Origin of the sequence: Alteromonas sp. BL110, from assembly GCF_003443615.1 — a bacterium.
Lineage (GTDB): Bacteria > Pseudomonadota > Gammaproteobacteria > Enterobacterales > Alteromonadaceae > Alteromonas.
Genome location: NZ_CP031967.1, coordinates 3979061 through 4094403, shown reverse-complemented (window position 1 = coordinate 4094403; position 115343 = coordinate 3979061). Strand labels below are relative to the sequence as shown.

The following is a 115343-nucleotide window of genomic DNA, read 5'->3' as shown; positions in this document are numbered from 1 at the left end:
ATCAAGATTTCGATAGTGTTACAAATTTAGGTGTTAATGCTAGCTGGGAAATATCGCCGGATTTAGCGGTTCAGTTTGACCTATCTCGTTCAAGTGCTGAAAGTGACTTTAGAAACGGCTTGTTATGGTCGCTTGTAGGCGAAGATGCGACAGTTGCCAACCCAGTGTTTGATGAAAACGTTCAAATATCATATTTGCTAAACGGCTTAAATCTGCCCGATATTGGTTTTAATCAAACTGATGCCTTTACTGATTTAGACCGCGTCATGGTGAGCAAGTACGGTATCTATCCATTTGAAAACAAAGATGAGCTAGATGCATACCGTGTCGACTTCCAGTATTACGTAGACGTACCAATCATCTCTGGTTTTGAATTTGGGTATCGTTATTCAGATCGGGAGTACAACAACGATCGCTCTGTCTTTGAATACGGTAATGACAGTGCCTTTTCAGTCAGTCAACCGCCGCTTCAGCTAACGTCTGAAATGGCCGAGCAAGTAGATTGGAGCGGTGACTTTGGATATTTCCCAAGCTATTTATCAGTGGATTTAAACAGTGCGCTTAATGCCTGGTTCCCAGAAGGTAGACCGCAGCCTGTTCAAACATGGGGGCCGGGAGCTGCTGGGGTTATTAATGGCCCAGGAACAGGCCCGGCGACAGCGTGGACACTACAAGAAAGCGGTGATGTATTTGAAACCGTAAACTCTGCTTACTTAATGGCAAACATCAATACCGAAATTGGCAGTATTCCTGTTACAGGTAATATCGGTGTTAGATACGTTAAAAGCAAGCAAAGCTCAACTACACTGCAGCGTGCTACCCAGCTTATTCAAGACTTAGAAACGGGTACGTCAGTTGAGGTAAGCGACCCAACAGCAGGCGCACAAAACATTACAGATGACGTAGGGCTCATCAATAATTTTTACCGTCCAGCGTTAATCAGCCACGAGTATTCAGATGTACTGCCCTCTATTAACCTGAACTTTAAACTAAACGATGATACTCAACTTCGAGTAGCGGCAGCAAAAGTAATGGGAAGAGCGCCAATTAACCGTTTTGCGGCGAATGCGTCTACTACTATTGAAACAGTTACTGCGTTCCAAGACAGAGACTCAGGTGAAATTACTTTATCAAACCCTACCGCAAGGGTCAGTGGTAATGCCCGAAATAGCCCGTACTTAGAGCCGTTTTACGCTACACAGTACGATGTGTCATGGGAATATTACTTCTCAGATACAGAAGGTGCTTTGGTTGTAGCGGGCTTCTATAAGGACATTGAGTCGTTTGTAGAAGACATTGAGATAGAGCCTTACGACTTTGAAGCAAACGGCGTAGTCATTCCAGACAACGTAAGCGTTCCAGTCTACTTAACCCCAGAATTTGCAGGGCAAGAAGCTGAACTAGCAAGGGATGAAAACGGCGATCCTATCTTTGTTACTGTGCCTACAGAAAATGGTAGCTATAGCACTGCGGTAAATAACGCAGAAGGTGGCTACATTAGAGGACTAGAAGTCGCCTACACGCAAATTTACAGCATGCTACCTGGGTTATGGTCAGGTTTAGGGGTTAGCGCAAGCTACTCTTATACAGAAAGTGAAATTCAGCGCACCCTTGGCGATGGCGTTTATGCCGCTAATTTACCAGGGCTATCTGAAAATGTCGCAACAATAACCGTTTTCTGGGAGTACGAAGGGTTTGAAACTCGCCTGTCTAGTCGCTATCGCGATGCCTTCGTATCTCAGCAAGTAGCGGTTAACGATCAGGTTGTTAACTTTGATGACGAACTGGTTATTGATTACCAAGCGTCTTACGAAATTAACGACAATTGGAGCGTTCTGTTTCAAGTAAACAATTTAACGGATGAGCCAACCAAAAGCTATTTCGCATCACAAGAGCAAACCGGCACTATTCAGTACTTTGGCACCCAATATTACCTAGGGATGACATACCAACTATGAAAAACAACATCTTAGGTAATTTATTTGGCGACGCACAAAAACGTTCGGTCGCCAGAAACAGCGAAAATATTCAGGAGAATTTTATGTTTACTAAAAAGAAAGTAGTGCGGACCGCGTTACTTTTAGTAGGCGCTTATACACTAACGGGTTGCGGCGGTTCTGGCGTAGAGTCAGGCACAAACGATTTGCTTACTTGTGAAGTGCCCAATGTACCTAATGCAGCAGGAACGGCCTGCGAGCCGCCGCCTCCTATTCAATGTGACGCACCGCTTGTTCCTAACGAAGCAAACGACGCGTGTGAAGCTGGGGCCGATCCGAGTCTACCTGCGCCTGTATTTACCCCGTCATCTAATCAAGCGGTACTATATTACAATCGCGCTGCGGTAGACGCGGATAATTCTAGTAACGACGCTGCTTATGAAGGATGGCGACTACATACTTGGAACAATGACGAATGTGATGCCTATGCTGACGCAGACACGGATTGGGCGAACGGTCGAATTCATAGCGGTATCGATCCGAACTATGGGGCCTATTGGATATTAGACCTTAAAGAAGGTTACGGCAGCTGTCATAACTTCATCATTCACAAAGGTACTGATGATGCAGGTAAAGAATTAGGGGGCGGTGACTTCCAAGGTTCATTAGTACAAGACGATGAAACTTTTGTGCGAATGAACTTTACTCTTTCGGGCGAGCCAACGATTTTTGAATTCCCGATCATGTCGCTTGGGCCACAGCCGGTTGATATAGAAGGCTTTGGTGCCCATTGGTTAGATACAAACACCATTTTATGGGATGTTCCCGAAACTGTATCAGAAGTGAAACTTCACTATTCAGCTCAAGCTGATTTAGAGAGCACCCTAGAAGAGGGAATCAACGGTACTGAAGTGCCTTTGATGAGTACAACACTTACCGAAGAGCAATCTGCTCGCGCACCGCATTTATCTTCGATGCAGGCGTGGGAAGGAGACTGGTCGGTTGAAGATGCGAAAACTGTACTGACGACACAAGCGGTCGTTGGAGGATATGATGCAGACGGTGCACTTGTAGCAGCAACCGGTATTCAATTGGCAAACGCAATTGATGCACTTTACACCATGGGTGAAGATGATGCCGACGAGGCACAACTTGGCGGGGTTTATACAGACCAAGGTATTACCGCTGCGCTGTGGGCGCCTACCGCTTCGAATGTCGACCTTTTGCTTTATAACGATGATAAAACGTTAAGTCAGCGTATAGGCATGGTACGTGATGACGCGTCAGGCGTATGGCGCTATGAAAGCGATATGTCGCTAGACCGTCAGCTTTATCGCTATGAAGTTACGGTATATCACCCTATTACAGGTAACGTAGAAACCCTGCTTGTAACAGACCCATATTCTGTGTCGCTTAGCACAAACGGTCGTTTCTCACGCTTTGTAAACCTTGCCGATGAAGATTTAAAACCTGATGGGTGGGATACTCACACCATTCCTACGGTAGAAAATTATGAAGACGCGGTTATTTACGAAGGTCACATACGTGATTTCAGCGTACGCGATATGTCTACTTCCGAAGAAAATCGTGGCAAATACCTTGCCTTTACCGAAGAGGGAACGGCACCGGTTGAGCATCTGAAAAAGTTAGTACAAGCAGGGCTAACCTATTTCCATATCCTTCCGGCGAATGATATCGCAACTATTGATGAAGACCCAACCAACACTGTTGATTTGTACGATACAGTGGGCAAACTTTGTCGCTTAAATAGCAGTGCTGCAGTATGTGAAGAAGAAAGCGCGGACACATTGTTGATTGACGTTTACAACGCTTACGACCCGTTATCACAAGCGGGTAAAGCACAGCAGTTGACTAATGACTTACGCAATCTAGATACGTTCAACTGGGGGTATGATCCTCATCACTTTAATGCGCCTGAAGGTAGCTATGCATCAAGTGCTGAAGGTGTTGAACGTATTGTAGAAATGCGCGCTATGATCCAAGCGCTGCATGAAATGGGACTTCGTGTTGCACTCGATGTGGTTTATAACCATACCAATGCATCTGGTGTTTTCAGTAAGTCTGTTTTCGATAAAGCTGTACCAGGGTATTACCACCGCTATGAAGTAGATAGTGGGGCGATTGTTCGCGAAACTTGCTGCGATGACACTGAGCCACGTAATGTCATGATGGAAAAATTCATGGAAGACTCATTACTTATGTGGGCTGAACACTACAAGTACGATTCTTTCCGTTTTGACATCATGAGTCAGGCAACCAAAGATACCATGGTACGCCTTCGTGATGCTGTTCAAGCAATTGATGAAGACAACTACTTTTATGGCGAGGGTTGGACCAAAATAGACCGCGGTTACGAGCAAGCCAGCCAGCTCAATATGGCCGGTACTGAAATTGGTACTTATAACGATCGCATTCGTGAAGCTATTCGTCAGGGCGCTATATTTCGACCCGAAGATGATGGGCTGTTAAGTGCACAAGACCGTGTAAAAATGGGCATGATTGGTACGCTTAAAGACTATGTATTGGAAACCTCTTCAGGTAGTGCCGGTGCAACGAGTAACTTGGGCGGCTATGCAGAAGACCCGGCAGACATCATTAACTATGTGTCTAAACACGATAATGAAACTTTGTGGGACCAATTAAACTACGCGCTACCAGAGGACATCACCTTAGAACAGCGAGTACGTGCACAAAATGTAGCAATGGGTATAAACCTTGTGTCTCAGGGTATTCCATTTCTGCAAATGGGGGGCGACATGCTTCGCTCTAAATCAATGGACCGAAACACCTACGACTCGGGCGATTGGTTTAACTATGTAGATTTCACATACGAGACTAACAATTGGAATGTAGGCTTACCGTTAGCACAAGACAATGAAGCCCGTTGGGAAGAAATGGGGGAGTTCATTTACAACCCGAATCGTGCAGCGTCTATGGCAGATATTATGTTTGCATCAGACGTATTTGCTGAGCTGCTAAACATCAGAATGACCAGCCCTTTGTTTAGGTTAACCACGGCAGAAGACATTATCGACCGTATTGGGTTCCACAATATTGGTTCACGCCAACAGCGTGGTCTTATCGCCATGAGTATTGACGATGGTGTATCAGATAACAGCGAAGTACCTCGTCAAGACTTAGATATAATGAACGATGCGGTAATGGTTCTGGTTAACACGGGTTACGATGAGAAATCTATTACTGTAAATACAGCAACCGGCTTTTCACTTCACGCAACACAAATGAACTCAGTTGATGCCGCGGTGCGTGGTGCAACTTTTGTTGAGGGTGAAGACGGTAACGGAACATTTACTGTACCTGCACTGACTATTGCTGTGTTTGTTAAGCCACAGTCTGGTGCTCAAGGCTACGGTCTTTTAGCGTATGCAACATCTGGCGCGCCTGATGTAGTGCCTTACGGTGATACCGTAGCGTATCTTCGCGGAGACATGAACGGCTGGTCAACGGATGATGCATTTACTTATCAAGGTGACGGTGTATATACGGCTACTGCTGTGCTTGAAGGTGGTGTAACTTATGGGTTTAAGTTCGCTTCTGAAGATTGGAGCACCGTGAACTTTGGTGCTGGCGATGGTGAAGAAGGGGTGGTGGTAGCAGGTGAAGAGAAAGTACTTGCTCGCACTAATACTAATTTGTCGTTTACACCTGATATCAGTGCGACATACCTGTTTACCGTTGATGCATCAGACAGCGAAGCGCCTATATTAATGGTTGAAAACGAAGAACCCTACGTTGGAACGCCTGTGTACCTTCGTGGTGCAATGAACGGGTGGGGTACAGAGAATGAGTTCTCTTACCAAGGTGGTCGTATCTATACTTTTGCTCGAGATATTGAGCCTGGCACTTACGAGTTTAAAGTTGCGTCTGAAGACTGGAGCACAGTGAACTTTGGTGCTTTGTCTGCCGACGATGCCGATCGCATTTTAGCACCGGGGCAAACTCTTGGGTTGGCTGCGAGTAATGACAATCTTGTTCTAAACATTGAAACAGCTGATCGCTATGTGTTCGTGTTCAACGTAACCGACTTAGACGCACCTACCATTGGTGTATTTAAAGAGGCGTTTTGGGGAGACACCCAAGTTTATATCCGTGGTGGTATGAACGGTTGGGGCGCAGTTGATATGTTTGAATATCAAGAAGAAGGTGTTTACACCGCTGACATCGAATTAAGCGCAGGTAGCATTGAATTTAAAGTTGCCTCTGAAGATTGGTCAACGGTAAACCTTGGTAATCCTAATGATGCAGCAAGTAATATCGTCACGCCAGGTGAACCTAAAATTTTGGGAGCGAGCAATAACAATTTGATGATTGAAATAGCGGAGTCGGGCCTGTATGAGTTTAAGGTTGCCGGGCCCGATGGTAATGCACCCATGTTGACTGTAACGATGAAATAAACGCTCATCGGAAAATTTAGTTAACGTTTAAGTGTTAAAGTTTTAAAAGCCGCGACCCTGTTCGCGGTTTTTTTCTTCTTGGCATACCTCTTGATTCTCTTGTAGGATAGTTGCTAATGGGAGTGGTCGTACCAGAAGGTTGTGAGTGTATCTACAGGGAGAGAACAGATGAAAAGTGCATTAGTTGTAGAAGGTGGCGCTATGCGCGGAATATTTGCGGCTGGCGTCCTAGATAAATTCATGGAGCAAGACTATTACCCCTTTGATTTTACGCTAGGGGTGTCCGCTGGGGCGACAAATTTGTCGACTTACGTCTCTAAAATGCAAGGTTTGAGTAAAACTATTATCACCCAATATGCAACGAAGCGAGAGTTCTTCAGTCCGCTTCGATTCATAAAAGGGGGACATATGACAGATGTTCACTGGTTGTGGCATCACTCAAAGCAATCGATGAGTATCCCCGCCCCGGGCGAAAAGAGCAACATGCCCCTTTACGTAGGGATTACAAATGCAGAGTCAGGTGAGTGTGAATATATACAAGCCACGGAAGACAATGTGGACGAATTGATGGTAGCGTCTTGTGCGTTACCCACTGCATATCGAGATGAAATAATCATTAACGGTACGCGCTACCTAGATGGCGGAGTTGCAGATGCAATACCTGCAATTAAAGCTTATAACATGGGCGCAAAGGACATTACCGTAATACTTTCTCAACCTCTTGGATTTACCAAGCCTGAAGTAAAATCAACTTGGTTAATGCAAAAGATGTATGGAAACCAGCCCGCGATCCTACAAAAGATGCTTCAACGTGCAGCAATTTATAACGAAACCCTCGATTTTCTTAAGAACCCACCTAGCGACTGCACTATTCGAGTGATAGCGCCAGATGAAGCTTTCTGCGTTAAACGACTTACTATGGATAAGAAAAAGCTATTGAGAGGTTATGGACAGGGTAGGCGTATGGCCAGGCGTCACCTTAAGAGTCTTAATACTAATGTGGATGGTTTAAATTACCAGATAGCGTGGTGAATCCGTAGTAACTGAACACAAGTCCTGTATGATTTTAGCAACAGTTGCCATTAATAGCTCGGATATCATCCGAGCTTTTTTTTATGCGTAAAAAAAATCATTATTTACAAGAGGTTGTCGTGTTTCAAAATGGCAACACATCATCGGGCTTATCGCCTATATTTTACTTATAACTTTTACCTCTTATGAGTTCTTGGCCTTAATCGGACAATTGATATGGCATTGTAACTACTACTCCAACAACAAGCCAAACGCGCTTAACCGCTTTAATTAAACATAACTACCTGATAAAAGGCGTATTTGTATTCTAACTTTTATTAAATATGTAAACTTTGCACCGAAGTTGCAAAGTTTTCACGGTGTTGGTCTGCATTTTGCTGTAATCTGACCAATGTTAGTTATCTTCTCTAATACGTTAATTATAGAGGCGTGAAACACTAGGTAGAATGCCAATGCGTATAGTGGTAAGAGAGGAAAAAGCAATTAGAGCACTTAAACAGCCCGGCATATAAGATTCTTTAAAGGTTTTGACGGGCAACTGATTACCTGCAGCAACGCATCGGTCACGATGACGGTGCTGTAGGTTTTAAGTATTCGTTCTAATACTTATGACTAGTTTTTATGATTACGCGTAGCAGCTTCCTTTAAGTCATGGCAGTATCAAACTCAAATAATAAAAAGCTAATAAAACGTGCAAATAGCAAATCAAAAAATTTCGATTGGGTTAGTTAACCCAAAAAATCCAGTTAATGTAGCGTCTATTTTACGTGCTGCAGGATGCTACGGTGTCGCAAGTGTATTTTATACGGGGCAGCGTTATCGCTTCGCTAAAGACTTTAACGCAGATACGAAAGCGTTTCATAAGGTTATTCCGACAGTTGGCGTTGATAATTTGCGGGACGTTGTACCAGAGGGGGCGTCCGTAATTGCGGTTGAACTTGTTGAAGGTGCAGAGCCTTTACCAACGTTTGAACACCCAGAAAATGCCTTTTATATTTTAGGCCCTGAAGATGGAAGTGTAGGTGAAGACACTCTGTCGTGGTGTGACCACGTCGTATATATACCCACTTATTCGTGTATGAATTTGGCGGCAACAGCCAACGTTTTACTGTATGACCGCCTATCAAAGTCTGATTTTGTAAGTGGGGATGCACTTATCAGACAAAGTCGAGATACCAATAATAAAACAAAGATAAAATAGCGTTTTAAATATTAATTTAAAGCAATATACCAAAGGCTACTGCTGCGAACAGGAAGTTACCCACAAGCCTAATAATTAACATAAATTAGGGGACTTTTGCGTTGAAAACAACAACAATGAGCGCTGCTCGTGCGCTAAATAGTGCTGTAACTAATAAGCTAAACCAGTTACCTCGACAACTGCTTAAAGCATTTCCACGCCGACTGTCGCTTGAAGAAACTATTTCCAGCTTCTTTTTTAGCCGCTATGAACTCGTTATAGCTAACGAAGAAAATGAAAAACAAGTGAGCTATAAAACCCGCCATAAAGTTTATTGCGAGGAAATGAAATTTGAGCAGAAAAACGCGGCTGCCATCGAAAAAGATAAATATGATGATCGCGCCATCAACTGTTACATAAAACACCGACCAACAGGCGAATGCGCAGGTACCATTCGCTTGGTCTTGCCAACCGAAGCAGGACTATCGTTGCCTTTAGAAGAAAAATGCGCAGGTGCTTTTGATGACGGTTCATTGCTTCCCTCTAGTTGCGACCCCACAAGCATTTGTGAGATATCAAGATTGGCAATACCAAGAGAGTTCAGAGTTCGCCAAATGCGCTCAAAAATCCTGCCCGCCGATAAACTTGAAAAGATAAAACAAAAGAAGAGTACACCATTTAATGTAGAGCACTTTCCTTATCTTTCTATTGCGCTGTATTTAATGGCAACAAGTATCTGCCAACACTTAAATGTTAAGCATGCATATGTTTTGATGGAGCCCAAATTAGCAAGAAGAATGAAAGCATTTGGTATTCATTTTAATCCAGTCGGCGATGCCGTAGAGTTCAACGGCAAACGTGTTCCCTACAGGCTATCTACACATGTATTATTAGAGGACTTAGCTAGGCCGCTGAAAAGTTTTCATAAGAAGATCCACAGCGAACTTAATAGTGCGTTAACAGAGATTGAAAATGTACCAACTCCTACCGCTCGTCCTATACAGAAACCATTGCGTGTGGCGCAAGCAGCTTAAACATTTTTGTATAGCCATTTTTAATAGCCGTCCTTTAGGGCGGCTTTTTCATTTCTGAATACGTATGCATGTTTTTTAACATACATTTAACGCGTATCCTGTTGGCATCATTTACATTTTTGTCACGAATACTATGTTAAATAAAAAGTCGGGTTTTTCTCTTAAGCCTTTATCTGCTGTTATGGTTTCATTGGGTTTGATGGCGTGCACTGGTCCGTCGCCGGCAGCAAATAATCACACGCTTGAAGGTAAAGGTAGTAAGCCTTTAGCACCAAATCAACAAGATGTTATGTCAACGCATTCGGATAACGGTGAAAGGCAAGGTAAACCTGTGGTCTATCAAGTATTTACTCGACTATTTGGTAATACTAATTCAAATAATCAGCCTTGGGGCACGGTTGAGCAAAATGGCGTAGGCAAATTCAGCGACTTTACCCCTAAAGCCCTTGAAGCCATAAAGTCTTTAGGCACCAGTCATATTTGGTATACCGGTGTGCCACATCACGCGGTAATCAATGAATATACCGATTTCGGTATTTCAAATGACGACCCAGATGTAGTGAAAGGCCGCGCTGGCTCACCATACGCTGTTAAAGACTACTACAATGTTAACCCTGATTTAGCTGATAACCCAGCAAAGCGCTTAGAAGAATTTGAAGCCCTGATTGAAAGAACTCATTCTGCGGGAATGAAAGTTATTATCGACATTGTCCCCAATCACGTGGCTCGCGATTATCAGTCGCTTTCTGCGCCAGAAGGTACAGTCGATTTTGGCGCAAACGATGATACGTCTGTAGAGTATGCTCGTGACAATAGCTTTTATTATGTTGTGAATGAAGCATTTCAAGTGCCCACTGCTGACAACTACCAGCCTCTAGGCGGCGAACCCCACCCATTGTCTGACGGTAAGTTCGATGAGTTTCCAGCCAAGTGGACAGGGAACGGTGCAAGGGCAGCGCAACCAGATATTAACGACTGGTATGAAACGGTAAAGGTAAATTATGGCGTGAAGCCAGATGGCACTTATGATTTTCCCATGCTACCTAACGAGTACAGTCAAAAATCTATTGAAGAGCACGCCGCGTTTTGGAAAGGGAAAGATCTTCCAGACTCATGGTATAAATTCAGAGACATTGCCCACTATTGGATTGACAAAGGCGTTGATGGATTTCGCTTTGATATGGCGGAAATGGTGCCAGTAGAGTTCTGGTCTTTTCTCAATAGCAGCATTAAGCAAAAAGCACCTGATGCATTCTTGCTGGCGGAGGTTTATCAGCCAGACAAATATAGAGATTATCTCCATAAAGGCAAGATGGACTATCTATACGACAAGGTAGGGTTTTACGATACGTTAAAAGCAATTATGCAAGGAAAGGGTAAAGTTACTGACCTGGTCGCTGTCCATAAAGAAGTTAGCGATATCGCACCGCATATGCTGCACTTTTTAGAGAACCATGACGAGCAGCGTATCGCTAGCCCTGATTTTGCTGGTAGCGCTGAAAGGGGCAAGCCAGCGCTTGCGGTAAGTGCACTTATAAGCAGTTCACCAACGCTGCTTTATTTTGGACAAGATGTGGGCGAAGACGGCAGCGAAGAGACAGGCTTTGGCGACCCAACGCGTACGTCTATTTTCGATTACGTTGGGGTTCCTGCTCATCAGCGGTTTATGAATGGTGGAAAATTTGATGGTGGTCAATCCACAAAGGTAGAAAAAGAGCTGCATGATTTTTACAAACGCGTTATGTCTATCGCCGCTACTAACCCGGCCATCGTTGGTGAGTACCAAAGCCTACATTCGCTCAATCTTGGCGTCGAAAATTCAGCGTATTCAGAGCAACAATTTACATTTGCTCGCGTACAAGATGACCATGGTTTTGTCGTTATCGCAAACTTTAGTGATGCACCAGTAGGGAAAATAGAATTTACAGTACCAGCAAGCGTATTAGGTGCAAATAACAAAACTATTAGCCTTGAGCCACTTCTTTCTCATGACAGCATAAGCCTAGAGAAAGATGATGTTAACTACAGAGCCTCGTTATCATTAAGTGGGTTAGAGACGAAGGTATTTGCGTTCTAGTTAGAGTGTAAAGCTATCAACGAAATTTAATGCTAGAGATTTTATTTAAACGAGAGACCCTGTGTATTGGCATGGTATCTCGTGAATACGTATGCAGAGCATTGGTCAGTCAGGCTATGCAATGTAGTATCTCGGTAATATTTTGCACTTAACGTATTTTTAACATCGGTGTCTATATGTTCAATCGCAAACGCATAACTAATGCTATTTTCCCATCGCGCAGTGCCTCGCTCTCATTAGTTGTGAGCCTTGCTACTTTATTTCCTGCATTTTCTGCTTTTTGTTCACAAGAAAATAACCTAGACGTTTACCCGCCCAACTGGTGGGCAGGTATGCAACATGATGAAGTAGAACTGATGATTTCTGGCAAAGACGTTGCTGATGATAAGGTTTCCGTGTCCGATGGCAGTGTGAAAATAAAACAAAGCAGGGCACTTGATAGTGAAAACTATCTTTTTGTAACGTTAGATCTTGCTGAAGCGAAACCGCAAGAATTGGTACTGACGTTAAAAGACGAAGAAGGTAGTTCACGGGACATTCACTATTTCTTGGAAAAGCGTGCCGAAGGTTCGTCAGCAAGAGAGGGCTTTGGGCCAGAAGATGCCATTTACCTAATCGCCCCCGACCGATTCGCTAATGGCAGCGTGGAAAATGACAACATTGATGGGTATCAAGATAAAGTAGATAGGGCCTTTAAAGGCGGACGTCATGGCGGGGATATTCAGGGCATTGTTAACAACATCGACTATATAAAAGAGATGGGGTTCACCCAACTATGGACCATGCCGATGCTTGAAAATGCAATGGAAAAGTACAGTTACCATGGCTATTCAACCACCGACTATTACACTATAGACCCGCGCTTCGGCTCTAATGACGCTTTTGTAAAGCTAAGTAAAAAAGCCAACGAAAACGGCATTGGCGTTATTATGGATATGGTGCTTAATCATATCGGTAGTGAGCATGTATGGATGGAGGATACACCGTCTGCTGATTGGATAAACAATAACGGACAGTTTGTCGGTACTACCCACAAGCGTGAATCGCTCCACGACCCTCACGCCATAGCGAGCGATATCAAAGGGTTTAGTGACGGTTGGTTTGTACCAACCATGCCTGACCTGAACCAGCGCAACCCACATTTGGCAAATTATTTGATTCAAAATGCTACTTGGTGGGTGGAAACAGCAAATTTAAGCGGCATTCGAGTAGATACCTATTCGTACCCTGACAAAGCGTTTTTAAGTCAGTGGACTAACCGTATAATGAAAGAATACCCTAACTTCAACATAGTAGGGGAAGAGTGGTCGGTAAATCCTGCCATTACGGCTTATTGGCAAGCAGGTAGCAAACGCCACGACGATTACGACAGTGCTTTGCCATCTGTAATGGACTTTCCTCTTCAGGCTGCCATTGTTAAAGCGCTTAATAGCGATGAAAGCTGGAACTCTGGTTTTATTTCAGTTTATGAAACATTAGCTACCGATTTCTTGTATGGTGATCCAAATAATCTGGTTATCTTTCCGGATAATCACGACATGAGCAGAATTTTCACCCAATTAAACAACGACAAGGCCAAATGGAATATGGCAATGACGTTGTTTTTAACAACACGCGGTATACCTCAAGTATTCTACGGAACTGAGATTCTGATGGGTAATGAAGGGACAGAAGATCACGGTATTATCCGATCAGATTTCCCTGGCGGGTGGCCATCGGATAGCGAAAAAAATGCGTTTAGCGGCAAAGGCCTTTCTGATGACGAGCAGTGGGCGCAAGAGCGTATAAAAACGTTATTGGCGCTACGTCAATCTCATCCTCAACTATTTAAAGGTGAGCTTAAACATTATGCGCCCGTAGACGGTGTTTACACGTATTTTCGTGTAGCCGACGATACAGCTGATACTGCAGAGCAGAAACTTATGGTTATCCTTAATAAAAAATCGGTAGATTTATCTTTAGCAAAGTACGCGGAAGTTTTGGGCACGGATGTATCAATCACTCGTGTAAGCGACGGTCAAAAATTTAACGCTTCTGAAACTATAAGCCTTCCTGCTATGTCGGCAAATGTATTCATTGTGCAATAACCGTATCAATTAAATTAAAACAATAAATAGAGCAAAATATGCAATCAACTCAACCACGCCTTTCTTTTTGGCAAATATGGAATGTCAGTTTTGGCTTTCTGGGTGTTCAATTTGGTTTTGCACTGCAAAACGCAAACGTCAGTCGGATACTATCGGACCTTGGCGCAGACCTTCATTCACTATCGCTATTTTGGCTTGTAGCGCCCATTATGGGCTTGATAGTACAGCCTATTGTTGGCTCGGCATCGGATAGAACGTGGAATCGATTAGGTCGCCGTCGGCCGTTTATACTTGCTGGTGCGCTCGCTGCAGTGGTAGGTATGATCTTATTACCCAATGCGCCGATCTTCGTTGCCTTCTTAGCGCCTATGGTAATGGGCGCTTTAATGGTTGCACTGATGGATGCATCGTTTAATGTGTGTTTCCAGCCTTTCCGCTCACTGGTATCAGATATGGTACCAGCGTCACAACGCAACATAGGTTATTCAATTCAGTCGCTTCTTATCAATATCGGTGCGGTAATTGGTTCTATATTGCCATTCGTTCTAACCAACGTGGTAGGACTGGAAAATACAGCTCAAATGGGAGAGGTTGCGCCTTCGGTAATGTGGGCATTCTACATCGGCGCGTCTGTACTACTAGGTACGGTCATTTGGACCGTGATACGTACTAAAGAGTACGCTCCACAGGAATATAATCGCTACAAGGGCCTTACCGATGAAGCACCTTCAATTGAAAGTAAGGCTAAAGCGCCACTTAGCCAACGTTTAGGTGAGTTTTTTGTTTTAGTAAAAGACATGCCTACTACTATGAAACAACTGGCGGTTGTTCAGTTTTTCTCTTGGTTTGCGCTTTTTATTATGTGGGTTTACACCACACCAGCTATTACTCAGCATATTTGGAACGTAGACAAGCAATGGTTTGACCCGGCTTATATCGCCGCTGCGCCAATGGTGCCAGAGACTATTGTTATGGCGAAAGGTGCTGCTGGTGACTGGGTAGGGATACTTTTCGCGGCATATTCTGTGTTCGCTGCAATTTTTTCTATTTTCTTAGCAAAGCTGGCGGATAAATTTGGTCGTAAAACGGTATACGCTTCGTCTTTAGCGCTTGGTGGCCTTAGCTATGTAAGCTTCTTGCTATTTCAAGACCTCACTATGGTGAACGTAAACCTGCTCATTACTGAAGTTACAGTGCCACTAGGTGCGGTAAAACTTCTTATTCCAATGATAGGCGTGGGTATTGCGTGGGCGGCTATTTTAGCTATTCCTTACGCTATGTTAGCCGGTGCGTTACCCGCGAATAAGACGGGGGTCTACATGGGTATATTCAACTTCACCGTAGCTGCACCGCAAATTGTTTCAGGCCTAACTGCTGGATGGATCTTAAGCAGCGTGTTCGATAACGATGCCAAGTACATTATTGTGGTAGCAGGTGTTTCTATGCTAATTGGTGCCGTGTCGGTCTTCTTTGTTAAAGAGTCTGATAAACAAGAACTTGAAGCAGAGCAGGGAGCTTAATATGCTATTTAAACGTTCAGCAATTGCATTAACGATAGCTGGTTTATTTTGTTCGGCTTGCACAAGCACGGCTACATCGTCTTCAGACAAAAAAGAGGTGCATACTTCACAGGCTATTGTGGGTACCAGCACGCCCTTTGCTAGCGAGGCAGTTTACTTTGTTGTAACTGATCGTTTTGTCGATGGCGACCCTACGAATAACCACGAAAACCAAGGTGGTGAACATCCTACTTGGCAGTTGCAGCTAGAAGGGCCCAACGGTAAAAAAGCCTATGTGGGTTACATGGGAGGTGACTTACAAGGCATTTTAAATAACGCTGATTATATCCAAGATATGGGTTTCACTGCGGTATGGATGACCCCCGTACATGATAACCCTGATTATGCGTTTAACGGCGACGAGCCTATAACATATGGCGGCGCATTTAAAGATGGCGGGAAAACTGGCTATCACGGTTATTGGGCGACAAACTTTTATAAAGCTGATGAACATCTGGTGAGTGACGATTTGAGCGTAAGTGATTATACCGCGAAGATGCGTCAGCACGGTCTTAAATCAGTGTTTGATATCGTTGCAAATCACGGCACCCCAAGCTTTACCATGGAAGAAGACTTGCCAGGTTATGGTGAACTTTACGATAAAGATGGAAACTTGGTTGCCGATCATCAAAACCTTGCGCCTGAAGACCTCGACCCTGAAAACAATCCACTTCATAGCTTTTTCCATAACTATCCAGATTTAGTAAAGCTTTCAAACCTTGATGATCAGAATCCAAAAGTACGAGATTATCTAATTAACAGTTACCTTTATTGGATATCGCAAGGTGCTGATGCCTTTAGGGTAGATACTATAAGACACGTACCGCATTCATTTTGGCGTGAAGCATCGGACCGTATTCGCAAAGAAAACCCCGACTTCTTTATGTTTGGTGAAGCGTTCGACTACGAAGCTAACAATATTGCACAGCATACTTTGCCTAAAAATGGCGGCATAAGTGTTCTAGACTTTCCTATGCAAAAAGCCATGGTAAGCGTGTTTGAAAAGCCGCTAGAAAGTAATTTTGCAGACTTAGAAGAGGTACTACACCTAACTCACGGCCCTTATAACAACCCCTATGAACTAACCACCTTCTATGACAACCACGACATGGCGCGCATTAATGCAACAGATGAAGGCTTTATCAATGCTCACAACTGGTTGTTTACTGTTCGCGGTATACCGGTTGTTTATATGGGCTCTGAGATAGGCTTCATGCGCGGTACGGCTGAACATGCCGGTAATCGTAATTACCTTGGTCAAGAACGCATCAATCAGGCTAAGAGTCATCCTATTCAACAGGCGCTAACAAAAATCGCTAATGTGCGTAAAAATACTGTCGCCTTACAACGCGGTGTGCAAGTAAATTTGGAACTTAGTGGTCATCGCGCTGCATTCTATCGCGTAGTCGATACCAAAGAAGCGCAGCAAACAGCACTTGTGTTACTAAACAAAGGTGATCAAGCTCAATCGTTTGAGGTGAGCGACTTTATGCAACCTGGCAATTGGGTAGAGCAATTGTCTGGGCGAACTCAGGTCGTGGCGAACGGCGCCGAGTTAAGCGCTACCGTCAAACCCAATGGCGTTCAAGTGTGGGTTCGCGAAGGAAAAACAAGTAATCCAGCATTACTCAGTAAAATCGAACATCAGCTGGCCCGTCAATAAAGAGCTCAAAACGCAATAAATTAAGAGTCGAAAAAAGCCCCGAGAGTGTAACGCTTGGGGCTTTTTATTTGATTAGTTAGCTATTTAAAGAAAGTACAAGTTAACGCCGTTTACTCGCTGCCACAAGATTGGCGTACAATGATGTCTGCGGGCATGAGATAATCCTCTACCTCTTCATTGTTTATTGCTTTCAACAGGGTATTTACCAACAACTCACCTGCAAGCTTTGTGTTTTGCTGTACCGTAGTGAGCGAAGGCGTTGTGTAAGCAGATACGGCAATATTGTCATAACCCACCACAGCAACGTCGTCCGGAACGTTCACGTTCGCTCGGCGCAGCGCGCGCAAAACACCCATAGCTATAAGGTCTGAGGCACAGACAATAGCTTCGGGTAGTTCGCCAGCTTGCAGCAATGACTTGACCGCTTCTGAGCCAGCATCTTCGGTAGAAATAGCGTTACGCTGGACACTTGATTGCGCTAAGCCATGAGATTGTAATGTTTTAAAATACCCATCGAAGCGTGCTTTAAATTCCGGTGCGTGCTCGCCATTGTCACCAATAAAGGCAAAAGATGTCTTACCTAGTTCGATGAGGTGTGAAGTAATGCTTTGACCACCTTGGTAATTATCACATCCGATACTTACACCGGGATGAGCTTCATCAGGAGCACCCCAGCGAACAAAATGCGTACCTTGCGATTCAAGCTGAGCAACTTTGTTCTGATAGTCAGTGTAGTCGCCATAGCCCAACAATATAATTCCGTCAGCCTTGTTTGAATCTTCGTATTCCGCGTGCCAGTCATCTTCTAAGTTCTGAAACGATACAAGAAGATCGTAGTTCGCTTGCGCACAGGCGCGAGTAATACTACCAAGCATCGCTAAAAAGAAAGGGTTAATCATCGAGTCGTCAGATGTTGGATCTTCAAACAAGAGTAGGGCAATTGTGCTGCTCTTTTGTTTTCTTAAATTACTGGCGTTCTTATCTACCTTGTAATTAAGTTCCCGGGCAATGCGCTGAACGCGGTCGCGAGTTTCTTGGTTAACCAGCGGGCTGTTGTTTAGGGCTCGCGAAACGGTTGACTGTGAAACCCCTGCTAAGTGGGCAATATCAAAAGAGGTTGCTTTTTCTTTCATAAACACCATGTTTTGCTGCTACGACAATGTTGTCGCCAAGTTAGATTACCACATTTTTCGTATATCGCCCGCTTTTTGCTTGGCATGTGCTTAAATGCTATTCAAAGTTAATGAAGCGTGACTTCTTTGGTATGTTTCAGCAGGTTTTGATGTAGTTTTTCTAGTGCGCTTTGAATGTGGATCGCTCTTAAATCAATCACTTGTTAGGCTTCTTTGAATAAAACATGGTTGAAGTAATTGCGAGAGTGTTATACTCAGCGAGATTTTGAAATATTACGTGCATAAGGGGAACAAGCGAATGGCCGAGACTGAACACCGTCCGACCAATTTTATCCGTCAGATTATTGATAAAGACCTGGCTAGTGGTCTACATGACGCTATTAAAACTCGGTTTCCACCAGAGCCGAACGGCTTTTTACATATTGGTCATGCCAAGTCTATTTGCTTGAATTTTGGTATTGCACAAGACTATACAGGGTCGTGCAATCTGCGTTTCGACGACACTAACCCGGCAAAAGAAGACATTACGTTCGTTAATTCTATAAAAGAAGACGTTCAGTGGCTCGGATTCACATGGGATGGCGAAGCGCGTTATTCATCGAATTATTTTGACCAACTTCATGCATATGCTGTTGAGCTTATCGAAAAAGGTTTAGCTTACGTAGATTTTTCTGCGCAAGAAATAATGCGCGAGATGCGTGGTACGCTTAAAGAGCCAGGTCAAAACAGCCCTTATCGCGACACAGACGTTGAAACTAACCTTCTTGAGTTTGCCAAGATGACGGCAGGCGACTACAAAGAAGGCGAGTGTAGCTTGCGCGCCAAAATCGACATGGCGTCGCCGTTCATGTGTATGCGCGATCCGGTAATTTACCGAGTCAAACATGCACACCATCACCAAACCGGTGATAAATGGTGTGTCTATCCAATGTACGATTTTACTCACTGCATTTCAGATGCTATTGAGGGGATCACGCATTCATTATGTACCCTAGAGTTCCAAGACAACCGTCGTCTTTATGATTGGGTTATTGAAAATATTTCAATTGACTGTACACCTCGTCAGTATGAGTTTTCGCGCCTAAACCTTGAATACACGGTATTAAGCAAACGCCGTCTTATTCAACTAGTCGATGAAAATCATGTGAGCGGTTGGGACGACCCCCGTATGCCTACTATAGCGGGGTTACGCCGTCGTGGTTATACACCAGGTTCTGTGGTTGAGTTCTGTAAGCGAATTGGCGTGACCAAGATGGACAACATGGTCGAAATGTCTATGTTGGAAGCCTGTATTCGCGATGACTTAAATGCTAACGCGCCGCGTGCGATGGCAGTACTAGACCCAATTAAGCTTGTTATTGAAAATTACGATGAAGCGCAAACCGAAACGCTGACTGCACCGAATCATCCTAATGATGAGACCATGGGTACACGTAGCATCAGTTTTAGTCGTGAAGTATATATTGAAGCAGAAGACTTCCGAGAATCGGCAAACAAAAAGTTCAAACGTTTAGTACTAGATAAAGAAGTACGTCTACGTAACGCCTATGTCGTTAAAGCTAATCGCGTTGAAAAAGACGAAGACGGCAATGTAACTACCGTTTACTGTACTTACGACCCAGAAACATTGGGTAAAGATCCAGCTGATGGACGCAAGGTGAAAGGCGTTATTCACTGGGTGGACGCAGCTACGGCCCAGGCAGCAGAATTTAGATTGTATGATCGTTTGTTCAATGTGCCTAATCCGGCGGCTGAGGAAAACTTTACCGATGCTATTAATCCTGACTCTTTGGAAATCAAACAGGGCTGGGTGGAAGCAGGCTTGGTTAACAATGTTCCTGAAGTTGGCGCGTGGCAGTTTGAACGTACTGGTTACTTCTGCGTAGACAAAGACAGTACAGCCGACAAGCCAGTTTTCAACCGTACAGTAGGTCTAAGAGACACATGGGCGAAAATGGGCGAGTAATATAATTATCGATTACGCGCTATATGCTTAAAAAAACCGCTTAAGTGCAAACTTAAGCGGTTTTTGTTTAAAGAAGCATGAAAATTAATTGATTACTTTGGTTGGCAATCAAGAGATTGACCATTTACTTCCTTACTTTCATCACCCATTAGGTAAAGATACATAGGCATAATATCTTCGGGTGTTTTAAGTGTTTCAGGGTTTTCTGCAGGAAAAGCTTGTGCACGCATATGAGTGCGAGTGCCACCTGGGTTAATGCAGTTAAATCGCAGCGTCTTATTCTGATATTCATCAGCCAGAGTTTGCATTACGCCTTCTGTAGCGAATTTCGATACAGCATATGTTCCCCAAAACGCGCGTCCTTTTCTTCCTACACTAGATGTAGTGAAAACTACTGACGCATTTTCGGCTTTCTCTAATGCCGGAATAAGGGCCTGCGTCATATAAACCATACCATTTAGGTTAACTTGCATTACGTCTTGCCACTCTTTAGCATCTATATCTTTAAATGCACTTAGGTGTCCTAGAATGCCCGCGTTGTGAAGCACACCGTCTAATCGACCAAATTGATCGATAATGGTCTGCGTCATCTGTTGATAATGAGAGGGCGTTGCACCTTTTATATCTAAAGGAACAATTGCGGGTTCCTGACCGCCTGAGGCGATAATGTCGTCGTACACGGCCTCAAGCTTAGACACAGTGCGGCCTAATAAAATACAGATAGCGCCGTGCGCGGCATAAGTCTTTGCAGCTTGTGCACCAATCCCATCGCCAGCCCCGGTGATAAGAATAACTTTATCGCGTAGTAAATCCGCAGGTGCGTTGTAATCGTTCATCGTCTTCCTTCAAAAGGTTAATTTTTATCGCGTTGTATGGGGCTTTAATACCCAGCTAAGAATATAACCACAGATCATACCCAGCCTAGCGTACAAGTAAAACAATGAATGAAAAATTCTTCAAACGTAAAAAAAGTTAACGAAAGTAGTTAACAAAACTTTGCAAAGTTGCAACAAAGTCAATAAGATTGAGGAAGATACAACTGGTCTAACATGTTTAAAACTATCAACTACGCCTGTAAAGACAGGGTAGACCAAGCTACTTTTAATAGAGTTAAGTTTTAGACACAGAATAACAACAATGCTTGTAGGGAGTAGAGATGAGAAAACTCGTATTAAGTTCCAGTGTGGCCCTTGCGCTGGGTCTAGCAGGCTGTGGTGGCTCCGATGAAACCCTTTCAGACATTCAAGCCGAAACAGAAGTTCAAACACCATTTTCACGAATTGTTTTCGACCCAGCTAATGGGAACCTGAACATTCCTAACGACCTTCTAATGCTTCCGGGCGATGACGGTTTTTTTGATTACACACTGAATATCCCGGTCGATGACCCTACAGATTTTGCTGACCCGCAAAATGCACTTAATGTGTTAGACGGTTGGTCAACTCAGCACCCGTTTGTTATCAATGTTGATACGCCTGCAGGCGCATCCTTAGACGAAAGCTCGCTAGCATCTGGCGTACTATTATTTGAAGCGACATTAGGTCTTGATCAAAGCGATCCGGATTGTGCGCAGATAACCACACCATCAGCGGGATGTAAGCTCGGTGACCAGCTTACCTTTGGCGTCGATTACGTACTTAGCCTAGCCGATAGCAACACCATAACGTTTGTTCCTTTAAAGCCACTTAAACCTGCTCAGGGTTATATGCTGGTTATGACCACAGATTTAAAAGATTCGTCTGGCAAATCGGTACAGGGTTCGACAACGTGGGACTTAGTAAGGCAAGATATCAACACTGACCCTCTATCAAGCGATGCACAGCTTCAAATACAGGGTTTAGTTAATTCGTTGGTTAACCCTGTGATAGGCGCGGGTTATGACCGTGAAGACATCACTTATGTCTCGGCCTTTACTACCCAGTCTACCGCCAACTCTCTTAATACCATCAAGAAGGTTATGATTGGAACATTCGCTCAGCTTGCTGCTGGCGGCGACCCGTCTGCTGCAGCTGCACTTCCGGCGATTACTGTTAGCGATGTGTCTGCAGCGCCAAATGCCATGGAAGCGCTAGGCCTAGTGAATGAAACTGTTGTAGCGGGTGCGGTTGAACTTGGTAAACAAGGTTTGCCTGATAATGTTCAAGCAGCGATTGATGCAACTGACTTTAGTTTACTTGAAACCTGTGCAGGTCTTGCCGGTACAGCGTCGGGTCAGCTCGCTGCGCAGTGGGGGGCGTTGAACGAATTCGCTGTGGGCGTATCAACAGGCATTCTAGCGCAAGCAGGTCCATTTTGTGCGGCGCAACGTTATGAAGGTAACATCGCATTGCCTTATTTCTTGGGTGTTCCAAGTGCTGAAAATCCATTGGCACCGGTAAATGAATTTTGGAAAGCAGCGTGCGACAGCGGCATCGTGCTAGCGAGCGCACCACAAGAGTTACTTGCTGATGCTCAGCCAGGTCCGAATGCAGAAATGTGTACTTCCCTTGGTCTTGCTGATGTTCGTATAAATGGCGAAATGCTTGATAGCGCGAGAAACATTACTAAGTTTAACCCGTATCCACAACCGACAGGCGGTAATATGGGTACAGAAACGTTAGACGTGCAGGTAACTATTCCAGACCCTGCAATTGCAGGCGCCTTAGGCTTCCCAATTAGCATGCCTGAAGCTGGCTGGCCTGTAGTTATTTTGGCCCACGGTATTACCAGTAAAAAAGAAGACATGCTTGCGATTACCGGTACTTTATCTCTAGCAGGTATTGCATCAGTGGCTATCGACCAACCTTTACATGGTAGTCGAGGTTTCGACCTTGATGGTGACGGTACAGATGATTTAAACGCTACAAGCGTAAGTGCAACGCATTATATGAACCTTGCTAGCCTGCCAACCGCTCGCGACAACTTACGTCAGAGCGTATCTGACTTGCTAGGTCTGCGTTTAGGACTTAACGCTGTTGTAGATACGACCGCAGCGCAAAATGTTAAGTTTGATATGTCACGTGTATCTGTTATGGGTGTTTCGCTAGGCGCAATGACTGGCGGTAATTTTGCAGCGGTTGCAAATACATCAATGGGCGGCGACTTAGCAGCGCTTGATGGTATGTTTGCGGTTAGACAAGCTTCCCTTGAATCTCCAGGGGGTGGTGTAGCGCAATTCTTATTAGAGTCTCCTTCATTTGGACCTTTAATTAAAGGCTTGTTGCTTTCACAGGCGTCAGAAGACTTTGTTGCATTGCTTAATCAGTTGTATGAAACAACTGATGTAAGTGAAGAGCAGCTTAGTGCTGCAGTTACTCTTTTTGAAGATAACCTAACTGCAGAGCAAGCAGCTGAAGTAAATGCAGTATTCGCCGAATTTGCCTTCGCTGCGCAAACGGTAATGGATGCTGGTGACCCAACTAACTATGCACAAACGCTGGGAAGTAACACACCTGTTCACATGATGACAGTTGTAGGTGACGGTAGCGAAGAAAACTTACCCGATCAGGTAATTCCAGTTTCGACTGCATTACCTCTTTCTGGTCAGCTACCGTTAGCGTCGACAATTGGCTTAGAGCAAGTCACTACGACTCAAGGTCCTGGTACAGACCCAATTAGCGGCCTTGTTCAGTTTAATAGCGGTGCACATGCCTCTAGTTTAAGCCCGGCAGCAAGCGCCGCGGCAACTACAGAAATGCAAAAGGAAGTGGCAGGGTATATTGCGTCTGACGCGCTAGCACTTCCGATTTCTGATGAGAGTGTTGTTGCAAACTAGGCATTTATAATTTGCGCGATAAAGCAGTGTTACACCTGCTTACATTTTAACGAGTTAAAGCCGGCTTCAATGCCGGCTTTTTTGTTTTTACGCGCGAAATGTTATTTGAATGCTTGCATATGTTAATGTAGTGTAAATGCAAGGTCCGATCAGTCTTATTGATACAAGAAATCAACGTGTTGGAAAACGCTTACTGCACGATCAAACGGACTTATTCATTCATCATTAGGGAATATTTGCGATGACCAATCAACACCTATTGACGTCCAAACGGACGCTTATTGCACTTTCACTTGCCGGGCTATTAACCGCATGTGGCGATAACGACAACGATTTTTCAAATATAGAACAACCAGCGCCGCCTACAGCTATTACACCTGAACCGCCGCCTACTCCTATTACTGCTTTTGCACCGGACGGTACTTTGTCGGCTGACGTAACATGGACGACCTACGGTGTCCCACATGTAAAAGCTGATAACCTCGAGAGCATGGCATATGGGGTGGGCTACGCATTTGCAAGAGATAATCTTTGTGTACTGGCTGACCAAATTGTTAAGTACAATTCTGAGCGTGCTAAATTTTTTGGCCCAGACCAAGTACCTGGTAGTGGCGATTCTGAGCACCTCATTAACGATTTTGGCTTTCTAACACTTGGTATCAGAGAGCTCGCGGAAGAGAATTTACCGCGCTTGTCTGCAAATTCTCGCGCAATGTTTCAGGGTTATACGGCGGGGTATAACAGATACTTAAATGAAACTCCTGTAGAAGACCAAGATCAAAGCTGTGCAGGACAACCTTGGGTCACAGAAATTGATAGTGTTGATCTATTAACATACTCGCTTGGCGTCGCGCTCTTGCCTGGTGCAGCTAATTTCTTAGGCCCAATGTTTATTGCTGCGCCACAAGGAGAGAGTTACCTACCAACACCAGCTGCCTCATCAAGTGAAGCTGCCTCTTCATTTAAAATTACGCCAACAGTGGGCCTTCCAGATAGAAATCCCCAAGAAATGGGTTCTAACGGGTGGGGGTTAGGTAGCGATAAAACGACTAATGGAAAGGGAATGGTTTTGGGTAACCCTCATTTTCCTCACACAGGAAACTTGCGCTTCTGGAACTTCCATGCCCAAGTACCGGGTCATCTAAACGTAACAGGTAGCTCCCTTACGGGTTTACCAGGTGCAGTAAACATTGGTTTCAATGAAAACGTAGCGTGGACCCACACATTCTCTACCGCAGAGCATTTCGTTGTGTATCAGCTGAGCCTTGATGAAAACGATACATCAGGACTCACTCATGTGGTAGATGGAAGCAAGCGTACTATCTATGAAAAGCCACTTCAAATAGATGTTGCAGTAGGTGGCGGGCAAACCATCAAGCTGAATAAGACTGCCTATTACACGAACTACGGCCCAATGATTGAAGTGCCGGGTAACTTTGATTGGAACACTAACAATGCGTTTGCTATTAAAGACGCTAACCTGCCTAATTTTGATATTGTTGATCATTGGCTGGCTATGAATATGGCCACATCAATGGATGAGTTTAAGCAGGCGTTCAAAGACTATGACGGGGTTATTTTCAATAACACCATGGCTGCGTCGGCTGATGGCCAAGTATTTTATATCGACGACTCTACGGTACCGAATTTAACTGAAACGGCTATTGAACAGTTAACAACGAACCCGTTGCTCATTCAAACGAAAGCCGCTGCTGGGTTTACCGTATTACCGGGTAATATTTCTCAGTTCGACTTTGATGGCCCAGTTCCTTATGAAGAAGCGCCGAAGTATGAGGGCACTGACTCGGTACAGAATTCAAACAATAGCTATTGGTTAACCAATCTAAACTCTCCCATCGTTGTCAGTAATCCTCTATTTGGAAGTGTGGAGAATCAACAGTCTTTGCGCTCACGCATGGGGCAGCAGTTTATTGAAAATGAGGCTGGGAGTGATGGTACTTTTACACCCGAGGAGGTTGAGGGGCTATTATTAAATAACCGAAGCTATCTAGCAGAGAACATACTGCCATCTCTGCTTGAACTATGCGCCGATCAAGGTGATACACCAGTAGATGTAGACGGAGCGAGTGTTGATGTATCACAAGCCTGTGCGGCCTTAGAGGACTGGGACGGTACAATGAATCTTACGAGTACTGGTGCACATGTATTCAGAGAATTTGCCTTTCAGTTTAACCAAGCACCGCAGTGGGAAGTACCGTTTTCTCTAGACGCCCCCGTGACAACGCCATCGGGTTTAGTTAAAAATGATACTACCCTTGAGCAATTGGCGCGAGCTACGCAGGTCATTGAACAAGCTGGGGTAGCATTTGATGCCCCGCTAGGTGAAGTGCAATTTGTTGAACGTAGCTTGCCAGATGGCACTGCCTCAGGTGTTAAGCTACCGTGGGCGGGTGCTCATAATATTGAAGGTGGCTTTAACGTATTTGATGTAAGAAGCAACAGTAATGGTACCCAGTTACCTAAACACAGCTACGAAACCATTAACAATAATACGGCGATGAGTGCTGAAGCTGAAGGCTATCACATTAACTATGGCACAAGTTGGGCAATGGTTATTAACTTCACTGATGAAGGGCCAAAGGGCAGAGGTATACTCACTTACTCACAGTCTCGTAAGTTCCAAAGTGAGCATTTCTTAGACCAAACACAGCTTTATTCTACGCAACCAACGCTTCGGGATATCTATTTCACTGATGAGGAGATCGAAGCAAACAAGATTGAGCAGGTTAACCTATCGTCAGAATAAGATGAGACTGGTATTATAACGCAATTACATCAGCGGCTTTGCCTTATATCGGGTAAGGCCGCTCTTTACGTTGTGGGTAAACAACATTGCTTACCCGTTTATTTTACTAGGAGTAGAGTTTGGAGTTTTTGTACGAGTACGGTTTGTTTGTTGCCAAAGCTGTAACGTTAGTTATTGCCTTCGTTGTTGTTGTGTCAACCATAGTTGGTGTAGCAAGTAAACAGAAGCAGGGGAAAGGACAACTTGAAATCGTGTCTATTTCTGAGCAATTAAAGGACATTACAAACTACGCTAAAGAAGTCCTTTTAGATAAAAACGCATTAAAAAAGTTAGCTAAAGAACAGAAAAAAGAGGCCAAGGCGAAGAGCAAGGCTAAAAACAAAGTGAAAGATCAGGGTGACGAGTCAGAAAAGTCTCGATTATTTGTTATCGACTTTAAAGGGTCTATGGATGCCAATGAGGTCGAGCACCTGCGTGAAGAAATCACCGCTATTTTGTGTGTAGCAAATAAAGAAGACGAGGTTTTGGTCCGCCTTGAAAGTGGTGGTGGCGTAGTACACGGTTATGGACTTGCTGCGTCGCAATTACAGCGTATTAAAGAAAAGGGTCTTAAATTGACCATTGCTGTTGATAAAGTTGCAGCTAGCGGTGGCTATATGATGGCGTGTGTTGCCGATAAATTGCTGGCTTCACAGTTTGCGTATATCGGCAGCATTGGTGTTCTAGCCCAACTGCCTAACTTCAATAAGTTGCTGAAGAAAAACGATATCGAATTTGAGCAGCATACTGCCGGTGAGTTTAAGCGTACGCTAACTATTTTTGGTGAAAATAACGATGAAGGCCGCGCCAAGTTTAGAGAGGAAATTGAAGAGATTCATGTGCTCTTTAAAGATTTCGTGCAAAGTCAGCGTCCTGAAATGGATATAGACAAAGTAGCTACTGGTGAGTATTGGCCAGGAATTAAAGCAAAAGCACTTGGCTTGGTTGACGACATCACCACTTCCGATGACTACATTCTTTCGCATTACCCAGCACGCGAAATTTTCAGTGTTAAGTATGCTGTGAAGAAAAATGTTGCGGAAAAGCTGGGTATGTCGGCAGCTAATGTTGTTGAGCGTGTGTTTATGAAAAGTATGAACAAAGCGCGTCATTGGTTTTAATAGCTATAAACACTCTGTGTTTGTTGCGGCATGACGTATAATTCCGTTAATAAGCACAGATGGACTTAAAATTTTTAACCGACAAAAGATAATAAAAAGAATATGGCACGGCATACTAAAAACGATATATTAGATGCGGCGGAATACTTGTTTTCTCAAAGTGGGTTTACCCAAACCTCGATGCGGGAAATTACTGCCAGAGCAGAAGTAAATCTAGCGTCGGTGAATTACCATTTTGGTAGTAAGAAAAACTTAATACAAGCGGTGTTTAAGCGATACTTTGATGAGCTTATGCCACAAGTTAAGACTTGCTTAGACGCTCTCCCGCCTATTGAAGGCGCCAAAGGCATTGAGCAGCTTTTATATTCGCTTATCCCCCCCATGTTAAATCTTAATGCTATATCCGAGCAGGGCACTGCCACTTTTGTAAAATTGCTTGGCCGGGGGTATAACGAAACACAAGGGCACTTGCGCAAGTTTTTGATGCATGATTATGGTTACTGTATACGCGCCCTAGTAGACGCTATCAGACGTTGTTTACCTGAACTTCCTGAGGAAGAGCTGTTCTGGCGGTTGCATTTCGCGATGGGAAGTTTCGTCTTTTCGATGGCATCGAGTCAGGCATTAACAGAAATTGCTGAGTCTGATTTTCATAAACACGTAGATATAAAAGAAGTCATCCAGCATCTTGTGCCATTTGTCGCGCAGGGGCTTGCCGGCAAATAGATTATTTTGTTCGCTAACGTATAGCGAATAAGCTAGTCCCCGGAGCGGAGACTAGGCGTGGTTTGAAATAGGCATTTTGTGAAATGCTTTTTAAAACTAGCGAGGAAGGGTAGCGCCTGGCACTTCAGCGTTTAGCTTTTCTGCCCAGAAATCCTTAACCGAGAATCCCGATTTTTTAGAAGTAGACGCTTTTTTCTTAGCGGATTTGGCCGCTACTTTAGGCTCGCTTTTCTCTCTCTTTGCTTCTGTTTTTTCAGACGAATTCGATGCTAGTGATTCTGCCATTTCCTGAAGCTGTGCTAAGCGCATATTTTTGCCGCCATCTACGCTGTACCAACCGCTTTTACTTTCAATAGACGGCGCTTTGCCGTTAGCTTTTTTATACGCTTCAGTGAAAACCGCGATAACTGCATCTTTGTCTAAGTTTGCCATGCTTTTTTGCTCTTTATTTTGTTAAGATGACGAACGTTTTTGACTTGTAATACCGATAAGTGACTACTGTTTATTTACAGCACAACGCATATGCGAAATAAGTAAAATCAAGAGTAGGCACTGTGTTGAGCCATCTTCTTTTTTTCATTTTCTTACAATAGACGTTTGTCGACTTATAGGTGTTATACGAAACGTTCGCGTATTTTATAGCGTTTTTTTAATAAGTTGTCTAACTTTCAACCGGAGGATTCGTGTCTATTACCCGCCTAGAACTACAAAATTATCTTGATGGAATGTTAAGGGTTAGCGAAATCAGTGATTATTGCCCCAATGGCTTACAGGTAGAGGGCACAAATAAAATAGAGAAAATTGTTACAGGTGTAACAGCGTCTCAGGCTTTAGTAAATGCGGCGATAGAAGCTAATGCCGATGCGCTTATTGTGCATCACGGATATTTTTGGAAAGGTGAGCCACAGGCTGTGACCGGCATGAAAAAGCGCCGTCTTTCTGCTTTACTTGCCAATGATCTAAATTTATTTGCCTACCATCTTCCTTTAGATGTTCACCCAGAATTTGGAAACAATCGTCAGCTTGCGTCTCTTCTCGATGTACAAAATGTAAGTGCAGTTAGCGGCGTAAAACCTGTTGGTGTTGTCATGCAAGGAAATTTGGAGGAAGCAATTGAAGGCGTAGCTCTACAAGATAAATTGCAGCAGCTGTTAGGACGAGATGTGCTAATAGAAGGGCCTGTGTCAAAACCAATAACAACACTTGCTTGGTGCACTGGCGGAGGTCAGGGATTCATAGAACAAGCGGTTGAGTTAGGTGTAGATGCATTTATTACCGGTGAAGTATCTGAGCAAACCGTGCATACAGCAAGAGAAATGGGTATTACCTTTTTTGCGGCTGGCCATCATGCTACCGAACGCTACGGCGTGAAGTCTTTAGGCGAACATATTGAGCAGCAATTCGACTTGCCTGTTGAGTTTATTGATATCGATAACCCCGCATAGCGAAGTTTGTAGTATATGAATAACGATCGTATCTTCGACGGTATTGCTGAGAAGTTTTCAAACAACATTTACGGGACGACCAAGGGCAAATTGCGGCACACACTATTATGTGATGTGCTTGAACCTTATTTAAAAGCGCCGGTCCGAGCCATCGAAATAGGTGGGGGCACAGGGGTAATGACGGCTCATATAGCCGCGAAAGGGCACTCTGTTGTTCTTACCGATGCGTCAAAGGACGTGCTTAATCAGGCGGAGTCTTTACTTTCTGACGCGCCAAATATAAAAATACGGAATCAATATTTACAACAAATAGAAGACCTCAATGATTTCGATTTTCTGGTTTGTCATGCGGTTCTAGAATGGCTAGATGCGCCCTTTGACGCTATAGATTTTATGTATAGCAATATGAAACCCGGAGCACGCTTAAGCTTGAGTTTCTTTAATCAAGATGCGAATTTATTTGCCAATGCCATCTACGGTAATTTCGATTATATCGCCAAAGGGATGAAGGCGAAAAAGCAGGTGAGACTTAATCCCAACCAACCGCTTAGCGCAATGCGAGTGGTTGAGTATTGTGAGTCGTTAGGCTTTAACATACTGGAAAAAGCTGGCATTCGCTGTTTTCATGATTACATGCGGGATATTACGCATCAAAGTAGCAAATTTAACGATTTGCTTGCTCTTGAACGACAGTATCACCAGCAGGAGCCCTATTTGTGGCTCGGAAAATACTTCCAACTAATCCTCGAAAAGCCATAATCTCGTTGAGTTCACAAGCGTCTCTGACGTAATGCAGGTGACTTAAAAGTTTGTTTATAGCGTATTGTCACCTGCAAGGATGTTCTCAAGCGTCGTTCCCGCAATTTCGTTTAATGCTTCATAAGAGAAGAAGCCCTGGTGCCCCGTTATCAATACATTGGGAAAGGTCGTTAAACGCTGAAAAATGTCGTCTTGAATGATTTCCTGTGAATGGTCACTGAAAAAGAGTTCAGACTCTCTTTCGTATACATCTAGCCCCAGATAGCCTATCTGTTTCGACTTAAGCCCTTTTATAATGGCAGTGTCATCTACAAGACCGCCACGAGATGTATTGATTAGCATTACGCCCGCCGGCATTTTCGCTATGCTGTCAGCATTGATAATATGATAACTCTTTTCATTTAGCGGGCAGTGCAACGTAACAATGATGCTTTTTTCTAGCAGTTCATTTAACGTTACATATTGGGCTCCCAAAGCGATCACATCATCATCTTGGCTTGGGTCAAAACAAAGAACTTTACATCCAAACCCCAACAGTATGCGAATAACGGCTTTACCAATTTTTCCTGTACCTATAACGCCCACTGTTTTGCCATGTAGGGTGAACCCCATTAACCCGTCTAGGTTAAAGTTACCTTCTCTAACCCGATTATAGGCTTTATGGGTTTTTCGGTTTAAGGTAAGAATGATTGCGAGTGTGTGTTCAGCTACGGTTTCAGGGCTATAAGCAGGCACACGACTTACTGCTATGTCAGCTTCAGCTGCGGCACCAACATCTACATTATTGTAACCTGCACAGCGAAGCGCGATGTGTTTAACACCACAGTCTTTTAGCACTTTGATGGTCGTCGCATTTACATCGTCGTTCACAAAGACAACCACATCACTAAATCCCTTACAGCTTATAGCAGTCGATGGGTTAAGCGGGTGTGCGAAAAAAGTGCCCTTAACGCTTTGGCTATTGGCGCTATTGTAGTCATCTAGTAGCTGTGAAAATACCACTTGCTCATAGGGGCGAGTACTAAAAAAGGCAATATTACGATTTTGCATAGTATTTCCATTCGTATGTGTATTTTCATTTGGTGTGGTTTTCACTTTTCTACCAAACTGTTAGTGCACTATATAATGCCAACAATGCGCAATAAATTAGCACGCTACTATTTGCACTGTTTAGATACAGATCAATAAAATAATAGTAGCGTAAGTAGGCACAAAGCACTCCACTTGCATTCAATCGAGGTCGTATGGCTTACGCCCCCAAGAGTTTAACAATATCTTTTTCAATAGCCTCTGGCTTTACGGTAGGCGCGTAGCGTTTTAGTACTTTACCCTCAGCATTGACTAAGAACTTAGTAAAATTCCATTTGATACGTCTGGTTCCCAGTAGCCCGGGTGCATCTTGTTTTAAAGCTTCAAAAAGAGGGTTTGCCTCTGGACCATTAACATTTGTCTTTTTAAAAAGCGGAAATGACACGCCAAAATTTAAGCTGCAAAACTGTGCAATATCGCTATCACTTCCAGGTTCTTGGTGGCCAAATTGGTCGCATGGAAACCCTAGCACCTCAAAACCCTTGTCGTTATATTTCTTATAAAGCGTTTCAAGCCCTTCATATTGAGGTGTAAAACCGCATTTACTGGCGGTATTAACGATAAGCAGCACTTTCCCCTTGTATTGTTCAAGTGTGGTTTGTTCGCCGTTATTCAGCGTAATAGGATGAGTGTAGAGTTCCAAATTTGTATTCCTATGTTTTTGTTTTTGGTAAGTCTGTTACTCTTAGGTAATGCAAACCTATTTAATTGGCATCTAGAGTATATTCCGTATGAGTAATTTGAAAGTGAGTTTTTTGGGCTTAGGGGTAATGGGGTTTCCTATGGCAGGGCACCTTAGCAATGCGGGTTATCCTGTTACTGTGTATAACCGTACCACGAAAAAGGCGCAAGATTGGCTAGCCGCCTATGGCAACGCTGATGCTAGTGCGTGTAAATCGGTGGCGGAAGCCGTTAAAGGCGCTGATATCGTTTTCATGTGCGTAGGTAATGACAATGACGTGAGAGAGGTTGGTACGCAAGCTTTAGAAGTAATGAAAGCGGGGAGTGTACTGGTCGATCATACAACTGCATCAGCAGACGTAGCCAGGGAGCTTTACGCTAGCAGTAAAGAAAAGCAAATTGGATTTTTAGATGCCCCAGTTTCTGGTGGGCAAGCTGGTGCCGAAAATGGTCAACTGACTGTCATGGTTGGCGGTGATGAATCGGTTTTCGCTCAAATAGAGCCAGTAATGGCACATTATGCACGCCATAGCCAGTTGCTGGGTAAAAGCGGCAGTGGTCAGTTAGCGAAAATGATGAATCAAATTTGTATCGCCGGTATTGTACAGGGCCTAGCCGAAGCGCTTCACTTCGGCCAGCGCGCCGGGCTAGATTGTAACGCGGTAATTGATGTGATAAGCAAGGGCGCTGCACAGTCTTGGCAGATGGAAAACAGAGCCAGCACCATGTTAAATAACAGTTTTGATTTTGGTTTCGCTGTAGATTGGATGCGCAAAGACCTAAATATTGCACTTGATGAAGCCCGTAAAAACGGTTCTACCTTGGCGCTCACTGCGCTTGTGGACCAATACTATGCGGATGTACAAAAACTTGGTGGGGGCCGTTGGGACACTTCCAGCTTGTTGACTCGTTTAAAATAGTCTTTTTTAAGTTTGAATTACCGCAATGTAAAAAAGCACTCGCACTTTAAATAAACTAAAGTGCTTGCTCTTGTGCAGACAGGGTAAGCTGCTCTAAACGGGTCTTATTTGTCTCGTTCAGCGGCAATGAAGTGATTTTTTCGAGTAAAACGTTGATGTTAAACTTACGGTAGACGCCTGTATCTGCTTCAATCATGCATTGAAGCAGGTTTAGCCCAAACGCTGCGGTGTCAGGCGATAGCTGAAACGCATCGTAAAAATGCTTCATTGCCTTATTAAACATTCCTTCAATGAACAGTTGGGTGCCAGTTTCATTTATAGAAATCGCCTGCTCGTGGTTAAGCCCTAAACGTTCGCCTCCAGTGAAAATCAACTCGTCGTTCATCACTTGTTCTGATATGGCCTGTAGTTCAGCATTTTTCTGCTTAGCCATTAACAATAGTTCACCTGCCTTACGTTCATCGCCAAGTCCATGGTGGACCTTTGCAGCAATAACCAAGACAGACGGCTCGGTACGCAGATAGTTATCGATGTGGTCACTTTCAAGCAGGTGGGCGGCTTTATCTATATCGCCATCTAGCAGTGCTGAAAATGCCAGGAGGTAATCCCTTTTTTGCAACGTTTGTGCATCGCCCTGACTTCTTCCTGCAATACCTACTAGTTTTCTAGCTTGGGATAAGCTTTCTTTTCTGTTGGTTTCGGGAGACTCTTCTGCCAAGAACAAATAAAACTCGGCCAATTCAAAGGTGAAATCATTAAACCTGTCTTTTGCACTGCGGTGCATAGCACGTTTTTTTTGCAGAAGATCTATAGCTTCAACAACTTTGTCCTGTTTTTGATACGCAAGGGTTTTAAGTTTGGCGGCGGGTAAACTCAATTCACTGAACTTTATCTCGTTAAGGTATTTCTCTACCTGCTCATAAGAATTTTGTTCAAAAGAGATAGAGGCTAACCATTCAAAAGCTTTATCCCGTGCCAAACTTGAATTTACCATCTGGCTTAAATGGTTTTTGCAGTGTGGCCACTGCCCAGATGCGTATTGGCATTTAACTTTTCCCCATTGAGCCCACAACACTTTATCGCTGCGTGTGAGTACATCATCATAAATACTTAAAGCTCTTTGGATATCGCCATTTTCATAAAGAAGCCGTGCATAAAGTTTTCGTATATCCGCCACAAGGCGAGGGGGGATGCCTTCTGAGATTTTGGCGCGAACTACACTGATAGCCCTCTCTAATTGTTTATTGTCTAAAGAGTGCAATACGTTTTTGACAAAGTCACGATATTTCAAATAGTGATTAATTTGACGGGTCAAAGAGGCAATAGTATAAGGCTTAATGAGCAAAACATCGGGTTGAAGATCCATGATCCGTCCAATTATTTGCGGAGAACGATCCGAGGTGAGAAAGATGATTCCTGTACTCGGTCGAATAAACCCGGCTTCTCTCAAACTTTGTACCCATTCGACACCACTTTTACCCTGTCCGAGATGGTAGTCCATTAACAACAGTTCAAAGTTCTGCTTTTTTAGCGCCGCTTTCAGTTCAACGCCAGACGCAAAACTGCTTACCGACAAATTAGCAATAGACATAAGGTGGCCTCGAAGCGCGGTTCGGGCGGTAGCGTTGTCTTCTACTATGGCTATTCTAAATTCCACGGCGATCATATAAATAATATAAACTAAAGCTAGCTTATCAGCGGCTGGGAAAAAGTGCATTATTAAAAAGGATAAGTTTTATCTACCTCCATCCGCTTCAGAATCAAAATGCGTTTCTCGTCACAAAATATTTACGTTAAAGCCTCATTAAATTAAATAAATATTTACCTTTACGTTTACGTAAGGGGTAGGTATTGGTTATTGTATTTAGAAAGCAACTCAGTTGAAGGTATGTCTAATGAATTTTGAATTAACCGATGACCAATTAGCCTTTGAAGAAACCGCTCGTCAATTTGCCCTACAAGAATTGGCGCCGAATGCGGCGATGTGGGATAGAGAGCATCATTTCCCTGTAGAGGCGATTAAAAAAGCGGGCGAGTTAGGTTTTTGCGGCTTATATGCGCCTGAAAGCGCAGGTGGCCTTGGTTTATCAAGGCTCGACTCATCGATTATCTTTGAACAGCTTTCAATGGGGTGTACTACAACTACCGCTATGTTAACTATTCACAACATGGCCACATGGATGATTGCAACATGGGGCACCAATGAAGTAAAAGATATCTGGTGCGAGCAATTAGTCGCGGGTGACAAACTTGCCTCTTATTGCTTAACAGAGCCAGGTGCAGGTTCAGATGCAGCATCGCTTAAAACTAAAGCAACAAAGTCTGACCGTGGATACGTTCTAAACGGTTCTAAAGTGTTTATCTCTGGTGCAGGAAGTACAGATGTTCTTGTAGTCATGGCACGAACTGGCGAAGATGGCCCGAAAGGCGTATCTGCATTTGCAGTCCCTGCTAATGCAGAAGGTATTGAATATGGTAAAGCAGAGGAGAAAATGGGGTGGAATGCACAGCCCACTCGAATGATTACATTTGATAATGTAGAGCTTGATGCCAGTTGGTTGCTTGGTGAGGAAGGTCAAGGTTTTAAAATGGCTATGCAAGGGCTTGATGGCGGCCGCATCAATATTGCTACTTGCTCAGTAGGAACAGCTCAGCAAGCACTAAACGTAGCCCGTGACTATATGAATGAACGCGAGCAGTTTGGTAAACCTATTGCAGGCTTCCAAGCTCTTCAATTTAAGTTAGCTGATATGGCGACTGAGTTAGTTGCAGCCAGACAGATGGTACGTATGGCGGCATGCAAACTAGACAACAATGACGCTGATAAAACGACTTACTGCGCTATGGCTAAACGCTTTGCAACAGACGTGGGTTTTAATGTGTGTAACGATGCGCTCCAATTACACGGTGGATACGGTTATATTAAAGAGTACCCACTAGAGCGTCACTTTAGAGATGTTCGTGTTCATCAGATACTTGAAGGTACTAATGAAATTATGCGTGTGATTATAGGGCGCCGCCTACTGTCAGATGAGCGAAGTGTTCTTTAGCGCGGTTGCCACTCAGTTAGTAAGTAATGCGTTTCAATGCATAAATAATGGAGAAAAGTGGATATGACAGACGTGGAGTCAGTAGTCATTGTTGATGAGTTAAAAACATCGAACGGCGACTTTACAGTAGGACGTTTAACGCTGAATAAGCCAAAAGCACTGAATGCACTGGACTTAGCGATGGCAGAAATTCTGCTAAAGGCACTTCAACAGTGGCAATCACGTAGTGACGTTGTAGCTGTGGTCATAGATGCTGCAGGAGATAAAGCGTTTTGTGCTGGTGGTGATATTGTATCTATGTACAAATCTATGGTGGAAGCGAATGGGAAAATTCCATCGTTTTTGGAAACGTTTTTTGAGACGGAATATACCTTAGATTATACCATTCATAACTACAACAAACCGATTGTAGTTTGGGGTAGCGGCATTGTGATGGGGGGCGGCATGGGGCTGCTATGTGGTGCTAGCCATCGCGTGGTGACTGAAACATCGCGATTAGCTATGCCCGAAATCACCATCGGATTATACCCTGATGTAGGAGGAAGTTATTTCCTTCCCCGTCTACCGGGAAAATCAGGTTTGTTCCTGGGTTTAACAGGCGGTCAAATGAATGGTGCAGACGCCCGTTACGTGGGCTTAGCGGATGCGCTAGTCTCTGGCTCAGATAAAGAAGTTTTGCTACAAAAGCTCACAAACTATTCATGGAATGAGATAGAAAGTACACGTCTTAAGGAGTCTGTAACATCTATTCTTGATTCTTTAGAGGCACCGGAATCTGCGCCCAGCAGCAATGTAGAACCTAACATGGCGTTTATTGATGATTTGTGTGCAGCTGATAATGCCACTGGCATAGTTAATTCAATTCTTAGTGCCGATATGAGCCATGATAAATGGTTGTCGAGAGCCCAAAATACGCTAGCAAAAGGCTCTCCGATAACTATGCATTTAGTCTATGAGCAGTGTAAGAGAGGGGCCATTATGACCCTGGCTGATTGTTTTAGAATGGAAGCTAATATGTCTTGTCGCTGCGGTGAAAGCGGTGAATTTCAGGAGGGTGTTAGAGCACTACTAATTGACAAAGATATGTCGCCCAAGTGGAAATATGGAAGCGTAGAAGATGTACCGCAAGATGTGGTAGAGCATTTCTTTACCTCTCCTTGGCCTAAGGATAAACACCCCTTATCTGGGCTTCAATAGCGCTTATAACCTTCTGTACCCTTATCTCTATTATTGCCGTGAAGGTATCGATTTTGATATCCTTTGCGGCAAATTCAAAACAACAAAGATCTTATCATGTGGCACTGCCCACTTTGTAAATCACCAATCTCATTAGATTCAACGCCAGTCCGCTGTGAAATGAACCATAGCTTCGATAAAGCGAAATCTGGTTACGTTAACTTATTGCCGGTTCAGTTTAAAAAGTCGAAACTTCCTGGCGACGATAAGGATATGGTGAAATCCAGAAGAGAGTTTCATCAACTGAATACCTATCAACCGCTGAAAGATAGGTTAATCGAGCTGGTAGGGGACTTAATTGCTGAGTCGTGCAAAGAAAAAAAATTGGCAGAAGACGTTTCTAAACAAAGTATCTCTATTTATGACGCGGGCTGTGGCGAAGGAAGTTATTTAGACGCAATGGTTCAGGGCCTTTTGCTTAAAGGTTTCTCTGTTAAGGCTGCGGGCAGTGATATATCTAAAATAGCCGTGGAGCTAGCAGCTAAGGCTTATAAACATGCTCAGTTTGTTGTAGCAAGCAGCTTTGAACTACCCCTTGAGAAATCTACTCAAGATTTAGTGATACAAGTCTTTGCGCCTGGAAGTAACGACGAATATGAAAGGGTACTGAAAAGTGAGGGGCTACTTTTAACCGTAGACCCTGCGCCTAACCATCTGTTTGAGCTTAAACAGCAAGTCTACGATACACCTAGAAGACATCAAATTGATGATGGGCCTAGAAGCGGATTTACTCGCATCCATGACGAGTGTTTTTCATTTCCCATCAATTTTGAAAGTGAAGATCACAAGATAGCGCTTATAAAGATGACGCCTTTTTATTGGAAGTTACCACACGGTAAAATTGAGTCTATTGTAGCGTCGTTAGAAAAAGTAACCGCAGATTTTCATATCCAGATTTGGAGAAAAGGTGCGGGTACTGATTGTGAGAAACTAGATGTCCAGCTATAAACAAAAAGCGCTGTTTTTAGACCGAGACGGCGTTATTAACGTTGATCACGGTTACGTCGGTAAATATGAAAATTTTGAATATGTAGAAGGTATCTTCGACGTCGTGCGCAAATTTCAAAATGAGGGTTACCTACCTGTAATCGTCACTAATCAAAGTGGAATTGCGCGAGGCTATTACACTGAAAAAGATTTTCATGCGTTAATGGCGCGGGTGGTAGAAGATTTTTCAAGCCATGGCACGGTTAATATCCCTGTTTATTATTGTCCGCATCACACGCAAGGTAGCGTAAAAGAACTTACCATTGCTTGCCAATGCAGAAAACCATTGCCAGGCATGCTGCACCAAGCTGCTAAAGAACTTGATATCGACTTAGTGAGCAGCCTACTCATAGGCGACAGTTGGCGAGATATAGAGGCTGCTAACGCCGCTGGTCTAACAAAGAGCTACTATTTATCTGATAAGCCCATAACGGATGAACAGTTAAGTAAACTTCGTTCCTCTCACTGTGTTTCTCGGATTACTCGCTTATCTGAAATAAAATAAAGGTTAGGCGTAACTGCAGAAGTTGTTGTTATATTTGAGAAAATGGGCGAGAGGGTGGCAGCGATAGTTTGGTCTATCGCTGCGATAAAAAAGCGCTAGTTCTGAGTAGAAAAGCGTGATAGATGCTTTATTGCCTGACTAAGTAAATCAATATTTAAGGGATCTTTACTGCGTTTGCCGGAAGATAAATCACTGATTTCATAGCTACCGTTACTTAAAACATCTGTTCGTTTATTTCCATGAAATACTACGATTCGCTCGCCTGAGGTACTTACTAACCAAGGGCGCGATGGTGCCAATAAGCTTTGCCCAGTTGAATAGAAGGTTGACGGTGCGTTACAACCCAGTGCATTCAATATAGTTGGAGCCAAATCTTCAGTACTTGCTAATTTAGCCTTAACATTTAGCGTGCTGTAAAGCGTGCCCTTACCGCCTTCACTACCAAAGCCTGTCGCTACTAATACGTCATGTTTTCTACCAAGAGTGTTTTCAAGGTAGCCTTTGATATCCGAACCTTTCATAAAAGCAATGTGCAGCCCTTCGTGGTTATTGCTTAAAGGCTGTACATAGCCAGATAATTGAGGAAGAGGTAGAGCGACATCGCTATGTATTGATACCGGCATACCTGAACCTAGTGGCAAGGCTAATAGTACAGGACGCTTTTGAGACAAAGCATCTTGATAAATTTCAGGTACACCAAATAAGGTTGCCGTCATCAAACCTTCAACACTGCTTGCCGTGGAATAATAATTGGCAACGGTATTTAACGACATACCATCAATATCACTTAAGTCAACGGCGTTATCATCGTCTAATTGAACAACCACGGTAAGGTTTTTATTGGTCTCGATAGAGCAATAAACCGGTTCAGCGGGATAAGTTATATTGTGAATGTCAGGGTTAAATTGTAGCTGCTTTCGCTCCTCATAGGCGGCTAAGTCAAGCAGGCCGTAGCGCGACATGGTGGTTTTAGCCGTCGCTGGGTAGGAAAGCGGAAACATATTGTCTTGGGCAATAATAGGTTGATAGAGCTTGGCATCAGCCCACACATGAATAGCGTGGCTGGTTACAAAACAACTCACGAAAAACGTTGTAACAGGAATGCCCACTTTATAGCGAGTAAAGCGTTCAACACGCTTCCATATAGCGTTAGCTAAAACCAGTTGGAAACCAAGCCAGACGATGAACAGAAGGAACAAGAAGGCCCACTGTTGCCAGCTTTCTATAGCCATCGTGGATTGTGCTTCACTGCGCAGTAAGTCCGCTGCATGAAAGCTAATATGAAACCCTGTGCGGTTAAACAATAAAGCATCAAACGCTAAAAGCGCTAACCCCACAGCGGCGATAATGGAGGCGCTTGCCTTAATTACTCTCGGATTATTAACCAGATAACAAAGGGGAAGAACAAAAATGACAAAGCCAAAGAAAGTCATAAACCCGATATGACCAAACCAATTGGCTAAAAGGTACACGGTGCCGACACCTGTGCCAGGCATAGGTGATGAGAAAACAAAAATCGAGGCAATGACAATGGCGATAATAATATTCGCCAAGGCAAACCAGTGCCCCCAATTTACCAGTTTAGTAACGCGCTGGCGACGAGGTGATTCGGCAAGTATCATGCAATCCCTTAGCTTTTTGTTACGCTTTTCTTAAGTACATCGGCAAACTGTGCTGCCATGGCTTCGCGATTTTCAGGAGCAACCTGGGTATTTAAAATATGAGTAATGACGTTGCCTAAGACCATAAGTGAAAGATCGCGGTTTGCACCGCCTTCTTCAAGGGTTAGAATAACGTTATTCATTAGCGTTTCGAATTCGTCGTTGCTATAGCGGCTATGTTGGGGCATTGCTACGCCTCTTTTTTATGATTATCTTTGATAAAAAGAATGGTTTTAAACGTAAAATGATTATAATCGTTGTTTGAGTGAGTACAATCATTCATTCTAAAATCCCGCAATTCTTTGAATATTTCTGACACTTTTTAAGCAACAGGACACCAGATACTCTATGAGTGCACTGATTCATCACTTTGTTGTACATCGCTTGATTGTAAACAAAGAAGAGAAAATTGAAGCAATTCCCCGTGATAACTGCTTGGCAGTAACGCCGGAAATTGAGCTTTTAGCCCATCAAATTAACCACAGCTTCAATGCTAAACCCGGAAAAGGCGTAGGGCATTTTGTCACTGAAGTTACCCGCGAAGCAGAAGTGGAAAACGAAGAAGGCGAAGCAACCACGAAAACAAGCACTGAGAATGTGGCTGAGTTCGCTGAATGCCTTAGACAGTACATGGATATTCAAAAAGAGGCCGGTGACAATGTAGAAGACGCGTTTCACAGGTTTTCAGTATCGGCGACAAACCGCTTAGTACGTACTTTAGCTGATACAGGTACGGTAGAAACTGGCTTTCTTATATTCTGCCAGTATGAATACCTAGCCACACAGTACTTAATGATTGCGTTACTCAATACCCGCTCACATGTTGAGGTTACTAATTCACTAGACTTATCTGCTCGCGAGCATTTAGATTTAGCCAAAATGCAGCTGGCCGTGCGTTTCGATTTAACTCAGTGGGATATTCAGCCAGAACAGCAGCGTTACGTTAGCTTCATTAAAGGTAGAATGGGGCGCAAAGTATCTGATTTCTTCATGCAGTTTGTGGGCTGCGAGGAATTGGTGGATGTTAAGCAACAGAACAAGCAGCTAATTTCTACGGTGGATGCGTATCTTGCCAGCGAATCGTTAGACCCACAAGAGCAGCATCAGCATAGAGAAGAAGTTAAGTCGTACTTCAAAGAAAAGATTGATGCAGGCGAGAGCTTGTCGGTGGATGAACTGGCAAACCGACTTCCCCAGAACGAGGAAACCAGCAGCAACTTTTCTGCCTTCACTCAGTCTATGGAAGCACCGCTTGAAAAAGAAATTCAGCCCGATCCAGCAGCTTTAAAACAGCTTGCGAAATTTACTGGTCAGGGTGGCGGAATATCGCTAAGTTTTGAACGTAAACTAATGGGCGACAGAGTGTTTTACGACCCAGCTACCGATACACTAACCATTCGTGGAATTCCACCTAATTTAAAAGATCAGCTTAATCGCCAATCTTCCATGGACTAGTCGCTGCGAAGTGAAGATAAAAAACGTATACTAGTTAATAGAATATAAACTCGATTCAAGGGTGTTATGCAATTATTTGTAAATGATTTGACAGTGATGGACTTTTCTTACCTTTGCCCAAAGCGCGGCATGGTGGGCGAAAGCTGGATTGTCGATGTGATTTTGGACGGTGAGCTTAATGAAGAGAGCATGGTTCAAGACTTTGGTCACGTGAAAAAGAATCTAAAGCGACTTATCGACGAATATGTCGATCATAAGCTTTTAGTACCCGCGGAATATAGCGGTTCAGAGGTGATTCACGATGACGTTACTGAACAGGTAGAGACCCGTTTTACCTGCACTGATGGGCGTAGCATCATGTTACATTGCCCAGCGGAAGCCTATGCGTTCGTTTATTCAAATGAAATAAACATGGAGTCTGTCGGCGTTTACTTAAAAGAAGTGTTGGCAACGCACCTTCCTGAAAACGTTGAAAACATAACGCTGCATTTGCGTGAAGAAGTTATCGATTCACCTTTCTATCACTACACTCACGGGCTTAAAAAGCACGATGGTAACTGTCAGCGTATAGCTCACGGACACCGTTCTCGCATTGATATTATCCTTGACGGTAAAGTGAGCACGGAAAGTCAGCAATATTGGGCAGACCGTTGGGCTGATATCTATATTGCAACCCGTGAAGATGAAATTGCCTACGGCGACAGAAAGCTAAAAGGTGAAGTAGCAAATGAAGAGGACTACTACTGTTTCGCTTATGAATCTTCACAGGGGTATTTTGAACTACTTATTCCTAAATCAGATTGTGAAGTCATCGAGACCGACTCGACGGTTGAGTGTTTAGCTCAGTATCTTCTTGAAGAGCAAAAGAAGCGTACGCCTGACGGCGTTTGCCAAGTCATTGCCTATGAAGGCGTAGGTAAAGGCGCTACGGTTAAGGGGTAACGTTAAAGCAAGCAGCAAAGGATAGGGCATTTTATGGCTTCCACACATACTAAAGACACGTTAACTAATCCAATAATCAGCGTAATAACACGAGTGTTGGGTAAGAGGGCACCACGTGCATTAACGTGTATTTTTGCGATGGGTGTTGTTTTCACAAGCCCTGTTGCGACTGCGGCAATTGCGACAAATGAAGGCGCTGAAATATCGTCTGACCCAGTCCAAGATAAAAACCCGATTGAGGTTTCGCTAAATGGTAAATTTACCCAAGGCGCCTTGTTACGCGGTCAGGCTCCAGCAGGCGCTACGGTCACTCTTAATGGCGAGCCAGTTCAGACAAACAAGGACGGCAAATTTGTTGTGGGCTTTGAAAGAGAAGCACCTCTTCAGCAACGTTTAGTGGTGACGCTAGATAATGGTAAAACGTGGACACGTGACATTACCCTTCAAAAGCGCGAATACAATATTCAGCGCATTGATGGTTTAGAGCAGAAAATGGTTACGCCGCCAGCTGAAGTTACTGCACGGATAAAACGAGATAACGTCAACGTTGGCAAAGCGCGCAGCGGAAATAGCGATTTAGACGCTTTGTTCACCCGTTTTGAGTGGCCAGCTAAAGGTAGAATATCGGGCGTGTATGGTAGTCAACGCATATTAAATGGTGTGCCGAAATGGCCGCATTACGGCGTAGATATCGCTAACAAAACAGGCACTCCCGTATATGCGCCTGTGGATGGTGTGGTTACCATGGCCGACAATCTCTATTACTCAGGTAACACCCTAATTCTAGACCACGGTATGCGTGTTTTTTCAACGTTTTTGCATATGGATAGCTTCACAGTTGAGGTAGGCGATACCGTCAAGCAAGGTGAACAGATTGGAACGATTGGGTCCACTGGCCGCTCCACCGGTCCGCACTTGGACTGGCGTATTAACTTAGGGAAAACTCGACTAGATCCGCAGACCATAATCTCTGGTTCTCCCGAACAGTAAAAGCAAATAGATTTTAATGCTTAAAGTAGTATAGAAAAGGCGCTTTCAGGTAGAACTCGAAGGCGCCTTTTTAGTAATCTTTTTAAGTATTCTTTTTTTGTTATTACGCGTTGCTTTATTTACCTAACCACTTATTAAGTTTCTCTTCATCAGTAATTTCAAAGTATGCCATTTCCTGTCTAGCTTCAGTAACGGCAATAGGTAGTGTTATAAGACGCCCATCGCGAATAAGCGATATGTCTACCGTGGATGTCTGAGCGTTATCTAGTAAGCGCTGTAGCTTTTGAGCATTAACGATATGACCGTCTAATGCAATAATGACATCGTTAAGAAGAATACCTGCCTTCATAGCGGCAAGACCTTCAAATACTTGAACTACCGTTAGCCCAAACGTTGCAGGTTTTAATGTGGCGCCAAGCTGATTTTTTATTGAGGGCCGCTGCGAAAACCCGCCTTTATCTTCAGCCGAAACACGTGTACGGGTTTTGTAATTAACGCCCATGTCAGAAACTAGTGCAGCCAATTCCACATCGTCAGTACCATAAACAACACGGTCTAAATAGTCTGAGACATCAATGCCAAAATGGGTATCGCAAAGCGACTGAATCACGTCGTCAGGCGTACCGCACTCATCAATACCATAGTGCTTCCAAAGCAGTTGCATTAAAGAGTCTAAATTAACTTGATTATCTGATTTTTTGCGAAGCAGCAAATCTAAGCCAAGGGCAATAATGCCGCCTTTGGTATAATAACTAACGATATTATTAGTAGCGCTCGCATCCTGCTTGTAAAATTTTGTCCAGGCGTCAAAGCTACTTTCAGCAGCACTTTGTTTAAAGCGCCCAGCGTTTTGTAACAGTCGACTAACATTTTGCGCCACTATATCGAGGTATTTCTGAGGCTCAATAACACCAGCTCTCGCCAAGGTTACGTCGTCGTAAAAACTTGTAAAGCCTTCATAAATCCAAAGCTGGTTGGTGTAGGTTTCCTGAGATAAATCAGGTTTTACCATTACCTCAGGCTTGATGCGCTTCACATGCCATGTATGAAAGAACTCATGACTACACAAGCTCAAGAAGGTTATGTAGCTGTCGGTTTTGTTTTCGCCTTCACCTATCTGTGGCAAATCAAAACGCGGATAAAGAAGGGCGGTTGAGTGCTTATGCTCTAAACCACCAAAGCCGTTATCGGCAAGCAGGGTCATAAACAGATAATTATTTATGGGTTGTGGAGCACCAAACAAGTCCAAGTGATGCTTGCAAATAGGTGTGAGGTCTCTAGCTATGCGCGGGTAATCGATATTGTTGTTGCCTGAGAAAAGCAACGTAAAAGTAATACCGTCTACGTCGAAGCTGTGGGTGTCTGCAATACCAACGTAAATAGGGTGGTCGATGAGTTCATCGTAATTTTTTTCGGCAAAATGCCAGCGCCTTGCACTAGTACTTTCGCTGCGAATTGGCATAGAGGTGTAAGCTTTCCAATTAGCGGTAGATGGGTCACTATCATCGAGTTCAATGTCTAGTTCGCAGGCTGCTTGCTCAAAGCCCGATACGCGTAAAAACGCACTTGTTCCATTTATAAATGCGTACTCATCGTTCATAAAGGCAGAGCGAATCGACAGATCATTGGCATAAACCGTGTAGTTAACGGTGCAAGCTTTTCCGTCAGTTTTAACACGCCACGTTTGTTTATCGAGCTTAGTTACGGGAACACTATCTGGGTTTTCGCCGCTGGAATTCTCTAAGCGGCTGGTACTTAACGTAGCACTTAACCTAATTATGCTTTTCGCAAAATCGCGAACCATGTAGCTTCCTGGGATCCAGCTTGGAAGAGTAAGTGTTAGCGATGAATCGTTATGTACAGGAATGTGGAGCGCGACAGTAAATTGGTGTGCACGCCAATTTGAAATAGTTAACGTATAGTGAAGAGCAGAAGGCATAGAGGTCCGATAGGGTAAAAAAACGATACCTTAACTATATCAACCTATTAGGTTAATCCCAATAGATTGGCAACCACCCCGCATATTTTTACGTTTATAGAAGTTGGTTTGCCATCATAGTGTTGATAAGTTTTGATTTGATGCGTAAATTGGACAAAATCACATTAAATCCAGCAATAACAAATACAAATGGCTGATAAGATACAAAGCGACTTACTGAGCGAAGATAATTTGGAATCGTTGCGAACGCTAGTACCTGGCGATATCGTCGATTTACAGATTGCGATGCCTGCTGCGCCCAAGCGTGTAAAAACAGACTATGTAGGCATGCTTACAGATGAGTGCCTGCTTTTTCATATCCCCACCTCGGCCAAGTGGATAACCGTTCGCGATGCGCTCACAGTAGGTAACGAGGTTGTTGTTCGTTCCATACTCGAAGGTGATACTGGCCAAGTTATTGCTTTCAAAGTAAAAGTTTTAAAATTGCTCGCTAAGCCTTCAGGGTTACTTATCACAACGTTTCCTAAACGCATTGAAAGTATTGGGCTTCGCGCGGTTAAGCGCGCGCAATTGGGTGTATCTGTGACATTGGAGTCTGAAGTGTATCCAGATGATGAAAATGTAACAGGTATCATTATTGATTTGAGCGAAAAAGGATGCAAAGTTGCACTTCAGGTTAAGCCAAATTGGCCTGTAATGCTTGATGAAGCCGAGGTTCGGCTAAACTATTCGTTAGACGGTAAAGAAGTAGCCCTCACAGCAAGGGTTAAAAACCATAAGCATGAAAGCGATATGGTTTATTATGGGCTCGCCTTTACCTGTGATGAAAAACTGATAAAAACGCTGTTGTCCCGACATACATTGTTGACCTAGTGGTTTATTAAACGTGTTTTCGGGGCGGTAGCTAATTCTTAAAAACAGGCAAAGGGGCAGGTATGAGAAGTATTGAGCGGCTGTTAATACAGTATGGCGAAAGCCATCAAAACAAAACGAACGTTATCATTCACGCTATCGCAGTACCAAGTATTTACTTCGTTTCTATTGGCTTGCTTTGGAGCTTGCCGGTACCGGATTTTATATCCCAGTTTGACATAACGTGGGCACACATTATTGCAGTACCGGTGCTTTATTACTACTTCATGTTGTCAGGGCCTATAGGTGCAGCAATGACACTGCTTACCATATTATGCTTTGGTGCCGTTAATACGTTAGAGCACTTTAACATCTCAGTATGGTTATTTTCCCTAGTTTTGTTTGTCGTCATGTGGGTATTGCAGTTTATAGGGCATCATATAGAAGGCAAAAAACCATCATTCTTCGAAGACCTACGTTTTCTGTTAGTTGGCCCCGCTTGGTGGTGGGTTCACTGGCTTAAGAGAATGAACATAAGCTATTAATATAAGCGATGTTCTCTTGAAAAATGCATAATTTCAAGAATTTGCCCTGCGACCAGAGGCATAAGGTGTACGACCAAGCCGCTTGGGTCACGCCAGGGCTGGCGTATAATCTCTTTATTAGTTTTTAAAGTGGTAATATTGTGAGTCGCTTTCAGCGTGTAATAGAAAGTAATGAACGGTTATTCTGGACGTTGCACAGCGCAGGCTGGGCAGGGTTTGCGATAATTTATTACATCGGTTCGTTTCTTCATGATGTAAGACCCATTTGGGTTTTCATAATTATGCTAAATGCCTATGCAGGGTGGTTGTTAACCATTCCACTGCGCTACATTTATCGTTGGGCAAGAAAACAATCGCCGCTAAACATGATCACAATAGTGATAGTGTCGTGTTATCTAATAGCGCTATTGTGGGCAGTAGTGAAAAACATTAACTACTGGGAAATATATAAACACGGGTATCGCCCAGACGAATGGTATATGTATTTCACCAACACCATTAACTCATTGATAATGGTCGGCTGCTGGAGTGGTGTGTACTTCGGCATCAAAAACTTTCAGATGTTGCAAAAAGAAAAGCAAAATGCGCTAAAAGCCAGCACCATGGCGCACCAGGCGCATATCAAAATGCTTCGCTATCAGCTTAACCCGCATTTTCTTTTTAATACGCTGAACGCTATTTCTACCCTTATCCTATTGAAGGAAAATGATACGGCGGAGGCCATGGTTTCCCGCCTAAGCGATTTCTTACGCTACTCGCTAGACAATGACCCGATAAAGCGGGTCCCGTTAGGTCAAGAAACTAAGGCGCTGAGACTTTATCTTGAAATAGAAAAAGTGCGTTTTGATGACAGGTTAGATGTGCAATGGGATATTGATGAAAGCTGTGAAAGTGCACTCGTGCCAAGCATGATCTTGCAGCCGATTATTGAAAATTCGATAAAGCATGCCATATCTAAGATGGAAAACGGTGGTCGTATTTCAATAACGGCGCGTACGTTTGGTAATGATTTATTGATGGACGTTGCTGATAACGGCCCGGGCGCAGATATCAAAGATGGCAACCTTAGCCGTGAAAATGGTGTGGGCTTAGCCAACATAAAAGAACGTTTGCAATCCCTTTATCATCGTAATTTTGCATTCTCTATAGAACACAATCAGCCTTCCGGTGTGCGGGTTAGAATTCGCATACCGTATGAAGTTAAGGACGTATAACATGACAAAGCAAGTGATTAAAACCATTGTAGTGGACGACGAACCTTTAGCGCGCAGAGGCCTTCGTGCTAGGTTGGAGCGTCATGATGATGTACAGGTTCTTGCAGAATGTCAGAACGGTCTTGAAGCTGTGAGCAGTATTTCTCAACATCGTCCAGACTTAGTGTTTTTAGACATTCAAATGCCGGGTTTAAATGGCTTTCAAGTTATTCACAAGCTTCGTGAATTAAAGCAGCCAATTCCAATGATTGTTTTCGTAACTGCCTACGACAATTACGCTATTAAAGCCTTTGATATACATGCACTAGACTATTTGTTAAAGCCAGCAGATGATGAACGCCTTGGCGCGGCGTTGGGCAAGGTTCGTGAATACTTCTCAACTCAGCACCAAGATGAGCAGTCTAAAAAGTTGGTGAGCCTAGTGGCTGAACTAACCGGTGATGATTGCGAGGAAATTCTACGTAAATTAGCTAGCGGAGAGCCGGTTGAGACGAACCCTTACCCTGATGTTTTAGCTATCAAAGATGGTTCAGAAGTAACCCGTGTAAACGTACAAGACATTCAATGGATTGATGCAGCAGGCGATTATATGTGCGTACACGCGCTTGATGGCATGCACATAATGCGTAAAACCATGAAAGAGCTTGAGCAAGAACTAAACCCGCAATTTTTCGTTCGCGTGCACCGTTCCGCCATAGCTAATATTCGTTTTGTTAAAAAGCTAGTCAGTCACATCAGTGGCGAGTACCACTTGATACTCCAAAACGATACAGAACTTAAGGTAAGCCGCAGTCACCGCGATAAAGTCAAAGCGGCTATGAAAATGTAACTTAGCTCAAGTAGTAAAGTGTTTAAGGCGTTGTTTAAATATAAACAATGCCTTTTTTATTTTTTCTTTTGAGTACCTATTGAATTTTTTGCTGTTTAGTTACAGCCCCTAACCGTCAATTCAGTTACCACTGTATCGTTCATTCATAAGCGTACGCATAGCGTCAACACGGGCCTCGTTCAGAGGTTTGGTATCTTCCCACGTTTTATGAAGAGGGATGGTAACAGGGCGTTGATTCACTTCGCCTACCATGATGTTAGTAATGTCGCTACCCACTAGACTTATAGCAAACTCCCCGAGCGTTGTTGCGAGCAACCTGTCTTGTGCTACAGGCGAGCCGCCACGTTGAACATGACCTAAGGTTACGGGCCTAACGTCACTAATATTGTGCTTCTGCAGTGCATCAGTGAGCCCTGCTAAGCCATCTGGCCATACGTTTTCAGCAACGACAACAATAAAACTAACCGGCCCTTTTAATGCGCGCTGGGCTTTTATTTGAGTAACAATCTTCTCTATCTCTTTGTCAGCAGATTCGAAAAACTCTGGTACAACCACATAGTCAGCAGCAGAAGAAAGCGCAGCATTCAAAGCTAAAAAGCCTGCGTTCCTGCCCATGACTTCTATAAGGAATATACGCTCGAATGCATCTGCAGTATCTCGAACTTTATCTATAGAACTCATCGCAGTGTCTATAGCGGTAAAATAGCCGATGGTTGCATCCGTTCCGCTAATGTCGTTATCTATCGTGCCGGGTATTCCTAATATTTGGCCGTCCCATTCTTTCCCTAGTTCAGCTGCACCACGAAACGAGCCGTCGCCGCCAATCACAATAAGCGTATCAATTTCTGCCTTCATCAAGTTGTTAGCTGCTTTTGTAATACCTTCTTGGCTCTTAAGCTCTTTGCACCTTGCACTGTGTAAAATGGTACCGCCTTGTTGGATCAAGTTGTGTGTAGAGTCGAGTGATAGGGGAATGTACTCTTGTTGTAACAGCCCATTGTAACCATGCTTATAGCCAAGTAGCGTGTAGTTAGCCTTCTGGCACGCAATAATCGAAGCTCGGATACATGCGTTCATACCCGGTGCGTCGCCACCGGAGGTTAAAATTGCGACACGTTTTGACACATTAAAATCCTTCTTTTCACCAGCATTACAGTTAAGGTAACGTTAAGGTATCAATACGTAAAGTGCGCATGTGTGTTGTAAAGAATTTAAATAACTGAAAATAATAAACCAGCGCGATGTCACGAGCGCTTTACCATTTACGCCTGCTTTTTAATTGGAATTAAATATAAGCGGATTTACAGCAAATAACGTAGTTAACAAAAAAGGATGAGTTATGCGTGTACTGTTAGTATTTGTTTCTGTGATGTTTCTTGCTTCATGCAGTTCGAAATTAGCTTATAACAACTTGGATTGGTGGGTTTACTGGTACTTGGACGACTATATTGAACTTAAAGACGAGCAAGAAGAAAAATTTGATGACTATCTTCAAAACTGGCTACGCTGGCACAAAACCTCTGAACTTAAACGTTATCAAGCTCAACTTACCGATATTAAACAACAAATCAAAGAAAGGCGCTTAGATTCAAATGCTGTCCTTGAACATCTTGCAAGCGCACGAGCTCATTGGGAAAGAGTGCGAGATGAAGTGAGCCCAGAATTAGCAGAAATAGCAAAAACACTTGATGACGAACAAGTTGTTACGCTTTTTGCAGCCCTTGAGAAAGATAACAAAGAGGAAGAAGAAGAGCGAAAAGAGTCGCTAGAAAAGTCTGACGAAGAGCGCTTAGAAGATCGTATAGAGCGCATTGAGGAGGCTATTAGTGAACGCGTAGGAAAATTAACTAGTGAGCAAAAGCAAATTGTAAACACTTATGCTACACAGTTTATTTCCACAGGGGGTGAATGGCTAACTTATCGTAGGAATATACAAAATGCAGCGCGAAAGCTATTTGTAACGCGTAAATTTAACGATAATTTTGAAGCTGAACTGGTCGACTTAATGCAAACACCGGATAGCTACAAAAGTGATATTTATAAGCAAAGTAGCGCCCATAATATGACCGTTAGCGCTACGTTAATATCCGAGCTTTTTTCTACCCTAACAGACGAACAGCGTGAGACGCTTATCGAAAATATAGACGACCTGATTAATACTGTAGAGAATTTTAAAGGCTAAGTTGGTTCGTGCAAAGTTAATGCTAATTCAACGTCGAAATCAAAGCTTGGCCCAGTGTTAATAGGTCAAGCTCGTATATGTTCGCTCATTAATATAAGGGCATTTGTGTTAACTCAGTGCTTATTGCCATCGCTAATCATTTTTCTGGCACGGGCGTCCGATTGTTTTATCATATCGTCTATCAGCGATGTCTCTGGCATATTTTTCCAGTACTTTTTAGGCATTTGATTCAACATCGCATTTGTTTTAATACGCGCAGGATTAAATATATTGGCGTAATAAGTCAGCCAGTATTTTTCAATGCGGTCATCATCGGGTACAACGCTTGAATCGGGGTTATCTTCTAGCACTAGGGTTTCGGTATCCCAGTGAGCAGCACGATAGGGTGTTAAAATAGACCAACGCATATTCTTAAATCGAGTCTTAAAAAAGTTAAGCTTTATTTCTAAACTGAAATGCTCAGGTTCATACCAGGCAACAAAATGCTCTTGCTCCTCTACGTTTATTTCTCTGAACCTCAGGAACGCACTCATTTTATAAGCGTCACGTTTTACCGCTTTCGCCAAGGCAAAAAGCTGGATAACATCGTCATCCGTTTTCATTTGAATAAGCTGTTTATTTTCATAAACGACACGCCACAAAACACGGTAACAAAGAGCAAATCGATTATCATCGTTATGGCATAGGGCGTACTTTAAAAGCATTAACGTAGGTTTAGGAATACTAAGCTTACTTTGCGGCATTTTTCGCGGCATTTTGCTTTCGCACTGCTCAGTACCGCTACCAAACAGATCGTTTTGTATTGCATTCGCGCTCTGCCAGATAATCTGTTCAGGACGGATACGCGCAGCGATGCATTCTCGCGAGGCCTCTCGCCACTCTTCAAAGCCAGGTACTGAAGTAATGGTTATGGTCTTCATAAAAGCTACCTTTTAGACTGTGGCTGAGCATAGTTGCGTTAACACAACACTCAAGCGCCAAACAGCTCAAACTGTTTAGGCTGTTTAAACTGAAGCTCGAAACTATTACTGTCGAGTAAGTGTATATCAGGGGAGTAATCTCCCACGCTGATAAAAGGCTTCAACTTTTTAAGAGGTAGCCGCATTTTGGTAAGGTCGATCCAGTTAAGTTTTGTATTACGCCTTATAGATAAAATCTTTTGTACCGTTCGCGCACCAAGACCGGGAACGCGCAGCAGCATCTGTTTGTCAGCTTTGTTTAAATCAATAGGAAATAGATGACGGTTGCGTAATGCCCATGAAAGCTTTGGGTCGTAATCCATATCTAACATGTCGTCTTGCAAGATTTCATCTAGGCCAAAACCGTAAAAGCGCAAAAGCCAATCGGCTTGGTATAGCCGGTGTTCTCGTATCAATGGCGCCGGTTTTAGCGGTAAAACTTCCGATGCATCAGGGATAGGAGAAAATGCCGAGTAATACACACGTCGAAGTTTTTGATCGTTGTAGAGCTTTACACTCGTACCTAAAATCGTTTTATCATTTGACCCATCGGCACCTATAATCATTTGCGTAGACTGCCCCCCAGGCGCGAAACGGGGAGGGCGTTTGCCCGAATATGTCCTGTCTACTTTATGCTCTGTAATTTTTTCTTTTAGCGTATTCATCGAGCCATGAATATCGCCAAGATCTTTCTCTGGTGCGTACTTGTTTAGTGAAGACTGTGTAGGCATTTCTACGTTGATACTAAGTCTGTCTGCGTACAGTCCTGCTTCTGCTTGTAATTCTGGCGACGCATTCGGGATAGTTTTGAGATGAATATATCCCTTAAATCCGTGGTCAATTCGCAGCGATTTCGCAATACGTACCATGCTTTCCATGGTGATATCAGGGGAACCGACAATACCCGAGCTTAGAAACAATCCCTCAATGTAATTGCGTTTATAAAAATTCAGGGTTAAATCTACTGTTTCTTTAACGGTGAACCGCGCCCGTTGAACATTGCTTGAAACCCTATTAATGCAATAGTGACAATCATAGATACAGTAGTTTGTCATAAGAATTTTGAGCAGCGAAACGCACCTACCATCAGGTGTGAAGCTGTGACATATACCCGAGCCTCCGGTAAGTGAACCTATACCATTCTTTTCGGTTTTCCCAGCTTGTCGTTTACCTGCTGAACCACTCGCGCAAGAGGCGTCGTACTTGGCCGCATCGGAAAGAATCTCAAGTTTTTGTATCAGTCTGTCATGCATCGCTGATGTATACTTCCTTTAAGCAATTACAGTCAAACAGCCTAGTATTTTTAACCAAATCTACGATACGAGTGTTTTTTGGCATAGACTGCATGGTATTGCGTTATAGCATGTATGTATATACAGTACAATGGATCACGGCGTAAGAGGGCTCAGATTTAATGTTAGCGCTAGTGGATAGATACCTCTTAGGGTGCACTGAGTACTCGAGGAATACTACTGATAGAAAGGGTAGGGTTGCTGTTTATAGCACTAAAATGTCCGCTAGCTATCAAAAGCCAATGTATTTAGAAAGTTCATCTCGAATGTTTTCATACTTTTCTTTGTACGGCGCTTTGAGTGTCATGTCATCAATAAGCTTAAATAAACGCTTACATTCGTTTATTAACTTCATTTCCGCCTTATCTTCTTTTATGGCTATTTGAAGAAGACATTGAAGCAAGTTAAGTGCAACGCCTGTATTAACGGGGGCGAAACCCTGAGCAAGGGCAAACGAGGCCTTAGCGCGTTCGAAATCTTGTTGCTGGTAGTGTTGAATGCCCTCGCGGTTAAACTGCTGATAGCTAGCGAGGCTTTTTTGTGCGTTTTGCGCCTGCGTTTTTAACATGTCAGAACTGTTTTGGTCGAGTTCTTCACCTCTTGATGAAAGTAGAGAACTTAGCTGAAGCGCATCGTCGAACTCTCCCAGTTTATACATAACGTTTATACTATCTGGAATGAACGCTGTAGGTACTTCTTGGTATTTATCACCTAGCTGTATCTGCGACGTATTTAGATGGCGTTTTGCATCTATGAGCTTCCCATCAATCGCGCTTATTCTTGCATTGACAATATTACCAAAAATATCGACATCGAACTCCCTGTCGATTTTGTATAGGTGCTCATCGAATTTACCTCGCTGTAACGTTAGTAACGCTTCTTGCTGATACTTATTGCGCTGACCTTTGTCATCAGTTGACTCAGCGACATCAAGTAAGCTTCGTATCATGCCGCACCAATGTAAGCTCGCCTTATGCACAGTGCGCTTCGATAAGTCCCAGATTGCTTGGCTTGAATTGGCTGCAAGCACTAAGTCGTTATTGTTTCTGCCAATTTCGCACGCTTTAAAGTGACGGGTTAATGAAAAGGGCGACAGCTTTATTGCTTCCTTTATTGCCTCAACGGCCTTTTCTCCCGAGTCCACAGCATGGTGCGCTTGCGCTAGAATATCGTGAGCATCAGCATTGAATCGGTTGCGTTTTAACGTTTTTTTAGCAATGGATATTGCTTTTTCATGTTCGTTCAATAGTAAATAGGTTCTACCCAATGCTATTTGTGCCCAAAGCACAGGCTTACCTTCGATATACTCTTTTAATACATCTAGCGCTTTTTTGGGGTGGGAAATGCGCCAATAGAGCTCCACTAGCAGCTGTTCGCAATGCCCTTTGTAGTGATGAGGGTTTTCTAAAAGTGTCTCAATATGATCTATGGCACTGTTGTATTCACCTTGCTCTATAAGGTTAAACGCTTGTTGAAGAAATTGTCGTTTTTGCCACGCACGTACAATGCGAGATTTTAACTGTACTTGTGAAAAGGGTTTTATTAGAAAATCGTCTGGGCGACGTTCGATACTGCCAAGCACAACTGGGCGAGCACTATCAGCACTAATAAGAATAAACACTGATGTGGGGTTAATGAGCCTTCGCGTGCGCAACTCTTCTATAAGTTCATAGCCATTTTTGGTTTCAGCGCCCAGGTGCAAGTCACAAATTACAATATCAAACTTGTGTTTCTTACACAGTGAGACTGCCTGTTCGGCAGATGACTTAGTGACGACATCAGACGACCCCATTGAATGCATTAGCCCTTTCAAAAGAAGAAGAAATGGACGTTGGTCCTCAACAATCAGTACTTGTTTGTTGCTAAATTGCATTTCTATTCCGTGAATAAGTGCACTACCAGTAATGAGAAGTATATCTAACTTTAGAAAATAAGCTTAAGAAAAACATTATCTTGCCGACAATATACGTATACAAAAACAGCATAGCGTACGTATGTCGCCAGATTTAGCCTCAACAAGTGAACAAGCAACAATCGACCCCAGTATTTACTGGGAGCGAAGTGGTGTGCTCGCTCGTGCTTCATCACAGGGGGCATTGTTCTCGTTATACCTTGCAATGCAGCAACATAGTGTGGCTGAACCGTTTGAAATTGAAGCGGCAACGTCAGACTTTGAAATCCAAAATAGTATCGAAGCTCAACTCGCCGCGTTAAATCACTACAAGCGACCATCATTGTCCGTCAATGAAAATGAATGGACAGACATGGACGTGCACTCAAATTTAGTCGCCACAGACTTCGAAAGTGCACGCCTTTATCTGAGTATGAAGCCAGCTCCGTTAGCTCAAACCGATGACGCCAAACGAATTCCGAATGATGTTGTTGACAACTGCAGTCTAGCTACGCAAAAACGACTAAAAAGGCAATATGCCAATGCTTTTAAAGAAGATAATACGTTACTTTACGAAATTATATCTTCGCAAGGCGAGGGGAGATATGGGAAAGATAAGCACCAAACTACAACACCAGATTTTTCTTCATTTGAAAATATCGCGTAAATTCAAAATTGCGTAATCTTTAAATAAAGAAATAGAACGACTTATCAGCACTTCACGTGAACTGCTCTAGTTTTTAACGCTCAGTTTTGTTATATTCCGCGCCGCATTTTTGCACTGGTCTTACGCTCCAATCAGCAAAGGTTAAAATATGTCTAAATATATTGTATGCGCAATGTATAAATTTGTTGCGCTTGAAAACTTTAAAGAAATCCGCCAGCCGCTTCTAGAAACTATGGAAGCAAATGGTATTAAAGGTACACTTCTTCTTGCCCACGAAGGCATCAACGGCACTGTTTCAGGTACTCGCGAGGGAATCGACGCATTGCTCGCTTATCTGAATAGCGATGAACGCATCAATCCTATCTCTTGCAAAGAATCACTTCACGACGAACAGCCGTTCTATCGCACTAAGGTGAAGCTGAAAAAAGAAATCGTAACCATGGGCGTTGAAGGTATCGACCCTCGCCAAACTGTAGGCACTTACGTCAAGCCTAAAGACTGGAATGCGCTAATAAGCGACCCTGATGTAACCGTTATTGACACCCGAAACGGTTATGAAATAGAAATTGGCACTTTCAAAAACGCCATTGACCCTAAAACCGACACGTTTCGCGAATTCCCAGAATACGTAGAAAAAGAACTCGACCCGTCAAAAAACAAAAAAGTAGCCATGTTCTGTACTGGCGGCATTCGCTGTGAAAAGTCTACAGCGTATTTGAAAGAGCAGGGTTTTGAAGAGGTTTATCACTTAGAAGGCGGTATTTTACAGTATCTTGAAGATGTGCCGAAAGAAGAGTCTATGTGGGAAGGCGACTGCTTTGTATTCGATAATCGCGTTGCGGTAAACCACGACCTTGAAAAGAGTCATTACGAACAGTGTTACGCGTGTCGACTCCCTATTACTGAAGAAGATAAGCAAAGCGATAAGTATGAGCCTGGCGTAAGCTGCCCTCATTGTTACGGCACACATACCGACGATCAAATTGCTCGCTTTAGAGAACGTGAAAAGCAGGTTCAGCTAGCGAAAGAACGTCAGCAGGAACACGTAGGTACCGAAGCGCGTTTGACCATGGAACAAAAGCGTAAGGAAAAAGCAGAAGCTCAACGTTTACGCGCACTTAAAGCAAAAGAAAATCAGGCGTAGACAGTCAGAAAGAAGGGCGTTACACTCGTATTTATTGCAGTTGATATAAGGAATGCGAGTGAGCACTCAACTTTCAGAATCTAAAATTGAAGAAATTAGAAAGGACTTCAGCTTTTTCGATCGTGATGGCAATGGCCAAATCGATTTACCTGAGTTCATCGAGCTTCTAACCGTAATTTCACCAAAGACTAAAGCTAGCCACGTACAAGAAGGCTTTAAGCTTATCGATAGTAACGACGATGGTTACATCGACTTTGAAGAGTTTTTGGAGTGGTGGCAAGAAGGATGGTGGGAGTACTAAGTTTACTTAGTAACGCAAACCATCACTAAAGCTTTGTGTACGCTCCAGTTGAGTGTGTCTTAAAGCTTATAGTTACCGCAAAAAGAAAACGATAAAAAGGGTGCTTTGTAAAGCACCCTTTTTTATGCTTGAATTTTGCGCTGGTATGAGTTGGCAAAATTTAAGTTTACGAATGTTAGGCTGGGATGGCTGGTTTGTACGTATTGCAGACGTTGGAGCACAGGCTCAGATTCTATTCAAAAATATAGTTATGATATTCTACTGAACTAGTGGCGATTCAGGCGCAATTGTGTATCGTACATCAAGTTTGCCACTCGCTGCGCTATGTTAACTGGAAACATTCCTTACCGATTCTCAAATGGAACATGACATTTGTAAGCAAGTGAAAGGATAATAACCTTCTGCAACGGACTAATAGTGGTTACGCTAAAGGGATAAATTAGTGAAAGAAATTATTAAGGGCAGCTTCCAAGTTGGTAGCAATGATAATGTATCGGGAATACTCAATACAGAAGATGGGTCAAAAGAATTCAATTGCTGGTCATCCGAGTTTTTCAATGTAGAAAGTCACTCAGACATATATGGAAAAACGTCTGAAGGAAAGTATATTTCACTTATAAATTGTTTAGGGAATACTGGTCGACACATATTCGACAAGAAAACATCCTTTAATGCAAAAATATATTCACATTTAATGATAATTGGGACTAGTAAAATACTCCCTTCCGAAGATTTATTCAAATCAATCTCTTTGACTATAGATAACCCAGAGCGCATGATCCCCAGGCTCAGTGGGTTCGATTACATCAACTTCCCCAACGATGAGTTGCTATCAGCTTTAAAAAGACAAGAATACCATGAAGAATTAGAACCAAATGAGGGAGCTGTAATAGCTTACTTTGACGGGAATTTTGAAATCTTCAATCAGGAGACAAAGATTGGGAGAGTTAGTGCGAGCAACTGCGTAAGCACTGGCGGAGGCTATAGCATCAACGGTGTGAGCATTAAAAATAAAGTAGTAGTGAATATCAATTTTGAAGAGCCTTTATTATTAGAGGAAGCTTTCGAAAGAGCCTACAAACTTTCATTGTTCATGCGATTCGTTAGTGGTTCTAACCTTCACTTTGGAGAGATTTGTTTAAAAAAAGACTGCGAAGATGAACACCAAGAATTATTGGTATTCCATAGTAATTACTACTGGGGCGAAGATAAGAAAGACAGATTCGCTTCAGACCCTTTAGTTGATATAAATAGCGAAGAGTTCTTGCGCATCCTCAAAAATTGGTTTGATAAAGAAGATAGAGATACTGTTAGATACAGTTTCTATGGCTCATACTTCCAAGAAGACTATTCACCTAGCAGGCTTATTGCTGTAGCAAACCTCTTCGATATATTCCCTAAGATCATAGGTGAAGAAAAGAACAAGCTACCTGAAGGTTCCCCCGAGCTTCTTGAAAACCTTAAATCAAGAATTAAAACAGACCTCGAGAACTTTGAAGCTATTAAACAATCTTTACTTCATTCGATATCAAAAATATCTGATAAGTCCCTAAAAGATAGGATTTTCGAGCGTATAAGTATATTAGAAGAGCATCTGACAACAAGACCTTTGAGCGCGGATGACTTAAGATATATTGTCCGTAAAGCCATCTTAGTTAGAAACTTCTTTGTTCACGGTTCACAGAAAGATAATCTATTTAAAAAGGTAGATCCTTTTGAATTTCAGAGTTTATTTATCGACACACTTGAGTACATTTACGGCTGGAGTGAATTAATTGAAAATGGATGGTCAGGTGAAAATATTAAAATTTGGAATGAAGGGCACAAAATGCACTTTTTAGAAGAAACCATCATTGGTGACCTTCGTATGCTGAAAGATAAACTAAAAAGAAAATCTTAAAAGCAGGCTTGACCTAGTAAGAAAAATATTACTATGTTCGATTGGTTGCCATTTAACCCGACAGTTTCAGAGTTAGACAAAAACCAAATCTAACATTCTCTACTGTACGTAAAGCGGAAGTTGGCGTATTGATTACTTTATTGTGTTAACGCGCGAATTTCTGACATTCCCACGACTGATATCAATTTTCTGCTTTAAGTGCCATAGCTGACCACAGTATTTTCATTGTTGAGAGCTAAGTGCTTGTCTGGATATACAGTTATAGTAGCCCTTCCCCTATATTCTGGAAAACTAGCCAATCGAGCGTTTTTGTACTTAAACACTTTATTCAGATCGCCAATTTTCCATGTTGTAGCAATGTGATAGTTAGTTTGGTATTAATAGTGGAAGTAAAAAAGTAAGCGATGCGTTGGCAGAAAAACGCGCAAATTGCGCTGTATTTAATTGTTAGGCAACAAGAAATTCTGAAGTGGAAATATTATGAAGCCTGAAATTTTAAAAGAATATGAGCATAGGCTCCGAGAGCATTTAATGTGGTTTGAGCACAAGGCAATGACTGCAAAGAAGAAGTTTCTTTTATTAAGGATGCTTCAAACACTTATTCTGGCTATATTGCCTATTCTGTTTTTATTCCCGAACTATCTAGACAATTTTAGCTTTTCCATATCGTTGCTGGGTGGAGTGCTTTCTATGCTGGCTTTGGTGATTACTAGCTTGATGCAAATATCAAACTTTGACTCTCAGTGGCAGCAGTATCGCCTTATAATAGAGCAGGTCCACCGCGAACAGCTCTCGTTTTGGATGGAAATGGGAGAGTATTCTAGACTAGACGAAGAAGAAAGAATCAGATCCTACATCGAGCGTGTTGAGTCAATAATAAATAGTGAGAGATCAAAATGGTTTGTTGGTGAAAAGAGGGGTGATCGCCTATGACACTTCCGGCTAACGAACTTTCGGCTTTACGCACTAAAGTTATCGAGGATATTATAGCAGACCAAAAATCTTGGCGCATAACTAGTATTCCTCAAATTATCATTCTTCTTGCGTTAGCTGTGATACTTAGTGGGCTAGCTGCCTTCGGCGTGTACAACTCCGTAATGACTCTTACGTCAGGAGATGAAATTGCCTCAGTCAAGAAAGGCATTGAGGTTTTTGTTACTGGCAGCTCAAGTATATTGGGTTTTGTAGTAATTAAGCTGTTTGGCAAGTTAAAAGAAAATACAGAATCTTACATTCGTGAAGAAAAAAGATTTACGAGTGACAAAAATATGATTGAAATCGCTGAAAGTAGAGAAGAGATTGGGAATATACTTAGATCCTACTACAAGATTGGCGATGCTTAATAAGGCACTCCTGCCGGACAAATTTTCCGCTTCGCTTCAAATTTGCAGCAGAGTGCGGTGTTATATCACCTCAAAGGTTTAGTTTTGGACATCAGTAAAGATTTAACATTAGTTGAAAACTCTATAAGAGACTTTCTCGAGTTCGTTTTTGTTAGAAAGTATGGTTCAGGTTGGATTAATCGTATTAAGATTTCTGAAGACCGAAAAAAAAAGTGGCTAGAAAGACAAGAAGTTGAAAATAAAAGGTTATCGGGATCTGCACTAGAGAGTCGAATACTATATTACGCAGATTTCTACGACCTCAAAACTTTGATTGCAAAGAACTGGGACGGAGAGGTCCAGCTAGCTTTTAAAGATAAAAAAACAGTGGATATCTTTTTAACTGAACTTGAAAAGTTAAGAGATCCCAATGCCCATAGAAGAGATTTATTAGAATATCAAAAACACCTTATCCTTGGTATATCTGGTGAATTAAGGACAAGAATTATGAAGTTTAGGGGTAAAAAAGAAGATGCTGATGATTACTTTCCGGTAATAGAAGCTGCAAGTGATTCTCTAGGTAACACTGTTGCAAACCCAAGATATGCTCAAATGGTAGTTTCAAATGAAACCGTTAGAGTTGGAGACGAAATAGAGCTTTCGGGATACTCTACTGACCCATTGGGTGAAGTATTACAGTACTCTATCGCACGAATAGGCTCTAAGAATTGGAGTAACAAAAATAGTAGAACAATAACTTTTATCCAGTCTGATATAGGTAGATGTTGTGATATTCAAATATGCGTAAAAACAAACCGAGATTATCATGCTTACTCAAATTTTGATGATTACGTCCAATTTAGATATAACGTCTTACCTAGTGAATAAGGTGATATAAGAAACAAATCAACGGCGGACTAATAAGCTTGGTTTGGTTCGTGCCACACCAATCATAGCCAAACTCTTTGAGCCCGGTATTTGGGAGCTATGCAATTAAAAGGGATTTACCATGTTTGAAGATTTGATAAAAGAAATGGAACGGATGAATGGTCAGTCGGTATCTGTAGCAATCGAATCAGACGAGAAGGGGTATATTGACAAACAATGCCCCAATGAAGATTGTGAATTCATTTTTAAAGTCAATGAAAAAGACTGGGCTGATATCTTTAAAGACGAAGCAGTATGGTGTCCGTTTTGTCGTTATGAAGCTCCCTCCGATCAGTGGTTAACTATTGAACAAGTCGAACATGCTAAAGCTGAGGCTTTTGCCGTAATGCAAGGGAAAATTCATAACTCACTCCGTTCTTGTGCTCAAAAGTTCAATAGGAGTCAACCGAAAAATAGCTTTATCTCAATATCAATGAAAGTTACTGGCGGGCTTAACAGAACACATACTATCCCAGCAAAGGCTGCGGACCTAATGCAATTAGAAATTCAATGTGAAAGCTGCGAATCCAGATTTTCTGTTGTAGGTAGCGCATACTTCTGCCCCGCATGTGGCCACAACTCAGTAACTCGTACGTTTAGAGACTCATTACGGAAAATTCGGGCTAAGAAAGATAGTGTCGGTATTGTTAAGCAGGCGATAACCGAGACGGCAGGCAAAGATGAAGCCGAGTTAACGTGCAGATCGCTGATTGAGACATGTATTAGTGACGGAGTAGTTGCCTTCCAGAAATATTGTGAAGGTATGTATGACATTTTTGGAAAGGCGCCGTTCAACGCTTTTCAGCGTTTAGAACAAGCTAGTGAGCTTTGGGGAAAGGCAGTTCAAAAAGGTTTTGATGAATGGCTCAGTAAAGATGAAATCAATTTACTACGAATTCTATATCAAAAGCGCCATTTACTTGCCCACAATGAAGGGATTGTGGACGAGAAGTATATTCATAAATCAGGTGATAACAAATATAAAGAAGGCCAGCGCTTAGTCATTTCAGCTTTCGATGTAGAAAACCTACTGGTGTGTTTGGAGAAGTTGTCTATCGGTATTGAAGAGGGGTGTAGCGATGCAAAATCGCTTGGTGTTAACAGCTGAGAAGAATCTAGCTCAAATCTAATCTGACAGCGGCACCTGAAAAAACGGGTAACTGTCAGATCAAGTCTGAGCCAGTACATATAATGCTTTTGCTTGATTTGACCGTCTGCTCCTTGTCTATAGCAGAACTTTAAGGTTCAACAGATGAATCTACACATTGAACGAAGCTAAAAAAACTAAACTACCTAGTAAAGGCTACCAGTCTGCACTGTAATTTATATTAGCTTTTGCTGCTTCGACTTCTAGTGGCGCATTGTCGTATCCGTACTCAGCCATGTCAAAGAAATGCTGGGTGACAACGTCGTCTAAGCTAGCTCTTTCAATTTGTAATACGTGGACCAACTCATGGGCTAGTTTTGGTCTATTAAGTACAAAGCCTTTACGCGCGTAAATTGAATAACCAAAGACTTGTGCGTTGTTAATGATACCTTCGCCCACAAGTCCAACTGCTTCACCAAATACCTTTAAAGCAAAGTTTTCATAGGGATAAGGTACTGCATCAACGTATACAATTCTTACTTTCTCGGGGTGTTTAACACCTATTTTTGATGCAAGTAACCTTTCCTTTTCGTTTAACGGTACACCGACTTCAAGCCCTTTTAGATCTGTTTCATGCGCCCATTCAATGTATTGAGGCAATAATACACTCGCAATTATTTTTTCATAAAAAAGTACGGAAATAATGAGTACAGCAATGAGTAATATTGAAATGAGTTTTATTGCTTTCATGTTTATAAAATCCGTTTTAAAGAAAGGCTTTAAAAGCCTTAAAGGTAATTAGGGTAAGTAATAACGCTGCAGGATGACAACACGCTACATTTTGAAATTAAAGCATGTATCGCGATGCGATTACAGAGAAAGTATGTAAGAGAATGTGCGGTAAGAATAAATGAAGCGATGACCGCCGCTATTAAAGTTAGTCTATGATAGCGGCAAATTGATTAGTTATTAATTATTGAACGTTGTTTTACTCGTCGTCATCCGGCAGCGTTTTTCTTGGTTTGCGTTTAACAGGCACCATTCCGATATCTTCACCAGTCATGGTATCAACACGCTTTTTAGCATTGGTTTTAACAGGTTTCGCCATACGCTTTTTGCCATTTTGCGCGTTGGCTTTTTTCGACACTTTTTTCTTCGGCGTAAAACCCTTGAACGAGGCCCCGAATTCGTCGTGCGGTGAGCACTCTAAAGCATATTGAAGGTGATTCTTAAGCCCTTCAAAACTGTTCCAATCGCGCGGGCCAACTAACGAGAAAGCTTCGCCTTTTTGCCCAGCACGACCTGTGCGACCAATACGGTGAATATACTCATCGGCGTTTTTAGGAAGGTCGAAATTGACTACCAAGCCAACCTTTGACAGGTCAAGACCACGCGAGGCGAGGTCGGTGGTAACTAAAATACTGTGCTGCCCACGAGCAAATGCGCTCATCACTGCTGCGCGTTGGCTTTGTAGCATATCGCCACGAAGGGCAATGGCTTCTAAGTTTTGTTCGTTCAGAAGGGCTGCAATTCTATCGGTATCTTCACGGGTAGCAGTAAATACGATAGCTTGGTTGTAGGTACGATTGGCTAACTCAAATTGTAAAATCTGATCTTTGTTATCAACGTTGTCTGCAAAGAAACACTTCTGCTCTATATCGCCATGCTCTGCCGTTGAGTCTCCTACCGCTACGCGCACTGCGCCTTTGGTTAGCTGCGTTGTCATATGCTTAAGCTCAATATTATCGAGCGTGGCAGAAAACAGCATAGTTTGACGTTTTCTATGATCAGCATAGTCGTTGATCATTTTAAGCTGAGCAGAAAAGCCTAAATCTAACATGCGGTCGGCTTCATCAAAAATAAGCAGCTCTAAACCGTTTAAATATATGCTTTTGTCTAAAAGGTGATCGGCAACCCGACCTGCTGTACCCACGATGATATGAGGGTTACGTCGAAGCGCTTTAACTTGGTCGTTGTAGTTTTCGCCGCCGACGATAAGCGAGCAAGTTAGGTTTAAGCCCGTGCACATTGACTTGGCTTCTATGAAAACTTGTTTTGCGAGTTCACGGGTAGGAGCAAGAATAAGTGCACGTGGGTCTTGCCTGCTTAATGCTTGTTGCGACATTAGCCTATTAATAGCAGGAACTAAAAAGGCGAAAGTTTTACCTGACCCTGTTTTTGAAGACGCGATAATATCCTTACCCTGTATAGCGGGAAGCATAGTGCGCTCTTGAATTTCGGTTAGCGTCGAAATGTTTTTCGTTTCGAGCTTTGAAATAATTTTATGGTGGACAGGTAAATCAGTAACTAGCAAGAAAGGTGAGCCTTTTTAAAAAATAACGTTCATGTGCATTATCCCTTAATGCACAGTGTATTAAAAGGCTTATTGCCTTGTTCATTTTGAACTTGACTATATGACGCGACTGACAAACTAATAGCATCAGTGTTGGTGAACACTAATTTTAAAAAACAAACAGAAAAGCGGGTTACCTTAGAAGTCACGCTTACTAATAAACACAATAGGTGCTGCCTAGTAAGCGCAAATTTTTAAAGAGAAATGATTGAGTGTCATATGTACTTGATGAAAGTACTAGAACTGCATCTCCGGTACATTATCAGGCACAACAAGCTTTCCACCAGTTTTCTCTTCAATTTCTTCAACGCTCACGCCTGGTGCACGCTCTTGTAGAACAAAGGCACCGTCTTCAACGCTTAATACTGCCAAGTCAGTAATTATACGTGTGATACAGTTCACACCAGTTAATGGTAATGTACACTCACTTAGCAACTTAGGGTTGCCGCGCTTATCAGTATGGGTCATGGTAACAATTATATTTTTCGCGCCAGCAACAAGGTCCATAGCGCCGCCCATGCCTTTAACCAATTTGCCCGGTATCATCCAAGAGGCAATATTGCCAGATACATCAACTTCAAACGCACCTAGAACAGTAAAATCTACATGTCCGCCACGGATCATGGCAAAGCTTTCAGCGCTGTTAAATATCGACGCGCCGGTTATAGCCGTTACCGTTTCTTTACCTGCGTTTATCATGTCAGCGTCGACTTCATTTTCGGTGGGGTAACGTCCCATGCCCAAAAGACCATTTTCCGACTGCAGCATTACACTGATATCGTCGGGGACATAGTTAGCTGCGAGGGTAGGTATCCCGATGCCTAAATTTACGTAATCACCATCTTTGAACTCCTGGGCTACGCGCATTGCGATTTGTTCTCTACTAAGCATTACACGGTCTCCTTGCTAACTACACGACGTTCTATACGTTTTTCAAATGAACCTTGAATGACACGGTTTACATAAATACCCGGGGTGTGAATTTCGCTTGGATTCAGATCGCCAGGCTGTACGATCTCTTCCGCTTCTACTACGGTGATTTTACCTGCGGTAGCCGCCATAGGGTTGAAATTTTGCGCCGTGTGGCGATAAACACAGTTACCGTATGTATCTGCTTTCCATGCTTTAACAATGGCAAAGTCGCCAGTGATGGCATGCTCAAGAATATACGGGCGTCCATCGAACTCTTTGACGTCTTTGCCTTCTCCGACCGGTGTGCCGTAACCTGTGGCAGTGTAGAACGCAGGAATGCCAGCGCCACCAGCGCGCATTTTTTCAGCCAGCGTTCCTTGAGGTGTAAGTTCAACTTCCAATTCACCATTAAGCAATTGTTTTTCAAACAGGGCATTTTCACCTACATAAGAAGACACCATTTTTGCTATTTGTTTGTCTTCTAGTAGAAGACCCAAGCCAAATCCATCCACACCACAGTTATTCGACACTACAGTAAGTCCAGATACACCCGTCTTCTTAATTTGGCCTATCAGTCCTTCAGGTATACCACACAACCCAAAACCGCCCGCAATAACTGTCATCCCATTTTCAAGGCCAGCCATTGCTTCTTCGTATGAGGATACAACTTTGTTAAATCCCGCCATTCTCTATCTCCAACTCATTTGTTAAAAATAAGTATCAACATTGTTGCGCGATATGTAAAATCGAATTAATCTTATAATTAATAAATTATTTTTATTAATATTTAGGTAGGGTGAGGGGTTATGGATGTTTCATATCGTCAAGTAAAAGCGTTTGTAGAGGTGGCAAAGTCATCAACATTTGCTGAAGCTGCAGTGAATCTACACCTAACTCAGCCCGCTTTGTCGTCTGCGATAAAAAAAATGGAAGAGCAATTAGGCGGTAAACTGTTTCAACGCAATACTCGCAACGTAAGCTTGACGCCCGAAGGAGAGGTATTATTTCCAAACGCTATACGTTTGCTACATGACTGGGATAACACCTTTTCGGACATGCAAAACCTGTTCGCTATGGCGAAAGGGCAACTCACCGTTTGTGCAATGCCTTCGTTTGCCGAGTCACACCTGCCAGATATTCTATCAACATTTCACCAACGCATTCCTAACGTGAACTTACGTATAGTGGATGTTGTTATGGAACAGGTTATTCACGAAGTAACTACAGGGCGCAGTGAGATAGGCTTTTCTTTCGAGCCGGAACGTAAAGATGGCTTGGTGTTTAACAGTCTTTTTACCGATGAGTTTGTTGTGGTAGCAAATAAAGCATTATTACCTAACTTGGGCAAAGCACTTAAATGGCAGGATTGCCTTCAATTTCCCTTAGTAATGATGAACCGGGGTTCTGCGGTACGTCATTGGACACAGTCTAGACTCGAACAATACGGCGAATTAAGTATTATTGCAGAGACAGGGCAACTGTCTACGCTTGGAAAGCTGATACAAAATGGTTTAGGTATATCTGTTATGCCTGCTATTTGTAAAGAACAAATGGAAGGGCTTGGCCTTGTAGCCGAAAGAATCGTCGATGAGCCTTTAGTTAAAAATATTGGAATAATTAAAAACGCACGAAAGGGGTTGTCGTTACCCGCTCAGTCTATGTGGGACTTAGCCATTGCGCATTATGCTAAAACGGCATAATACGCAATGTACTTTTCGAGAGCAGGGGCTACCACTTCTTTTTAGGGGCGAATAGTTCGTCCAGTTCGTCTCTTTCTTCTTCTTGCTTTTTAGCGCGATCTTTTTCGTTTACGCTCTTAAGATTACTTTGAATTTCGTTTAGCCACTCGTTAAGTGTGGAAAGTTTTGATGCAGAGTATTCATCTTGCGGATTCTGATTTTCCAACGCGGTTTTAGCCTTTTCAAAATATTGTCTGGCTGAACCCAACATATTGGTTTGAAGTGCCGCACGGCCACGCTTGATAAGCGTTTCTACGTTTACTTTTACCTGCAAACGTTCCAATTGCTTGTCTTCATCCATGAATACTTTCGAATCTATTTGCCCTTTACTATGTTCAGAGCGAAGCACAATGCGCAGTTTTTTAACCGCTTGGATGTACTGAATTATCATCTTATCGTTGTCGGGCAACGAAAATTCAGATGCTCTCGCTGACTTGTCTGACAGCGCTGCTGCTGTAGCTTGTTCGCTACTCGCTATGCGTTGTTTTAATTCAGCGGTGCCCGCTAACTCATTCATAGTTTTAAGCGCGTTAAGAATTCTGTTATGTAGAATACCCATTATTCTTGAAGAAACCGGCATATTCACACTTGCGGCTATAATGTTCTCCGTTTCATCAACAATAGTGCGCTGTTTAGCAAGCTCGGTGCGACGCTCAGCGTCTTGTTTTTGACGATGTTGTTGCATTGCATTAATGAAAATAGCTGCAATGAGTAACACAACAATCAAAATAATAATAATCACGTACATGCGTGTGTTTCCGTCTGTTTTTTGTATCTTATAACGTCTGTTATTTCTTAACCACGAGCGTTACTTTTTGAATTATCTATTGTTATCGGACAATCTTACGGTATTTTTACCGCAAATACACTCCCGCCTAAGCTTCCACCATTAGAAAGGGTTATTGTTCCTACTCTGTCACTTTGAGAATGAGCGCTTGCAATGAGCTTCGCGAAGAACAGGCCAAGACCCGTTCTGCCTTGGCTTAACTCAAAATCACTCAACGCTTCATGGCTTTTTGACAGCATTGCTTCTGGGTAGCCACTACCATCATCTTCAACACTTAAAGTCATAAATTCATTATCATCAATACGGGCTGAAACAAGTATCTTCGATGTACCATAACGCATCGCATTTATGATGACATCGTTTAAAAGTAAATAGATTAATTCGCTATCTAAATACCAACTCAGGTCCTCTTCAACATCTACGATAATTTCAATATTTTTCTGGGCAACGTAAAGTGCATTGGAGCCAACAACATCCTCAACTAAATCTTTGACGAAACATTCATCAACCGTAATAGGCAGGCTTTCTAATTCTGCACGATATAAAGAGAGTATCTGAACAAGGTTCGTGTTGAGCCTCGATGCTTCATAATGAACACTTGCTACTTGTTCTCTTGCTTCAGTATTTTGCGGTGAAAGCGAATCGCTTAATGTTTCAATGGATTGAATTAATAGAAATAGTGAATTCTTCATATCGTGTACAGCGGCAGCCAATACAGATGAAAAATCGATTGAAGATGTAACTTGTTTACTACTGCTCATTATCTATTAAACGCCATGCGACTCTTTAACCCTAAACATACTGTAGAAGAGATTAGAAAATGAAGGGCAAATTACGCGTAAATTTTTAAAAAAATGACTTAAATTCAACTTTATAATGCTAATTTTGTAATAGCAACTAGTAAAAAACCGTAGTTTTGGTTATAACGGAGGAAGTAAAGTGTCAGTCGTTCCCATAATACGGTGTAAAATATGAAGCTACAGCAACTACGGTATATCGTAGAAGTTCTCAATAATAATTTGAATGTGTCTGCGACAGCAGAAAGTTTGTATACCTCACAGCCAGGTATTAGCAAGCAAGTTCGTATGCTAGAAGACGAATTAGGCGTTCAAATTTTTGGCCGTAGCGGAAAGCACCTCACTCATGTCACTGACGCGGGTAACGATGTAATTAACATTGCTCGAGAAATTCTTGCGAAAGTAGAAAGCATTAAAGCCGTTGCAAGAGAACACACACTTCCCGACCAAGGCAAGCTGAATATAGCTACCACGCACACTCAGGCCCGCTATGCGTTACCAGACGTAATCCAAGGTTTTATGACTAAGTACCCTAAAGTGTCATTACACATGCACCAAGGTACGCCTTCTCAAATTAGCGACCTAGCTGCTAAAGGCGAAGCTGACTTTGCTATCGCCACTGAAGCGCTTCACTTGTACAACGATTTAGTTATGCTGCCGTGTTATCACTGGAATCGCAGCGTAATTGTAAACAAAGATCACCCGCTTTCTAAAAAGGGCACGATAGATATTTCAGATATTGCAAAGTATCCGTTAGTGACTTATGTGTTCGGGTTTACAGGGCGCTCAGAATTAGACCAAGCTTTTGAAAGAGCAGGACTGACACCAAAAATTGTTTTCACTGCCACCGATGCAGACGTGATTAAAACTTATGTGCGCTTGGGTGTAGGTATTGGTGTAATAGCGTCGATGGCTGTTAGTGAAGAGTTAGACGATGACTTAGTTAAAATAGACGCGAGCCACTTGTTTGATTACAGCACCACAAAGATTGGCTTCAGGAAAGGGTCTTTCTTAAGAAGTTATATGTATGACTTTATCGAGCGCTTCGCGCCTCACCTTACCAAAGACAAGGTGGAAAAAGCCATGATGCTGAAAAATAACGAAGAAGTTGAAAAAATGTTTAAAGGCGTGACGTTACCGGTTAAGTAACCTTTTAAAAACATGAATGAACAAAGGGGCTTTCGCCCCTTTTTTTGTTTTTCAATCTTTGTTCATAGTACGTTTACGATTAACACTCGATGATATTAACCGCAAGTCCGCCTCGAGCTGTTTCTTTGTATTTCGTCTTCATATCGTTACCCGTATCTCGCATCGTTTTAATAACTTTATCTAGTGACACTTTATGATCGCCTGTACCGCGTAGCGCGAGGCGAGACGCATTTATTGCTTTTATTGCACCCATGGCATTACGCTCAATACATGGAACCTGCACAAGGCCACCTACAGGGTCACAGGTCAGCCCAAGGTTATGCTCCATGCCTATTTCAGCCGCATTTTCTACGGATGCCGCTGTTCCCCCCATTATCTCAGCAAGAGCACCAGCAGCCATCGAACACGCTACGCCCACTTCTCCTTGGCAACCCACTTCAGCACCGGAAATAGATGCGTTCTCTTTGTAAAGTATACCTATAGCACCAGCGGTAAGAAGAAAGCGGCTTGCTACTTCTTCATCAACAGGTCGAATAAATTTATCTACGTATTGAAGTACGGCGGGAATAATACCTGCGGCACCGTTTGTCGGCGCGGTTACAACACGCCCTCCCGCAGCATTTTCTTCGTTTACTGCCAAAGCAAAAAGGTTCACCCAATCCATAGTTTGCATGGGATCATTCGTATGCTCGGTTTGAAGGCGACGATAAAGTCCAGGTGCGCGACGTACGACCTTTAATCCACCAGGCAATATGCCTTCGCTCTCAATACCGCGTTGAATACATGCCTTCATTACCAGCCAAATATGATGTAATTGCTGTTTTACTTCATGTTTCGGCCTAAAAGTCGTTTCGTTACGCAGCATTAAAGAGCTAATGCTCAAACCATTGTTCTTACACAGAGCAAGTAATTCTTCAGCGGTTTTAAAAGGGAAGGGCACTGAAGCTTGAAGGCTGGCGGCATGCGCTTTAGTCGCGTCAAAATCTTCGTCTTTGATAATAAAGCCGCCACCTATACTGTAATAGGTTTGCTCTCTAACCAGTTCACTTTCCGAGTAAGCGTAAAACGTCAGTGCATTAGCGTGTTTAGGCAGTGTCTTACGGCGATGAAATACAATCGCATTTTTATTCGGGAAGTGGACTTGCTTCTGACCATTCAGACACAGTAGTTCGGAATTACGAATTTCCTCGAGTTTGCTGTCAATAGTGTCAACATCCACTACGTCGGGAATTTCGCCTAACAAACCTAGAATGACAGCTTTACCGGTACCGTGTCCTATGCCAGTTTGACCCAGTGACCCAAACAGCTCAACTTTTACGCTATCCACTGAGTCGAAAAGCGCAGTATCCTGTGCAAGTTCAGAAACGAACTCGGCACCTGCTTTCATCGGTCCTACTGTGTGCGAACTTGATGGGCCAATACCCACACTGAACATATCGAATACACTGATCATAAACATTCATAAATTAAAACTAAGTAATATTAAGATCATGCATCCACTACGTAAAAAGCTCAATACAGAAATGCTAATAGTGAGATTAGTTTTGCTAATAGGCTGTAAAGATAAATTTATAGCGCTTTAGGTAGCGGAGCAGATTTTTCGCGTCAAGGGTGAATATGGTGGGACAGGTTTCTTAACATAGCTGCCGTCGCGCCCCAAATCATACGGTGCTGCCAAGGAATAAAGTATATAGGGAAAGTTTTGTTATTGCGGTGAGTATTATGAACTAGGTGGTTCTTTCTATCTAGCACATGAGCAAGAGGGACTTCAAAAGCGCTCTCTACTTCATTTTTATCGATAACAGGTGTGAAGTCAGGGTCTACAAAGCCCACAACAGGCGCTATTTCATAGCCACTGATCGTTCTATATTTTGGCAGCATGCCAATAACATCTACGTGAGTAGACGGAAGGCCAACTTCTTCTTCTGCTTCGCGAAGCGCAGCGGCAAAGAAAGAATTATCAGTTTCATCTACCGCTCCCCCAGGAAAGCTTATTTGGCCCGGGTGATGTTTCAAGTGATGTGCACGTTCTGTTAGCAATAGCTGAAGCGAGTTGCCATAATCTATCAAAGGAATTAACACCGCCGCGGGCCGCCCTGTTTTCTTTAGCGGAAAGTCAGGCTCACTATAAGTTACCCTCAGGTGATGAAATTGTGATAGAAATTCGCTTTTTGTCATAGAGACTTATTACTCGCAACCTACATATTTAGCGCGTCAGTCACACACAGTTAATGTTAATAAAACTGTGTTGTTACAGGTTCATCGATGCTAGCACAGGCAGTATTTTAGAAACCTTATCAAGGGTTTCTTGATACTCTTCACCTGGTACCGAATCTAGCACGATACCACCGCCTGCCCAGCAATGTAATCTATTATTCTCCGCTAACACCGTACGTATACAGATACTAGAATCCATATCTTCTCTGTACCCCATATAAAATATGCTGCCACAATATATATGTCGACGATGTGGTTCTAGTTCATCAATCACTTCCATAGCGCGTATCTTAGGTGCACCGGTAATTGAACCACCTGGGAAGGCAGATGCTAAAAGCGTCAAAGGCGACGACGCGTCGTTTAATTCGCCCGTTACAGTACTAACTAAATGGTGAACTGCTTCATAACTTTCAAGTGCAAAGAGTGCTGGTACTTTTACTGTGTGGGGCTTGCAGTGTTTTGAAACATCATTACGAAGCAAATCCACAATCATAAGGTTTTCGGCACGATCCTTTTCGGCGTTAAGCAAACTCTGTGCACTGGCTTCATCTTTTTCTATATCGTCAAAGCGAGGGCGAGTACCCTTAATGGGCTTAGTTTCTACAACCTTGTTTTTCACACGCAGAAAACGCTCGGGTGATATAGACGCTATACAGCCTTGAGGAAGGTTGTAATAGGCAGAAAAGGGCGCTTGATTCTGATTACGTAACTCGCAATATGCCTGCCAGATGCTTCCTTCAAACTCCGCACTAAATCGCTGTGCCATATTGACCTGATAGCAGTCGCCTGCACGGAGATAAGCGTTGATTTTACTTAAACATGTTTCGTAAGCGTCTTTCGACAGATTAGATTCAAAGGGCGATGTGAGCTTAAAGGTATTAGATGTTGCTACTTGCTTTAACGACTTAAATACTTGCGACAACGAACGATTATCAGCGCTGCAAAAGTAGATATATCCGGTTTGAGTGTCTTCAATAAGCGAATACAGATACAAGCCAACGGTGAAGTCAGGTGTAATGTAGTCGTTTTGAGCCATACTGGGTAATGTTTCATAGAATCGACCTGTGTCATATCCAGCCATTCCTGCTACACCAACAATGAAAGGTAAATGGGTAGTGTCGAAAGTAGCCTTTACTTCGATAGATTCAACTCTGGCATGCAAATGCGCTTGAACCGCTTCGAAAGGCCGCATGTTAAGACGCTGGCGTGAAGAGGTGTTTAAATCGATTAATTCTGTTTGTTCACCTTTCGCCTCAATAACAGCGGTAGGTGAAAAGGCCATTATATTAAACCGGCCATCGCTCTTAGAAGAGCCTGAAGTATCGAATAAAATAGCGTATGGCTGTGCAGATATTTGTTCAAATAATCTATTGAAAACTGGAGTGTTATCGCAGTTTAGCGCAAATTCGTTGACTAACTCCTGTCGAGTATAACGGGTGACATGAACATTGATAGTATCTGCGTGTGGCATAGTTTTTTCTGTACTTATTTTCATCTAGGCCGTTAAGTGCTTCAAAGCAGAAAAGCGCGACCTTCAATTTGTAACTGACACTTGCGAACAAGTGTTTTTCTTGTAGCTATTACAAGGCTTTCTAATGCGTATAACTAATATAGCGCGTAAAAATATCTGGAATTAGCTCCAAGCACATGGTTTTGCATGGTGCGATGTCTTGAGATGCGCTAGTATACGCTTTTTTAGCTAGCTAAGACCACGAAAGCCAAATAAAAAGAGGATGTCATGACCGTTATCCGTCAACAAGACTTCATTGACAGCATTGAAGATGCCCTGCAGTTTATTTCTTACTATCACCCACTCGACTATGTAAAGGCCGTAGAAGAAGCGTACAACAAAGAGAAGAGCCAAGCCGCGAAAGATGCGATGGCACAGATTCTTATTAACTCGCGAATGTCGGCAGAAGGAAAGCGCCCATTGTGCCAAGACACCGGCATTGTAACCTGCTTCGTGAAAGTGGGTATGGGCGTTACATGGGACAAAACTGACATGACCGTTCAAGAAATGGTTGATGAAGGTACCCGTCGCGCTTATCTTAATCCTGACAACCCGCTTCGTGCATCTATCGTAGCTGACCCAGCTGGCGCGCGTAAAAACACGAAAGATAACACGCCATCTGTCGTTCACATCGACATGGTTGCGGGTGAAAAGATTGAAGTAATGATCGCAGCAAAAGGTGGCGGTTCAGAGAATAAATCTAAAATGGTTATGCTAAACCCAAGCGATGATATTGCTGATTGGGTTGTTAAAACCTTGCCTACAATGGGAGCGGGCTGGTGTCCTCCTGGTATGCTGGGAATAGGTATTGGCGGTACCGCTGAAAAAGCTGCAGTACTTGCTAAAGAAAGCCTTATGGATCCAGTAGATATTCAAGAGCTTATTGAACGTGGCCCACAAACTACTGACGAAAAACTTCGCTTAGAAATTTTTGACCGAGTTAACAAACTGGGTATTGGCGCACAGGGCTTAGGCGGTTTGACGACCGTTGTTGACGTTAAAATTAAGTCTCTGCCTACACATGCTGCATCTAAGCCAGTGGCTATGATCCCTAACTGTGCAGCTACACGTCACGCACACTTCTACTTAGATGGTTCAGGTCCAGCAGAGCTAACGCCGCCTAAGCTTGAAGATTGGCCAGAAGTAACGTGGGAAGTGAGTGAAAACACCCGCCGCGTGAACCTTGATGAAGTGACCAAAGAAGACATTCAAGAGTGGAAAGTAGGCGAAACGGTATTACTATCAGGTAAAATGCTTACTGGCCGTGATGCCGCACATAAACGCATTCAAACCATGATGGAAAATGGTGAAGGCCTTCCAGAAGGTGTTGACCTAACCAATCGCTTTATCTATTACGTGGGTCCGGTTGACGCTGTAGGTGATGAAGTAGTGGGTCCAGCTGGCCCTACAACAGCTACGCGTATGGATAAGTTCACAGACATGATGCTTGAACAAACAGGTCTTATTGGCATGATTGGTAAAGCAGAACGTGGCCCAGCAACGGTTGACTCCATTGCAAAACACAAAGCTGTGTATCTTATGGCTGTAGGTGGTGCAGCTTATCTGGTATCGAAAGCGATTAAGAATTCACGCGTTGTGGCATTTGAAGATTTAGGTATGGAAGCAATCTACGAGTTTGACGTAGAAGACATGCCAGTAACTGTTGCAGTAGACAGCACGGGTGCAAATGCACATAAGAATGGCCCTGCTATTTGGAAAGCTAAAATAGAAGAGCTTGACGCTTCACTTTCAAAATAGTGAGTTACGCTGAGGCTTTTGCAAAGCTTTTACAAATAACTTGGCTAACGCGAAAATTATCACAAGATGAGATTATTTCGCTTACCAAAACAAGTATAAAAGCTTCGATTGATTAAATGAAACGGGCGCGCAGTCGCCCGTTTTTGTTTTTAGTTGAGATTACATGGCCTCGGGTGAGAAACTAACGCTCACTTGATTCACCTGCTTTAACCCTATACAAATTGGTATATTTTCATTATTTTGTTTATAGTGCTGTACAAAATAACAGTATGAATGTGCACTATGATTACCAACCTTATCTCAAGCGAACCCGTCGCTTTCTTAATTGCTTTTATTAGTGTTTGTCTATTGGCACTTTATTCTTTCATCCGCAGCCAAAATAACTCGGCGAAGCTTTCTCAATCTTCACAGTATTGTGACAAGTTGCAAAATGAGTTGAGCAGCGAGAGGGTGGCTAACGCAAAACTTCAGGCGCAAAACGAGGCCCACCAAGCGAGAATTCAGGCGCTTCATACTGCGCACGAAGACAAGCTAGCGGCTATGAATGCCTCTGAACAACGTTTGCAGACCCAGTTTGAGAATTTAGCAAACCGCATTTTTGAAGAGAAACAACAGCGCTACACCCAACAAACCAAACACAACATTGAGGCTGTGCTAGCGCCGTTTAAAAATGAATTAGATGGTTTTAAACGCCAAATTTCAGAGCAGCACATACGTGAAGGCCAAGAGCGAGCGTCACTTAAAACGGAAATATTAGGCTTAAAAGCTTTAAATCAAAAAATAACAGAAGAAGCAGCTGCACTCACCAATGCACTAAAAGGTGATAACAAGAAGCAGGGTAACTGGGGTGAAGTCGTTCTTGAACGCATACTTAAGGAATCTGGTTTACGGGAAGGACACGAATTCGAAACTCAGATGTCTGCAACATCTGAACAAGGTAGGCGTTTCCAGCCAGATGTGGTAGTGCATTTACCAAACGATAAAGACGTAATCATTGATTCAAAAGTAAGTCTTGCGGCTTATGAGCGCTATTTTAATTGTGATGATGAAACGGAAAAAGCGCAGTTTTTAGCCCAACACGTAGCTTCCATTAAAGGGCACATTAAAGGCCTTGGCGCAAAAGATTACCAGAACTTAAAAGGGTTAAAGACGTTAGACTACGTTTTACTTTTCATCCCCATAGAACCCGCTTTTTTAATCGCTGTAGAAGAAGAGCCCGACTTGGTCACCATGGCGCTTAACCACAATATTATGTTAGTAAGCCCTACAAACTTACTTGTAGCGCTTAGAACCATTAATAATATTTGGCAATACGAGTACCAAAATCAAAATGCACAGCTTATTGCAGAACAGGCTGCTAAGTTATACGACAAGTTTGTAGGTTTTGTTACTGATATGGAGAAAGTAGGAAAATCTATGGATACCGCTCAGGCAAGCTACGAACAAGCAATGAATAAATTAACTAGCGGGCGAGGGAATATCGTCAGGCAAATTGAAAAGTTCCGTGAACTTGGGGTTCAGCCAACTAAACGGATGTCACAGCACCTACAGCAACTTTCAAAAGATGATTAAAAAAGGCCGCGATTGCGGCCTTTTTTACATTTTAAGAAAACGTTATGAACGTTTCATGCGTCTACGTAGGTATACCGCTGGAGCAAGAAGTAATGCAATCCAGCCCATAGAGCCACCAGACTTATCGTTAACTAAGATTGTCACGCTGTCTGTAGTTGTATCGATACCGTCTGTTGCCGTTACTTGTACCGTTACACGATTAGCTTGCTCGTGACTTGGTGCAGTACCGGTGTAAGAGGTTGTTTCAACACCGTCAATAGTGATAGTAACATCATCACCGTCTGCGTCAGTTGCCGATGCAGTTACAGTGAATGATTCACCTTCATCGACGCTAGATGGCGCAGAGATTGAAAGTACAGGTGCATCCTGAACGCCCGCAACTGCAACTGTCACAGTGCCTTCGCCTACGATGTCACCTTCTACAACTTCACCTTCTTCTGTAGTTGAACCTTCTACTTGAACTGTGTAGGTAAATGAGTCTTCACCAAAGAAGTCAGCATTTGGTGCGTAGGTTACCGTACCATCATCATTAACTGTCACTGTACCGTTTGCTGCTTCAGTAGTAACTGTAACAGTTGACGGGTCAAGTGGCTCTTTATCAATAGTAATTGGCGTAAACGTACGGAAGTCTCCAGCAAGAGATTCCATAGTAAACGTATTAATGATGGTGCTATCCATTTCGTTAGCAAGAATGTTAGCCGTTACCGACGCATCTTCGTTAACTGATAGCATATCATCCATGTACTCGCTTGAAGGAACCACAGTACCTGCGTAGCTGATTGTTACTTCGTCACCGGCATTAGCGGTAAGAACAAACTCGTCACCTTCTACTGGCAGAGTACCTTGAAGGCCAGCTGAAGTCAGTGAAGCGAAAGTAGTACCAACACTACCAGATTCGTTTTCAGCACCAACAACAGTAGCGTACACCGGTGTGTCCATTGGACCGTAAACAAAGTTTACGTTGCCAGTTTCGTATTCAAACCAAAGCTGGAAGTTAAAGCTCGTACCATCTTCACCCCAGATTTGGGCATTTTCCCACTCAACAACAAAGTGACCTGTTGTTAGGCTTACCGCATATAGGTTACCCGTACCGGCGCCACCGTCACTACCCGCTAAATCGAAGTCAGTCCAATATGGAGCTACAACGTTATTCGGCTCACTTAAACTAGGAAGTACTTCTGCAAACGGAGTAGTGATGTTACCTGAGCTTGTACCTAACGAAACAAAACCATTAGATGAAATCTGCATGGTTGTGTACTCAGTACCTAGGTACGTAATGGTACGAGGTAAGCTGATTTCAATCGAAGCATCATCACACGTTCCAGAGCACTCTAGTGGTGTAATACCGATTGAAGCCATTGGTACGTAGCGAGGAAGGCCAAAACCTTCAAGAATATCACCAATTGAAGTGTCAGCATTCATTGAGAATGACGCAGTATTCAGTGCACCTTCCCAATATAAGGTGCCAGAATCAGCATCGAAACTTACTGGCTCTTGGTTACCGTTTTTGACCGCAGAAATAGTCGATGGGTTGATATCATACTTGTGATCAATCTCACCAGAAATGCTGATCATACCAGTAACATCAGTGTTGGTAGCAAATGCTTCAGTAACAACTAACTCACCTTCAGCGGCAAGCTGAGTGCTCACATCACTATTAAATAGAGAAGGTTCATCGCTGCTAATAGGGTAAACCGCAACAGGAATAAAGTAATCTGTCGTTGTATCGTCTGTATCAGCCCAGTTAATGCCACCAAAAGACCATGAGCCGGTAGAGGCTGTTGTAACGTCTACCGCAACCATAATTTCAGCAGAAGCTCCTGCTGGCAATGTAGCCATTTGTGGTGTAACCGTTGCTACAATAGCAGCGTCGTTAAACATAGCTGTTGCATCAACAGTCACTTCTTCGTCGCTAGTATTAGTAACCGTGATAGACATTTCACAGTTCAAGTAGCAGCTACCATCTACCAAGCTTAAATCACTGTATGTAAGCTCAACAGTTGTAGCACGAGGTAGATCTAAACGACCTGCACCCATATCAAAGTTGTCTGCTTGTGTAGCAGCGTCTTCTTTAAGTACGTCGCGAATAGAAGAGGTTACAAGGGCACTCTTAATTTGCTGTGCAGTCCAATCTGGATGCATTTGCTTAAGTAGGGCCGCTGCGCCTGCTACGTGTGGTGACGCCATTGACGTACCACCTTTAAATGAGAAGGTTTCACCTTCGTGTCCTGGAGCGTCTGGAGATTCACCCGAGAAAATACGTGTACCAGGTGCCGCAATATTTGGCTTAAGGAACGTAGGGTCGCCGTTTGGCCCGCGAGAGCTGCTTTCATTCATGATGTCAGCAAGGCTATCCGAAACCACTCGAACAATTTCACTACCAATGGTCACATTTAGCGACTCGTCTGTTTCCACTGCAAGAGTTGCAAGCGCTTGTCCTGGCGTAGCTGGGAGCATTAGTGAAGGAATCATTTGCGCGTCGGTAAGGCCGCCCATCAAGATTGGAGCTTCACCGCGACCATCTACATTGTGAATAAGCACGGCTTCAGCGCCAGCCGCTTCCGCATTTTCAATTTTATCTTTAAAGCCGCAAGTTCCACGGCTGATAAGTGCAATTGCACCATCGAATGCGCCTTCAGCAAATGCATCACAACCTTCCACATTTTCCGCATCAACTTCACCAGCATAAACAACCGGTGCAGTAATTGGGCTGTCGAACACGATAGCAGGGTTACCCACTGAATAAAGTGCTGGGATTGAACCAATTGTGGTATCACCTTCGATAGTCACTTCGTTTGCAAACAAACGACCCGTAGTCGTGTTTGCTACCGTGATAACGTCTTCAGAACAACCCGGGCAACCAATTGTACTTTCACCTGGACCATCGTTACCCGCTGCAAATACGGTTACTACGCCAGCATCGTGCATGGCTTCAAGAACATCTTCGTATACAGAGCCATTAGGGTTACCGCCAGCGCCGCCGCCCCAAGAGTTATTAACAACATCAGCGCCGTCTGTCAGTGCAGCTTCAAGCATTGACAGTAACATTGAAGATGCACCACTTGAAGATGCAGGGTTTGCTGGAGTAGCGTACAGACCTTTATACACCATCAGGTAGGCAGCTGGTGCAACACCAGAAATCTCTGCTTCAGCACCGTCGCGCTCAGCCATAACGCCATAGTTACCTACTGCAGTACCAGCAACGTGAGTACCGTGACCGTTAAAACCTAGCGGGCTTTCATATTCTTCTTCAACTACTGAGAAACCTTCTACGATATCCGCTGCACGCGCAACAATTAGTTTGTTGTTACAAAAGTCAGGGGTTTCTGAACAGTAATCGTCAGTCGGCAAAGTATCTGCGGCTGGCGCTTCAAAATTTTCACCGCTAAAGAGCGGGTTTTCCGGACGGATACCACTGTCGATGATAGCTACTTTAACACCGGCACCGGCACTTTCTTTACCGCCAAACTGTTCCCAAGTTTCAACCGCACCGATTAAGTCTAAGCTTGCATCCATTTGTGCGTGGTGAATAACGTCTGGGTATACCGCCTTAACTGTAGATAGGCTCGAAAGCTTATCAAGCGCGCTTTTTGATACAATACCAGCGAAGCCGTTAAAAGCCGCTGTGTAAGACAAGTCAGCTTTAAATGATTTATCAAACGCTTTGATTGATTGGATAACAGATTGCTGTTGAGTTTCAAGGAACGATTTATATTCCTTAGCTGCGTTTGATTCAAAGTTAACCTTTTGACCTTTATGCGCAGACATACTGCTAACACTCGGGTTCACAGCGCTAAATTGCGCCATAGGTACGTCGTTTAACTGAACAATAACGCGAACACTATCACTACTTGTTTGGATAGCATTTGCAAGAATATTCTTTTTATCGAAAGAAGCCTCAATTGCGTTTTGTTGTTCAACGCTGTGGCCGGAGATTTGATTTGACAGAGCAAACGCACCAAAAGCAGAACCTGCTAGTGCGGTCGCAACTACCGTACTGATAATTGTTTTTTTCATAATTATTCTCGTGTGAATAGTTCCCTGGGCCTGACGGTCTTTGTGCGCTTTAAAGGCTTATTGCCCTTTTTAATAGCTATTTGCCGTCATGACACATTTATTGTTAGCACAATTTAAGGGGTTATGTAATGTGTATTTCAGAAATACACAAATTACATATTTTGTTACATTTGGATATTGGTTAAATATGAAATAAAACTAGAGCAATTAACCGCTTTAGTACTCACACTTCGAATAAAATTGAAATAAAATTACATAAACAAGCGCGGAAGATTTTGGTTTTTTGGCTTATTTCTGTGCACGTCGTATGAGGTGCATCCTACGCACTTTTCATTATATTTACATAAGCTTTACTTCATTAGGACAATTATCCTTTTAATTTAGACTAATTGAGTATAGTGATTTCATCCATCTGAATTTTTACCTTCGAATAAGTAAGACGCTCCTGCAATTCCTCATCTAGCATATTCCAAACTATAAAAGTGGCTATTAACCCTCATATTCAAGGGGAACAAACGTGAAAGACAGAAATCATTTGGCCGAAGTAAAAACAACAAATAAGGTCGAAATCATTACAAAAGGGGTTGTCGATATCCCAATGCTTCAAATCTTGTCATCAGAAGGCGAGGTTATCGAAAAAGCGGTAGAGCCTGATCTTGGCCAGCATGAAGCATTAAAAATTTTTAACACCATGCATTATATCCGCGTGTTGGACGAACGCATGGTAGGTGCACAACGTCAGGGGCGTATAAGTTTTTATCTTGCTAGTACAGGTGAAGAAGCCGCATCAGTAGCAAGTGCGGCTGCGTTATCAGATGATGACATGATTATGTCCCAATATCGTGAACAGGGTGCGCTGGCCTACCGTGGTTATACGACCGAGCAATTCATGAACCAAATGTTTAGCAACAAGGACGACCCGAACAAAGGTCGTCAAATGCCTATCCATTATGGTGATAAGCCCCTTAACTTCATGACCATATCGTCGCCTTTAGGCACACAAATTCCCCAAGCTTCTGGTTACGCTTACGGACAAAAAATGTCGGGTAAAGACGTGGTAACCATTTGCTACTTTGGTGAAGGTGCAGCTTCAGAGGGCGATTTCCATGCTGGCTTAAATATGGCGGCTGTACTGAATTGCCCAGTAATTTTCTTTTGCCGTAACAATGGTTACGCCATATCAACGCCCGCAGAAGAGCAATTTGCCGGTGATGGAATCGCGTCTCGTGGCTTAGGTTACGGTATCAAAACTATCCGCGTTGACGGTAATGATGTGTTAGCAATTTATGCTGCTACTAAAGAAGCCCGTCGAATTGCAATCGAAGAAAAGTGTCCTGTGCTCATTGAAGCCATGACGTACCGCTTAGCCGCACACTCTACGTCAGACGACCCAACAGGCTATCGCTCTCGTGAAGAAGAAGACAAATGGCGTGCAAAAGACCCTATCGCCCGTATGGAAAAATGGCTAGAAAGCAAAGGGTGGTTTGATGCAGCTGAAAATCAAAAACGTGTTGATAAAGCAAGACAAGACGTATTAGCAGCTATGAAGAGTTGTGAGAAAACAGACGTATGTGCTATCGACGATATAGTAGAAGACGTTTACGACACAGCGCCATGGCATTTAAAAGAACAGCTTAACGAACTAAAAGCTCACATCAAAAAATACCCAAAGATGTACCCTAAAACCGCAGGGAGAGTAAAATAATGGCTAAGATGAACTTACTACAAGCAATTAATAATGCACTCATCACAGCCATGACCGAAGATGAGAAAGTAATGGTCTTTGGTGAAGACGTGGGTCACTTTGGTGGTGTATTTCGGGCAACGAGCCATCTTCAAGAAAAATTTGGTAAAGCCCGTTGTTTCAACACGCCACTCACTGAGCAAGGCATTATTGGCTTTGCCAATGGTTTAGCCTCGCAAGGCTCGGTTCCTGTTGCAGAAATTCAGTTCGGTGATTACATTTTTCCAGCTTTTGACCAAATAGTAAACGAAACGGCGAAGTGGCGTTATCGTTCAGGTGGACAGTTTGATGTAGGTACATTAACTATCCGCACTCCATACGGCGGTGGGATCGCAGGCGGTCATTACCATAGCCAGTCACCTGAAGCGTTTTTTGCACATTGCCCAGGCCTTAAGATTGTTATCCCTCGCGATCCATACCAAGCAAAAGGTTTATTACTTGCGTCGATTCGCGATAAAAACCCCGTATTGTTTATGGAGCCTAAGCGACTTTACCGTGCCTCCGTATCAGAAGTACCAGAAGAAGATTACGAGCTACCACTTGGCAAAGCGGATATTGTGCTGGAAGGCAGCGATATTACGCTTCTCGGTTGGGGTGCACAGATAGAGATCCTACAAAAAGCTGCAGAAATGGCCCTTGAAGATGGCGTGTCATGTGAAATTATCGATTTGCGCAGCATACTCCCATGGGATGTTGAAACAGTGATGCAATCTGTCATGAAAACAGGTCGCTTGCTTATTAACCATGAAGCACCGTTAACAGGTGGTTTTGCAAGTGAAATAGCAGCAAGTATTCAAGAGCGTTGTTTTCTATATCTTGAGGCGCCAATTGCCAGAGTTTGTGGTTTAGATACGCCTTATCCATTGGCACATGAAAAAGAATATATGCCAGATGAAACCAAAACGTACGAAGCTATCAAGCGTACGCTTCATTATTAAGCCGGGAGACAATGAAATGACAATTGAATTTATCTTACCGGATATAGGTGAAGGTATTGTTGAATGTGAACTTTTAGAATGGTTAGTTTCAGAAGGTGAACATATTGAAGAAGACCAGCCCGTAGCGGAAGTAATGACCGACAAAGCCACCGTTCAAATTCCAGCTATGCATGCTGGGGTCGTTAACAAGTTGCATTATGCAGTTGGTGATATTGCTAAGGTTCATGAGCCACTATTTTCAATGACGCCAGAAGATGCAGCTGCAAATAATGAGATAAAAGCTGATACAAATGAGCAAAGCGTAATAGAAAATGCAAGCGTTGAAGAGACCAAACAAACAAAAGCTACTCAAAATAGTTCATCAGCGCCAGATGCTTCTAATGGCAAGCACATAGAAGACTTTATATTGCCCGATATTGGTGAAGGTATCGTCGAGTGTGAAATTGTGAAGTGGAACGTGGCTGAAGGTGATGAAATTGAAGAAGACCAAGCCGTTGTTGAAGTAATGACCGATAAAGCAGTAGTAGAAATTCCTGCTAAAAACGCGGGAGTCGTGCATCGGCTGTATTACGCGCAAGGCGACATTGCTAAAGTGCATAGTGCCTTGTTCGCGTTAGAAGTTACCGGCGATTCTGTAGTGACAAACAGCACATCTGACGATTCAGGTGACGCATCTAAAGCGACAAGCACGCTTTCCTCAAACGCTTCACCACAAACCTCAGATGAAAACACGAAATCGAAATTCAGTGATGGTGAGTTTGAGCCACCTATTGTTATTGAAGGTAAAGTGCTAGCGAGCCCTGCGGTAAGGCGTGTTGCTAGAGAAAAGAATATCGACCTATCTACGGTTAAAGGTACTGGTAAAAAAGGGCGTATTCTAAAGTCTGACGTATTGAATCTCCAACAACCCAATGTCGCTAGTTCGGCTGAGACTACAACGTCGTCTTCGACAACGGTATTTACCACAGAAAAAAGTGATTCAACTAAAGCTCAAGGCAGTGTTAGAACTGAAAAAGTACGGGGTATTCAGGCGGCGATGGCCAAGCAGATGTCCGCGTCAGTCTACACAATTCCTCATTTCACTGTAAGTGACGAGTTGGTGATGGACAACCTAATGTCGTTACGTAATGTGCTTAAGCCAGAGTTTGAGGCGAACAATGTTAAACTAAGTTTTATGCCGTTTTTCGTTAAAGCAATGTCGTTGGCACTTAACGAGTTCCCTGTAATTAATAGTCAACTCAATGAGGACGCCACCGAGATTAGCTATTACTCTGATCATAATATTGGTTTTGCAGTTGACTCTAAAATTGGGCTTCTTGTGCCTAACATTAAACGGATACAAGACCTTTCCCTACTCGATATTGCTGTTCAGATGCAAGATATCATCGAGCAGGCGAGAGCAGGGCGTGTAGCCGGCGAGCACTTAAAGGGGGGGACTATTAGTATTTCTAATATTGGTGCAATCGGCGGTATAACTGCTACGCCTGTTATCAACAAGCCGGAGGCTGCTATTGTTGCGCTAGGTAAAACCCAAAAGCTTCCCCGTTTTGATGATGAAGGTAATGTTAGCGCACAACACATAATGGCGGTTAACTGGTCAGGTGATCACCGTATTATTGATGGTGCAACTATGGTGCGCTTCAACAACTTATGGATGAGTTATCTAACACAGCCAGAAAAAATGCTAATGCACCTTAAATAATTTAACTAGTACATTTTATTGTGCTGTAGCGAAATAGTAGGGAGGTCAATATTAACGTATTGGCCTTTTTTGTTTTGTGTACCTCTTCGTGGGATGGCGTTATTATAGCTTCCTATAAACAAACAAAAATTTTACTGAGGTTTTGTGCTTAGTTATCAACACGCCTTTCATGCTGGCAATCACGCCGACGTCATCAAACATCTCTGTTGGATTGGTGTTATCAACGCTTTAAAAAAGAAAGATAAGCCCTTTACACTTTTTGACACGCATGCCGGTGCAGGCACATATGATTTGACCGACGACCTATCGTCAAAGAACAAAGAGTACGAGTCAGGTATTTCCCGTCTTTTTGGGCAAGCTGATGGAACTGCAACTCCAGAAAGCCTGGCTTTAGAAAACCAGGCTCCAAAAAAACAGAGCACTGAAAATTTGCCAAGCCTACTTAATGACTATCTATCACTGTGCGAACCTTTCTTAGCGCAACAGCAATACCCTGGTTCGCCTGCGATAAGTGCTATGGCTAAACGCGGCAGTGATAATTTACACTTAATGGAACTTCACCCTGGCGAATTCCAAAAGTTAGAGAAAAACGTGTCGCGACTTCGCACCGATAATAGCCATGTACACAAACGAGATGGTTACGAAGGTCTTCGAGCACTGACGCCACCAAAGCCTAATCGCGGTGCTATTTTAATTGACCCCCCTTACGAAAGAGCAAGTGAGTATAGCGACCTTGTCAAAGGCGTTAACCAGGTATTGAAACGCTGGCAGCAGGCACAAATTGTCGTATGGTATCCGCTGCTATCAGAAAGGGCTGGCGCGAAAAGCGGAGCAAGTGAGGTAATGTGCGATAAGCTCGCAGAGCTTGGCAAACCCTGCTTTAAAGCTGAAATATGTGTTGCAGAAAATACGTCTAACGCCGGCATGTATGGTTCTGGCGTGTTTGTGCTGAATCCGCCATGGCAGCTAGATACAAACCTTGGCAGTGCATTAACAAAGGTTGTTGGCATGCTTGGCAAATGTGAGTCAGGTTTTCAAGCCTCAGCGCACGTTACTTGGGTAAATGAAGATACCTAATTAACCTGTTTGATGGTCTATTAGCGGCCGATTAACGGTAAACGTTTTGTCGATTACCTTATTATCGGACAAAAGGCACAAGAATAATTCCATAAACGTGAAACAATTAAATGTCTCTGCTTAAAGGTTTAAAACACTTCTATATACCAGACGAACAGTCGATTTATTTGCTATCCCATGCGGATGCGAAAAAACTCAAAGATTGGGTAAATCTCTGTATGTCCCAGCTAGAAAGGTTAGGGTATAGCGACATTGAGCTTTTAGGAAAAGGCGCGTTTGGTTTTGCCTTTGCAGGCAATGCGCCAAGTGGTGAATCACGGGTATTTAAGTTTTCACGTATAACCTTGCCGCAACACGTTCAAGACCGGTTAGAGGAAGAGGCCTTTATGCTTTCTCACGTTAACCACGAGTTTGTTCCGCGTTTTATCGAATATCAACAAATACGTAAGCAATCAATCTTAGTGATGGGCAGAGCGCCTGGTGAAGATTTAGAAAAAGTCAGCTTAAAAACGGGCCCTTTATCGCCTCGTATTATCGTGAAAATAGCGGTTCAAGTAGGCGAGCTTTTGTCGAGCTTTCGCCAATACAGCGAGAATGGTGAAATTAAGCCTATTGTTCACGGCGATATTAAGCCTTCAAATCTGGTATGGGATGCCGCAAGTGAATCTATAGGCCTAATAGATTGGGGGTCTTCGGTATTCGCTCAGACCGACATTACCGGGCAATATGTGGGTAACAATGTCATGGATTTGATGTCGGGCGAACTTCACCAGACGAACGCCCGGCTTGGAGACGTTTATTTTATTGGCGAAGAACAGTTAAATGGTGCGCTTTCCAGCCCGCGCTTTGATGAGCAGGGATTAGCGAGCACCTTATATGCTCTAGCATCTGGGCAATCTTGTCGCTATGGCAGTAAAGTTATTACGCCATCATCTCTTGGATTACCCAAAATGCTTGCCAATATTCTGGAGTATATGCTCAGTGATGATCCTGTTAAAAGAAGACAGGGTGGTGATTATTTGTTTAACCACCTTCATGTTTTAAAGAATATGGTTTTCGCCCAAGATAAACAAACGCAATACACACCGTTAATCCCCACGTGGCTCACCCATACCCTTAATGCCGATATAGAAACCGTTGTTTATAGTTCGCGAAAATCTTATCTACGCCAACAGGCACTGCTATCTGACTCTTTAGATGATAAAGAGGTACAAGAGTTACGCTACATAAACGACGCGCAGTTTGACCGCTACTACAAAAACTACCTGCAAGGTATGGGTGATACTGAGAAAGCCTTTGTATCAGCCATTAGCAGGCTAGGGCGCTACCCAGTAGTAGGTGGCATGGCGGTTCGGTGGGAACCAGAGGGTATATATGTAGATTCCAGCTTAAATTTGTATGATGAAACCCTCAAAACTGCTTTTGATTTAGCGGTAAATAACGTCATTAATCTAGCAAGAGCCATTCACAAGCCAGCGGTATTTAAGTGCTGTATGTTCAATGCTAAAAATACCCTTCATATTGAGCGCGACAGCGAAGATGAAGATTTTCTGCCTGGTAGTGACCTTTCCATTCCTTATGAGTTGTCACGTGTTTCTGCACAAAAAGATGAGAGTCGAACTCACTCTTATTTTGAAGATGGCGACGACCCAGATGAATTACTAAAACTGCCCCAAGATATCATTGAAACTATTGTGCAGTTAAACACGATACACCACACTGGTTGCATTATATTTGAAGCATTGCCTAAACACCTGAAGATACACAACTATTATACGTTGCTTGACCATAGCCAAGAGGAGCGCTTTAAAGCTTTGTTGGCGCAACTAGTGCAACAAATCCCTAACATAAAAGGGCTAGGCATTTCAGGGTTTATGAAGTTACCCTATAAAGATACGCGCTTTTTCGAGCATAAAGCAAAATTGCCTGAGAAATATTACCCGCGAAATCCTAAAGCAGTTATTGAAGAGAACGTACAACATGTCCGAGATTAAACTATCATCACTATTTGAACTTGAAACAGTGGAAGCTGGCATCTATCGAGGTCAAAGCTGGGATTTAGGCTTTAGAGCTTTGTTTGGCGGGCAGGTTTTGGGTCAAGCATTAGCGGCAGCCTATGAAACCGTATCACCAGACAGAGTGGTCCACTCATTTCATACTTACTTCCTATTGCCAGGCGATGCTAAAAAACCTGTTGTGTACGATGTAGAAATTGTTCGGGACGGAAGAAGTTTCTCTGCGCGTCGTGTCAAAGCGATACAAGATGGCAGAAACATTTTCTACATGACAGCATCTTTTCAAGTGCCTCAAGAAGGTATGGAGCATCAAAACCCCACTATGCCTAATGTTCCTGGGCCTGAGGACGTTCAGTCTGACATTGAGTTTTACGAAGCGAACTTCAACAAAATTGCGCGTCCTATGCAAGAAGCATTGAGCTACCACAAACCGGTTGATATTCGCACGGTAGATGCAGCTAATTCATATCACTCTGCAAAGCGTGAGCCCACCCGTTATATTTGGTTAAAAGCAAGAGATACCATGGATGCGCAACTCGCCGTTCACCAAGCAGCCCTTGCTTACGCATCAGACTATCACTTTTTAAGTACATCCTTACAACCTCACGGCGTTGCTGTAACTGATAAATCACTTCGTATCGCAACCATTGACCATGCAATGTGGTTTCATCGCCCAATAAACATGAATGAATGGATGTTATATGCAATGGAAAGCCCTTTTAGTGGTGGTTCTAGAGGCTTAGTTCGCGGTCAAATATTTAATCAAAGTGGCGAGCTTATTGCGTCAACCATGCAAGAAGGATTAATGAGAAAAGTAGACGAATAGGAAAAACGAATGCGTTATAAATTAGGTTCTATATCACCTCAGGTCCATGACAGTGCGTTTATTGCACCAGGCGCCCACGTTATCGGAAACACCGAACTCAAAGAGGGAACGAGTGTTTGGTTCAACGCGGTAATTCGTGGTGATATGGATAAAATAACGGTGGGTGAGAATACAAATATCCAAGACGGCAGCGTGTTACATACTGATGCAGGAATTCCCTTGGTCCTTGGCAAAGGAGTGACAGTAGGTCATAAAGTTATGCTTCACGGGTGTGAAATTGGCGATTATTCGTTGATAGGTATTAACGCTGTTGTGCTAAACGGTGCGAAAATTGGAAAGTTTTGTATTATTGGCGCTAATGCACTAATCACTGAAAATATGGAAATCCCTGACTACAGCTTAGTTGTAGGGTCACCTGGCAAAGTTATCCGGACGTTTGATAAAAACGTAGAGCCAAAGTTAAAGGCGTCAGCAGACCACTATGTGGGCAATGCAAAGACTTATATGGCATCTTTGCAGCAGATTGACGAATAATAATCCTACTCGCCATTTAACTTTTCATTCCCCATAAAAAATGCCCAGAACAAACGTTCCGGGCCTAGGGGAATGGCTCATTGCTGAGCCGTGCGCTAACTTTTACACAGGAGAGTTTAAATAAAAAACATTAAACGGACAATGAGTATAGTTCAAAATCGCTCAAAATATAAACAATAATTGTATGAATTTTATCTTACAGTGTTACTGATAGATTAAGTATAGAAGTAATCTATTAGATATCAATGGACTAAACTCTGGTCGGATGTGGTGAAAAATTCGTCCAATTAATGTATTTCTTTACTCAATATAACCTATCACCCTTACTTTTTTCACCCATCATCATATACATAAAGTTGAATGTTTTATGCAGCGCTCATTCATGTTGTTTATGTTCAAAACAGACGGTTGTTCCTTTTTGCCAAACTTGTAGTATGGCGGCATAGGTTGTACTCATTTACGCACGACACTTACTATAATAATTGGCCCTCACAAACAATAAGGATGGATTATGCAATCGTTTTCTACTTTTATACCACCTGAGCGTACCTTGATGGGACCAGGACCATCCGACGTTAACCCAAGAATACTCAACGCCATGGCCAGACCTACTCTGGGCCACTTAGATCCACTATTCATTGAGTTAATGGACCAAACTAAACAGCTTTTACAATATGCATTTAAAACCGTAAATGCTCTTACTATGCCTATTTCTGCCCCAGGCTCTGCGGGTATGGAAGCGTGTTTTGTTAACTTGGTAGAACCAGGTGATAAGGTACTTGTATGCATTAACGGCGTTTTTGGTAACCGCATGGTCGAAAATGTTGAACGATGCGGTGGTGAAGCTATTACCATTAATAATACGTGGGGTGAGCAAACTGATCTCAATGCCGTTGAGGATGCCCTAAAAGCCAACCCCGATATTAAAATACTTGCCTTTGTTCATGCAGAAACATCAACGGGTGTGCGTAATGAAGCCAAAGCACTGTGTGAACTAGCCAAAAAATATGATTGTTTAAGTATTGTCGACGCGGTTACTTCGTTAGGCGGCATTGAGTTAGATGTTGATGGGTGGGGTATCGATGCTATTTATTCAGGCTCACAAAAATGCTTAAGTTGCGTGCCGGGTATATCGCCAGTTTCTTTTAGTGATAAAGCAGTTCATGTCATTCAAAACAGAAAAACAAAAGTGCAGAGCTGGTTTTTAGACATGAATCTGATTGTCGGTTACTGGGGCCAAGGCGCAAAACGTGCGTACCATCATACCGCGCCCGTTAACAGCATGTATGCGATGTACGAATCACTTCTAATATTAAAAGAAGAAGGGTTAGAAAATGCGTGGCAGCGACATGCTTCAGGTCACGAAAAACTTGCGCAAGGTTTAAGTGACCTTGGTTTAGAGCTAACCGTAGACAGTGCTTATCGCTTACCTCAGTTAAATGTTGTCAAAATACCAGACGGTGTGGATGATGCAGTTGTTCGAAAGCAACTACTTGAAGATTTCAATTTAGAAATAGGTGCTGGGCTGGGCGAACATGCAGGAAAAGTATGGCGTATCGGGCTAATGGGTTATGCGTGTAAACCACGCAATATAGACCACTGTTTAGCAGCGCTGCGTAGCGCATTAAAATAGCAGCGCATTAAAATAGTAGCGTACTGAAATAAACCAGGGTATCCACACCCAAAGCGTCTACTTTTACTTAATGTCTAATGATCGCCAACATGCTCAGAGAAACAAATTGTTGAATGTGTTGGCTTTCTAACTTTCATCTTGTGAAATTATCCCAATTAGCAGCCCCTGTTTTCTATCGTTAACAAGGGGCTTACCTTATAAATAACGCTGCTCGACGAAGTTGTAACTCTTCAACTTACGGTTCAGTGCTAATATTTCCTGCATCGAATACAATCATACACTATTCAGCCATGTACATTTATTCTCAAAGACAAAGTGATAAAACATGACATCTGAAAAGGAATCATTATGAAATTATTTAAGCAAGCTAAACCAAATACGTTGAGAAGGTCGCTTTGGGCTTCAGCAATAATCACATTGTCCGCCCCAATGCTTGCTCAAGCAGCGCAAGAAGCAGTAATAAATGTACAAGGCGTAGGCGCTGTAGAAGTGACACCAAATGCCTACTCAGTGAAGTTGGTTGTTGAAGAAGAAGGGGCGACGGTAGGAAAACTTAATACACAACTAGATGCAGACTTGCGTTCTATCGTTAAGTTTCTGCTCAATCAAGGTATAGATGAAAAGCATATTCAAAGTATGCAAGTACGCCTACAACCTCGTTATACCAATACACCACAAGGGCGACAGCAAGAAGGTTTCACCCTGTCTCGGGACATCACAGTCACCTCAACTAAACTAGATACCTACGATAAAGTGCTAGATGGCGTGTTAAAACGTGGTGTTGACCGTATCCAACAGTTTAACTTTATTACTATTGGTGAAGGCGATGCATACCAAAAAGCACTTATTGCTGCAGTGAAAGACGCAAAGCAACGCGCCCACCTGTTGGCGAAAGAATTAGGGGTAGAAGTAGGTGAAGTAGTTGCAATCTCAGAATCTGGTGGCAATATGCCGATTCCAGTAATGCGTGCTGAAGCTTTTGCCAAAGACATGTCTATGTCTTTACCTGGTCAAGAGCGTGTAGAAGCGCGGATTAATGTGTCTTTTAATATTGTTCAATAGCAGGAAAATCGTTTGAAAGAACAACAGTACAGCCGGTTAGTCGCCCAAGCAAAGAGCTTGGTTTCTGGTGAGCATGATCTTATTGCCAATATGGCTAACATCAGTGCGCTGCTTTTCAATAACCTCGAAGAGGTTAATTGGGCAGGCTTTTATCTTTTTAAAGAAGAGCAATTGGTACTTGGGCCATTTCAAGGTCAGCCCGCTTGTATTCGCATTCCCCTAGGAAAAGGCGTTTGCGGTACAAGTGCAAGTACCAAAACCGTTCAGCGTATAGCAGATGTTCATCAGTTTGAAGGACACATTGCTTGTGATGCCGCGTCTAATTCTGAAATTGTTGTTCCACTTGTACTCAATGATAAGCTTATCGGCGTACTTGATATCGACAGCCCTGTTTTTGAACGTTTTAACGAAGAAGACGAAAAAGGGCTCGTCGAAATTGCTCAAATTCTCATGGATTCGCAGAAATAATTATGAAATCCAGTGTCGATATACACGTTGTTTTATCCACATTTGAAGATATGGAAGACTTTCATGATGACCCGGATGAGGCATCTGAACGTTTAAACTTCATTCTTCACGCGGTTTATGACAATGCCGAAGAAGATATTGAAACACAGCGTTTAGAGCAAATTTTGCACTACGCATGGGAATCTTGGCAACAAGATAAGCATTTATTAGAAATAGATGACGACGAATTGCTTGATTGGGTTGACCACACGCTGGCAACTTGGGATGATGCAAGTAACGATGAAATCTCCTGAATAATTTAGAAAGTTAATGGAATCACCAGAGAAGTTTACTAACAGTAAGGAAGTGATAGCTTTCCTTGCAGAGACCTTTCCGAAATGTTTTAGCATTGAAGGCGAGGCCCGCCCACTTAAGATCGGTATTTTTCAAGATCTTGCCACTCGTTTAGAAGAAGAGGAACGCGTTAGCAAGACACTTCTTCGTTCTACATTACGTCATTACACCAACAGCTGGCGCTATCTTTATAGCATCAAAGAAGGTGCAAACCGTGTAGATCTTGACGGCGTTGAAGGCGATGCGATTGAAAAAGAACATGCTGATCACGCGCAACAGCAGCTTGAGGAAAGCAAAGCAAAAGCCGCTGAAAAGCGCAAAGCTAAGCTTGCACAACAGCCTAAGCGTAAAGACAAACGTCAATTTAATCGCCCAAAAGGTGAAAAATCTGCAAATTCGGACCATGCTGATAGTAAGCGCGGAACTAAACCGAAAAATAACAGACCAAACAATACACCACCTGCGAAATTGACAGACAGCGATTTACAGCAAGGTACGCAAGTTACCGTTAAATTAGGTAAAGCACCTATGCCAGCAGTAATTACCGAAGTTGCTAAAGATGGCATCCACGTTCAATTAGACTCAGGCATGGTGGTTAAAGTAAACGCAGACGCTTTACGTTTGGCACGCTCCAAGAGGTCGTAAAATATGAGAGACATCCTTCGAATTTCCATCGCCAGTGCTTTTCTTACCGTAGGGGTAGGTGCTGGTGCCGTTACGTCAACACCAGAGGTAGACGAGCTTCCTATTTTACAGCAGGAATCTCAACACAGTGTTGCCGCTAAGCGAGTAAGCGCACTTTTTACAAGGGCGCATTATAAGGAAATATCGTTGGATGACGCGCTCTCTGCTCGAGTTTATCAGCGCTTTATCGATACTTTAGATCACAACAAGCAAGTATTGTTATTGTCTGACGTGGTAGGTTTTGAAAAATACCGCACCGTGTTCGATGATGCGCTGAGTAAAGGTAACCTTTCAGTTGCCTATGATATGTATAACGTAAGTGCCAAGCGCCGCATTGAACGTTATGAGTTTGCATTATCATTGTTAGAAAAAGGGCCATTCGATTTCGAAAAAGAAGGCGATAAATTCTTTTACGATAGAGAAGACGCAGATTGGCCTGCAAGTAAAGCTGAGCTTGATGAAATCTGGCGTCAACGGGTTAAGTATGATGCGTTGAATTTGATACTTGCAGACAAAACGTGGGAAGAAGCTAAAGAGCTGCTTACCAAACGTTACACGCGAGCGATTAAACGTACTAAGCAAGCAAAAAGTGAAGACGTGTTCCAAACGGCGATGAATGCGTTTGCACGGACCATAGAAGCTCACACTAGTTATTTATCTCCGCGAAACGCTGAACGTTTCCAAATGGACATGAACTTGTCGTTTGAAGGAATCGGCGCTGTATTACAAAGCGAAGATGACTACACAGTTATAAAAAGTGTAGTGCCAGGCGGTCCAGCGGACGAATCGGGCGCAATAAAGCCTGAAGATAAAATTGTTGGCGTGGCGCAAGACGATGAAGAATTTGTAGACGTTATTGGATGGCGACTAGACGAGGTTGTTGAACTTATCAAAGGCCCGAAAGGAAGCACTGTCCGCTTACAAGTTGAAAAAGGCGCTTCTGAATCTAAAACTACTTCGGTGGTTAGTCTTACTCGCGATAAAATTAAACTTGAAGATCGCGCCGCTAAGTCTGAAGTATATGTACCTGAAACAGGTCCGCACTCAGGCGAACCTTTAGGTGTAATCACCATTCCAAGCTTTTACAACAATCTAAGTATGGATGTTGCAAAAGAAATAGAAAGCTTGAAAGCACAAAACGTGAAAGGCGTGATTGTTGATTTACGCGGCAACGGTGGTGGCTCACTTACCGAGGCCACATTGTTAACTGGTTTATTTATAGAAAAAGGCCCGGTAGTTCAAATTCGCTATGGTCAAAGCAAAGTAAGCGTAAACCGTGATACTGACGGTGAGGTCGCCTACGATGGTCCACTGACAGTATTAGTTGATCGTTACAGTGCATCTGCATCTGAAATTTTCGCAGCAGCTATGCAAGATTATAACCGCGCACTCATTGTTGGCGAGCAAACCTTCGGTAAAGGCACGGTTCAACAACACCGCGGTTTAGGCAAGATTTATGACCTTTACGATAATCCTCTTGGCAGTGTTCAGTTCACTATTGCTAAGTTCTATCGTATTGACGGCGGAAGTACTCAGCATAAGGGCGTTATTCCAGATATCCTTTATCCCTCTGCTGTAGAGCCATCAGAGTGGGGCGAGGCACAAGCTGAAAACGCATTGCCTTGGGATAGTATAAATCGTGCAAACTACACGACGTTTGCTGACGGTACCGCCGCATTAGATGTATTAACAGCCAAACACAACAAACGTATTCTACAAAACCCAGAGTTTTCTTATATTTATGATGATATTAAAGAATATAAAGAAAACAAAGATAAAAACTTCATTTCATTGGTGAAGTCTGTGCGTGAAGCAGAGAAGAAAGAGGCGGAAGAGAAGTCTCTTGCACGTGCTAACGAACGTTTACAGCGAATGGGAATGGAAACTGTCACATCATTGGACGACTTACCTGAAGATATGGAAGAATTAGATCCATTCTTGGATGAAGCAGCCAACATCACGTTCGATATGATTGAAACAGGCCGTTACGCTATCACAAGAAATTAAATGATTAGAGAAAAGGGCTGGTCTAGGGCCAGCCCTTTTTTTGTGTCTATAAATAAACAAATAAAACAATAATAAAGGGAAATAACATGGCTATCAGAGGCGAATTTTCCTCTCGAATAGGGTTCGTGCTAGCAGCGGCAGGCTCAGCAGTTGGACTCGGCAATATTTGGGGTTTTCCCACAAAAGTAGCGAGTAACGGAGGGGCTGCGTTTGTTCTCGTGTACTTACTGCTAGCGTTTGTACTCGCATACCCAGTTCTTATGGCTGAACTTATCATTGGACGCAGTTCTCGTTCAAATATGGTTGACGCATTGGGCAAAATATCGGGTAATTTCGCTGGGAGACTTACCGGTATATGGGGCTGCGTTACCGTATCTCTTATCCTTGCTTTTTACGCAATTGTAGGTGGGTGGATGCTCGTTTACTTTGCCGATGCTGCAGTTAGCTTAGTTGGATTAACAAGTGCAAGCGACTGGTTACTTACCTCATCAGTTACGCGTAACGTTATTTTCTGTTTTTTATTCATGAGTTTAACTGCATTTATCGTTGTTGGCGGTGTTAAGTCAGGCATTGAGAAGTGGTCAGTACGACTGATGCCTACATTAGTTATTCTCATTCTTGCATTGATTGTTTATGTGAGCTTACAGCCAGGCGCTGTAGAAGGGTGGTCAGCTTATTTAGTGCCTGACTTCTCTCGCGTTTTAGACCCAGAACTATTGATTAACGCTATGGGACAAGCGTTTTTCTCGATGTCTTTAGGCGTAGGGACCATGCTGGTCTACGGCTCCTACCTTAGTAAAAATGAAAACTTACCAAGCATTGGCGCTTCCGTTGCGCTAGTCGATATAGGTGTAGCCGTGATTGCTGGTATGCTTATTATTCCAGCTATGTATGTTGCACTGAATAATGGCGTTGAGATTTTTACGCCAGAAGGTGCGTTAATTCAAGGCGATACGCTCATTTTCAAAGTACTACCTGCTCTTTTTGACACCATAGGAACAGTGGGGCTTTTCGTTGCTTTTACCTTTTTCGCTTTAATGGCAATTGCGGCAGTAACTTCTTCCATCTCGATGTTAGAAGTACCGGTTGCCTTTATGGTTGAGAGCAAAGGTCTTCAGCGTAAAAAAGCAGTAGTGCTGATGGCCTCGATTATCTTCTTATTAAGTTGCGTCATCATTTTAAATTTTGAAACCTTGTTTGGCCTTGTAATCGCTCTAACTACAGAGTACAGCCAGCCACTTCTTGGACTAGCGTTATGTATTTTTGCTGGTTGGGTATGGCGTAGAGACGCAATACTCGAAGAGCTTAAGCAAGGTGATCAGTATGCTGAACACAGTATTTTCTGGAAAATCTGGCCTTGGTATGTGCGCTTTGTATGCCCAGTCATCATCGCGCTAATGTTCTATCGCTCAGTGTTTTAAAGCGCCATAAGTTGCAGCAAACAGCACAATTAACGCGTTATAAATACAATAAAAAAGGTTTTTAAAAACGACAATGACGAATAAAGAGATAAAAACGCCGTCACTACTCGATGCAATACTTCCTATTCTTGCGCTAGTGATCATGATGGGAAGTGCAGTTTACCTGTTTGCGGATAATTCTTCATATGGTCCAAACCAAATTGCGTTGCTTTTGGCAATGGGCTTAGCTGCTATTATTGGCATGAAAAATGGGTACAGCTGGAAAACGATAGAGAAGGGGATCGTAGATGGAATTTCCATGTCTCTGGGTGCCTGTTTAATATTGTTAGCCGTAGGCTCACTCATTGGTACATGGATGCTTGCCGGCACCGTGCCTACGCTTATTTATTTTGGGTTAGAGTTACTTAACCCTTCGTTTTTCTACGCTGCTGCATGCTTAATCTGTGCGGTAGTTGCTATGAGTATTGGTAGTTCTTGGACTACTGCAGCAACGGTAGGTGTGGCGTTAATGGGGGTTTCAGCGGGTATGGAAATGTCTGCTGCGATTACCGCTGGCGCTGTAGTATCTGGTGCGTACTTTGGCGACAAAATTTCGCCATTATCTGAAACTACAAATTTAGCACCGGCTGTTGCGGGGACCGATTTGTTCGAGCATATCCGCTATATGCTGTGGACGACCATTCCAAGCTTTGTCATTGCCCTTGTATTATTCACTGTCCTTGGTTTTAGCGAAGTAGGTGAAGCTAAAGCAGAGCGTATTGAACAAATGCAGCTATTGCTTAATGACTCTTTTGACTTGGGGTGGCATTTATTAATACCTCTTGTCGTTCTACTTACTTTAGCAATTAAGAAAATGCCCGCTTTCCCTGCGGTTTTCATTGGCGCTTTGTTAGGGGGCGTTTGGGCCGTTGTGTTTCAGTGGGATGTGGTTACATCCATGGCAAGTAGCGATGACTCAGCAAACATTGGCGCGCTAAAAGTTGTGTGGACAGCGCTATTTGATGGGGTGAGCTTTTCTACGCCAGACGAAAATTTGAATAGCTTGCTGTCTCGCGGCGGCATGTCATCTATGCTAAATACAATATGGCTTATTATTTGTGCTATGTCGTTCGGAGCCGTACTTGAGCGTGTAGGTTTGTTAAAACGTGCTGTGTCTGCCATATTAATTGGCGCTAAGTCAGCGGGTGATATGGTAAGTCGAACCATTCTTACGTGTTTTGGAACTAACCTTGTAACGGCAGATCAGTATATTTCTATCGTTATGCCAGGCCGTATGTACAAAGAAGAATTTAAAAAACGAGGGTTAGATCAGCTTAACCTTTCTCGTAGTCTTGAAGACGGTGGAACACTTACATCTCCGCTCATTCCTTGGAACACCTGTGGTGCCTACATGCACAGTGTTTTATTGGTAAACCCATTTGATTATGTATTCTATGCATTCTTTAACGTAATCAACCCGATCCTTGCTGTTGTGTACGCGTATTTAGGTATTAAGATTCTACGTATTACACCACCACACGTTGAAGTTAACAGTAAAGAAACGGTTTAACCAAACGTTCCAAATAAACCCACGTAGGCTTTCTTTTAGGAGGATCTATGTCAGTTCAAGCTAAACGCCGGGCGGATTATCTGCCGCCCGCTTTTTCAATAGCGACAGTTGACCTACATATTACGCTACATCCAACGAAAACTCAGGTTATCAGTACATTATCCGTCACTCGTAATGGAAAGCATAACGACCCTTTAATTCTTGATGGCGATAACTTGTCGCTTAACGCTATTGCTATTAACGGTAATGCTTTATCTGGTGACGAATATTCGGTTTCGGATACGTCGTTAAGCATTGCCACTCATCTCGATGAATTTGTCTTAGAAATTACTAACACCATTGCGCCTGAACAAAATAAAGCGCTAGAAGGCTTGTATTTATCGGCCGGTGCTTATTGCACGCAGTGTGAAGCAGAAGGGTTTCGCCGAATTACCTATTTTATGGACCGCCCTGACGTTTTGTCTGTTTACACGGTTACTGTCATTGCTGATAAATCAGTGCCTATGCTACTTGCCAACGGCAATCCGGTAGACAAAGGGGATATCGATGAAAACACCCATTTCGTGAAATGGCACGACCCGCATCCCAAACCTTGTTACCTTTTTGCATTGGTTGCCGGTGATTTCGATTTACTAACCGATAGCTACACAACGACAAGCGGTAAAGAAGTTGCGCTAGAGTTGTATGTCGACAAAGGCAAAAAATCCCAGGGCGTATTCGCTTTAGAGTCTCTTAAACGCGCAATGAAATGGGACGAAGATGTTTTTGGGCTAGAATACGATTTAGATATTTACATGATTGTTGCCGTCGACTTCTTCAACATGGGAGCGATGGAAAATAAAGGTTTAAACGTATTTAATAGTAAATTTGTTTTAGCTGACCAGAAAAGTGCGACTGACGATGACTTCTTTAATGTAGAGTCTGTTATTGCACACGAGTATTTCCACAATTGGACGGGTAACCGTGTTACTTGTCGCGATTGGTTCCAACTAAGCCTCAAAGAAGGGCTTACAGTATTCAGAGACCAACAGTTTAGCGCTGATATGACCTCGGCGCTAAGTAACCGTATAAAGCATGTTCGCGTAATGCGAGAGCATCAGTTCGCTGAAGATGCCAGCGCAATGAGTCACCCCATTCGCCCTGAAGAAGTGATTGAAATGAATAACTTCTACACGGTAACAGTTTATGACAAAGGTGCAGAAGTTATTCGTATGTTCCACACATTGCTTGGACCTGATAGGTTCAGACGAGGGATGGATGAGTACTTCAGAAGACACGATGGTCAAGCGGTCACGTGTGACGACTTTATTTCAGCCATGCAGTCAGCGACTGATTTAGATTTAACTCAGTTTACGCGTTGGTACAGCCAATCCGGTACCCCTGTGATTTCCGTTAAACACAGTACGGAAGCTACGGGTAACGACACCGTTAATCATACCTTTACTTTGACGCAACACACGCCCGCTACTTCAGACCAAAGTGAAAAGCTTCCACTGTATATCCCAGTGAATATTGAGATAATCGATAAAGAGGGTAATACCTACACTGACAACGAATCGCTTATTGATGATGGTATGGTTATCTTAAAAGATGCGTCTTTGCGTCTAACTGTAGATGCTAAAAGTACTGATTTAACACCGGTAGTATTAGGTAACTTTTCGGCGCCAGCAAAAGTAGAAAATCCGCTAGATACAGAATCTTTACTTACTATTTTCAAACACGCAAAAGATCCGTTCAATCGCTGGGACGCAATGCAAGCATTGTATGACCGCTGTATAAAGCAGTTGGAGGAATCTCCAGGCTCTGCCATCAGTAACGATATTTGGAACGGCGTTAAACAAGCAATAGCTCAAGAGCAGAATAATCTGGAACTGCTTGGCGAATGTCTCGTTATTCCTTCTTTTGAAACCTTGTGTCAAAGTCGCAGCAATATCGCCGTTCCTTCGCTTTCGATGGCAAGAAAGGCATTTTCTGAGCAGTTTTCCCGAGCGCTTGAGCAAGAACTATTAGCAGTATTTAACAACATTGAACATAGCGCGTACAGCTATACGCAAGATGCAATCAATCAGCGCCGATGTAAAAATGTGGTGCTCGCGCATTTAGCACGGTTGCCTCAATACGAAGACCTTATCGTGTCGCAATTTGATAATGCAGATAATATGACCGATACACTAGGGGCACTTAGAAGTGCGCAACACTGCACTGCAAGCACGTTCGATAGTTTGATGGCTCGATTTGAACAAACGTGGAAACACGATCCTCTGGTTCTAGACAAATGGTTTGCGCTTCATGCAACGCAAAATCGCGACGATATCTTTGCTACTATCACGATGCTATGTGAGCACCCGCAGTTTGCAATGAGCAACCCAAACCGTGTTCGCTCTGTTATCGGTAGTTTTGCGTTCTATAACAGCGAAAGGTTCCATGCCGAAGATGGTAGCGGTTATAAGTTTGTAACTGACTATCTGCTCAAGCTTGATGCGGTTAACCCTCAAGTTGCCGCTCGTATAGCAACACCGTTAACCCAGTGGCAGGGTTTCGCTAGCGAACACCAGGTTCATATGAAGCAGCAGCTTGGCCGTCTACTTAACCACAAGGGCCTGAGTAAAGACTTGTTTGAAAAAGTAAGTAAAAGCCTTGCTTATGAAAAGCGTTAACGCTACAGACGCAGTTTTTTACTTTTCAATAAACGCACCTTACAAACAATGTGAGGTGCTTTATGTCCCTACTATGCCAGATGTGGTCATGGTGAGTGAGTCAGGTTTAAGCGTACAAGTACCGACCAATCGGCTACGCCAATTTATCACATCAGACGGTATTAAAGGCCGGTTCAGAATGGTCATTGACGCTAATAAAAAAATAAAATCTTTTGAAAGGCTCGGATAGAGCCTTTTTATTTTTTCCAGAGCTATTCCTTACGCAATACTTCAACTCCCTGTGTATCTTGGGTTCAAGATTTTCACAAGTACATTACACTCTTAAAAAGCTACTTAATGATAAAAAGATAATTTCTCGTTAAAACTTGTACAATTTTCCTGCAAGTTTATAAATGCCTTTTATACTCACAATAAAGCAATAACTATTTGATACGACTAATGTTGTAAATTTTGTTAACTGGTAGGATTAGTTCTTGCGGTTATGGCAAAATGATGTAATGATTTTGTTAATCGTTATGGTTGGTCATGATGTCACGTATTAAGTCACATCGACTTGGGAGTATAAAAATATGAAAAACGGGCCTAGCGCTTTTAAGATATCACCGGTAGCAGCGGGAGTTCTCTCTCTGCTAGGTGCTGCTGCAGTACCAGTACATGCTGCAAATTGGCAAGTAGGTGATGTAAATATTTCTTTAGATTCGACATTTACATTAGCTACAAGTATTCGAACAGAGGCAAGAGATTACGACCTTATTGGTAATAGTAACCATCCTCAGTTTGACTGGAGCGGTTATCACGCAGCTTTCAACCCTTTATACCCAAGCGGCGATGTGTGGGGTTTAGCTGATGGAGCGTATTCAACGAATGGTGACCTCGGTAACCTAGCGCACGATCCAGGCGATGCGTTCGCAACGCAAGTTTCAGGCACACATGAATTAGATATTAACTTCGGCGACTATGGTTTCTTCGCTCGCGGATTCTGGTTCTATGATTTTGAGCAAATGGATGGTGACCGTCCTTACTCTAACCCAATAACAGGCAACCAATACGATCTTTGTCAAGACCCAGAGGCGGAAGACCTATTATGTACAGATGTTCGTTTGTATGATGCGTTCTTTTATGGCGACTGGTGGATTGGTGACAAGCCGCTTACCCTTCGCGTAGGTCGCCAGGTAATCAGCTGGGGTGAAAGTACCTTCATCCAGCATGGTATCAACACAACAAACCCTGTGGATGTAACGCGTGCTCGTGCACCAGGTGCCGAACTAAAAGAAGTATTCCTACCGGTAGGTATGGTTTATGCGTCTTTAGGTCTAACTGATACGGTAAGTATTTCAGGTTACTATCAGTATGAGTGGCAACGCAGCTGGCTTCCTGTGTCAGGCAGCTACTTCGCCGGTAACGACTTCGCAGGTGAGGGCGGTCAACGCCAGAATATTCAGTTAGGCTTTAGTGGTAATCCAGATATTGACCTAGATCACTTATTAACTGCTTTAAATGGTTACGGTGATTTACTACGTTCAGGCGCTGATGCTGCAGATATCTCTCAAGCTTATCTCGCTTACCCGACAAAAGTTGCTATTCGTGGCTTCTCTGATGAGGCGCATAACGATGCAGACGACCAAGGCCAATATGGCTTGCGCTTAACGTGGTTTGCTGAGAATTTGAATGAAACAGAATTTAGTTTCTACCACATCAATTATCATAGTCAAAGACCTCTTATCTCGGGTAAAACGTCTGACTTCACTGATGAAGGTATAGGCGCAGACCTAGCGTTCCTAGCCACTAACACGGTGACTCGAGATAATATTACAGAGTTAGGAGCGTTCACGCAGTCTGAATTCTACTATCCAGAAGACATCAAACTTTACGGTATGAGTTTCAACACCAACATTGGTACTACGGCTCTTGCAGGTGAATTTGCTTATCGTGTAGATGAGCCACTTCAAATAGATGATGTAGAGTTGCTTTACATGGGTATGCCTGAGCAGTTAGCTAACGCAGGCTTACGTCCAGACCTTGAAGGAATCTCACAGCTAAATAATATTGGCCGTGCTGTAGGTCCAGGTGAGACAGCAGAAGGTTTCCTCTTCTCTGATACGTGGCAAATGCAATTTACCGCGTCACATGTATTCGGTCCTAAATTTGGCTCTGACAACTTCGTACTTCTAGGTGAAGTAGGTTATGTAAACGTTGTCGACATGCCAGATCCAGACGTTATTCGCTTAAATGCACCGGGTACTGCTCGTACACCATCACTTGAGCCTATTAACGGTAACTACCGTGAAGGTCTACATCAAGGGCTTTCGGATGGTCCAGAAACTAACCCGTTTGCAACTGACGATGCGTGGGGCTATCGCTTATTGGCGGTTGCTGACTACAACTCAATATTCGCTGGCATGAACCTTCGAGTTCGCGGTACTTTCTCCCATGACGTTGAGGGTACTACGCCAGATCCATTATTCCTTTTTACAGAAGATGTTAAGTCTGCTGCACTTTCTTTCACGTTCGATTATTTAAGTAAATGGTCTGCAACGGCGTCTTACAGTGCGTTCTGGGGCGGCATTGGTACAACTAATGCGCTATCTGACAGAGACTTCATTTCATTTAACATCAAATACGCAATCTAAGAGTGGTTTTTATGATTAGAAAAGTAGGAATTATTGCAGCCGCCTTGTCACTGGCTTTATCTGGTGCAAGCGTTATGGCTAAAGTGTCTGATGCAGACGCAAACAAATTGGGTAATGAACTTACGCCCCTCGGCGGTGAAAAAGCGGGTAATGCTGATGGCAGTATCCCTGCTTGGACTGGCGGTATTACGACTGCGCCTGCTGGGTACAGTGTGGGTGACCACCATCCAGACCCTTACCCAGAAGACAAGGTTTTGTTCGAGATAACAGCACAGAACTATAAAGAGTACGCGGAATTCTTATCTGAAGGCCAGAAGAAGCTTTTCGAGGCTTACCCAGAAACTTTCCGTATGCCGGTTTACCCAACCCGCCGCTCTGCGTCTAACCCACAGGCTATTTATGATGCGACTAAGGTAAACGCTACTCGCGCTGAGCTTCTCGACGACGGTAATGGTCTTAAAGGTGCAGTTTTGGGCATCCCATTTCCAATACCACAAAACGGTCTTGAAGCAATTTGGAACCATATTCTTCGTTATCGCGGAGCAGCGGTTCAGCGTAACGGTGGACAAGCAGCGGTTACTACAGGTGGTGATTACAACGTAATCGGTTTTGATGAGCAGTTATTGATTAAATATGCTGAAGAAGGTGCTACACCTGAAAAGCTAACAGATGAAAATATTCTGTTTATGTTTAAGCAAAAAGTCACTAAGCCAGCTCGTCTAGCAGGTACGGCGTTACTTGTTCACGAGACAGTAGATCAGGTTAAAGAGCCGCGTAAAGCTTGGACGTATAACACTGGTCAGCGTCGTGTTCGCTTAGCACCTAACATCGCTTACGATACGCCAGGAACAGCAGCTGACGGCCTGCGCACTACTGATGATTTCGACATGTTCAACGGTTCTCCTAATCGTTACGATTGGAAGCTTGTTGGTAAACAGGAAATGTTTGTCGCATACAACAACTATGCACTACATTCAGACAGTGCTTCATACGACGAAATATTAAAGCCAAATCACGTTAATCCAGATTTAACGCGTTGGGAAAAGCACCGTGTTTGGGTAGTTGAAGCTACGTTGAAAGAAGGTTTCCGTCACATTTATCAAAAACGCGTATTCTTCATTGATGAAGATAGCTGGCAAATTCAAGTCGCTGATATGTATGATAATCGTGGCGAACTTTACCGCGTTGGTGTAGCTTATGGTGTTAACTACTATGAAGTTCCTACGCAATGGTCGACGCTTGATGCGTACTACGACTTAAACTCTCGTCGTTATTTGGCCATTGGCTTAGACAACGAAGAGCAAATGTACGACTTCACCGTACGCCCTCGAGATGTGGAATTCACGCCTCAGGCGTTACGACGAGAAGGTAAGCGCTAATCACCTTACACAACAAACGGTTGGCAATTGCCAGCCGTTTTTGTATACAGACAATTATAAATAGGGGGAATGGTTAATTATGAAAAAAACCATTGCAGCGTGCATTGCCGCCACATTCGCAGCTAATTACTCTACAGCTGCACTTGCCGAAGAAGCATTTATGGCACCATTGGTTGAGCAATCAGTTCTTTTGGACATAGACGCTGATTCATTTGTCGTTATTGTCGGTGAACGCGGTCACGTATTAGTGTCGGAAGATGGCAAAACTTTTCATCAAAAAACGGTGCCAACTCAATCAACGCTCACCGCAACCACGGTTGTAGGCGAAAAAATATGGGCAGTAGGTCACGACGCTGTCATTCTTCATTCTTCAGATAGGGGCGAAACATGGGAGATACAAAATTATCAACCCGAACTTCAACGCCCATTTTTAGATGTATTGTTCTTCAATGATAAGCAAGGCATTGCTACAGGCGCTTACGGCCTGTTTTATCGTACTACAGACGGTGGGAACACCTGGAGTGCAGAACGTCACGCGAGCTTGTTAGACCCTCTTGACCAAGAGTACCTTGAAGAAATCCGCGAGGAAGATGAAGCATTCTATCAACAAGAACTAGAATCTATTCTGCCCCACTTAAATCGTGTAACCCTTGATGGTGATACGCTTTACCTAGCGGGTGAAGCGGGACTTTTGGCCAAGAGTGTTGATAAAGGTCAGTCTTGGGAACGTTATTACGTCGACTACACAGGCTCTTTCTTCGACATCAAGCCACTGGATGAAAACACGGTACTTGCAGTAGGTCTTCGTGGGAATATTTTCGTAAACAGAGATCAAGGGGAATGGGAATACGTGCAAACCTGTTCAACTAGCACCCTTAATTCAATTTTAATTGAATCAGAATCACAGGTTTATGCTTTGGGTAACAACGGCATGATGGTAAGTGCACAACGCCCGCTACCTACCAGTACGCGTGATCCTTATGCCAATCCATCCAATTGTCAAAGTGACGACGGCATCTCCGTGTCACAAATAAAAGATAAAGCCGCGATTTTAAACGCCACCGAGTTTGACGGTACCAGCATTGCTGTTACTGCAAATGGCATTAAAACGTTGAATTTAAAATAGGGCAGTATAAAAACAATGACCCATTTTCTTGAAAAATTAGTGTTTGGTAACCGCAAAATTGTGGTGGCACTGTTTGCCATTGCAACGGTTTTTCTAGGTTACCAAGCCTCACAAATGCGCCTAGACGCAGGTTTCGAAAAAAATATTCCGCTTAATCACGAGTACATGAAAACGTATATTGAGCACCGCCAAGATTTTGGTGGGGCCAACAACATCTTAGTTTCAGTATGTGATAAAAACGATAATATTTATAATCAAAATTTCTTCGATACGTTAAAGAATGTTCACGACCAGCTTTTCTTCATAAATGGCGTAAACCGTTCTTTGGTAATTTCACTATTCTCTCCGTCTACACGCTTCACTGAAATTGTGGAAGGTGGTTTTGCTGGCGGGCCTGTTATCCCAGCCGACTTTGACTCGTCAAACCCTGAAGCTTTAGAGCTCGTGGCTGCGAACGTAGAAAAAGCGAACATCGTTGGTAGACAGGTTTCAAGTGACTACAGCTGTGCAATGGTAACCGCGCAGTTGCTAGACATTGACCCTCAAACGGGAGAGCCGCTTGATACCCTTGCGTTAGCAGCAGAGCTTGAAGAACAGCTTCGCGGTCAATACGAAAACGAAAATACGTCTGTCCATATTATTGGGTTTGCGAAAATGATTGGCGACGTGGCCGATGGCGCTAAAGATGTACTACTGTTTTTCGCTATTGCTATCGCAATTACGGCCGTTATGGTGTACTTCTTCTCTCGAAGCCTCATGCTTACCGTGTTGCCATTGCTATGTTCAATTATCGCCGTCATCTGGCAGCTTGGACTTTTGACTTCCATTGGTTTTGGCATGGACCCTATGTCAATTCTAGTGCCTTTCCTTGTATTTGCCATCGGTGTGAGCCACGGCGTTCAAATGATTAACGCGGTAGAAAAGCAAGCGGTGACAGGTATTGGCGCTAAACGGGCGTCTATGGCTGCGTTTAGAAACCTATTAGTTCCAGGCGGAATAGCCTTATTATCAGATACTGTAGGTTTTATGACGCTACTGGTCATTGATATTGGTATTATTCGCGAGCTAGCAATAACAGCGAGTATGGGTGTTGCGGTAATTATACTGACCAATCTTTTATTACTTCCTGTTCTAATGAGTTTCTTAAAGTTAGACCAGAAGTATGTAGAGAAATTCGCAGGTAAGGAAAACGCAAATTCTAAATTCTGGGAAGTAATTGCGGCGTGTTCACGTAAAAAGCCAGCCGCGTTTATTCTAATTGTCACCGCTATTTTGTTCGTGCTCGGTCATTTCCAAGCACAAAACATGAAGATAGGGGACTTGCACGCCGGCGCACCAGCGCTACACGAAACTTCTCGTTACAACGAAGACACCTTTTTAATCACTGATAAATACGAAGTTACGGTGGATTATATCTCTATACTTGTAGAGACTACGCCTGAAGCTTGTACCTCGCACAGTGTGATGAAAGCCATGGACGACTTCCAATGGAAAATGGAGAACGTACAAGGCGTCCAGTCTGCGGTATCTCTTGCATCAGTAGCCAAAATTGTGAATGCCGGTTACAACGAAGGGAATGTTAAATGGCAAGTTCTTCCGCGCAATCAACAGACGTTAGTTCAGGCTATTTCTCGCGTACCTACCTCGTCTGGGCTGCTTAACGGCGATTGTTCAGTTATGCCTATCATACTGTTTATGGAAGATCACAAGGCGGAAACTATCTCTCGCGTTGTTGATGCCGTTAAATCTTACCGTGATGAATACCAAACTGACGATATGAAGTTTAGTCTTGCTTCTGGTCCTGTTGGCGTAATGGCTGCTACCAATGAAGCGGTCAGCGCAGCACAAGATCCAATGATGCTCTACGTATTTGGTGCTGTTATCGCGTTGTGTTTAATAAGTTTCCGCTCAATTCGTGCCACGTTAGTCGTCGTAATACCGCTGTATGTGGTGTCAGTGTTGGCTCAAGCGCTAATGACATACCTGCAAATTGGCCTCACCGTTTCTACATTACCAGTTATCGCACTTGGCGTGGGAATCGGAGTGGACTATGGTATTTATATCCTTTCTACCAAAAGCTTAATGCTGAAGAAAGGTGCTACCGTTCAAGAAGCTTATTTCGCTGCTTTGAAAGAGCGCGGAAGTGCAGTGCTGTTTACTGGCATAACGCTAGCTATAGGCGTAAGCACCTGGGTGTTCTCTTCACTTAAGTTCCAAATGGATATGGGTATATTGCTAACGTTTATGTTTGTTGTGAACATGCTTGGCGCAATAATTGTACTGCCCGCTTTAGCTAGATTCCTGTGGTGGAATAAGAACGACCCTGATGCATAAATTATTTTTGCATAGCTACGCATAAAAAAGGGCCTTTAGGCCCTTTTTTTTGGGTGTTTTCTGCATAGTTATCTATGCTGTTAATATAAGGTTAAAAATGGGCTTTCATTAGCGCCATTTATTAGAGAAAATAGTTAGGTACTCGGCACTTATACCAAGTTGAATTGGTATTACGACATTCAAAAAAGGTTAACAAATGACAGTCACCTCACAGCGACACTCAGTACTGCTAGACAATGTATTTGCACTTATTGATAAAAAAGTAGATACCAAGCAGAAGTCTCTTGTGCAGCAATTCGGACGTCTGTTGTATAAAAACATATCAAGCGACGACCTAGAAAATCGCAACGACAGCGACCTTTATGGTGCAACACTTAGTTTATGGAATGGTTTGGCAAAATTTGAATACGCTTCGCCTTACATTCGCGTTTTCAATCCAGAAATAGCTAAACACGGCTGGCACTCAAGCCATACAATTGTTGAGATTATTGTGTCAGACATGCCGTTCTTAGTTGACTCTGTGCGTATGCTGCTGAACCGGTTGAACATTACCGCGCATTTATTTCTTCATAGTCCCATAGGCGTTAAGCGCGACAAAGCGAACAAACTTGAAGCTTTTGCAGAACCCGGCCAAACCATTGATGGCGCAAAAAAAGAGACCGTCATTTTCATTGAAGTCGACAGACAAACATCGAAAAAAGATATCGATGCTTTGACTAAGGAACTTCATTCAGTGGTTGATGAGGTATCTTTAGCGGTTGAAGACTGGCAGGGTATGACTAGCACCTTGCAAGACGTTATCAAAAATAACGCGAAATACAATTGGCCTGTGTCTGCAGATGCGAAAAAGCAGACCAAGGAATACCTCGAGTGGCTAGGTGACCATAACTTCACCATGATGGGATATCGCTATTATGAGGTCAAAGCAATTGAAGGCGACCATAGGTGGATACCGAGAAACGACACCAGCTTAGGTCTTCTGAAAAACTCAATAAACGACCGCGAACGTCTGTTATCCAGACTGCCGGCATCAGCAAGAGCTGAAGCATTGAGCAAAAACCCGTTGATACTGACCAAAACAAATTCTCGTGCTCGCGTGCATCGTCCAGCCTATATGGATTATGTAGGCGTGAAGGTATTTAACAAAGACGGGCAGGTAGTAGGTGAGCATCGCTTCCTAGGGCTTTATTCAGCGTCATTTTATAACAACAGCGTAACCCAGCTACCCATTTTACGAGAGAAGATTAAGCGTATTTGTGAATTATCTGGCTTTGAGCCAGGCACACATGCATACAAAGCTTTCGCGAATATAATTGAAACCTATCCCCGTGATGAACTACTGCAAACCCCAGCAGAAGAACTTGCGCAAATTGTGATGGGCATTTTCCAAATGCAGGAGCGTGGTATATCTCGTCTGTTTATTCGCAAAGACACATTTGGCCGCTTTTTCTCCTGTATGGTATTTGTACCAAGAGAGCGCTATAACACTCAACTGCGTAAAGAAACCCAAGCGCTACTTAAAGCATCATTAGGCGCTACTGAAGAAGTCGAATTTACCACCTTCTTTTCAGAGTCTGTATATGCCCGTACGCATTACATTGCTAGAGTCAACGACAACAACGCGGAATTCGATGTGAAGGAAATAGAGCAAAACATTATTGAGTTGACCAAAACCTGGAACGACAGACTGGCATCAGCAATTTCAGCGGCTCACGGCGAAGCGTCGGGTAAGGCGCTTGAGCGCAAATACAACAATGCATTCTCTCGTAGTTACATGGAGCACAATCTACCCTCGGCAGCGCTGGTTGATATCGGCAAGCTAGAGATGCTTGACGACAGTCACACCTTGGATATGTTGTTCTATCGCCCCCAAGAAGAAGATGCTGATAGCCAGGTAGTTAAGCTTAAGCTTTTCCACCGTGCAGAGCCTATTCACTTGTCTGATGTATTGCCCATGCTTGAGAATTTTGGGTTACGCGTAATCGATGAAAGTCCTTATAAAATCACGTGTTCTGAAGGTGAGCGTAACTGGGTAATGGACTTTACCATGCTGCATAAAAGTGGTCAGCATTTTGATATGGAAGCGGCGCAAACTCTTTTCCAAGATGCCTTTGCTAAGGTGTGGTACAAAACACTTGAAGATGATGCGTTCAACCGCCTCATACTAGGCGCCAATATGACAGGCCGAAAGGTGACCGTGCTGCGTGCATACGCCAAATACATGCGCCAAACTGGCAGCTCATTTAGCCGAGACTATATTGCAAACACGTTGTCTAACTATCCGGACATTGCCCGTTTATTGGTAGACTTCTTTGACCAACGCTTCGACCCCAAGAAAAAGCGTAACCAGAAAAAAGAAGACGCAATACTAGAAACGATCAAAGCTCAGCTAGACAATGTAAGTAACCTTGATGATGACCGTATTATCCGTCGTTATTTGGATATGATGTCGGCAACCTTACGTACCAATTTTTATCAGCCAGACGATGCGGGCAACGAAAAGTCTTATGTGTCATTTAAAATGATGCCTGAACTTATTCCAGAGATGCCGCTACCGTTACCTAAGTTTGAAATCTTTGTATACAGCCCACGCGTAGAGGGCGTGCACCTTCGCGGTGGTAAAGTGGCCCGCGGTGGCCTGCGTTGGTCTGACCGTCAAGAAGATTTCAGAACCGAAGTACTTGGCTTAGTGAAAGCGCAGCAGGTTAAAAATACAGTCATTGTTCCCGTTGGTGCGAAAGGCGGTTTTGTTTGTAAAAACCTGCCTGTCGGTGAGGGCCGAGCAGCTATTCAAGCAGAAGGGCAAGCTTGTTATCGCACTTTCATTACAAGCTTGTTAGATATTACCGATAACATTGTTAATGGCGAGATAGTTCCGCCGAAAGATGTAGTACGCCTAGACGACGATGACCCATATTTGGTTGTAGCTGCAGACAAAGGTACCGCCACTTTCTCTGATATTGCGAATGGCATAGCAGAGGAGTTTGGTTTCTGGTTAGGTGATGCATTCGCCTCTGGTGGAAGCATTGGATACGACCATAAGAAAATGGGCATCACTGCGCGCGGCGGATGGGAGTCGGTGAAGCGCCATTTTAGAGAAATTGGTATCGATTGCCAGACTACAGATTTTACCGCGGTGGGCGTGGGTGATATGGCAGGGGATGTTTTTGGTAATGGTATGTTGCTGTCAAAGCACACGCGGTTAATTGCGGCATTTAACCACTTACATATCTTCTTTGACCCTAGCCCAGATGCGGCAGCAAGCTACAAAGAGCGCCAACGTTTATTTGAAAATCCAAGCCTTAGCTGGGAAGACTACGATAGCAAACTGATTTCCAAAGGCGGTGGTGTATTTAGTCGTGCGTCTAAGTCAATCAAGCTGACCCCAGAAATGAAAAAGTGGTTGGGAACGCGTCAATTAACAATGACGCCTAACGAGCTTATTCATAACATTCTGAAAATGCCTGTTGATTTACTTTGGAACGGTGGAATTGGTACCTACATTAAAAGTAAAAAAGAATCCCACTCTGAAGTGGGTGACCGTGCAAACGATGATCTACGCGTTAATGGCCAAGACGTCCAGGCGAAAATTGTAGGTGAGGGCGGCAACTTAGGCTTAACTCAGCTCGGTCGTATTGAATATGCATCAAACGGCGGCCGCGTTAACACGGACTTTATTGATAACGTTGGCGGTGTAGATTGTTCTGATAACGAAGTTAACATTAAGATTTTGCTTAACAGCTTGGTCAATGATGGCGAGCTAACGCTTAAGCAGCGTAATAAGTTACTTTACGATATGACTGACGATGTTAGCAGAATTGTATTGAAAGACTGTTACCGTCAAACCCAGTCTATCTCTATTACCGAGTTAGCTGGCGTGAAACAACTTAAAGAGCAACTTCGCTTTATCCACGGTCTCGAACGCGAAGGGCAGCTTAACCGTGAGCTAGAGTTCATACCGAGTGATGACGAAATTTCCGATCGCGTGGCAACCGACCAGGGACTAACGCGCCCTGAACTAAGCGTGTTAATAGCCTATGGTAAAATGGTGCTTAAAGATGCGCTTAATATTCCAGAAATTACTGACAACCCTTACCACGGTAAGCTCTTAGTTGAAGCCTTTCCTAAAGTACTTCGCGAGAAATTTGCAGCTCACATGCAGCAGCACCCCCTCAGAAGCGAAATTATCGCTACTAAATTAACCAACAATATGGTTAACGATATGGGCCTTAACTTCGTATTCAGAATGCAAGAAGAGACAGGTGCGAGTGTAAACGAGATTGCAGATGCCTATGCGATTGTGCACGGTATCTTCAACATGAATACACTATGGGAGCGCATTGAAGAATTAGATAACGTTATTCCTGCCAAGCTTCAGCTTAAAATGCTTGATGAAGCGCGCAGAATAATGCGTCGAGCCTCACGTTGGTATATTCGCCATGGCAATAAAGCACAGTCTATTGAAGAAGCCATTGCGAGTTATCGCGGCACATTCGATATCTTGTCGAAAAACTTACAGCATTACTTAGTTGAAAGCGAATATGCGCAATTAGAAGCGGAAACGCAGAAGTATATTGAAAAGGGCGTGCCACAGGATATTGCTTATCAAGTAGCGAGCTTCTCAAACATGTTCTCAAGCTTTGACTTGGCTCAAATTGTAGAGTCCGACAAGCACGATACTGATGTGGTCGCTAAGCTTTATTACCAGTTGGGTTCGCGTTTAGAGCTTCACTGGTTCTTAGACCAAATTAACAATCAAGCGGTAAGTAACCACTGGCAGGCATTGGCACGTGCATCATATCGTGAAGAGCTTGATTGGCAGCAGCGTTCAATTGCAGCAAATCTGTTAGCTTCTCGCGAAGATGTGAGCAACGCCGACCAAATTTTAGATGAGTGGATTGAGAGTAATCAGGTACTTCTTAAACGTTGGTATCACATGATGTCAGAGTTTAAGACCAGTACAACTCACGAATTTGCGAAATTTTCTGTCGCTTTACGCGAATTGATGCTTTTAAGCGTGAAGTCTAACCATTAGAATACACGCACCTTAATGATTTAAGCCCTGTTTATCAGGGCTTTTTATTGGCCGATTGGTTATCATTAACGAGCTCTATACCGTTTTTTGTTTTCA

Annotated in this window: 86 protein-coding genes (1 of these 86 cut by a window edge); 63 read left to right on the top strand and 23 right to left on the bottom strand. The window is 43.2% G+C overall.

Annotation, left to right across the window (positions count from 1 at the left end; genetic code table 11):
• The 9 genes from D1814_RS17795 to D1814_RS17755 form a co-directional block, all read left to right on the top strand.
• Window positions 1–1958: the 3' portion of a TonB-dependent receptor gene (locus tag D1814_RS17795; protein ID WP_118494928.1), read on the top strand. 1093 nt of this gene lie to the left of the window's left edge; only the last 1958 of its 3051 coding nucleotides appear in the window; its start codon lies beyond the left edge, outside the window; its stop codon occupies window positions 1956–1958.
• A gap of 83 nt (window positions 1959–2041) precedes the next feature.
• Window positions 2042–6373, top strand: coding sequence for an alpha-1,6-glucosidase domain-containing protein (locus D1814_RS17790; RefSeq protein ID WP_162889868.1), 4332 nt, complete (start codon window positions 2042–2044; stop codon window positions 6371–6373).
• A 168-nt stretch (window positions 6374–6541) separates the two neighbouring features.
• Window positions 6542–7405 (top strand): patatin-like phospholipase family protein, encoded by an 864-nt coding sequence (locus D1814_RS17785; RefSeq protein WP_118494924.1) that lies wholly within the window; start codon window positions 6542–6544, stop codon window positions 7403–7405.
• A gap of 691 nt (window positions 7406–8096) precedes the next feature.
• On the top strand, window positions 8097–8606 hold the full coding sequence (locus tag D1814_RS17780; RefSeq protein WP_118494922.1) for an RNA methyltransferase: 510 nt from the start codon (window positions 8097–8099) through the stop codon (window positions 8604–8606).
• Between the two features lie 101 nt (window positions 8607–8707).
• The gene (locus D1814_RS17775; protein WP_232368920.1) at window positions 8708–9619 is read left to right on the top strand and encodes a PEP-CTERM/exosortase system-associated acyltransferase; all 912 of its coding nucleotides are present in this window, start codon (window positions 8708–8710) and stop codon (window positions 9617–9619) included.
• Between the two features lie 289 nt (window positions 9620–9908).
• Complete coding sequence (locus D1814_RS17770; RefSeq protein WP_409049194.1) at window positions 9909–11696, top strand: alpha-amylase family protein; 1788 nt, start codon at window positions 9909–9911, stop codon at window positions 11694–11696.
• A gap of 176 nt (window positions 11697–11872) precedes the next feature.
• The gene (locus tag D1814_RS17765; RefSeq protein WP_118494916.1) at window positions 11873–13783 is read left to right on the top strand and encodes a glycoside hydrolase family 13 protein; all 1911 of its coding nucleotides are present in this window, start codon (window positions 11873–11875) and stop codon (window positions 13781–13783) included.
• Window positions 13784–13821: 38 nt separating this feature from the next.
• Window positions 13822–15303: an MFS transporter gene (locus D1814_RS17760; RefSeq protein WP_118494914.1), complete on the top strand. Its 1482-nt coding sequence runs from the start codon at window positions 13822–13824 to the stop codon at window positions 15301–15303.
• Window position 15304: 1 nt separating this feature from the next.
• A complete protein-coding gene (locus D1814_RS17755; RefSeq protein WP_118494912.1) occupies window positions 15305–17005 on the top strand; it encodes an alpha-amylase family glycosyl hydrolase in 1701 nt (566 codons plus the stop codon).
• 110 nt (window positions 17006–17115) lie between these two features.
• Here D1814_RS17755 and D1814_RS17750 read toward each other — a convergent pair whose 3' ends face one another.
• Entirely contained in the window at window positions 17116–18138 is a 1023-nt protein-coding gene (locus tag D1814_RS17750) for a LacI family DNA-binding transcriptional regulator (protein WP_118495432.1), read from the bottom strand.
• Between the two features lie 298 nt (window positions 18139–18436).
• Between D1814_RS17750 and glnS the strand changes: the two genes are divergently transcribed.
• The gene (glnS, locus tag D1814_RS17745; RefSeq protein ID WP_118494910.1) at window positions 18437–20104 is read left to right on the top strand and encodes a glutamine--tRNA ligase; all 1668 of its coding nucleotides are present in this window, start codon (window positions 18437–18439) and stop codon (window positions 20102–20104) included.
• Window positions 20105–20196: 92 nt separating this feature from the next.
• On the opposite strand, the gene D1814_RS17740 is transcribed toward glnS, so the two are convergent.
• Window positions 20197–20940, bottom strand: coding sequence for a YciK family oxidoreductase (locus D1814_RS17740; RefSeq protein ID WP_118494908.1), 744 nt, complete (start codon window positions 20938–20940; stop codon window positions 20197–20199).
• A gap of 320 nt (window positions 20941–21260) precedes the next feature.
• Between D1814_RS17740 and D1814_RS17735 the strand changes: the two genes are divergently transcribed.
• From D1814_RS17735 to D1814_RS17720, 4 genes are all read left to right on the top strand, one after another.
• Complete coding sequence (locus D1814_RS17735; RefSeq protein WP_118494906.1) at window positions 21261–23858, top strand: VolA/Pla-1 family phospholipase; 2598 nt, start codon at window positions 21261–21263, stop codon at window positions 23856–23858.
• A gap of 241 nt (window positions 23859–24099) precedes the next feature.
• Complete coding sequence (locus D1814_RS17730; RefSeq protein WP_118494904.1) at window positions 24100–26625, top strand: acylase; 2526 nt, start codon at window positions 24100–24102, stop codon at window positions 26623–26625.
• A gap of 119 nt (window positions 26626–26744) precedes the next feature.
• The gene (sohB, locus tag D1814_RS17725; protein WP_118494902.1) at window positions 26745–27785 is read left to right on the top strand and encodes a protease SohB; all 1041 of its coding nucleotides are present in this window, start codon (window positions 26745–26747) and stop codon (window positions 27783–27785) included.
• A gap of 102 nt (window positions 27786–27887) precedes the next feature.
• Window positions 27888–28511 (top strand): TetR/AcrR family transcriptional regulator, encoded by a 624-nt coding sequence (locus D1814_RS17720; RefSeq protein ID WP_118494900.1) that lies wholly within the window; start codon window positions 27888–27890, stop codon window positions 28509–28511.
• Window positions 28512–28607: 96 nt separating this feature from the next.
• On the opposite strand, the gene D1814_RS17715 is transcribed toward D1814_RS17720, so the two are convergent.
• Window positions 28608–28943 (bottom strand): hypothetical protein, encoded by a 336-nt coding sequence (locus D1814_RS17715; RefSeq protein WP_118494897.1) that lies wholly within the window; start codon window positions 28941–28943, stop codon window positions 28608–28610.
• A gap of 251 nt (window positions 28944–29194) precedes the next feature.
• On the opposite strand from D1814_RS17715, the gene D1814_RS17710 reads away from it, so the two are divergent.
• Entirely contained in the window at window positions 29195–29956 is a 762-nt protein-coding gene (locus tag D1814_RS17710; protein WP_118494895.1) for a Nif3-like dinuclear metal center hexameric protein, read from the top strand.
• Between the two features lie 15 nt (window positions 29957–29971).
• Window positions 29972–30715, top strand: a complete 744-nt coding sequence (locus tag D1814_RS17705) for a methyltransferase (protein WP_118494893.1) — start codon at window positions 29972–29974, stop codon at window positions 30713–30715.
• Between the two features lie 54 nt (window positions 30716–30769).
• Here the strand turns inward: D1814_RS17705 and D1814_RS17700 are convergent, their stop codons facing one another.
• Both D1814_RS17700 and D1814_RS17695 read right to left on the bottom strand, forming a co-directional pair.
• Window positions 30770–31765, bottom strand: coding sequence for a 2-hydroxyacid dehydrogenase (locus tag D1814_RS17700; RefSeq protein ID WP_118494891.1), 996 nt, complete (start codon window positions 31763–31765; stop codon window positions 30770–30772).
• 199 nt (window positions 31766–31964) lie between these two features.
• Complete coding sequence (locus D1814_RS17695) at window positions 31965–32447, bottom strand: glutathione peroxidase (RefSeq protein ID WP_118494889.1); 483 nt, start codon at window positions 32445–32447, stop codon at window positions 31965–31967.
• A gap of 88 nt (window positions 32448–32535) precedes the next feature.
• On the opposite strand from D1814_RS17695, the gene D1814_RS17690 reads away from it, so the two are divergent.
• The gene (locus D1814_RS17690; protein ID WP_118494887.1) at window positions 32536–33405 is read left to right on the top strand and encodes an NAD(P)-dependent oxidoreductase; all 870 of its coding nucleotides are present in this window, start codon (window positions 32536–32538) and stop codon (window positions 33403–33405) included.
• A gap of 55 nt (window positions 33406–33460) precedes the next feature.
• On the opposite strand, the gene D1814_RS17685 is transcribed toward D1814_RS17690, so the two are convergent.
• Complete coding sequence (locus tag D1814_RS17685; protein WP_332309997.1) at window positions 33461–34996, bottom strand: response regulator; 1536 nt, start codon at window positions 34994–34996, stop codon at window positions 33461–33463.
• Between the two features lie 304 nt (window positions 34997–35300).
• Between D1814_RS17685 and D1814_RS17680 the strand changes: the two genes are divergently transcribed.
• The 4 genes from D1814_RS17680 to D1814_RS17665 all read left to right on the top strand — a co-directional run bounded on the left by D1814_RS17680 (window position 35301) and on the right by D1814_RS17665 (window position 39183).
• The gene (locus D1814_RS17680) at window positions 35301–36455 is read left to right on the top strand and encodes an acyl-CoA dehydrogenase family protein (protein WP_118494885.1); all 1155 of its coding nucleotides are present in this window, start codon (window positions 35301–35303) and stop codon (window positions 36453–36455) included.
• Window positions 36456–36518: 63 nt separating this feature from the next.
• A complete protein-coding gene (locus D1814_RS17675) occupies window positions 36519–37652 on the top strand; it encodes an enoyl-CoA hydratase/isomerase family protein (protein ID WP_118494883.1) in 1134 nt (377 codons plus the stop codon).
• 96 nt (window positions 37653–37748) lie between these two features.
• Window positions 37749–38639 carry a putative RNA methyltransferase gene (locus tag D1814_RS17670; protein ID WP_118494881.1) on the top strand — a complete coding sequence of 297 codons (891 nt, stop codon included), beginning with the start codon at window positions 37749–37751 and terminating at the stop codon, window positions 38637–38639.
• Window positions 38626–39183 carry a D-glycero-alpha-D-manno-heptose-1,7-bisphosphate 7-phosphatase gene (locus D1814_RS17665; RefSeq protein ID WP_118494879.1) on the top strand — a complete coding sequence of 186 codons (558 nt, stop codon included), beginning with the start codon at window positions 38626–38628 and terminating at the stop codon, window positions 39181–39183. Before D1814_RS17670 ends, D1814_RS17665 begins: the two co-directional genes overlap by 14 nt.
• A gap of 95 nt (window positions 39184–39278) precedes the next feature.
• On the opposite strand, the gene D1814_RS17660 is transcribed toward D1814_RS17665, so the two are convergent.
• Window positions 39279–40805 carry a DUF3413 domain-containing protein gene (locus D1814_RS17660; protein ID WP_118494877.1) on the bottom strand — a complete coding sequence of 509 codons (1527 nt, stop codon included), beginning with the start codon at window positions 40803–40805 and terminating at the stop codon, window positions 39279–39281.
• Window positions 40806–40813: 8 nt separating this feature from the next.
• Window positions 40814–41032: a DUF1414 domain-containing protein gene (locus D1814_RS17655; protein WP_118494875.1), complete on the bottom strand. Its 219-nt coding sequence runs from the start codon at window positions 41030–41032 to the stop codon at window positions 40814–40816.
• A 160-nt stretch (window positions 41033–41192) separates the two neighbouring features.
• Here D1814_RS17655 and yejK point away from each other — a divergent pair, with 160 nt between their 5' ends.
• The 3 genes from yejK to D1814_RS17640 all read left to right on the top strand — a co-directional run bounded on the left by yejK (window position 41193) and on the right by D1814_RS17640 (window position 44231).
• Entirely contained in the window at window positions 41193–42299 is a 1107-nt protein-coding gene (yejK, locus tag D1814_RS17650) for a nucleoid-associated protein YejK (protein ID WP_118494873.1), read from the top strand.
• Window positions 42300–42365: 66 nt separating this feature from the next.
• Window positions 42366–43241, top strand: a complete 876-nt coding sequence (locus D1814_RS17645) for a 6-carboxytetrahydropterin synthase (RefSeq protein ID WP_118494871.1) — start codon at window positions 42366–42368, stop codon at window positions 43239–43241.
• A gap of 138 nt (window positions 43242–43379) precedes the next feature.
• On the top strand, window positions 43380–44231 hold the full coding sequence (locus D1814_RS17640; RefSeq protein ID WP_409049193.1) for a M23 family metallopeptidase: 852 nt from the start codon (window positions 43380–43382) through the stop codon (window positions 44229–44231).
• Between the two features lie 115 nt (window positions 44232–44346).
• Here the strand turns inward: D1814_RS17640 and D1814_RS17635 are convergent, their stop codons facing one another.
• Window positions 44347–46170 carry a M61 family metallopeptidase gene (locus D1814_RS17635; RefSeq protein ID WP_118494867.1) on the bottom strand — a complete coding sequence of 608 codons (1824 nt, stop codon included), beginning with the start codon at window positions 46168–46170 and terminating at the stop codon, window positions 44347–44349.
• A gap of 189 nt (window positions 46171–46359) precedes the next feature.
• Between D1814_RS17635 and D1814_RS17630 the strand changes: the two genes are divergently transcribed.
• The 4 genes from D1814_RS17630 to D1814_RS17615 all read left to right on the top strand — a co-directional run bounded on the left by D1814_RS17630 (window position 46360) and on the right by D1814_RS17615 (window position 49610).
• Window positions 46360–47043 carry a PilZ domain-containing protein gene (locus D1814_RS17630; protein ID WP_118494865.1) on the top strand — a complete coding sequence of 228 codons (684 nt, stop codon included), beginning with the start codon at window positions 46360–46362 and terminating at the stop codon, window positions 47041–47043.
• A 62-nt stretch (window positions 47044–47105) separates the two neighbouring features.
• Window positions 47106–47567, top strand: a complete 462-nt coding sequence (locus D1814_RS17625) for an Mpo1 family 2-hydroxy fatty acid dioxygenase (RefSeq protein WP_118494863.1) — start codon at window positions 47106–47108, stop codon at window positions 47565–47567.
• A gap of 140 nt (window positions 47568–47707) precedes the next feature.
• Window positions 47708–48781 carry a sensor histidine kinase gene (locus D1814_RS17620; protein WP_118494860.1) on the top strand — a complete coding sequence of 358 codons (1074 nt, stop codon included), beginning with the start codon at window positions 47708–47710 and terminating at the stop codon, window positions 48779–48781.
• A 1-nt stretch (window position 48782) separates the two neighbouring features.
• The gene (locus D1814_RS17615; RefSeq protein WP_118494858.1) at window positions 48783–49610 is read left to right on the top strand and encodes a LytR/AlgR family response regulator transcription factor; all 828 of its coding nucleotides are present in this window, start codon (window positions 48783–48785) and stop codon (window positions 49608–49610) included.
• A 120-nt stretch (window positions 49611–49730) separates the two neighbouring features.
• Here the strand turns inward: D1814_RS17615 and D1814_RS17610 are convergent, their stop codons facing one another.
• A complete protein-coding gene (locus tag D1814_RS17610; RefSeq protein WP_118494856.1) occupies window positions 49731–50735 on the bottom strand; it encodes an ATP-dependent 6-phosphofructokinase in 1005 nt (334 codons plus the stop codon).
• Window positions 50736–50949: 214 nt separating this feature from the next.
• Between D1814_RS17610 and D1814_RS17605 the strand changes: the two genes are divergently transcribed.
• On the top strand, window positions 50950–51792 hold the full coding sequence (locus D1814_RS17605; RefSeq protein WP_118494854.1) for a DUF6279 family lipoprotein: 843 nt from the start codon (window positions 50950–50952) through the stop codon (window positions 51790–51792).
• 113 nt (window positions 51793–51905) lie between these two features.
• Here the strand turns inward: D1814_RS17605 and D1814_RS17600 are convergent, their stop codons facing one another.
• The 3 genes from D1814_RS17600 to D1814_RS17590 all read right to left on the bottom strand — a co-directional run bounded on the left by D1814_RS17600 (window position 51906) and on the right by D1814_RS17590 (window position 55916).
• On the bottom strand, window positions 51906–52712 hold the full coding sequence (locus D1814_RS17600; RefSeq protein WP_118494852.1) for a TIGR03915 family putative DNA repair protein: 807 nt from the start codon (window positions 52710–52712) through the stop codon (window positions 51906–51908).
• Window positions 52713–52762: 50 nt separating this feature from the next.
• Window positions 52763–54004 carry a putative DNA modification/repair radical SAM protein gene (locus D1814_RS17595; RefSeq protein WP_118494850.1) on the bottom strand — a complete coding sequence of 414 codons (1242 nt, stop codon included), beginning with the start codon at window positions 54002–54004 and terminating at the stop codon, window positions 52763–52765.
• Between the two features lie 271 nt (window positions 54005–54275).
• Window positions 54276–55916, bottom strand: coding sequence for a response regulator (locus D1814_RS17590; protein WP_118494848.1), 1641 nt, complete (start codon window positions 55914–55916; stop codon window positions 54276–54278).
• Between the two features lie 121 nt (window positions 55917–56037).
• On the opposite strand from D1814_RS17590, the gene D1814_RS17585 reads away from it, so the two are divergent.
• The 8 genes from D1814_RS17585 to D1814_RS17550 all read left to right on the top strand — a co-directional run bounded on the left by D1814_RS17585 (window position 56038) and on the right by D1814_RS17550 (window position 63303).
• Entirely contained in the window at window positions 56038–56601 is a 564-nt protein-coding gene (locus D1814_RS17585) for a VC2046/SO_2500 family protein (protein ID WP_118494846.1), read from the top strand.
• Window positions 56602–56749: 148 nt separating this feature from the next.
• Window positions 56750–57745 carry an oxygen-dependent tRNA uridine(34) hydroxylase TrhO gene (gene trhO / locus D1814_RS17580; protein WP_118494844.1) on the top strand — a complete coding sequence of 332 codons (996 nt, stop codon included), beginning with the start codon at window positions 56750–56752 and terminating at the stop codon, window positions 57743–57745.
• Window positions 57746–57803: 58 nt separating this feature from the next.
• Window positions 57804–58046: an EF-hand domain-containing protein gene (locus D1814_RS17575; protein ID WP_012518428.1), complete on the top strand. Its 243-nt coding sequence runs from the start codon at window positions 57804–57806 to the stop codon at window positions 58044–58046.
• A gap of 442 nt (window positions 58047–58488) precedes the next feature.
• Complete coding sequence (locus tag D1814_RS17570) at window positions 58489–59946, top strand: hypothetical protein (protein WP_118494842.1); 1458 nt, start codon at window positions 58489–58491, stop codon at window positions 59944–59946.
• A gap of 480 nt (window positions 59947–60426) precedes the next feature.
• Complete coding sequence (locus D1814_RS17565) at window positions 60427–60879, top strand: DUF4231 domain-containing protein (RefSeq protein WP_118494840.1); 453 nt, start codon at window positions 60427–60429, stop codon at window positions 60877–60879.
• The gene (locus tag D1814_RS17560) at window positions 60876–61289 is read left to right on the top strand and encodes a hypothetical protein (RefSeq protein ID WP_118494838.1); all 414 of its coding nucleotides are present in this window, start codon (window positions 60876–60878) and stop codon (window positions 61287–61289) included. The genes D1814_RS17565 and D1814_RS17560 overlap by 4 nt, the downstream gene beginning before the upstream one ends.
• Before the next feature lie 84 nt (window positions 61290–61373).
• A complete protein-coding gene (locus D1814_RS17555; RefSeq protein ID WP_147402518.1) occupies window positions 61374–62156 on the top strand; it encodes a hypothetical protein in 783 nt (260 codons plus the stop codon).
• A 121-nt stretch (window positions 62157–62277) separates the two neighbouring features.
• Complete coding sequence (locus D1814_RS17550) at window positions 62278–63303, top strand: hypothetical protein (protein WP_118494834.1); 1026 nt, start codon at window positions 62278–62280, stop codon at window positions 63301–63303.
• 195 nt (window positions 63304–63498) lie between these two features.
• Here the strand turns inward: D1814_RS17550 and D1814_RS17545 are convergent, their stop codons facing one another.
• The 4 genes from D1814_RS17545 to D1814_RS17530 form a co-directional block, all read right to left on the bottom strand.
• Window positions 63499–64032, bottom strand: a complete 534-nt coding sequence (locus tag D1814_RS17545) for a hypothetical protein (RefSeq protein ID WP_118494832.1) — start codon at window positions 64030–64032, stop codon at window positions 63499–63501.
• A gap of 238 nt (window positions 64033–64270) precedes the next feature.
• On the bottom strand, window positions 64271–65596 hold the full coding sequence (locus D1814_RS17540) for a DEAD/DEAH box helicase (protein WP_118494830.1): 1326 nt from the start codon (window positions 65594–65596) through the stop codon (window positions 64271–64273).
• 276 nt (window positions 65597–65872) lie between these two features.
• Entirely contained in the window at window positions 65873–66526 is a 654-nt protein-coding gene (locus tag D1814_RS17535) for a CoA transferase subunit B (protein WP_118494828.1), read from the bottom strand.
• Window positions 66526–67233 (bottom strand): CoA transferase subunit A, encoded by a 708-nt coding sequence (locus D1814_RS17530; RefSeq protein ID WP_118494826.1) that lies wholly within the window; start codon window positions 67231–67233, stop codon window positions 66526–66528. Before D1814_RS17530 ends, D1814_RS17535 begins: the two co-directional genes overlap by 1 nt.
• A 120-nt stretch (window positions 67234–67353) precedes the next feature.
• On the opposite strand from D1814_RS17530, the gene D1814_RS17525 reads away from it, so the two are divergent.
• Entirely contained in the window at window positions 67354–68247 is an 894-nt protein-coding gene (locus tag D1814_RS17525) for a LysR family transcriptional regulator (RefSeq protein WP_118494824.1), read from the top strand.
• 28 nt (window positions 68248–68275) lie between these two features.
• Here the strand turns inward: D1814_RS17525 and D1814_RS17520 are convergent, their stop codons facing one another.
• Window positions 68276–69034 (bottom strand): hypothetical protein, encoded by a 759-nt coding sequence (locus tag D1814_RS17520; RefSeq protein ID WP_118494822.1) that lies wholly within the window; start codon window positions 69032–69034, stop codon window positions 68276–68278.
• 95 nt (window positions 69035–69129) lie between these two features.
• Entirely contained in the window at window positions 69130–69834 is a 705-nt protein-coding gene (locus tag D1814_RS17515) for a sensor histidine kinase (RefSeq protein WP_118494820.1), read from the bottom strand.
• Window positions 69835–70044: 210 nt separating this feature from the next.
• On the opposite strand from D1814_RS17515, the gene cysB reads away from it, so the two are divergent.
• Window positions 70045–71019: an HTH-type transcriptional regulator CysB gene (cysB, locus tag D1814_RS17510; protein ID WP_118494818.1), complete on the top strand. Its 975-nt coding sequence runs from the start codon at window positions 70045–70047 to the stop codon at window positions 71017–71019.
• 79 nt (window positions 71020–71098) lie between these two features.
• Here the strand turns inward: cysB and D1814_RS17505 are convergent, their stop codons facing one another.
• The 3 genes from D1814_RS17505 to pabB all read right to left on the bottom strand — a co-directional run bounded on the left by D1814_RS17505 (window position 71099) and on the right by pabB (window position 74707).
• Window positions 71099–72472, bottom strand: a complete 1374-nt coding sequence (locus tag D1814_RS17505) for an L-serine ammonia-lyase (protein WP_118494816.1) — start codon at window positions 72470–72472, stop codon at window positions 71099–71101.
• A gap of 152 nt (window positions 72473–72624) precedes the next feature.
• A complete protein-coding gene (locus D1814_RS17500) occupies window positions 72625–73197 on the bottom strand; it encodes a CoA pyrophosphatase (RefSeq protein ID WP_118494814.1) in 573 nt (190 codons plus the stop codon).
• Window positions 73198–73270: 73 nt separating this feature from the next.
• Window positions 73271–74707: an aminodeoxychorismate synthase component I gene (gene pabB / locus D1814_RS17495; RefSeq protein WP_118495430.1), complete on the bottom strand. Its 1437-nt coding sequence runs from the start codon at window positions 74705–74707 to the stop codon at window positions 73271–73273.
• 267 nt (window positions 74708–74974) lie between these two features.
• On the opposite strand from pabB, the gene D1814_RS17490 reads away from it, so the two are divergent.
• Complete coding sequence (locus D1814_RS17490) at window positions 74975–76504, top strand: fumarate hydratase (protein ID WP_118494812.1); 1530 nt, start codon at window positions 74975–74977, stop codon at window positions 76502–76504.
• A gap of 282 nt (window positions 76505–76786) precedes the next feature.
• Window positions 76787–78076: a DNA recombination protein RmuC gene (rmuC, locus tag D1814_RS17485; protein WP_118494810.1), complete on the top strand. Its 1290-nt coding sequence runs from the start codon at window positions 76787–76789 to the stop codon at window positions 78074–78076.
• A 42-nt stretch (window positions 78077–78118) separates the two neighbouring features.
• On the opposite strand, the gene D1814_RS17480 is transcribed toward rmuC, so the two are convergent.
• Entirely contained in the window at window positions 78119–82093 is a 3975-nt protein-coding gene (locus D1814_RS17480) for a S8 family serine peptidase (protein ID WP_118494808.1), read from the bottom strand.
• Window positions 82094–82610: 517 nt separating this feature from the next.
• Here D1814_RS17480 and D1814_RS17475 point away from each other — a divergent pair.
• From D1814_RS17475 to D1814_RS17370, 22 genes are all read left to right on the top strand, one after another.
• Window positions 82611–83798, top strand: a complete 1188-nt coding sequence (locus tag D1814_RS17475; RefSeq protein WP_118494806.1) for a thiamine pyrophosphate-dependent dehydrogenase E1 component subunit alpha — start codon at window positions 82611–82613, stop codon at window positions 83796–83798.
• Window positions 83798–84775, top strand: coding sequence for an alpha-ketoacid dehydrogenase subunit beta (locus D1814_RS17470; protein ID WP_118494803.1), 978 nt, complete (start codon window positions 83798–83800; stop codon window positions 84773–84775). The genes D1814_RS17475 and D1814_RS17470 overlap by 1 nt, the downstream gene beginning before the upstream one ends.
• A gap of 16 nt (window positions 84776–84791) precedes the next feature.
• Window positions 84792–86477 carry a dihydrolipoyllysine-residue acetyltransferase gene (locus D1814_RS17465; protein ID WP_118495429.1) on the top strand — a complete coding sequence of 562 codons (1686 nt, stop codon included), beginning with the start codon at window positions 84792–84794 and terminating at the stop codon, window positions 86475–86477.
• Window positions 86478–86621: 144 nt separating this feature from the next.
• Window positions 86622–87554, top strand: a complete 933-nt coding sequence (locus D1814_RS17460) for a 23S rRNA (adenine(2030)-N(6))-methyltransferase RlmJ (protein ID WP_118494801.1) — start codon at window positions 86622–86624, stop codon at window positions 87552–87554.
• 110 nt (window positions 87555–87664) lie between these two features.
• Window positions 87665–89548, top strand: a complete 1884-nt coding sequence (locus tag D1814_RS17455; protein ID WP_118494799.1) for a protein kinase domain-containing protein — start codon at window positions 87665–87667, stop codon at window positions 89546–89548.
• Window positions 89535–90395, top strand: coding sequence for an acyl-CoA thioesterase II (gene tesB, locus D1814_RS17450; protein WP_118494797.1), 861 nt, complete (start codon window positions 89535–89537; stop codon window positions 90393–90395). The genes D1814_RS17455 and tesB overlap by 14 nt, the downstream gene beginning before the upstream one ends.
• Window positions 90396–90404: 9 nt before the next feature.
• Complete coding sequence (locus D1814_RS17445; protein WP_118494795.1) at window positions 90405–90929, top strand: gamma carbonic anhydrase family protein; 525 nt, start codon at window positions 90405–90407, stop codon at window positions 90927–90929.
• A 511-nt stretch (window positions 90930–91440) separates the two neighbouring features.
• Window positions 91441–92562 (top strand): pyridoxal-phosphate-dependent aminotransferase family protein, encoded by a 1122-nt coding sequence (locus tag D1814_RS17440; protein ID WP_232368918.1) that lies wholly within the window; start codon window positions 91441–91443, stop codon window positions 92560–92562.
• Between the two features lie 348 nt (window positions 92563–92910).
• Complete coding sequence (locus tag D1814_RS17435; protein WP_118494793.1) at window positions 92911–93624, top strand: SIMPL domain-containing protein; 714 nt, start codon at window positions 92911–92913, stop codon at window positions 93622–93624.
• A gap of 12 nt (window positions 93625–93636) precedes the next feature.
• The gene (locus D1814_RS17430) at window positions 93637–94092 is read left to right on the top strand and encodes a GAF domain-containing protein (RefSeq protein WP_118494791.1); all 456 of its coding nucleotides are present in this window, start codon (window positions 93637–93639) and stop codon (window positions 94090–94092) included.
• 2 nt (window positions 94093–94094) lie between these two features.
• Window positions 94095–94385, top strand: a complete 291-nt coding sequence (locus D1814_RS17425) for a hypothetical protein (RefSeq protein ID WP_118494789.1) — start codon at window positions 94095–94097, stop codon at window positions 94383–94385.
• Window positions 94386–94401: 16 nt separating this feature from the next.
• Window positions 94402–95070, top strand: a complete 669-nt coding sequence (gene proQ / locus D1814_RS17420; protein ID WP_118494787.1) for an RNA chaperone ProQ — start codon at window positions 94402–94404, stop codon at window positions 95068–95070.
• A 3-nt stretch (window positions 95071–95073) separates the two neighbouring features.
• Window positions 95074–97116 (top strand): carboxy terminal-processing peptidase, encoded by a 2043-nt coding sequence (gene prc / locus D1814_RS17415; RefSeq protein ID WP_118494785.1) that lies wholly within the window; start codon window positions 95074–95076, stop codon window positions 97114–97116.
• A gap of 86 nt (window positions 97117–97202) precedes the next feature.
• Window positions 97203–98537 carry a sodium-dependent transporter gene (locus tag D1814_RS17410; RefSeq protein WP_118494783.1) on the top strand — a complete coding sequence of 445 codons (1335 nt, stop codon included), beginning with the start codon at window positions 97203–97205 and terminating at the stop codon, window positions 98535–98537.
• 73 nt (window positions 98538–98610) lie between these two features.
• Window positions 98611–100086, top strand: coding sequence for a Na+/H+ antiporter NhaC (nhaC, locus tag D1814_RS17405; protein ID WP_118494781.1), 1476 nt, complete (start codon window positions 98611–98613; stop codon window positions 100084–100086).
• Between the two features lie 47 nt (window positions 100087–100133).
• Window positions 100134–102743: an aminopeptidase N gene (gene pepN / locus D1814_RS17400; protein ID WP_118494779.1), complete on the top strand. Its 2610-nt coding sequence runs from the start codon at window positions 100134–100136 to the stop codon at window positions 102741–102743.
• Complete coding sequence (locus D1814_RS17395) at window positions 102730–102972, top strand: DUF2835 family protein (protein ID WP_118494777.1); 243 nt, start codon at window positions 102730–102732, stop codon at window positions 102970–102972. Before pepN ends, D1814_RS17395 begins: the two co-directional genes overlap by 14 nt.
• Before the next feature lie 340 nt (window positions 102973–103312).
• Window positions 103313–105373: a DUF1302 domain-containing protein gene (locus tag D1814_RS17390; protein WP_118494775.1), complete on the top strand. Its 2061-nt coding sequence runs from the start codon at window positions 103313–103315 to the stop codon at window positions 105371–105373.
• Between the two features lie 11 nt (window positions 105374–105384).
• On the top strand, window positions 105385–106752 hold the full coding sequence (locus D1814_RS17385) for a DUF1329 domain-containing protein (protein WP_118494773.1): 1368 nt from the start codon (window positions 105385–105387) through the stop codon (window positions 106750–106752).
• Between the two features lie 79 nt (window positions 106753–106831).
• Window positions 106832–107878 (top strand): WD40/YVTN/BNR-like repeat-containing protein, encoded by a 1047-nt coding sequence (locus D1814_RS17380; protein WP_118494771.1) that lies wholly within the window; start codon window positions 106832–106834, stop codon window positions 107876–107878.
• Between the two features lie 15 nt (window positions 107879–107893).
• Window positions 107894–110212, top strand: coding sequence for an efflux RND transporter permease subunit (locus D1814_RS17375; RefSeq protein WP_118494769.1), 2319 nt, complete (start codon window positions 107894–107896; stop codon window positions 110210–110212).
• Between the two features lie 196 nt (window positions 110213–110408).
• Window positions 110409–115247, top strand: a complete 4839-nt coding sequence (locus D1814_RS17370) for an NAD-glutamate dehydrogenase (RefSeq protein ID WP_118494767.1) — start codon at window positions 110409–110411, stop codon at window positions 115245–115247.
• Window positions 115248–115343 lie beyond the last annotated feature (96 nt).

Bases quoted from the DNA above. Each gene is read 5' to 3' on its own strand.
- D1814_RS17790 (WP_162889868.1), top strand. From the start codon at position 2,042: ATGTTTACTAAAAAGAAAGTAGTGCGGACCGCGTTACTTTTAGTAGGC.
- D1814_RS17785 (WP_118494924.1), top strand. From the start codon at position 6,542: ATGAAAAGTGCATTAGTTGTAGAAGGTGGCGCTATGCGCGGAATATTT.
- D1814_RS17770 (WP_409049194.1), top strand. From the start codon at position 9,909: ATGTCAACGCATTCGGATAACGGTGAAAGGCAAGGTAAACCTGTGGTC.
- D1814_RS17765 (WP_118494916.1), top strand. From the start codon at position 11,873: ATGTTCAATCGCAAACGCATAACTAATGCTATTTTCCCATCGCGCAGT.
- D1814_RS17760 (WP_118494914.1), top strand. From the start codon at position 13,822: ATGCAATCAACTCAACCACGCCTTTCTTTTTGGCAAATATGGAATGTC.
- D1814_RS17755 (WP_118494912.1), top strand. From the start codon at position 15,305: ATGCTATTTAAACGTTCAGCAATTGCATTAACGATAGCTGGTTTATTT.
- D1814_RS17750 (WP_118495432.1), bottom strand. From the start codon at position 18,138: ATGAAAGAAAAAGCAACCTCTTTTGATATTGCCCACTTAGCAGGGGTT.
- glnS (WP_118494910.1), top strand. From the start codon at position 18,437: ATGGCCGAGACTGAACACCGTCCGACCAATTTTATCCGTCAGATTATT.
- D1814_RS17740 (WP_118494908.1), bottom strand. From the start codon at position 20,940: ATGAACGATTACAACGCACCTGCGGATTTACTACGCGATAAAGTTATT.
- D1814_RS17735 (WP_118494906.1), top strand. From the start codon at position 21,261: ATGAGAAAACTCGTATTAAGTTCCAGTGTGGCCCTTGCGCTGGGTCTA.
- D1814_RS17730 (WP_118494904.1), top strand. From the start codon at position 24,100: ATGACCAATCAACACCTATTGACGTCCAAACGGACGCTTATTGCACTT.
- D1814_RS17720 (WP_118494900.1), top strand. From the start codon at position 27,888: ATGGCACGGCATACTAAAAACGATATATTAGATGCGGCGGAATACTTG.
- D1814_RS17715 (WP_118494897.1), bottom strand. From the start codon at position 28,943: ATGGCAAACTTAGACAAAGATGCAGTTATCGCGGTTTTCACTGAAGCG.
- D1814_RS17705 (WP_118494893.1), top strand. From the start codon at position 29,972: ATGAATAACGATCGTATCTTCGACGGTATTGCTGAGAAGTTTTCAAAC.
- D1814_RS17700 (WP_118494891.1), bottom strand. From the start codon at position 31,765: ATGCAAAATCGTAATATTGCCTTTTTTAGTACTCGCCCCTATGAGCAA.
- D1814_RS17690 (WP_118494887.1), top strand. From the start codon at position 32,536: ATGAGTAATTTGAAAGTGAGTTTTTTGGGCTTAGGGGTAATGGGGTTT.
- D1814_RS17685 (WP_332309997.1), bottom strand. From the start codon at position 34,996: ATGTCTATTGCTAATTTGTCGGTAAGCAGTTTTGCGTCTGGCGTTGAA.
- D1814_RS17680 (WP_118494885.1), top strand. From the start codon at position 35,301: ATGAATTTTGAATTAACCGATGACCAATTAGCCTTTGAAGAAACCGCT.
- D1814_RS17675 (WP_118494883.1), top strand. From the start codon at position 36,519: ATGACAGACGTGGAGTCAGTAGTCATTGTTGATGAGTTAAAAACATCG.
- D1814_RS17670 (WP_118494881.1), top strand. From the start codon at position 37,749: ATGTGGCACTGCCCACTTTGTAAATCACCAATCTCATTAGATTCAACG.
- D1814_RS17665 (WP_118494879.1), top strand. From the start codon at position 38,626: ATGTCCAGCTATAAACAAAAAGCGCTGTTTTTAGACCGAGACGGCGTT.
- D1814_RS17660 (WP_118494877.1), bottom strand. From the start codon at position 40,805: ATGATACTTGCCGAATCACCTCGTCGCCAGCGCGTTACTAAACTGGTA.
- D1814_RS17655 (WP_118494875.1), bottom strand. From the start codon at position 41,032: ATGCCCCAACATAGCCGCTATAGCAACGACGAATTCGAAACGCTAATG.
- yejK (WP_118494873.1), top strand. From the start codon at position 41,193: ATGAGTGCACTGATTCATCACTTTGTTGTACATCGCTTGATTGTAAAC.
- D1814_RS17645 (WP_118494871.1), top strand. From the start codon at position 42,366: ATGCAATTATTTGTAAATGATTTGACAGTGATGGACTTTTCTTACCTT.
- D1814_RS17640 (WP_409049193.1), top strand. From the start codon at position 43,380: ATGGGTGTTGTTTTCACAAGCCCTGTTGCGACTGCGGCAATTGCGACA.
- D1814_RS17635 (WP_118494867.1), bottom strand. From the start codon at position 46,170: ATGCCTTCTGCTCTTCACTATACGTTAACTATTTCAAATTGGCGTGCA.
- D1814_RS17630 (WP_118494865.1), top strand. From the start codon at position 46,360: ATGGCTGATAAGATACAAAGCGACTTACTGAGCGAAGATAATTTGGAA.
- D1814_RS17625 (WP_118494863.1), top strand. From the start codon at position 47,106: ATGAGAAGTATTGAGCGGCTGTTAATACAGTATGGCGAAAGCCATCAA.
- D1814_RS17615 (WP_118494858.1), top strand. From the start codon at position 48,783: ATGACAAAGCAAGTGATTAAAACCATTGTAGTGGACGACGAACCTTTA.
- D1814_RS17605 (WP_118494854.1), top strand. From the start codon at position 50,950: ATGCGTGTACTGTTAGTATTTGTTTCTGTGATGTTTCTTGCTTCATGC.
- D1814_RS17600 (WP_118494852.1), bottom strand. From the start codon at position 52,712: ATGAAGACCATAACCATTACTTCAGTACCTGGCTTTGAAGAGTGGCGA.
- D1814_RS17595 (WP_118494850.1), bottom strand. From the start codon at position 54,004: ATGCATGACAGACTGATACAAAAACTTGAGATTCTTTCCGATGCGGCC.
- D1814_RS17590 (WP_118494848.1), bottom strand. From the start codon at position 55,916: ATGCAATTTAGCAACAAACAAGTACTGATTGTTGAGGACCAACGTCCA.
- D1814_RS17585 (WP_118494846.1), top strand. From the start codon at position 56,038: ATGTCGCCAGATTTAGCCTCAACAAGTGAACAAGCAACAATCGACCCC.
- trhO (WP_118494844.1), top strand. From the start codon at position 56,750: ATGTCTAAATATATTGTATGCGCAATGTATAAATTTGTTGCGCTTGAA.
- D1814_RS17565 (WP_118494840.1), top strand. From the start codon at position 60,427: ATGAAGCCTGAAATTTTAAAAGAATATGAGCATAGGCTCCGAGAGCAT.
- D1814_RS17560 (WP_118494838.1), top strand. From the start codon at position 60,876: ATGACACTTCCGGCTAACGAACTTTCGGCTTTACGCACTAAAGTTATC.
- D1814_RS17550 (WP_118494834.1), top strand. From the start codon at position 62,278: ATGTTTGAAGATTTGATAAAAGAAATGGAACGGATGAATGGTCAGTCG.
- D1814_RS17545 (WP_118494832.1), bottom strand. From the start codon at position 64,032: ATGAAAGCAATAAAACTCATTTCAATATTACTCATTGCTGTACTCATT.
- D1814_RS17535 (WP_118494828.1), bottom strand. From the start codon at position 66,526: ATGCTTAGTAGAGAACAAATCGCAATGCGCGTAGCCCAGGAGTTCAAA.
- D1814_RS17530 (WP_118494826.1), bottom strand. From the start codon at position 67,233: ATGGCGGGATTTAACAAAGTTGTATCCTCATACGAAGAAGCAATGGCT.
- D1814_RS17525 (WP_118494824.1), top strand. From the start codon at position 67,354: ATGGATGTTTCATATCGTCAAGTAAAAGCGTTTGTAGAGGTGGCAAAG.
- D1814_RS17520 (WP_118494822.1), bottom strand. From the start codon at position 69,034: ATGTACGTGATTATTATTATTTTGATTGTTGTGTTACTCATTGCAGCT.
- D1814_RS17515 (WP_118494820.1), bottom strand. From the start codon at position 69,834: ATGAGCAGTAGTAAACAAGTTACATCTTCAATCGATTTTTCATCTGTA.
- cysB (WP_118494818.1), top strand. From the start codon at position 70,045: ATGAAGCTACAGCAACTACGGTATATCGTAGAAGTTCTCAATAATAAT.
- D1814_RS17505 (WP_118494816.1), bottom strand. From the start codon at position 72,472: ATGATCAGTGTATTCGATATGTTCAGTGTGGGTATTGGCCCATCAAGT.
- D1814_RS17500 (WP_118494814.1), bottom strand. From the start codon at position 73,197: ATGACAAAAAGCGAATTTCTATCACAATTTCATCACCTGAGGGTAACT.
- pabB (WP_118495430.1), bottom strand. From the start codon at position 74,707: ATGCCACACGCAGATACTATCAATGTTCATGTCACCCGTTATACTCGA.
- D1814_RS17490 (WP_118494812.1), top strand. From the start codon at position 74,975: ATGACCGTTATCCGTCAACAAGACTTCATTGACAGCATTGAAGATGCC.
- rmuC (WP_118494810.1), top strand. From the start codon at position 76,787: ATGATTACCAACCTTATCTCAAGCGAACCCGTCGCTTTCTTAATTGCT.
- D1814_RS17480 (WP_118494808.1), bottom strand. From the start codon at position 82,093: ATGAAAAAAACAATTATCAGTACGGTAGTTGCGACCGCACTAGCAGGT.
- D1814_RS17470 (WP_118494803.1), top strand. From the start codon at position 83,798: ATGGCTAAGATGAACTTACTACAAGCAATTAATAATGCACTCATCACA.
- D1814_RS17465 (WP_118495429.1), top strand. From the start codon at position 84,792: ATGACAATTGAATTTATCTTACCGGATATAGGTGAAGGTATTGTTGAA.
- D1814_RS17455 (WP_118494799.1), top strand. From the start codon at position 87,665: ATGTCTCTGCTTAAAGGTTTAAAACACTTCTATATACCAGACGAACAG.
- tesB (WP_118494797.1), top strand. From the start codon at position 89,535: ATGTCCGAGATTAAACTATCATCACTATTTGAACTTGAAACAGTGGAA.
- D1814_RS17445 (WP_118494795.1), top strand. From the start codon at position 90,405: ATGCGTTATAAATTAGGTTCTATATCACCTCAGGTCCATGACAGTGCG.
- D1814_RS17440 (WP_232368918.1), top strand. From the start codon at position 91,441: ATGCAATCGTTTTCTACTTTTATACCACCTGAGCGTACCTTGATGGGA.
- D1814_RS17435 (WP_118494793.1), top strand. From the start codon at position 92,911: ATGAAATTATTTAAGCAAGCTAAACCAAATACGTTGAGAAGGTCGCTT.
- D1814_RS17425 (WP_118494789.1), top strand. From the start codon at position 94,095: ATGAAATCCAGTGTCGATATACACGTTGTTTTATCCACATTTGAAGAT.
- proQ (WP_118494787.1), top strand. From the start codon at position 94,402: ATGGAATCACCAGAGAAGTTTACTAACAGTAAGGAAGTGATAGCTTTC.
- prc (WP_118494785.1), top strand. From the start codon at position 95,074: ATGAGAGACATCCTTCGAATTTCCATCGCCAGTGCTTTTCTTACCGTA.
- D1814_RS17410 (WP_118494783.1), top strand. From the start codon at position 97,203: ATGGCTATCAGAGGCGAATTTTCCTCTCGAATAGGGTTCGTGCTAGCA.
- nhaC (WP_118494781.1), top strand. From the start codon at position 98,611: ATGACGAATAAAGAGATAAAAACGCCGTCACTACTCGATGCAATACTT.
- pepN (WP_118494779.1), top strand. From the start codon at position 100,134: ATGTCAGTTCAAGCTAAACGCCGGGCGGATTATCTGCCGCCCGCTTTT.
- D1814_RS17395 (WP_118494777.1), top strand. From the start codon at position 102,730: ATGAAAAGCGTTAACGCTACAGACGCAGTTTTTTACTTTTCAATAAAC.
- D1814_RS17390 (WP_118494775.1), top strand. From the start codon at position 103,313: ATGAAAAACGGGCCTAGCGCTTTTAAGATATCACCGGTAGCAGCGGGA.
- D1814_RS17385 (WP_118494773.1), top strand. From the start codon at position 105,385: ATGATTAGAAAAGTAGGAATTATTGCAGCCGCCTTGTCACTGGCTTTA.
- D1814_RS17380 (WP_118494771.1), top strand. From the start codon at position 106,832: ATGAAAAAAACCATTGCAGCGTGCATTGCCGCCACATTCGCAGCTAAT.
- D1814_RS17375 (WP_118494769.1), top strand. From the start codon at position 107,894: ATGACCCATTTTCTTGAAAAATTAGTGTTTGGTAACCGCAAAATTGTG.
- D1814_RS17370 (WP_118494767.1), top strand. From the start codon at position 110,409: ATGACAGTCACCTCACAGCGACACTCAGTACTGCTAGACAATGTATTT.